Genomic DNA, 95,829 nt, shown 5'->3' with positions numbered 1-95,829 from the left:
AGTACATCCGCCGGATTTTTCCCAACATTTCCATGCTGATCACCCTGTGTTCTCCTGCTCGAAAAGTGAGCAGAAGCAATTGAACACCTGGGTCAGTTTTCAGTCGGCAGAACAGCCTTTACTGGGTCAGTTTTCGGTCAGCGGCAACAGGCTTCGGTTTCCATGGCAGAAAAGTATTCCTCGCTCAATGCCGCCTCGAATTTATGGCTCTGCATTACCTGTCGGGAAGCTCGCTGAAGAACACAAGGAGGTGCTTAAGGCATGAATCCAGCGAGAGAAGCCATACGCTGCTAGTCTTCGAGAATGCCCGCCATCGGGAAAAGGCGCCAAAAATCGATTGCATATTGACATCACAGAGGCGCGCGCCGAAACTCAAAAATAACCCCCACAATGATAGGGACATCCAAATGAAAAAGCGTTCTTTTCTAGTTCCTCTGACTACTCTGGCTGCAGCCATAGCCACAGAACAAGCTTCAGCGATAACTACTCATGAGGTTGTCGAGCCCAGAACCGACGCCACACACACGTTCCAAACCGATGCACAAAGCGAAAACCTTTTGGTACGCAGTGGCGATGATCAATTCGCCTTTGTTCTCAAACGCGGGGACCAAGGTCAGATGATGGCTTACCACAGTTCTCACAGTTCACATGCCTCTCACGTTTCTCATGCCTCTCATACCTCGGGCTCCTAATGGCACTCTCGGATACGCTTGTCTTTGATGAGCGGCTTTATGACGCGCAGGTTCTGCAAAAAGCCGCTTATCGCTCAATCAATTCACTGACGGTTGATATCACATCAACAGGGGGGCAATTTATCTGTGCCTTATCCTCGAATATTGGTGTTGACGAGCCTTCCTTTCTGACTGCCGTGCAAGAGTTCAAGAAGGACGTACTTGACTACCAACTGCGCCACCGGCTGAACGTTGAGACGCAGCCGATCAAGAACCTGATCCTTGGACTGGCTTTTTCAAAAACCGGGCTGACTAGTGAGTAAATTCCAGAAGCTGGAGTTCTACGCGCAGCAACAGACCTACGAGTTGCTGCCCTTTAAGTTTGACCGCCTGAATGACGACGAGTACGTCATCACCAACATGGCTGGCGAGTTTCATGTCATACCGGCGCCGATGCTTGAGCCGATCATAAGCAAGACGTTTGCGCTCTCACCAGAACTGATCGCTACGCTGCGGTCAAAACAGTTCATTCGATTCACCAATGAGCAGGCTCCACTCCAGCTTCTGGCACTCAAGATTCGCACGCGGCTGTCCAGGTTGGCCCAGTTCACCAATCTGCATATCTTTGTGGTGACCCTTCGCTGCGACCATAGCTGCCCGTATTGCCAGGTATCGAGGCAGTCGGAAAGCAAAGGCGAATTCGACATGACCACGGAGATGGCAGACAAGTCGTTAGATTTCGTTTTTAGGTCTCCGAATCCAGCCATCAAAATTGAGTTTCAGGGTGGCGAGCCGCTGCTGAACTTCGAAATGGTGAAGTACGTCGTTCTTAAGGCAAAAAAACGTAACCTTAAGGAAGGACGTGACCTGCGGTTCGTCATTGCGACCACGCTATCGCTACTGACCGATGACATGCTCGATTTCTGTAAGCAGCATAATATCGTGCTTTCATCTTCTCTCGATGGGCCGATGGATCTGCACAATGCAAATCGTCCACGGCCAGGCCGAGATAGTCATCAGCGTTTCGAGGCAGGCTTGAAAAAAGCCCGTGCAGCCCTTGGCTATGACCAAGTGTCTGCCCTGATGACAACCACCGATAAGAGTCTGCCACGAGCACGTGACATTATTGATGAATACTTACGCTTGGGCTTTGATGGCATCTTCCTGCGCACGCTTTCCCCTTACGGCTTTGCGATCAAGACCAAGAAGTTCATGTCGTATGACACGGAGCGCTGGCTGGAATTTTACAAGGAGGGTCTTGAGTACATCATTGAGCTAAACAAGTCGGGCATACGATTTGTAGAGCAGTATTCCGCGATCGTGCTGACAAAAATGCTGACATCAGGGGACCCTGGGTTTGTTGATTTAATGAACCCTGCTGGTGCTGGTATCGCAGCCATCGTGTTCAACTACGACGGATCGGTCTACGCCTCAGATGAAAGCCGTATGCTTGCCGAAATGGGTGATCATACGTTCCGGCTGGGCAGTATTCTTGAGCATTCATATGAGGAGATCATCCTCTCTGATCAGCTTCTGGATGCACTGGAAAACTCCTTCACTTTAAGTGCCCCCATGTGTTCTGACTGCGCATTCGAACCTTACTGTGGCGCTGAACCTGTCTACCATCACGCAATACACAAGGATGTGGTGGCAAGAAAGCCTGAATCTGCTTTCTGCAAGCGGAATATGGCGATTTTCAAGCACCTCATTGAGCTGATGGGAAGCGATGAGCAAACGAAACGGATTTTTATGGGGTGGGCCAACCGATGCTGAAACTCGGCGGAAAGATAATCCGTATACATGCGGTTGACGTTGACAAAGTCATCACCTTGGCCAAAGTGTCAACCAGTCGGAATCTGCCTGAAGTTTTGCGACGAGAAATGGCCTACCTGGTTTCTGATAACCAGATACCCCACGGATTCGCGCACTATCTGCTGGTTGATAAACATCGGCAACTGGTTGACGCGCTCCCTTCCGATTCCGACTTCTCAATTCTACCGGAGGAATATAGCTATATCGGTGATGGCGACATTATCCGGCTTTCAGCGGATCGTCATAACATCCGAGTGCTGTTTCGTGCATCGTCGCCGCACAACAGTATTCTGGTCACAGAGCAGTGTAATCATTACTGTCTCATGTGTTCCCAACCGCCGAAAGCAGCTGATGACTCATGGATACTCGACGAAATCGAGAGCCTGATTCCGCTGATTCCAAAAGATACCCGCGAGCTGGTGTTTACCGGGGGCGAGCCGACGACCAACCGGGAGCGTTTCCTTAATATCATCAGCCTGACAAAAAGTTATCTGCCACGAACCGCGATTCACATTCTCTCGAACGGGCGCAGTTTTAAGGACCCAGCGTTCGCTGAACGGTATGCGCAGATTGAATTGCCCGACGCGATGATCGGAATCCCTGTCTATTCAGACGATCCAACTCTGCATGACTACATTGTCCAGGCCCAAGGTGCATTCGATGAAACCATTCAGGGCATTCTCAATCTGAAGCGCTTGGGCCAGAAGGTTGAGATCCGAGTCGTCATTCACAAGCTATCGATACAACGCCTTCCTGAACTATGTGAGTTTATCGCACGCAATCTTTTGTTTGTTGACCATGTGGCGCTGATGGGCCTTGAGATGATGGGTTTTACCAGGGCCAATCTTGATGAGCTGTGGATCGACCCATTCGATTACAAAGACACACTCAGCAAATCGGTTGGCATTCTGGCCAAGTATGGCATGCATATCTCGGTCTACAACCACCAACTCTGCCTAGTGAATTCAGACATTTATCCCTATTACCGCAAGTCAATCAGTGACTGGAAAAATGAATACGCCACCGAGTGCGAGGTATGCACTCGAAAGTCGGACTGCGGAGGATTTTTTTCGTCAGGGATCAAGCATGGTTACAGTAAGAGCCTAATACCTTTTTTTGATCTACGTTAAAGGTTGGCATACAAATTATTCTGTAATTTGTTGCGCTGCGGAGTAAATTTAATTATAGAAAAATACAGTCGACATAAAAAGCCAATATCCAATGAGCCGTCAGGTTTTTTGGTGAGAGAGATATCAGGGCTGAATTTACCTGAAGGGTCTCTTGCTCTTGATTTGGGGTGCGGCTATGGTCGTAATTCCGTCTTATTGTCAAGGTACTTTGCGAATGTAATAGCTGCTGATTTTTCTTGTAAAAGTTTCAGCGACTTATGGTATTTAAATTGCAAAAACATACGCCCGGTGATCCTCGATTGCGGGCAGTTACTGCCGTTTTTAAATAATGCATTCTCAGCTGTCATAGTTGTTCATTTATACCATGAGAATTTAATTGCTAATTTGATTGATGTAATCCAGTCGGACGGTTTTTTTATTTATGAAAGCATTGCTGGTAATGGCGAAAACTGGCGAGAGCTGAGTCTTCCCGGAGAAGTAAAAAGGCTTTTAGAAAAACAGTTCATTATCAAGTATTACTTAGAGCGACCTGTAGGTCCTGATAAAAAACATGCCACCGTGAAAGTGGTTGCACAGAAAAAACCTGAATCGCTCGCAGCTTTATAGGCGCATCTGATTGTCGGCTTCAGGTTCAGACTGTGTGAAAACGCCGTGGATTGACTAATCTTCTGATCGTCGAGATAGTATCGGGGGACGATCATTAAGCGATTCATTGAAGGTGTATCCATCACATCGTTGTGACGGTGTGAGCCGCCGAACGCTAATCGCACTTTGGGAGAATCACCACGGTGGGGCGTAGCCTTAAAGGTTCTGTCTACCTGGGTTGCTGTCAATGACAGCGCTTTGCCCGATCTTTTCTACGCCTGTGGATAATTTGGGTCAAGGCTCGAATTTTCGGGAATTCTGCGGCTGTGGATGAAATTATCCACTGCTAGGAATTTGTCGTTTCCACAGACTCGCCAGTGACGTTTAGCTTTTCTAAGCCAGATCCTTCCAACCAAGGCGGTTTTGCAGTCCGTGCTGGGTGTACGCCTACTCTATTGCTCCATGTTTTGTCTTTCTCCGACGACCTTGAAAAACGCCACCGCCAGTTCACTCAATTTCAGATGATTGATTGCAAGATGCCATCCTTGCGCTTCAATTCACCTTAGTGTCATCCCGGCACATAGACTCCCTGACGGGAAAGGAAATCTGAATGTCTTCCCTGCAAGCCGAGATGTTAATTGAGCAAAAGGTCGCCAACGCTCAAAAATCAACAGGCGTGGCTTATCTGCTGTGGTTTTTCCTGGGAGGCTTCGGTGGCCACCGGTTCTATCTCGGTAAGACCGGAACTGCGGTCGCACAATTGATTATTACGATCGTCGGGTTTTTTACTCTGATCCCTCTTATCGTCACAGGCATCTGGCTGCTTGTGGACCTCTTTTTGATTCCGGGCATTATTCGTGAGCACTCCGAAAAAGTTCGACATGATGCCCGCCTTGAAGTGGCTCTCATCGAGAAAAACTGAAGTTCGTTACCCGATTCGAGTCAATCTTGCAGGTCGCTGAGCAAGTACGACTGATGAGGTTCTGCGCCGTTGGATCATCCCTGAAAAGGATCCAGGCCCTGTCAGCTCTTGCTGGTAACGGATCAATTTGAGTACCGGCAATCTCATCTTTAGCCAGCCTGGTCATCTGTGGATAGGTCGGGCTGTTCTACGCTGAGGGCCAGCTGTCGAAGGCCCCCATGTAGTTTTCTCCAGGCAAAGAAAACCCGCACGATTTGAGCTTGCTGACTGGGTCAACCTAGGCTTGGCGGGTGTATTAGGGGGCATTTTAAGTCGCTGGAGCAGATCGTCAACGTCACTCTGAAGTGAAGTTGTAACAGTTAGGTGTGCCGCCAGATTTTGGTGCAGGTGGGGGGAAGCCTGTATCTACAGGGGCTGTTTGTAGCCGCTGGATTTCTGGATGCCAGAAACAACAAAGGCCCGCATTTCTGCGAGCCTTCGTTTTATATGGTGCGGCACCAGACGAACGGTGGTGGTCCGCGAGGCTAGGTTTTCTGCGGGTCTGGAATTCGCTGGAAAATTTGGCGTACCTCAACCAGTAACTATAAATAAATCAGCTAGTTATGGCTTTCGGTGGAATCGAATCGGGGATTTATAAGGCATCAGCACGTTGTCGACCTGCACGTAAATCATCCAGAGCAGCATACGGCATAATAAACCTCCTGAATTTGAACATTGCAGCCTATTAACTCCATGGGCAATAGGCTGGAGTCGACCCAGGCTGTGTGAAACGCATGCCCCCGTTTTGAAGGCGCGCTGCTACGTCAAATCTGCCAGCATGTGGGTTAGTCAACAGACCTTGAGTTTGCGAAGGAGCGCGATTTTCGTTGCGTTTCTGACTACCAAACTCGGTCTAAAACGGTTTCACGCGAAGCAGCCAGTCGGATCAGAGCCTTCGCAGCAGCAGCTGCTGTGGGAGGGAGGGAATTCTTATACGACAAGCGCTAAGCCGCTGATCCTAAAAGGGCATTTTCCACCATCTTTAGGATGAATGCAGGCTAGCCCCTCGTTCTCTGCGTGACAGCGCTGTGCCGCAGACGCGGCGGAGCCTTCTCCGCAGCTGATCACGTCAAATGAAACTGAGTAAGTAGCTCGAGCGCGATCGACTTCTCATTAGCTGTGCAAACAGCTGATTAAGTGCAATGGACTGTCGCAAAAACTGTCCATTTATCGACAAACGCAAGCTTTTCATCGCTCTGCAGCGTCAGCGGATCCGACAGCATCCGTTGAGTGAATGACAGGCTCCTATGTGCCCTAGAAGCCAATTGGAATCAAGGATTGACCTTCAATTGATAGGATACTATTCATGGCGAATAGCCGCTGCTACTATACTTGCGATTACTGTAGGTATACCTACAGCGTCGGATGTCAGGTGAAAGGCAATCGGGCTTTGGTGTAAAGCTAATTTGGGGTGTTATGAAAGCAACAATTGTGCCATATAACGAGGAGCGTGGACATGCGATCCGCAACGTTCTCTTTGTTTTCGAGTACGCACAACCTATTGAACCCCACGTTTTTGCCGATTTCCAGCCTGGCACGGCGCTGCATGCCCAGCTAAAAACTATTCTCCCGAAATTTGGAGAGCAGCAGCAGCTTGTGGTGAATTTTCCTGCGGGCGGAAATTTTTTTAATCAATCCGTTCCACACCCTATGATGATGAGCGGTGTGACCTTTGAAAAATTCAAGGTAGATGGTGAGATAGCTCTCGCCTTAAATATCCAAGCAAATAGTCTTTCCATAATTTGCGGCGAATACAGTCGCTGGGCTCAAGTATTAGCTGAAGTAAGCAGCGTGCTAGGTATTATCTCAGACTGGCTGTCGAAACATGTGAAGGCATCTATCTTTGCCTTGCAGTACCTTGATGAGTTTAAAGTAACTTTTGAGGATGGCGTGTTTCGGCCATTGGTAGATCTTTTTGATAGCGCCTCTCCTTATTTGACAGCTAATTTCGTCAATGTTGCGCAAGAGTTTCATTCGCATCACGGATTTTTCAGCGACCCAACATTTGATGTTCCGGGTAGATTGCTCACCAACGTAAACGTAAATGTTACCAAGGTGGCCAATTTTCAAAATGTCCAAATCCAGGCTACGCACAAGTACTACGCGCAAGCTAATCTTGACATTACGGAGGAAGGCAGGGAGTTAAGTTCTCTGCTGAAAGGCGTTTTTGAATATCTACACCAAGAGAACAAAGAAATTATAGGTAGTATGCTTAGCTCGGAAGTCAAGGAAGCTATTTCTTTTAGCTCTAGAAGGCATGAGGAGTAGGATATGTCAGTAGCTCGCAACTATTACGGTGATCTTTCTTCGACTATGAGTGATGCTACCTATAGTCAGCCAAGTAGCAGTCAGACTGCAAACGGCGCCTTCGTGCCTACAAGCTATGGATCTTACAATCTCACCCATGAAACGTTGATACCATCAACTCATGAAATGGGTAAGATTCTTAAGTCTCAAAAGCTCTATCAGGATTTGGCTGCTTATTCAAAGCTTGAACCAGGCTGGGACGGGTATAACGCTGATCCAGTGATGCCGGGATCGCTTATAGATGCACGGGTTTTCGTTTCTAGTTTGCCACCGCAGTATTTTTTGCCTGAACCTATGCTGGCGTCTGATGGTGAAATCTCTCTTTATTGGGAGATAAATGGCGTATATTTGGAAGCCTCCTTCCCGGGCGACGGTACCTACCATTATATTTTTAATGCAGGGTCAGTACGATTTGCTAGCGATGATGTGCATGTGAGCTCGCCACTTGTAAATCGCGAATTTCTATCTTATTTAGCTTCAATTTAAATCTATGGTTTGTCGCACCTTTTTCGAAGCCCTGCCCGTTGATCGAGACAATATCAAGCAACGGGCAAACCTCATCGATCAACAGTTCCCGAACGGTGTCTGTCAGCTGGAGTCGGTTAGCGACTGCTCGCACGGCATAGTATCTGATGAAGAGTATGCCCATCGGTTCGTGTTTTCGCCCATTCACATGGATGGGGATGTGATCAAGACGGCATTTTTCAGTGATTGCCAGCATGTAGGGCTGTCTTGCCAGCGCAGCGCTGATGGAACTATAGACCCAAGTGTTCATGCTCGCGGTAAACAAATTGTAGAGGCACACAACAGAAATAATAGCGATTCCGCAAATGATCGCTCCTATTTAGGTGTTGTTACTGCTAAATGTGGCGATGTGCGAGCGCTTAAGCCTAGGCCTGATGCTGGGCCTAATAGCGCAATTTTCGACCAGCCTATGATGGCTATCTATGATACCGCTAAGCTTGGGGATGAAGCGCACATTGATATATTTCAACTATCTGTAGACAGAAAAAAAGCCTTAATAAAACAGGCTCGAAGAGACCTTGCCTTGATTTTTACACGTACGCCTATCGTCTAGTCTTAAACGATTTTTGACTAGGTGGGCTCCTGCTCTAGTCTAAATTTTATCCATCACTGTCGTTAAATACTTCACTTGCATAAAATCTATTGCAGATGTTTTGGTTATGTTTGGTTGTGTATTTCTTAGGCGTTGGGTATATCAAAGATCACTATATGTGCTATATAACTAACTAGTTATATAGCGTTTTGTCACGTCTTCTCAGGCGCAAGATTGTAAATATTGCTTTCCACTATCCAGTTTATGTGTGCGGATAATCCATCTAAATCTGGGTAAATTGATGAGGTGTTTATGCCGTAAAAATTTAAATCTTGAAGAAGAGTTTTTCGATATTCTTTCGATATGGTAATAACCTCTAATGCTTCGTCCTCTCGCATTAACTCATCAATTCCTTTTTTGGGGTTTGAGCTTATTGTAAATATCCCGCTCTGCCTGATAATTCTAGGGGCTAATCCAGTCGGCTTAAACTTTCCCGCGCTCTTGATGTCAAATGGGCTTTTGATTTTTTTTGTATCAAATTCCCACATGCATTTATAACAAAATATTTTTGCATCTTTATCTTGATGATTTTCTGAAACCGCAAAAAAAGCGGCAACTAAAGGGTTGTAGCTCCAATCAAGCAATCTAGTAGCTAAGCCGTGATGCTGAGCAATAGCGAGCCATTCCCAATCAGAGTCGGGCCTTTCCTTTATAAACTCATTGGCTCGACGTCTCCAAGCTTTAAAAATAGCTTGCTCGTTTGAATTTGAGTAAGGAGTGCGGCCGGATTTAGGCTTGAGTTCCCATGATGGATCACCATGGCCTCTAAATATCCAAGCACTACTATTTTTATATTTTTCAAGGGTTTTATGGAGTTCTATGAAGTTGGTGATTATCATGGTGCCCCTGGAAACTATAAAAAGTATTCAAGCGCCAAACTTGGTGGATGCGTTTTTTGTAGTTGTGCCACTTCCTGGTTGGCCCGAAAATCCAGCATAGTGTAAGCGTCTGCGCGTTCAGGACGGTAAGCGTAAACCCGAGGCCATTTATTTGCCATTATTTCGTATGTCGTCGGCTCTTGGCCGATCACTGACCTTTGCCTAGCAGTTGAACTGCCAGGATTTTCCTAAGCGAAGAGCGAGCAAATGTATGGTCAGCAGATAGTAATAGCGCGTCGATTCAGCGTGCTGGTTCAGGTGGTGATTTAGAAACCAGTCGAGATGCTTTTGCTGCCAGGTCCATGGATTGTCGCGGTGCCAGCGATTAGAAATCGCCGCTTGAATGGCCTTTGCTTGGCATAGGTGACGCTCGCGTGTGGCATGTGACCCGGTCAGAGCGCCGGCCAGGAACAGTTCCATATCGAATGCCTTGCTCATGTTCGGCCGCCAATGTAAGCCGACACCACGTCGATACGGCCGTGCCCGAGTTCATAGCTGATTTGCACTCGGGCTTCCTGATCTAGCCGTCGGTTGAGCTGATAGCAGCGGCCACCGTTGATGGGCGCGAGATGATGGGTGATTTGCTCGTAGCGTTCGCAGGCATAGGCCGCCCGCAATTCGTGGAAGCCTTTAAGGTTGTGCTGATGGAGGATGTGTCGGGCGGGGCGGACGATTCCCCGTTGGAAATCGATGTAGCGTTCGTTCGGTGCAAGCAGGTTGCGGCTACCGTCGGGTGAGACCTGTTCGGCAAGCCTCAGCGCGTCACGAATATGGTCATCCACCATGATCCAGCGAGGTGCCGACGCACCGGAGCGGCCACCTTTGGTGCCGTCCTGGATGTTGATCTTGCCGTATTGTTCGGCCTCACGTTTTAGACGTGGTAGGTCGGCCAAAATGGCCTCGCGTAAGCGCATGCCGGTGGCTCGCGCTAACTGCGCGATGGCAGCGGCGCGCGGCATTTGATGTTCGCACAGCACCTCGACGATCCGCTTCACGTGTTCGCGGTCTTGGCCTTGTGGCACCGAGCGACGAACACTGGTGCGCCGCATTCCCAGCACCTTGCTCGGACTCGGCACTTTCACATATTGATCACCGCGAAGCGCCGCCATCGTTCGGTTCACGCTGGACAGCCGGTTTTGTGCGGTGGCGATGCAGATAGCCCCTTGTTCAACTTGCTGCCGTAGATGTCCGGCGTAGTCCAACAAGGTCTGCCGATCAATTTTTCGCGAATCGTTAAACCCCGGTCCATCCTCCGACCGGCACCACCGCACAAACGCCTGCCACCGATCACTGTGTGCTTTGACCGTGCCATAATGCCCGCCTCCAAACATATCGCGCAATGCCTGCGGCCCGGCATAGCTCAGTTGCCGACCCCATCCAAAATTACGCTCGCCCCGTCTACCGACCAATGCCATGATCAAACTCCTCTCAAAGCTAAACCCCTTGAAACTTTCCCCACGTCATCCCGCCATGGATGTTGAGTGCTATCAGGGATCAAGGCCCCTGCGACCTGTGAGGGTTGTCCACTAACGCGGGACTGGCGGCTCTTTACGACCGGGAGCTTGGGCATCTCATGATCTGGCCTCCTGAGCACTTCCGAGGAAGTGGGCGGGTGGAGGCTGCGCTGGCTGACGAGACCGGCGCCGCGAGATCTTGAGTCAGGTGAAGGCAGGGATGCGATGACCGGGGCATGCCTGACTGTCAGTCAGGTGCAGTCCATTCCGTGGGCTGCGGCACCATCATCTGCATCGCTGTTGCTGGTGACTTCGGTGTTTGTCACGCCGATTGTCACAAGGGGGAATGCCGCAAAGCCTTGTACGAGTTGGGCTGCAGCAGCGGTAAGAGCGTTCGTCTCTTCCAGGAAGTAAGAGACGAACGCAGGTTGGCGCAGTGAAATGGTCAAGCGGATAGGTTGCTGCAGGGCAGCCGGGTAGGGTGGGTTTTGCTGCAGTAGGCAAAGCTGAGAAGTAGGCATCCATCACATTGCTGTGACTGTGCGAGCCGCCGGACGCTAATCGCACTTGGGGGTGAACCACCACGTTCGTGGCGTAGCCTCAAAGGTTCTGGCTACCTGGGTTGCTGTCAACGACAGCGCTTGCACGATCTTTTTTACGCCTGTGGATAATTTCGGTCAAGGCTCGATTTCTCGGGGATTCTGGGGCTGTGGATGAAACTATCCACCGGTGGAAATCAGTAGTTTTCCACAGACAGTTGCGCCGGCTTTAGATTTTTTAAGTGAGGCCCATCCAAGCAGGGCGGCTTTGCTGCCCTGTTTGGATGGGCCCGCGTGGAAGGGCGGACTGCGGTGACCTCACAGGCTTACCCACGATGGAATGTGCCACGACTGTTTGGCAGGGCGGTGATGTTGTCGCCGACCGGGTGGGCGAATTCGTGGGGCGTCAGATGCCCATGGCGGTTGGCATCGAGGTAGTTGCTCCACCACGCCATGATCAGCCTGCGCTGTTCTAGGAATTCGGCCTTGTGGATATACGCGGCGCGCACGCGGTTGCGTTCCTTGTGGCTCATCTGCCGTTCGATGGCAGCATCTGTCCACAGCCCTGACTCTAGCAAGGCGCTACAGGCCATAGTTCTGAAACCATGGCCGCATACATCCTTGGCCGTGTCATATCCGACATTGCGCAGCACCTGATTCACGGTGTTTTCGGACATGGGTTTCCAGTATTTGTGATCACCGGGCAGCACCAGCTCTGAAAAGCGGCTCAGGCTGCGCAGCCGCTGCAGAATCTCGATAACTTGTGGTGAAAGCGGGACGATTTGAATGTCGCCGTTCATCTTGGTCCCACGTGTGGAGTTACGTACCCCGTCAATCGGTGCACGCACGTCGGGGATTTCCCACATGGCCCGTTGAAAGTCGAATTCACTCCATCGCGCGAAGCGCAATTCGCTGGACCGGACGAACACATGGAGCGTTAGCAGGACGGCGAGGCGCGTCATCTCACGGCCGTGGTAGTTGTCGATGCGGTGTAGCAGTTCGGGCAGGCGATTGAGCGAGAGTGCAGGGCGATGGATTGTACGCGGCGCGTGGATCGAGCCTGCAAGATCCAGCGCGGGGTTCTCGCTGATCTGCCGAGCTCTTTTGGCCCCGCGCATGATGGTGGATAAGTAGTTCTGCACCCTGAGCGCCACATCTATGGTGCCGCGTTCCTTGATGCGCTGGGTGATTTCCAGCAGGTCGTGGGTATCGAGTTCGGCGATGGGCCGTTGGCCTATGAGCGGGAACACGTGGGTGCGCAGTCGGCTCATCACCGTTTTTGCATGGCCTTCGGTCCAGCGGCGGGACATGTCGGCGTGCCACTCAAGGGCAACGGTTTCGAAAAGCAGAGCCGCTCGCTGAGCTGCGATCTTGGCCTTTCTCTTCTCTTCCATGGGATCTAAGTTGTCGAGCAGCAGCGCTTTGGCCTCGTCGCGCTTACGCCTTGCGACGGCCAAGGACACGATGGGGTAATTGCCGATGATCAGCGTGGCTTCCTTGCCGCTGGGCTTGAAATACCTCAGGCGCCAGGTCTTGACGCCGTTGGGTTTGACGAAGAGGTACATGCTGCCGCCGTCGAAAAGCTTGTAGGCGCGTTCGCGGGGTTTAGCCGTACGGCATTGCAGGTCGCTGAGAGGGATCGCTAGACGTGGCATAGGGTACGGTCTCCAGATAACAAAGACGCTGTACCCCAAAGATAGCTGCTGGGAAGGGGGATTTTGTTGGATCCCGACAGAGGGTCCTGGAACGAAAAAACCCGCCAAAGGGCGGGTTTTCGGGGCTTCCAGAGCATTCGGTGGAATGCAATGGAGCCTAATGTGGTGCCGGCACCAGGAATCGAACCCGGGACCTACTGATTACAAGTCAGTTGCTCTACCATCTGAGCTATACCGGCGTGTCAGGGCGACGATTATAGCGATTGGTTGGCTTCTGTAAACCCCTGAATTCTGACTATTTTTGTTCGAGCTTCAGGTCAGGCGCGCAGCAGGGTTTTCTTGAGTTTCTGAATGGCTTGCCAGGTTCGACTGTTTTGCATCGCGCGCAGCTGTGCTTCGGCCTGTTCGGCGCGTTGCAGGGCGGCGGCGAGCTGGTGTTCGGCGTCGCCGATGGGGTGGCTGAAGTTGTGGCCTTTGCAGAACTGGAATTCGTCCAGGTTGCACGGCGGGATGTCGAAGGCAGGTTTGAGGTTCAAGTGTTCTTCGGCGAGGTAGTAGGTGTTGATGCCGTCGAACAGGATGGATTGGTAGCCGGCGTCAATGACGAGGTTTTCCCAGGTCTGGTCGCGGGCCCAAGGGGTTTCGATGAGGATTACCCATGGTCGCCATTGGGTGAAGTCCATGCCACGCAGGACGGTTTCTTCGTGGCCTTCGACATCGATTTTGAGGAAGTGAATGGCGCGGTCCCGGGCGTGTTCTTCGCAGATGGAGGTCAGGGTGCGGGACTTGATCGTTTGGCTGCGCACGTCCATGCCGGCGTCTTTGTGCATTTTGGCCATGGCCGGGTCGAGGGTCGAGAGGCCAGTGCCGGTGATGCCGTAGAAGGTCAGGTCGTCAGCACTTTCCCCGGCCGCGCACTGCAGGTTGGTGTCTTTGGGGCGTTGCTGGCACAGGGCTTGGTAGTAGTTGGGCATCGGTTCGATGTTGATGCCGGTCCAGCCGTTGTCGTAGAACGCCTTGGTGACCGAGTCATGGGTGGGATGGTTCGCCCCCACGTCGATGTAGAAGCCGTTCTCGACAGTCTTGAGGGCGCGCCACAGGCGTATGTCTTCGAAATTCTGTGCGTAGGAAATGAAAGTCACTGGCGCATCCTGTCGGAAGAATGTTCTTGTTCGTGGCCGCGCATGCTGGCGCCCTGGCGTTTGTGTATATCAAGAGAAGTGCGGCGGTGCAATTTCCCCTGTCAGCGGTCCGGGATTAGGCATTTATGTCGTTTTCATTAAATGCTTATGCACAATGCCATCGGCAGCGCACTGGGTTTAGGCCGATTTTGTGGATCCGTTCTCATTTGTCCGTAAATACCTGTTTTTTCGATTTTTTATGCAGGTGTACAAAAAATGAACAGTATTGATTTTGCCCTGAAACAGGCGTGGATATTGGATCCGTGATTATTCCATCAACAGAGTTATCCACAGGTCGGACGGGTTTAAGCGCGTTCGGCCAGGAGCAGGAAATTACGCGGCGTGAGCGGGGTGTCGCAGAAGGTGCCGATGCGGACGCTGTAGCCCTGTTCGGCGAGGAAAAGTGCCCGGTCAAGGACCAGCCAAAGCTCCAGCGGGCGTCGGAACAGTCCGCGTAGTAGTTCAAGGTTGCGCACTTCGGCCAGTCGCTGCCAACCGGCAGCTTCGAGGGCTGGCCAATCTTGCGGGACGATTGTGGATAACTCTTTGAGTGCGGCCAGGTGATGGCAGTAATCGGCGAAAGGTTTGTCCAGCCAGGCGCTGGGCAGGGAAGGGGTTGGCAGGTACTCGTCCATGCTGCGCAGTTGCCGTTGCAGCAAGTCGAAGCCCAGACGCCGGGCCATGGAGGTGTCGCGTTGACGTCGCACGCGGGCACCGGCGGTAACGGTTTCGCTCATGGGCAATGCGAGGTCGTCGAGGGAAAGCTGTAAGCCGGAGCCTTTGGCGGCTGAGGAAATCGGCGAGTATTGGGCAAGACCGATCCGGTTGTAGCAGCACGGCGCAATGGCGATTTGTTTGCAGCCTGTTGCGCTGGCGAGTTGAATCAGTCGCACATGCAAATCACCGCAGGCGTGAAGCGCGATGGGCGTGTGATACGCACTCAGTAAAGCAGCTGCGTCTGCCGCGAGCACATCTTGTTCAATATGCAGTGCGTGCAGGTGATGACGTTGGCTGAGTGCCTGGCCGCTGGTGACCAGTGCCGGGTCGTATTCCAGGCATGTCAGTTGTTGCCCCGCTTGTAGCAGGCGGCGCCCCAGATGTCCCTTGCCCGAGCACCAGTCCAGCCAATGCCGCGGTGCCTCGGAAAACTGTAATCGACTGGCGAAGGCTTCGATCTGTTGCCATTTGCGCCCCGGCACATCGACGTTCAACCGATGGCCGGCCGCTTCAAGCGCGCGTGCGGGCAATTCATCCACGGCACTCAAGGCAACGGACATCGTTGCCAAGCAAGCAAAGGGTTCCGGTGCATTCAGGAGGGCAGGTTGGTTGTGAGCGTTTTCCGCGTCTTCCAGCGTTCGCTCGCGTAGCCATGCGGCTAACTCCGGGTAGGACGCTTCCCAGGGAAGTTGCCGATGAGTGAACGGCCGAGGTTTCCACAGTGCCTGATGCTCTGTCAGAAAAGCATCCAGCGCGGTGAAACGGGCGAGCAGGGCCTCGCCCGTCAACACGCAATCCTCAACGCCCTTGGCAGGCATCGACGCGCAACCAGCGCTCCAGCAGCTTGAAGCCGCGCACCAGCACATAGGCCATCACCAGGTAAAACATGCCCGCGGCGAAGAAGATCTCCACCGGCAGGTAGGTCCGGGCAATGATGGTGCGGGCCATGCCAGTCAGTTCCAGCAAGGTCACGGTGCTGGCCAGGGCGCTGGCCTTGAGCATCAGGATCACTTCGTTGCTGTAGGCCGGCAGGCCGATGCGCGCGGCGCGCGGCAGGATGATATAGAGCAGCGCTTTGGGTTTGGACATGCCCAGTGCCCGTGCCGCTTCGATCTCGCCCGGTGGAATCGCCTGGATGGCGCCGCGCAGGATCTCGGCGATGTAGGCCGCTGTGTGCAGGGTCATGGTCGCCGTGGCGCACCAGAACGGATCGCGCAGGTACGGCCACATCGAGCTGTTTCGAATCGCGTCGAACTGCGCCAGGCCGTAGTAGACCAGGAACAGCTGAACCAGCAACGGCGTACCACGGAAAAAGAAGATGTAGCCGTAGGGAAATGCCCGCACCCACCACAGGCGCGACGAACGGGCGATGCCCAGTGGAATGGCCAGTAGCAAACCGGCGATCACGGCGATGGCCACCAGTTCCAGGGTCAGGGTCGCGCCCTGGGCCAGTCTCGGCAGCCACTTGATGATGACTTCCCAGTTCATTGGGTGCTCCTCGCGAAGCCGCGAGCGGCGCGTTTTTCCAGGAAGTGCATGCCGGTCATCGCCAGCACCGTCAGGCCCAGGTACATGAACGCGGCCACCATAAAGAAGGTGAACGGCTGTTTGGAGACGGTCACGCCGATTTGCGCATGACGCATGATTTCTTCCAGGCCGATCACCGAAACCAGCGCGGTGTCTTTCATCAGGATCATGAACAGGTTGCCCAGGCCGGGCAGGGCGATGCGCCACATCTGCGGCATGATCAACTTGGTGAAGATGCGCCACTTCGACAGGCCCAGGGCCACGCCGGCTTCACGATGGCCTTTGGGGATGGCGAGGATCGCGCCGCGAAACACTTCCGTGGCGTAGGCGCCGAAGCACAGGCCCAGTGCAATCACGCCGGCGGCGAAGGCGTTGAGTTCGAGGTCGGGGTTGCCGAAGAACTCGCCCAGGGCACGCATCAGGTTGACGGTGCCGAAGTAGATCAACAGCACCCAGAGCAATTCAGGGATGCCGCGAACCAGGGTCGAATAAGTGCCGCCAAGCCATTGCAGCGGCTTGTACGGGGAGGTCTTGGCCAAGGCGCCGAGCAGACCGAGCACCAGCCCCAGGCATAGGGCCGAGAGTGCCAGTTTCACTGTCATCAGCGCGCCAGCGGCGAGCGCCGGGCCGAATCCGTAGAGGTCGATAATCATGGATTTCTTTTCAAATCGCGGCAGGCAAGGCCGAGAACCGGCGCCGTCAAACGGCGGCACCGGTCAGGCAGGTCAGAATCAATAGATGCTGAACGGGAAGTACTTGTCGTTGATCTTCTTGTAGGTGCCATCAGCGACGATTTCTTTCAGGGCGGCGTTCAGCTTCTCGCGGATCGGGTCCTTTTTACGGACAGCGATACCGATCTTGTCGCTTTCTTCCACTGGGTCGCCCTTGAACTCGTAGCCACGGCCAGCGTCGCTTTTCAGCCATTCGTAGTTGACGTACTTGTCGGCCAGGATGCCGTCCAGGCGGCCGGAAGTCAGGTCGAGATAGGCGTTTTCCTGGGTGTCGTAGAGTTTGACTTCAACGCCCGGCATGTTGTCTTCCATGAAGGTGCCTGCCAGGGTCGAGCGCTGGGCGCCGATCACCTTGCCTTTCAAGGAGTCCTTGTCGGTTTTGAAGTCGACGTCTTTCTTGGCGATGAATTGCAGCTTGTTGGAGTAGTACGGGTCGGTGAAGTCCACCGCGCCCTTGCGCTCGTCGGTGATCGACATCGAGGAAATCAGGAAGTCGAACTTCTTGGCGTTCAGGGCCGGGATGATGCCGTCCCAGTCGGAGGTCACGACGGTGCACTCGACTTTCATCTTGGCGCACAGGGCGTCGCCGATCTCTTTGTCGAAGCCGACGACATTGCCACTGGCATCTTTATTGTTGAACGGCGGGTAAGCCGCTTCGATGCCCATCTTCAGGGATTCGGCCATGGCACCGGCGCTGAACGCCAGGGTGACGGCGGCAGCCAGGAAGACCTTTTTGTAGTTCTGCATGTGGGTAGCTCCGTTAGCGGTTGCTGGACATGAATTGTTTGCAGCGCGCCGAAAGCGGGTTTTCAAACACCTGCTGTGGCGATCCTTGCTCTTCTACCAGGCCCTGGTGGAGGAACACCACTTCACTGGAGACCTGACGTGCGAAGCCCATTTCGTGGGTCACGAGCAGCATGGTGCGGCCTTCTTCGGCCAGCGCGCGGATGACATTAAGTACTTCCTGGACCATTTCCGGGTCAAGCGCCGAGGTGGGCTCGTCGAACAGGATGACCTTGGGCTGCATGGCCAGGGTGCGGGCGATGGCCGCCCGTTGTTGCTGGCCACCGGACAGTTGCGCGGGATAGGCATGGCGCTTGTCGGCGATGCCAACCTTGGCCAGCAGGGCTTCGGCCACGTCGATGGCTTCGGCCTTGCTCTGGCCGAGCACGCGGCGCGGGGCTTCGATGATGTTGTCGAGCACGCTCATGTGCGGCCACAGGTTAAAGTTTTGAAACACAAAACCGATTTCGCTGCGCAGGCGGTTGATCTGCTTGCCGTCGGCGGCCACCAGTTCGCCGTTCTTCGCGGCCTTGAGCTTGAGTTCTTCGCCGGCGACCAGGATCTGGCCCTGGTGCGGGTTTTCCAGCAGGTTGATGCACCGCAGGAACGTGGACTTGCCAGAGCCGGAGGAACCCAGGATCGAGATCACATCGCCGTCGCGGGCGGTCAGCGAGATGCCTTTGAGCACCTCCAGCGAACCGTAGCGTTTGTGCAAGTTGCGGATTTCAAGCGCGGGCGTGGCCTCAGCCATGTGCGTTCCTCATATATGTTGCGCTCCTGCTGTTGGCGGCCTTCCTGGCGAGGCGGCCAACCTAGCATAGCGTTTCAATGGCAGCCAACAGCGCTACGGACGGTAAACGGCTGGCGTGTGGCAGGTTGTCGCATCGGTGCAGCAGACTGTCGCCCCATCAACAACCGAACAGCCGTTTGAACCTTGCCTGTCGATAAAAAGCGCGGCGGCTGCCGCAAAAAAAGGCGCGATGTTGCCAGCTTTGACAGGGTGTTGGAAGCGCTATCCGGCCAAATGCACCGGTTGCGCACTTTTAATGTGCACAGAGCCAATTTCAGGTGTGTTTCCGGTGCACTGATTCGCCCCACAAAGTGGGTTGCAGGGTAACGCTCTGGCAAAGTGCCATTAAATTCAATGGGTTGCGATGACCGTCCGATCAGAGCGAGATCTCCGGGCTAGAGGGTTTTGAAATATTTTGGCGCAATTATTGCGTGCAGAATCCAGAACGCCCCGTTGGCTTCTTTTTACGAGAAGGACCGCCGAACGGGATGCACGCATTCGCTTCTCCTTACAAAGGTAGTTTTAATGAGCAGTACCCAAAGCTCTAATGGCCTCGAACAGGGGCTCAAACCGCGCCACGTGACCATGCTGTCGATTGCCGGGGTTATCGGCGCCGGCTTGTTCGTTGGCTCGGGTCACGCCATCGCCGCTGCAGGTCCGGCTGTTCTGTTGGCTTACGCCGCCGCCGGCATGTTGGTGGTGCTGGTGATGCGCATGCTCGGCGAAATGGCCGTTGCCTCGCCGGACACCGGTTCGTTTTCGACTTACGCCGACCGCGCGATCGGTCATTGGGCCGGTTTCACCATCGGCTGGTTGTACTGGTGGTTCTGGGTGCTGGTGATTCCACTGGAAGCCAACGCCGCCGCGACCATCCTGCATGCCTGGTTCCCTGGTGTGGACATCTGGGCCTTCGCCCTGGTCATCACGATGCTGTTGACCGTGACCAACCTCTTCAGCGTAAAAAACTACGGTGAATTCGAGTTCTGGTTTGCCCTGATCAAAGTGTTGGCCATCATCGGTTTCATTGTTCTGGGCCTCATGGCGATCTTCGGCTTCCTGCCGGGCAGCCAGGTCAGCGGCGTTTCCCATCTGTTCGACACCCAGGGCTTCCTGCCAAACGGCATGGGCGCGGTGTTGGGTGCCATCCTGACCACCATGTTCTCCTTCATGGGCACCGAGATCGTGACCATCGCGGCCGCGGAGTCGAAGAACCCTGGCAAGCAAATCTCCAAGGCCACCAACTCGGTGATCTGGCGGATCGGCTTGTTCTATCTCGTGTCGATCTTCATCGTCGTGGCCCTGGTGCCTTGGAACGACCCGGTACTGGCCAGCCTCGGTTCCTACCAGACTGTGCTTGAACGCATGGGCATCCCGAACGCCAAGATCATCGTCGACATTGTGGTGTTGGTCGCCGTGACCAGCTGCCTGAACTCGGCGCTCTACACTTCGTCGCGGATGTTGTTCTCCCTGGGCAAGCGCGGCGATGCGCCGGCCATGTCCACCCGCACCAACAAAAGTGGTACGCCTTACTGGGCGGTGATGCTGTCCACTGGTGCCGCGTTCCTGGCAACTTTCGCCAACTACGTGGCCCCGGCGGCGGTGTTCGAATTCCTGCTGGCCAGCTCCGGCGCTATTGCTCTGCTGGTGTACCTGGTGATTGCGATCTCGCAACTGCGCATGCGCAAACAGCGTGTGGCTCGCGGTGAGAAAATCGTCTTCAGCATGTGGCTGTTCCCGGGCCTGACCTACGCGGTGATCGTGTTCATCGTCGCGGCCCTGACCATCATGCTGTTCCAGGAAGCCCATCGTGTGGAAATTCTCGCGACCGGCTTGCTCAGTGCTCTGGTGGTAGCGGCCGGCTTGCTGGTGGCTCGCCGCCGCAACCTGGAAAAACGCGGCGCGGTGGTGCTGAACTGATCCATACCGCGTAATGCAAAACGGCCGCTGTCAGTGATGACGAGCGGCCGTTTTTGTTTCTGTCGATTGTTCGGTGTTCAGTCGACATGAACCCAGTCTTCTACGCGTAACCCTGGAACGCGCTCGAACTCCCGCAGGTTGTTGGTGACCACGATTAACCCGCGTGAGCGTGCGTGCCCGGCAATCATCTGGTCGTACGGGCCTATGGGTGTGCCGGCCTTTGCCAGTTCGGATCGAATCATTCCGGTGTGCGCTGCTGCTTCGTTGTCGAAGGGCAGGACTTCAAGTCGGGCGGCGAAGCCCTCGATGACCGCCAGGTTTTTTTCGGGCGCTGCTGATTTTTCCGCGCCGTAGATCAGTTCCATCAGCGCGACCGCACTGATGCACAGTTGGCCGTGATGACGGTTGAGCGCCTCCCGTACCACCTGTGGTTTGTTCTTGATGGTGAAGATGCAGATGTTGGTATCGAGCATGTACTTGATCATCAGAACGACTCACGCTCCTGCTCGGCGGGTTGCTCGCGATCGGTCATGAAGTCTGCCGTGATGCTTTCGCCATCGAACCAACTGTCCCAGGTTTCACCGGCGGGAGTGATGATTCGGCTTCGACCTACGGCGACGACGTCGACTCGTTTCACGTCGCTTGGCATGGCTACAGCTTTCGGCAGGCGAACGGCCTGGCTTCGATTGCTCATGAAAAGGGTTGTCTGTTCCATTTGGACCTCCTGCGCTTTTGCTGGCGCGATGTGTCCAAAGGATAGATTTTGCGCTGGATATGTCAATGGGATATACGCGGTGCCTGACGGAAGGAAAGCACTCGATTCAGAGCTAAAAAGGCCGCTGTCAGTGATGACGAGCGGCCGTTTTTGTTTGAGTCGTAACCCTTACTCGGCTTTTTCTTCCGGTACTTCCAGCGACTCGCGGTAGACATCCAGTGCAGCGCTGAAATCGGCGATGAACTGCGGCTCGCTCAGCCATGCCTGGGCGGCGTCGCGGTCCATGCCGTCGGCCCACATGCGGTAGTCGATCAGCATGTCGGCGGCCAGGTGGGTGGCGGCCATGCCTTCGTCATCGGCGTTTTCCATGTCCAGCAGTTCTGGATGGTCGATGATGATAAAGGCGAGGTTCGTCAGCAGCACCGAGAGCATTTCGCTGCGGTTGACGGCTTCCGCGTCGCGCATTTTGCTGAACATCGCCAGGGTGTATTCCGGGATCGGTTCGGCGAGGTGGCCAAGGTCATCGTCCAGCGCGGCGGGTTTGCGGCCGTGGATATTGATCTGCTTGGCTTTGGCTTTTGCACGCTTGGCGCGTTTCTGTTGCTTGTTCAGGGAGGCCATGGGAACTCAGTTCGGTTTCTGTTGGGTTTGCGCGGCAATGGCGTCGGACGCCGCCACGTAGTCAGCCTGGAAGGCCGGTGATTCGATCCACGCCAGGGCGCTGGCTTCGTCGGTTTCGGTCGACCATTGGCGATATTCGATCAGAGCAGCGAGGATGAAGTCTGTCGCTGTTTCCTCACCTTCCTGCTCCAGTACCAGTGCGATAAGCGGATGTTCCAGAAAGGCCGCGCACATGGCCTGCTGGCTGATCTTTTGTGCGTCGATCATCTCCTTGAACATGTCGGTCAGGTCCACCGATTCGAAGTCGATGCGATCATCGTTCGGGTCCAGTTCCACCGGCGCGGCAGCCCGCTGGGTGCGGTTCTGCTTGGCCTTGGCCTTGGCGCGGGAGGCGCGTTTTTGCTGCTTGTTGGCGGAGGCCATGGGCATCGTTCCGTATTCGTTGAAAGGGCAAAAGGCCTAACTGCGTGGTACTCGCCGCCCGGGGGTATCGGGGGCCAGTTCGCCGTTTTGCAGCCAGGTCAATGCAATGGGCCATAGTGTGGCTTGGTATGCGCTGCGAAAAAAGGCGAAATGTCCGACTTCTTCTTCGCCGATGTCTTCGGGATGGATACGCAGGTGAGAGTTTGTGCTGCCGGTGAAGTAGCCGAGCAGGCGTTCGATGGCCGGGATTGTGCCGTAGGGATCGTCGCTGATGCTGATGGCCAGGGTTTGCGCGGTGACACCGGCAAAGGGCAGCTGCCCGGCGGTTTTGCTGATTGTGCGGGCGCTGGAGCGTTTCTCGAAACGGGCAGTGGAGAAGCTCCAGTCACGGACCACGCCGGCGGGTGTGTCTTCCAGCCAGCCAAGGCGTTTGCCCGGAAAGTAGCCGTAGATCATCGTTACCAATGGCATCAGCACATGCCACTTGCCGAACATGCGCCAGCGATGGGCCGGCGCATAGTCGCGCCAGTAGGCGAATTGCGCACCGACCGTCACCAGACGCCGGATCAGGTGCCCGGACGCCCCCAGCCCCGCTGCACAGCCGCCAAAGCTGTGGCCGACCACATCGATAGGCTGCCTTGGGAACTCACGCTGTGCGCGCTTGAGCATCGCCTCGAAATCCAGCGCTCCCCAATCGGTCCACGAGGCTTGAAGCCCCTTGAGCGATGCCGGCCGCGACTCGCCGATGCCGCGGTAGTCATAGGTGATGACATCGAAGCCGTGGGCGAACAGGTAGTCGGCGAAGCGCGAGTAATGGCGGCAACGGACCGAGGTGGCGGCATTGATGATCACGACCGGACGAGCGGCGTCCTGAGAGGCGTGTCGCCAAGTGAAGCCACCGAGGATGAAACCGTCCGAAGCGGTTTCCTTGAACGGTTTGCCGGGCGTGGTAATCGGCAGCGGCAGCTCGATTTGAGTGGGGGCCGGTGGAGGCGTGTCCTGCAAATTCATCGGCGTCAGTCCTTTGCGGGTAGCTGCCAACGATAGTCTTGATGTCGTTGATGAACAATCCGTTCGCCTCAACGCGGTTGTTGATCGAGCAGTCGTTCTTCAAGTGCCGCCCATTGCCGATCCAGTTCGTTACGCAGTTCCTCTTCACTCGGCAGGACAAGCTTGTACTTGCTGGCGAGCAGTTGCTCGTTGCCTTCCAGCACTGAGCAACGCACCACGGATTCATCCTTTTGCGCGCAGAGAATGATGCCGACAGTGGGACTGTCTTGTGCGCCACGTTTGAGGTCGTCGTACATGCTCAAGTACATGTCCATCTGCCCCAGATCCTGATGGGTCAGTTCACCGCGCTTGATATCGAAGATGACGAAGCACTTGAGCAAGTAGTTGTAGAACACCAGATCGATGCAGAAGTCTTTGCTGCCGATACTGATGCGTTGCTGGCGGGCAATGAATGCGAAGCCCTTTCCCGGTTCCAGCAAGAAGCCCTGCAATTGTTCGATCAGCGCTTGTTCGATCTCGCTTTCCTGAAGCTTGCCGGCATTGGGTAAACCAAGAAACTCCAGTACCACCGGATCACGGATGAAATCCCGAGGGCTGGCCTTCATGTTCTGAATGTGGGTGGCGGCCTCCTGCTTGAGACTGCCGCGATCGCGGCTCGCCAGCAGGCGTTCGTAGTACAGCGTATTGATCTGGCGCTCCAGCGCTCGGCTTGACCAGTTTTGGGTGACTGATTCGTTCATGTACCAGAGGCGCGCGCTGTCGTTGTCGACCCGAAGCAGGCGGCGGTAGTGGGTCCAGCTCAATTCGGAACGCACTGCGTTCCAAATTGGAAAAGTTTGATAAAAATCCCGCATGTAACGCAGATTGCGTTCGTCAAAGCCTTTGCCGAAGTCGGCACTGAGCACTTTCGCCAAAGTGGCCAGTAAGCGTTTGCCATATCTCGCACGCCGAGCCCCTTCCTGCTCGAACTCGACAATATGTCGCCCGATCTGCCAACAGGTTTGTACTTGCACGGTATCGACCGCCCGAAGCGCCTTTTGACGTGCCTGATGGATCAATTTGCCAAGGCTGCCAAGCAGTGATGCGAGATGTGGGTCGTGAGTGTCGTTGGGTGTGAGGGCCGTCATGAAGTCTTCCGCAGCAGGTTGAACAGCGAAAGAGAATGACAAGTGAGCACCCTTCGAAGATGCCGGGAGTTACTGAAACACAGGCAGGAAATGCCGGGTTCGCTGGCAGGACGTGTCGGAGGGCAGGCGAGGGCTGAGGAACAAATGGCGTAGTACGTTTCGTACTCAGGCCAAATCAATCTGAACCCTTCCCTCCGACTGGAAATCCAAAGGATGTAACGATTGGGTTCTGCAGAGCCCGGGAGTCGTCATCATGAAATACCTCCATACACTCCTGTTGCCCCTCACCGCTGTAGGCGTGCTGATGTTTCCAGCGATGTCACCTGCCGCCAGCCTTGAGCCCATCGACAGCTCGGGGGTGCAGGTGCAAAGCCATGAGCAAAACGGCATCGCCTACCTGTCCGGCGGTATCGGCGAGGATGAGTCCAAGGCCATCCAGCAGACCACCGGCTATAACCTGCACATGACGTTCTCTGTCGGGACGGAAAATAAATACATTCCTGACGTGAAGGTAGTTATTCAGAAAGCCCCGGGGCAGACCGTACTGACGCTCAACGACGCCGGTCCGCTGGTTTACGTGAATCTGCCTGCCGGTAAATACACGGTCATTGCGACGCGCAACGGCGAAACACGGCAGGACGTTGTCGATGTTGGCAGTGGTGCAGCCCGTAACCTGGTTTTCCACTGGAATGATGCGAGTTAACGAGAGCTCTAAACCCTGGGTCCTGCGACTCAGGGTTTTTCGTTATTAACACCCGCGTACGCTTGGATGAGTGCAACGCGTAAAGGGTTGGTTTCTACGCTCAGCAGCTTGATGGCCAAGGCGCAGCAGACCACGATCAACATGGGTTTGATCAACCGTGGTCCGACCCGGACAGCGGCCCGTGCACCCAATTGAGCGCCGACGAAGGCTGCCAAAGCCATGGCAATGGCTACCGGCCAGATAATCACACCTTTGGTGATAAAGACCGACAGAGAACCGAGATTGCATGAGGCGTTGGCAAGTTTGGTAAAGCTCATGGCCCGCATCATGCCCAAGCCGCAGAGCAGTACGAATCCGACGATAAAGAAAGAGCCCACACCGGGGCCAAATATACCGTCGTAGAAGCCAAGAATCGGCGCAACGGTAAACGAAAAAAGCAGAATGCCGATTCTCTTGCGTCGATCTTCATTGGCCAGCTTTGGAGAGAGCGCAAAATAGATGGCTACCAGAATCAGCATGATAGGTACGCAAACTTCCAGATAGCGCTTATCAATAGAGCTGACCAGCAAGGCACCACTGGCGCCGCCAGTAAACCCGCAGACAACCAGGAAACGACCTTCGCGCCACTCGATCATCCCTTTGCGAGCAAAGGTTACAGTTGCCGATACAGTTGCCGAAGCGGCCTGGAACTTGTTCGTGGCAATCGCACTGATGGGGTCCATCCCAGCCAGAAAAAGTGCAGGCAATGTTATCAGCCCGCCCCCACCTGCAATGGCATCAAAAAAACCGGCGCAGAACGCGACGAGCGCCAATAGGCTAATTACATCCCAAGACATCCCAATCCCTCTTTTACAATTATTGGCCGGTCATCTACTTGACTGGTCATTCAATAGTCTGAAGCTGTGACAGACCTCAGCCCTGAAGTCGCAACGGGTCGTCTGTGATAACAATGGGGGAAGAAAACTTCGATAGTCCGAAAATGCGGACCAGAACACGTCTGTTGTCTTTGATCAGATCACGACAATGCAGTGCTCGAACGTTATTGATGACCATTGCCGACTCTTGCGTCAGCGTGTACTCGACTGGAGCTGCTTCGCCTACGCTCCGGCAAAGAGCGGCGTAGGCCGTTTTGACAAAGCGAGGGGCGTTATCGCTGACCGAAAATCGGTATGAGTTGAAACGGGCCGCGAATCCGACCTTGTCATCGAACTCCAGTATCGAAACATTGCGCCCGTCCCCTCCCTTGCCACTGACGAAGGAGTCACTGCGGGTGAACTGAAAATTCCCTGTAGTCAGGGCGAGGCAGTTGGTTACACCGATTTTTTCCAGCACGGGTGGCAGCGGAATTACCGAAGTCGGTTCCAGGCTCGAGTTCCAAAGGGCGGAGAGTATGAGCGACGACGGCGATGGGGAGTGCCCGTCTTTCGCGTTTATCGCGCACCAGTAAGGCGCCTCGGTGTGTGGGCCGAGCGCCAGGCCTGAGTGGGAACTCAGTTCTTTGATGTCCGGCTCGGCAGGGATTTTGGTCAGTCCGCCGCCCTTGAAGTTGGCCACCAATCGAACCAGTTTTCCTTCATTGTCCATGTCGTAGGCAAAGGCACTGTTATCCACCAGTTTCAACAAGATCTGATTACGGGCGGCCAGGCAAAGAACGTCGTATCGGTTTTCCAGGGATGTCAGGTCGGGCAGTTCATTGGGAGGGCTGACATCGGTGATTTTTTGCAGCCCTTCAAAGATCAATACGGAAACAAGGCCATCGGAGTAGGCACCCAGCAGTTCGCATTGGTCTTTCGAAAACGAGAACTTCAATTCAATGGCTGCCAAAGCGGCTTTGGACTTGGCTCCTGGTGCCTGCGGCCCGCCGATGGCGGCCAGCTCTTCGGCGAACATGTGCAGCAATGCTGACTGCTGGATATCAAAGCTGAACGTTCTGATTTCTTGTTCGGTAAAAAACTCAGCGGTTTCGACGTCTGGTTGAATAGCCTCAGTCATTGTCTTCCCTGTTGTGTATCTGCTCCCGCCTGTGCGGCAGCTTATCCTCCAATTCTGCACGAGCCGATGATCAGCGTATGTCATCCAATTCCGTTAAAGCATACGGAACGTTCCGACAAACCAAGAGACTGCCAGGAAGGGCCGATTTCCAATGTCTGAAGCTTTTGGGGGCTCAGCCCCGGCAACCATTACGGGCACTTGCTGGCGTGGCGAGAGGAGGTGGGAATTGTCGCTTCGATGGTGACTGGAGCAGTGCTTCGTCAAATCGCACGCATAAAAAAACCCTGAATCTTGCGATTCAGGGTTTTCGGTATTTGGTGCCCAGAGACGGAATCGAACCGCCGACACGGGGATTTTCAATCCCCTGCTCTACCGACTGAGCTATCTGGGCAACGGGGCGCATTAAACGGGTTTTTCAGGGGGTCGTCAAGCAAGTTTTCAAAAAAAATTTAATTATTACCGTCGCTTACGTTCCGACCCCCGATAAATCGGGGTTATTCCGACGGCGGCACGTAGCCTTCGGCCTTGGCGTATTCCTCGCCGGAGAAGTACTTGTCCATTTCGCCCTGCAGATATTTACGATCTTCGGCGTTCATCATGTTCAGGCGTTTTTCGTTGATCAGCAGGGTCTGGTGCTTCTGCCAGTCGGCCCAGGCCTTTTGCGAGACGTGGTCAAAAATGTCCTGGCCTTTGGCGCCCGGGAAGGGAGCGCGCTCCAGGCCTGGCAATTCTTCTTTGTACTTGCGGCACATGATGGTGCGGGTCATGACGACTCTCCTGCGTTCAATACGGCGGCCGCGCGTTCGAGCAAGGTTTTGACCGGGGCGGCAAGGCCCAGGCGCGGCGGGGTGGCGAGGTTATACCAGAGCCAGTCAGCCTCGGCCACGTGATGGCCGGACTCCTGGACCTGAACCAGCCAGGGTTCGATGGATAACTGAAAATGGCTGAAGGTGTGCACCAGGCTCGGCAATGCCTGTTGGGTGCCCAGTTCCAGCGAGTGCTGCGATGCCAGATGCGGCAGGTCATCGAGGTCGTCGAGTTCCGGCAGGCTCCACAAACCGCCCCACAGGCCCGTGGACGGGCGACGGTAAAGCAGGATTGCGCCCTCGCTGTTGGCGAGCATCGGCATCAATGTGCGTTTCTGCGGGATGGCTTTGCGCGGCTTGGGGATCGGGTAGCGGGTTTCCATGCCGAGCATGTGCGCCTCACAGCCCTTTTCCAGCGGGCACAGCAGGCAGCTCGGTTTGCTGCGGGTGCAGAGCGTGGCGCCCAGGTCCATCATCGCCTGGGTGTAGGCGTTGACGCGGGTCTGCGGCGTAAAGCGCTCAGCGTTGGCCCAGAGCTGTTTGGCGACCTTCGGCTCGCCGGGATAGCCCTCTTGTGCGGTAAATCGCGCCAGCACCCGTTTGACGTTGCCATCGAGGATCGGCGCGCGCAGGCCCATGCTGATGCTGGCAATGGCGCCAGCGGTGGACAGGCCGATCCCCGGCAGATCCGTGAGTTTTTCCACATCCCGGGGAAATTCGCCGCCGAACTGCTCGACGACGATCTTCGCGGTCTTCTGCAAATTGCGCGCGCGGGTGTAGTAACCCAGGCCCGTCCACAGGTGCAGCACTTCGTCTTCCGGTGCCGCCGCCAGGGCTTCGACCGTTGGCAACGAGGCCATGAAACGGTCGAAGTAGTTCAGCACGGTGCTGACCTGGGTCTGCTGCAACATGATTTCCGAGACCCATACCCGATACGGGTTGATGTCCTGCTGCCAGGGCAAATCGTGACGGCCGTGGCGGTCGAACCAGTCCAGCACCGCCGTTGAAAACTGCTCGGCTCTCATCGCTTGAACAGCTCCTTGAGCGCGTCTTTGAGTTTCGGGTCGACCTTGTCGCCCCATTTCTCGTCGATTTTTTCGCTGATCCTGTCGCCTGCCAGTTTGCCCGCGACCTGGCTCATGCGGTCGTTATCCAGGCGACAAGCCTTGGCGCCCAGCTCCAGCGGGCCGCGGCAGCGCAGTGGCCACTCGATGCCGACAAACTTGTCGCCGACCTGACAGGCCGGGTCCGGCATGGCGCTGGTATCGCCTTCGACGATGATGCCGACGCGGTAGTCCATGCCCAGCACTCGCAGATCGATGTCACCGTCACCGTTGACGGTCATGCCCGGGATGCGCACTTTCAGGTCGGGGTTGCTGGCCACGCCGTTACGCAAGGTCAGGTTGCCCTTGAGCTCCTGGAACGGTGTGTCCTTGCCCCGCGGCTCGCCGCTGAGGGTTTTGCGGTTGAGCGTGGCAATGCCTTTGCACAGCTGTTGCTCAAGGTTGGCGTTGAGCAGCACGCCATTGTTGATGACGAAACTGGCGTTGCCGTTGAGGGTTTCGATCAACGCTTTCTGGCTGTTGCCGCTGCCGGTCAGGCTGCTGTTGAGCGTGACCAGGCCTTTGACCGGCGGGTTCTTGCCCTGGCTTTCGAGGATTTTTTCTGCCGGTACCCGGCTGATTTTCGTCTGCAGGTTCAGCGCCGGCACTGGCTGGCGTACATCGAGCGTGCCGGTGGTTTCGAAGTTGCCCTCGTACAGGTCGCCGCGCAGGTTGGCCAGTGTCAGCAGGCCGCCCTGGCCGGTGGCCTTGAGCGCAGCGTTATTGATCGGCAGTTTTTGCAGGGTCAACTGGCCGAAGGTCAGGTCGGCGTCCACATCGAGCTTGCTCAAGCGTTCCACGGGCAACAGGCGTTCGTTGCTCCACGCGTCCTTGGTCGGCGCGGGTGGCAATGGAGTGCTGCCGGCGCCGGCCATGGCATTGGCTTCGGTGCTGGCGACTTCGGCCTGACGCACTTGTGTCGCGCTATTGGCCTCGGCGGATTTCGGTGGCAGGTAACGGTCGACGTTGAAGGTGTCGGCCTTGAGTGCTGCGCGCAACGATTGCTTGGCGAAGTCTTCGACGGCGATACGGCCGCTGAAGGTGCTGTCGTCGACTTTCAGGTTGAGGTCGTCGAGCGCCAGGCTGGTCGGTGTCGCTGCCAATCGGCTGACCAGCTCGACTTTGCTCAGGCTGCCTTCGGCCATGGCCGGGAGCTTCTGGCCGACGCTGTCGACGAATTTCGCCAGGTCGAACTGGGCAATCGAGATGCCGCCGCTGACTTGTGGGGTCTTGTCGAGGTCGTTGACCTTCAGTTCACCCAGTGCCCGCAGTTGGTTGGCGGAGATCTTGATACCCGTCCATTCGGCAACGTTGGCGGCCTTGTCCAGCACCAGCTGGCCCTGGGCGGAGAACGTCATGGTCTTGCCCTGCAATGGGTCGCCGGTCACTTCACCGGACAACTTCATGTCTTCGAGTTGATAGCGCTGCAGTGCGCGTGCGATGCGCACCTCACCATTGAGCTCGGTACGCACACGCAATGCCGGCTGGTTGGCTGACAGGAAAGCCGTGAGCTTGAGCGGAATGTTGACGGAGTCGTGAACCGCACCGGTGCTCAACTGAATGCTTTCGGCGCTGAAACTCTTGCCGGTTCGTTCGTCGGTGTATTCAACCCGTGCGTTGTTCACGGTCAGGCTGTCGATGTCCAGGCGAATCGGTTGCGGCGGTTTTTCCGCCGCGACGCTGGCTTCGGGCGCAGGTTCGCCAGCGGCCGGCGGGGTGCTGGTCGCGTCGGTATTGGCCGGTGCCGGCAGCTTGCCGACGTCTTGCCAATTGCCGTGACCGTCCTTGTCGCGGTTCAGGCGCAGGTTCAGGCCCTCGACGCGCACGTCGCTCATCTGCACTTCACGGCGCAGCAGCGGCAGTACGCGTACCGACAGGCCGAGCATCTGCAAGTCGGCAAACGGCTCGGCAGGCTTGATCAGGGTCGCCACACTGGCGTCGTGCAGCTCCAGGCCCAGCCACGGGAACAGGCTCCAGCCGATATCGCCATTGAGCGTCAGCTCGATGTGGGCCTTGTCGCGGGCAATCTGGCGAATCTCGTCTTTGTAGTCGTTGGGATCGAAGAGGTGGGTCAGGGCAAAGCCCAGCGCCACAATGATCAGCAACAGCCCCAGAAGTACCAGACCCAGGATTTTGCCGAACGCTTTCATGGGCGAGTCCTTGTAATTAGTCGAATTCAAAATTTAGCCGAGGAGTATAGCGCCCCCGAACAGACGACCGGTCAGTGATCACGCCGGCAATACATCCAGCGGCAGTTTCAGCTTGGCGGCCAGTGCCTGTGCCTCCAGATGCCCGGCAGGCGCGAGCAAGCGCAGGGTCATGCCCGATTGCGCGGCCATTTTCTGGGCTTCGGCGACCAGTCGCTCGGCAACACCACGGCGACGGGTAATTTTTCGCACACATATTTGGGACAAGTGCCAGGCGTCTTGGTGCCTTTGCAGGCGGGCCGCGCCCAGCAGGCGATCGTTGAAGCGTCCGGCGATCAGTGTGCCGTCGCGCAAACAGTCTTCGATCAACTGCGCGGCCCCTGAAAAAGGGGCGAACATCCAGTCCGGGGCGTCGCAGTAGATCTTCTGCAGATCCTGCCGATCCTGGGCAGTGGCTTGGTTCAGCGGCTCGACAATGATCGGCATGGTGATTCCTGTGAGGTCATGAAACGATGGAGATCAGATGACGTACAAAAGGTGATGTCAGTTTGGATTTTCTGTCACTTGCAGATGGTAACCTTTGCCCGTTCGTCCGTCCTTCTGCGACCTGTTGTCGCACAACAAGGTGCTCCACCAAAAAAAACGGTCATGCTTGCGTGCATCAAGGCCGGGAGTGAACCGTGGCTGGCGAACCCTACTGATAATTGGGGATACACAATGACCACGAGCATCACGGCGGACGGCTTCAGCGCCGACCAGCCTGCGTTCCTGTCCAAGGAACGGATCATCGCCAAGCCCGGTTTCAACCGTTGGCTGGTGCCACCGGCCGCGTTGGCCATCCACCTTTGCATCGGCATGGCCTACGGCTTTTCGGTGTTCTGGTTGCCGCTGTCCAAGGCGCTGGGCATCACCGCTCCAGTGGCCTGCGCACCGGACATGAGTTTTATCGCACAAGTCTTTTCGTCCCAGTGTGACTGGCCGATCTCGATGCTCGGCTGGATCTACACCCTGTTCTTCATCTTCCTGGGATGCTCGGCCGCCATCTGGGGTGGCTGGCTGGAACACGCCGGACCGCGCAAGGCCGGTGTCGTATCGGCACTGTGCTGGTGTGGCGGCCTGCTGATTTCGGCGCTAGGGGTGTACACCCACCAGATCTGGCTGATGTGGATCGGCTCCGGGGTCATTGGCGGTATCGGCCTTGGCCTGGGCTACATTTCGCCGGTGTCGACCCTGATCAAATGGTTCCCGGACAAGCGCGGCATGGCGACCGGCATGGCGATCATGGGCTTCGGCGGCGGCGCAATGGTCGGTGCTCCACTGGCGGCGGCGTTGATGGGGCATTTCGCTTCGCCAACCAGCGTCGGCGTGTGGCAGAGCTTCCTGGTGATGGCCGCGATCTACTTCGTGTTCATGATCGGTGGCGCATTGTCCTACCGCGTCCCACCAACCGGCTGGAAGCCTGAAGGCTGGACTGCCCCGGCGAAAAAAGCCTCGAACGCAATGATCACTCATCGTCATGTTCACGTGAATGTGGCCTGGAAGACGCCGCAGTTCCGTCTGGTGTGGTTGGTGCTGTGCCTGAACGTATCGGCCGGTATCGGCATCCTCGGCATGGCATCGCCGCTGTTGCAGGAAGTGTTCGGTGGCAAGTTGCTGGGCCATGACCTGGCATTCGGTCAACTCGATGCTTCACAACTGGCTTCGATTGCCGCCATTGCTGCCGGTTTCACCGGTTTGCTGAGTCTGTTCAACATCGGCGGGCGTTTCTTCTGGGCTTCGTTCTCGGATTACCTGGGCCGCAAAAACACCTACTTCGTGTTCTTTGCCCTGGGTTTTGCCCTGTACGCACTGATTCCGAACCTCGGCCACCTGGGCAACGTCGCGCTGTTCGTGGCGGCGTTCTGCATCATCCTGTCGATGTATGGCGGTGGTTTCGCGACGGTTCCGGCGTATCTGGCGGACCTGTTCGGTACGCAAATGGTCGGTGCGATCCACGGTCGCCTGTTGACCGCATGGGCGGCGGCGGGCGTGTTGGGTCCGGTGCTGGTGAACTACCTGCGTGAGTATCAGCTGAGCATCGGCGTCGAGCGCGCCGCCGCTTACGACATCACCCTGTACATCCTCGCCGGCCTGCTGGTGCTGGGTTTCCTGTGCAACCTGCTGGTGCGTCCGGTGGCGGACAAGTACTTCATGACCGACGCCGAACTGGCCGCCGAACAGGCGCTGGGCCATGACAAAGGTGCCGACAGCAGCACCGTGCTGGAGTGGAAAGCCGCGCCGGGCACCAAGCCGCTGGCGGTTGCGGCGTGGCTGGTGGTGGGCATTCCGTTGGCGTGGGGTGTGTGGGTGACTCTGCAAAAAACGGCGGTGTTGTTCCATTAAATAGACGCTTTGTGCCTGGCCTGTGTTGTGTCAGGCACATTGGTTTTATGCCCGAAAAGATCGCAGCCTTCGGCAGCTCCTACGGTCAGCGTTCACATCACATTGTGTGGACGCGGTCGGCGTAGGAGCTGCCGAAGGCTGCGATCTTTTGCTTGTGCGGACATGTACATCCTGACGACGCGGCGTTCACTCCGTCAGGGATATCACCTCGCGTGTTTCTGTTTGGCGCCCGCGCCCCTATAATGGCTGCCTTTTTCGCCCAATGATTTTGCGGAGCTGGTGATGGCCGAACGTAAGGCGTCTGTCGAGCGCGACACTCTGGAAACCCAGATCAAAGCCTCGATCAACCTCGATGGCACCGGAAAGGCCCGATTCGATATCGGTGTTCCTTTTCTTGAGCACATGCTGGACCAGATCGCCCGTCACGGGCTGATCGACCTGGATATTGTCAGCAAGGGCGACCTGCATATCGATGACCACCATACGGTGGAAGACGTCGGTATCACCCTCGGCCAGGCGTTTGCCAAAGCCATCGGCGACAAAAAAGGCATCCGTCGCTACGGCCACGCCTACGTGCCGCTCGATGAAGCGCTGTCGCGCGTGGTGATCGACTTCTCCGGCCGTCCAGGCCTGCAGATGCATGTTCCGTACACCCGCGCCACCGTCGGTGGCTTCGACGTTGACCTGTTCCAGGAATTCTTCCAGGGCTTCGTCAACCATGCTTTGGTCAGCCTGCACATCGACAACCTGCGTGGCACCAACACCCACCACCAGATCGAAACCGTGTTCAAGGCTTTCGGCCGCGCCCTGCGCATGGCCGTCGAGCTCGATGACCGCATGGCCGGGCAAATGCCATCGACCAAGGGCGTCCTGTAATGCAGACAGTCGCGGTTATCGATTACGGCATGGGCAACCTGCACTCGGTGGCCAAGGCCCTCGAGCACGTCGGTGCCGGCAAGGTGCTGATCACCAGCGATGCGAACGTGATTCGCGAAGCCGACCGGGTGGTTTTCCCCGGCGTTGGCGCGATTCGCGACTGCATGGCGGAGATCCGTCGCCTCGGCTTCGATTCGCTGGTACGTGAAGTCAGCCAGGACCGTCCGTTCCTCGGCATCTGCGTGGGCATGCAAGCCTTGCTCGACACCAGCGAAGAGAACGACGGCGTCGACTGCATCGGCCTGTTTCCGGGGGCGGTGAAGTTCTTCGGCAAAGACCTGCATGAAGACGGCGAACACCTGAAAGTCCCGCACATGGGCTGGAACGAAGTGAAGCAGAAGGTCAGTCACCCGCTGTGGCACGACATTCCGGACCTGGCGCGGTTCTACTTCGTGCATAGCTACTACATCGCTGCCGCCAACGCGCGGCAGGTGGTGGGGGGCGGTCACTACGGTGTCGATTTCGCCGCGGCGCTGGCCGAAGGCTCGCGTTTCGCCGTGCAGTTCCACCCGGAGAAAAGCCATACCCATGGCCTGCAATTGCTGCAGAACTTCGCTGCGTGGGACGGTCGCTGGTAAATGGCAATCAAGAAAAAGCCGCCGATTCTAACCCTCACTCCCGAGCAGGAGAGCGAGGCCAATCGCAAGATCAAGCGTTTCATGGAAGACCGCTTCGAACTCGACCTCGGCTCGTTCGAGGCAGCGGAGATTCTTGAGCTGTTTACCCGTGAAATTGCTCCGCACTATTACAACAGGGCGATTTTCGATGTGCAGGCGCACCTCAAAGAGAGGTTCGAAAGCATCGAAAGCGACCTGTGGGCGCTCGAGAAAAACTGATTTCCGAGCCAAGCTGAACATTCAAATTTGAAGGTTTGCCAGATGCTGATTATTCCCGCTATCGATCTTAAAGACGGTGCCTGTGTTCGTCTGCGCCAGGGCCGCATGGAAGATTCCACGGTGTTCTCCGATGACCCGGTGAGCATGGCTGCCAAGTGGGTGGAGGGCGGTTGCCGCCGTCTGCATCTGGTCGACCTGAACGGCGCGTTCGAAGGCCAGCCGGTCAACGGCGAAGTGGTGACGGCCATTGCCAGGCGCTACCCGAACCTGCCGATCCAGATCGGCGGCGGTATCCGTTCCCTGGAAACCATCGAACACTACGTGAAAGCCGGCGTGAGCTACGTGATCATCGGCACCAAGGCCGTGAAAGATCCGGCCTTCGTTGCAGAAGCCTGCCGCGCGTTCCCGGGCAAGGTGATCGTCGGCCTGGACGCCAAGGACGGTTTCGTTGCTACCGACGGTTGGGCTGAAATCAGCACCATCCAGGTGATCGACCTGGCCAAGCAGTTCGAAGCCGACGGCGTGTCCGCCATCGTTTATACCGACATTGCCAAAGACGGCATGATGCAGGGCTGCAACGTACCGTTTACCGCCGCACTGGCTGCCGCAACAAAGATCCCGGTGATCGCTTCCGGCGGCATCCACAACCTGGGTGACATCAAGACCCTGCTCGACGCCAAAGCGCCAGGCATCATCGGCGCCATTACCGGCCGTGCGATCTACGAAGGCACCCTCGATGTCGCCGAAGCGCAAGCTTTCTGCGATTCGTACAAAGGCTGAGGAAACGACCATGGCCCTGGCCAAACGCATTATCCCTTGCCTGGACGTGGACAACGGCCGGGTGGTCAAGGGTGTGAAGTTCGAAAACATCCGCGACGCCGGTGACCCGGTGGAAATTGCTCGTCGCTACGACGAGCAGGGCGCCGACGAGATTACCTTTCTCGACATCACCGCCAGCGTCGACGGCCGCGACACCACGCTGCACACCGTCGAACGCATGGCCAGCCAGGTGTTCATCCCACTGACCGTGGGCGGTGGCGTGCGTACCGTGCAGGACATCCGCAACCTGCTCAATGCTGGCGCAGACAAGGTTTCGATCAACACCGCCGCGGTATTCAACCCGGAATTCGTTGGCGAAGCCGCACAGCATTTCGGTTCGCAATGCATAGTGGTAGCCATCGATGCGAAGAAGGTTTCCGCTCCGGGCGAAACTCCGCGCTGGGAAATCTTCACCCATGGCGGTCGCAAGCCAACCGGTCTCGACGCCGTTGAGTGGGCGAAGAAAATGGAAGGCCTGGGTGCCGGTGAGATCCTGCTGACCAGCATGGACCAGGACGGCATGAAAAACGGCTTCGACTTGGGCGTCACCCGCGCCATCAGCGATGCGCTGGGCATTCCGGTGATTGCCTCCGGCGGTGTCGGCAACCTGCAGCACCTGGCCGACGGCATTATCGAAGGCCACGCCAGTGCGGTACTGGCGGCAAGTATTTTCCACTTCGGCGAATACACCGTGCAGGAAGCCAAGGCCTATATGGCCCATCGCGGAATAGTGATGCGCTAAACATACAGGCTAGTGGACATCATGGCGGGCCCAAGGCACTCTTGGGTACGCCATGGATTTCGGTAGCCAGACATGCTTAAACGCTTTCTACTCGTTCTCGCCAGCGCTTCTCTGTTGCTCATTAACGGGGCACATGCTGCAGACCATTCCGATACCGACCTAGTGTTGCTGACGGAAAACTTCCCGCCATACAACATGGCGAAGAACGGCAAGAACTTCGCTCAGGACGAGAACATCAATGGCATCGCCACCGATATCGTCCGCGAGATCTTCAAGCGCGCCGACATTACCTACAGCCTGACGCTGCGTTTCCCTTGGGAACGAATCTACAAACTCACCCTGGAAAAACCCGGTTACGGCGTATTCGTCATGGCGCGGTTGCCGGATCGCGAGAAGCTGTTCAAATGGGTCGGCCCAATTGGTCCGGACGACTGGATCATGTTGGCCAAGGCTGACAGCACGATCACCCTCGAAACCTTGAGTGACGCGCGCAAGTACAAGATCGGCGCCTACAAGGGCGACGCCATTGCCGAGACGCTGGCCAAGCAAGGCCTCAACCCGATCGTTGTGCTGCGTGATCAGGACAACGCGAAAAAACTGGTCAACGGCCAGATCGACCTGTGGGCCACCGGTGACCCGGCCGGACGCTATCTGGCGCGCCAGGAAGGGGTTAACGGGTTGAAAACCGTACTGCGTTTCAACAGTGCCGAGCTGTACCTGGCGCTGAACAAGAATGTGCCGGACGAGACGGTAGCCAAGCTCCAGGCGGCGCTGGACCAGATGCGCAAGGAAGGTCGGGTGGATGAGATCATGGCGCAGTATCTCTAACGCCCGACACCCTCTTCAGCCATGTGCATAACACTGTGGGAGCGAGCTTGCTCGCGATAGCGATCTGTCCTTCACCAATGATGTCGACTGACACGACGCCATCGCGAGCAAGCTCGCTCCCACAGGGGTTCTGCGGTGTAGATACTAGCGGTACACCCCATCCTTGCCATGCGCCGCCGTCGCCCGATTGCCGCGCACGCTGATCATCTGCCGGATATCAATCCACTCGATCCCCTGAGCCTTGAGCTTGGGTAATTCGCGTTCCAGCACCGCCAGGGTCTGCGGATACGGATGCCCGATCATCACCGTCGAACCCTGCTTGTGCGCGAGGCTGATCGCGGTCTGCAACTGGGTCAGGATTGCTGCTTCAGTACGTTCATCATCGAGAAACACATCCCGCGAAACACTCGCCAGACCGATCTTCTGCGCTTGGGCAGCGGCCACGGTCTGGGCGCTGGTGCGGCTGTCGACGAAGAATTTATGCCGGCGTTGCAAATCGGCCATCAACCACGCCATGGCCGCTGGTTGTGCGGTCATGTGGCTGCCCATGTGGTTGTTGATGCCGCTGGTGTACGGGACCATTTTGAACGCGGCGTTCAGGCGTTTTTCCAGCTCCTCGACGGGCAGCTCGGGATGCCAGGCGAACGGTCCGGTGGCCGGATCCATAGGCATGTGCAGAATGACGATCTTGCCGGCGCGATGGGCTTCGCGGGCGAATTCGGTGGCGTGGGGCGTGTCGGGCATGATTGCCGTGGTCACCGGGCCGGGCAGGGCCAGCACGCGGCGATCCCGGGGCAGGTTCTGCCCCAGGTCATCGATGATCAGACTCAGGTAGGCTTTGTGGGGCGTCGATCCGGCGGGTTCTGCGTGAGCAACACCCGCCAGACAACACAACAGCCCGATCAGCAACCGCAGAAGCATCTCAACGGCCGGACGTGATGCTCAGCCCTTTGAGCAGGCTCAGGGCCTGGGCCAACTGATAATCGTCGTCCTGCGGCATCGGCTTGCCTTTGCCGCTGGAACCGGTCGGTTTGTCGGCGCCGCCGTTGCCGTTGCCCAGGTGGCCCTGCAAGTCGGCTTCCTTGAAGTAGTCGCCGTCTTGCTCGCTGGTGATCTTGGCCTTGCGCACTTCGATGTCCGGGACGATGCCCTGGGCCTGGATGGAGCGGCCGTTCGGTGTGTAATACAACGCCGTGGTGATCTTCAATGCGCGCTCGTTGTTGAGCGGCAGAACCGTCTGTACCGAGCCCTTGCCGAAACTGGTGGTGCCCATCAGCACGGCGCGTTTCTGGTCCTGCAGGGCGCCGGCGACAATTTCCGAAGCCGAAGCGCTGCCGCCGTTGATCAGCACGACCATTGGCACGGCTTCGCTTTCGTCCTTGCCGGTGGCAGAGAAGCGCAGCTCGGAGTTGGCAATACGGCCCTTGGTGTAAACGATCAGGCCCTTGGTGATGAAGTGGTCGACCACTTCGACCGCCGCCTGCAACACCCCGCCCGGGTTGTTGCGCAGGTCGAGAATGATGCCCTTGAGTTTCTTGCCGTTGTCCTTGCGCAGCTTGGCCAGGGCCTTGGAAACCTCTTCGCCGGTCTTGACCTGGAACTGGGTGATGCGGATATAGCCGTAGCCCGATTCCAGCAACTGGCTCTTCACGCTCTTCACCTGAATGACGGCGCGGGTCAAGGTCACGTCGAACGGTGTGCCGCCGTCGCGCACCAGGGTCAGGGTGATTTTCTGGCCGATCTTGCCGCGCATCTTGTCCACGGCTTCGGTCATGCTCTGGCCACGGGTCGGCTGGCCGTTGATCTTGACGATGAAGTCACCGGCCTGGATGCCGGCCTTGGAGGCCGGGGTGTCATCGATGGGCGACACCACCTTGATGAAGCCGTCTTCGGCGCCGACTTCGATACCCAGGCCACCGAATTCCCCGCTGGTGCTTTCCTGCAACTCGGCGAAATCTTCAGGGCCGAGGTAGGCGGAGTGTGGGTCGAGGTTGCTGAGCATGCCCTTGATGGCGTTTTCCAGCAGGGTCTTGTCGTCCACCGGTTCGACATAAGCGGCTTTGATCCGGTCCATCACCTCGGCAAAGGTGCGCAACTCATCCAGCGGCAGTGGCGCCTTGGTGGTCGCAGCAGTGCCCGCAGGCGCAACCGCCGGCGCTGGTTGAGCGGCAAACGCCAGAGGCGCGCCGATCACCAGGGCGATCGTCAGGGCCAGCGAGGTAAGGCGGGACAAATGCAGCATGTCGAACGAACTCCTAATGTAGGTAACTCAACGCCTATCCTTGCGCGTGGCACCATTGCGCTGGGTCACTCGGGTGACCCAGCTGACGAATTGCGAAATACAGCGCTGGTGTGTCCTGCCCGCCACTGTTACCGACAGTGGAAATAGGCTCACCGGCTTTTACAACGTCACCCGCAGACTTGAGCAGCGTCTGGTTGTGACCGTACAGACTCAAATAACCATTGCCGTGGTCGAGAATCACCAGCAACCCGGCGCCACGCAACCAGTCGGCGAACACCACGCGACCACCGTGCACGGCATGTACCGCGCTGCCGGCAGACGCGCCGATCATCACGCCGTCCCACTTGGTCCGGGCATCGTCCCCACGGCTTTCACCGAAACGCGCCAGCAGTCGACCATCGACAGGCCAGGGAAGTTTGCCGCGGGTTGACGCAAACGGGCCGCCAAAGGTCTCGCCGGAACTGGAAACCAGTGCGCCTGGTGTCGATCTGACCGGTTTGCGTGGGGCGTCGTCGCTGGCATCCGCCTGCGCCTGGGCCTCACGTAAACGCTTTTTTTCGGCTTCCTGCTGGGCAATCAGCGCTTTTTGCCGCGCTTCTTCTGCCTCACGGGCCTGGCGGGCAAGAGTTTCTTCAATGGTTTTAAGGACTTTAGACAGGTCTGCCTGATCCTGCTCGCGAGCCGCCAGTTTCTGATCGCGAGCCTTTACGTCGTCATTGAGTTTGGCCAGGACTTGCTGGCGCTCCTGGCGAACTTTCTCGAGTTCGCCACGCCGGGTGTCGAGGCTACTTTGCTGCACCAGCAATTGCGCCTGCTGCATGGTGATATCTTTCTCGACATTGGACAGTTGGCGCAGGGTTTCGTTGAAATTCTTCAGCTGCTCCAGGCGAGCCTGGCTCAGGTAGTCGTAATAGGTAAGGGTGCGGGCGAATCTTTCCGGATTCTGCTGGTTGAGCAGCAGCTTGAGGTATTCCTGGCGACCGTTCTGGTAGGCGGCCCGGGCCTGAATGGCGATCAGTCGTTGCTGTTCAATGCGCGCGCTCTGGAGTTTTTTTTTCTCTGCATCGAGGCGCTGTAGCTCGGCTTCGCTTTTCTTCAGCTCTTTTTGCAGGGCTTCGACCTGCTTCTCGAGCTTGCCCATTTCGGTTTCGGTGCCCTTGAGCTCTTTCTGCACACCGGACTTCTCTTCCTGCAGCTTGCCCAGCAGTTTCTTCAACTCGGCAATGTCCTGACGCGTGGCGTCCAACTGTTGTTGGGTGTCTGCGCGCTCGTCAGCAAAGGCCGGTTGGAGCAGGCAAGTCAGAGCTAGGGCTATCAGGACGCGAAGCATAGGGGCGGGCGGCACCAGGGAAAGGGACGGCCTAGTATGCCCGCCATGGGCGGCAAAAAAAATGCCCATTTCTGACTGTGTGATGACTGGGCTGAAAAACACCCTGAACCAATGTGGGAGCGAGCTTGCTCGCGATGGCGTCTTAACATTCAACATTGATATTGAATGTCAGATTGCTATCGCGAGCAAGCTCGCTCCCACAGGTTTTGTGGCGTTTGGGAGATCCAATCAGACCAGAATCGAAGTCCCGGTCATTTCCACCGGTTGCTCAAGGCCCAGCAACTTCAGCATGGTCGGCGCCACGTCCGCCAGCACACCGCCTTCGCGGACCTTCAGGTCGCGCTTGCCGACATAGATGAATGGCACCGGCTCGGTGGTGTGCGCAGTGTGCGCCTGGCCAGTGGTCTCATCGGACATTTGCTCGACGTTACCATGGTCAGCCGTGATCAGCGCTTCGCCACCGACCTTTTCCAGTGCGTCGACGATGCGACCCACGCACAGGTCCAGGCATTCAACGGCTTTGACCGCAGCCTCGAACACGCCGCTGTGGCCGACCATGTCGCCGTTGGCGTAGTTGACCACGATCACGTCGTAACGCTGGTTTTCGATGGCGTCGACGATGCGGTCGGTGACTTCCGGTGCGCTCATTTCCGGTTGCAAGTCATAGGTGGCGACTTTCGGCGACGGAATCAGGATGCGTTCTTCGCCCGGGAACGGTTCTTCGCGGCCGCCGGAGAAAAAGAAGGTCACGTGGGCATATTTTTCGGTTTCGGCGATGCGCAGCTGGGTCTTGCCGTTTTTCGCCAGGTAGTCGCCCAGCACGTTTTCCAGGCTGCCGGCAGCAAAAGCCGACGGCGCAGGAATACTGGCGGCGTATTGGGTCAGCATGACGAAACCGGCCAGTTTCGGCTGGCGGGCACGCTCGAACTCACTGAAGTTGTCTTCGACGAACACACGGGTCAGTTCGCGAGCGCGGTCGGCGCGGAAGTTCATGAACACCACGGCATCGCCGTCTTCGACTTTCACCGGCTCGCCGATGGAGGTGGCTTTGACGAATTCGTCGCTCTCGCCACGCTCGTAGGCTGCTTGCAGGCCTTCCTGAGCGGTGGCGGCGTTGAATTCGCCCTGGCCATCGACAATCAGGTTGTAGGCCTGGGACACGCGGTCCCAACGGTTGTCGCGGTCCATGGCGTAGTAGCGGCCAATCAGGCTGGCGATCCGGCCTTTGCCCAGGGCCTGGAAAGTCGCGTCGAGCAGTTCGATCGACGACTGCGCGCTTTTCGGTGGAGTATCGCGGCCGTCGAGGAAGGCGTGCAGGTAGATGTTTTGCGCACCGCGCTTGAAGGCCAGTTCGGCCATGGCGACCAGGTGATCCTGGTGGCTATGCACGCCGCCATCGGACAGCAGGCCCATGAAATGCACGGCTTTGCCGGCGGCGACGGCTTTGTCCACGGCCGCGCAGATGGTCGGATTCTCGAAGAACTCGCCGTCGCGGATCGATTTGGTGACGCGCGTGAAGTCCTGATACACCACGCGACCGGCGCCGAGGTTCATGTGGCCGACTTCGGAGTTGCCCATCTGGCCATCCGGCAGGCCGACGTCCATGCCGCTGCCCGAGATCAGGCCGTTCGGCACGGTGGCCCACAGGCGGTCCAGTACGGGCTTCTTCGCGGCGAAGATGGCGTTGGATTCAGGGCTCTCACTGTGACCGAAGCCGTCGAGAATGATCAGGACCAAAGGTTTAGGCGTGGTAGTCATGGAATCCACTCGTGGCTGAGGTAAAAGGGGTAATGGAAAAGGGAGTGGCAGTTTAAAGCGAAGTTCCGGCCACGTCACCGCCGGACGGGGTTTGGCCCACCATAGTGGCTGTGTATACTGGCCGACATTTTAACGCCCTGGAACCTCCTTCGATGGTTGCTCACCTGATTGAATTCGCCACTAACCACTACATTCTCGTCGGTATCTTTGTCGTATTGCTGGCGTTGCTGATTGCCTATCAAATGCAGGGCGGCGGCCGTAGCCTGAGCACCGGCGAACTGACCGGCCTGGTCAACAAGGACGCCGGCGTTGTGGTCGATATTCGTCCGAGCAAGGATTTCGCCGCCGGTCACATTGTCGGTGCGGTGAACATTCCCCAGGACAAACTGGCCGCCCGCGTTGGCGAACTGGAAAAGCACAAGGCCAAGACCATCATCCTGGTCGACGCCATGGGCCAGACCGCCGGCACCCACGCCCGCGAACTGATGAAATCCGGCTTCACTGCCGCCAAGCTGTCCGGCGGTATCTCCAGCTGGAAAGCCGACAATCTGCCGCTGGTGAAGTGATATGAGTAGCGTCGTCGTCTATTCCAGCGATTACTGCCCTTTCTGCTCGCGAGCCAAGTACCTGCTCGAGAACAAAGGCGTGGCCTTCGAAGAGATCAAGGTCGATGGCAAGCCGCAGGTGCGCGCTGCGATGGCCCAGAAGGCCGGGCGTACGTCCGTGCCGCAAATCTGGATCGGCAGCACCCACGTGGGCGGTTGTGATGATTTGTTCGCCCTGGAGCGTGCCGGCAAGCTCGATGCGCTGCTCAGGGCCTGACGGTAATACCCCAAACAAGCAAACCTAAAAGAACCCTGGATCAAGAAGGATCTGCGATGACTGACCAACAGAACACTGCTGCGACCGAAGAAGAAACTGCACCGCAATTCTCCTTGCAGCGCATTTATGTGCGTGACCTGTCCTTCGAAGCTCCGAAAAGCCCGGCGATCTTCCGCCAGCAGTGGGAGCCGAGCGTCGGTCTGGATCTGAACACCCGTCAGAAGACGCTGGAAGCCGACTTCCACGAAGTCGTGCTGACCCTGTCGGTTACCGTGAAAAACGGTGACGAAGTGGCGTTCATCGCTGAAGTGCAACAGGCCGGGATCTTCCTGATCAAGAACCTGGATGACGCTTCGATGAGCCACACCCTGGGTGCGTTCTGCCCGAACATCCTGTTCCCGTACGCTCGTGAAACCCTGGACAGCCTGGTGACCCGCGGTTCGTTCCCGGCACTGATGCTGGCTCCGGTGAACTTCGATGCGCTGTACGCGCAAGAGCTGCAACGCATGCAGGCTGCTGGCGACGCTCCAACCGTTCAATAAAGAAGCTTCGTTTGGCCCATGAAAAAAGCGCCTTTGACGGCGCTTTTTTCATGGGGTAAACGAAACCTTCATGTAGGAGCTGCCGCAGGCTGCGATCTTTTGATTTTGATTTTGATTTTGATTTTCAAGATCAAAAGATCGCAGCCTGCGGCAGCTCCTACATTGGGTCATGGTGTTATTTGAAGTCGTTCTGACGCCAGGCTTCGTACACGGCCACCGCCACGGTATTGGACAGATTCAGGCTGCGGCAGCCCTCGCGCATCGGCAGGCGCAGGCGTTGCTCGCCGGGCAGGGCGTCCAGCACCTCGGCGGGCAAGCCCCGGCTTTCCGGACCGAACAGGAACGCATCGCCCGGGGCGAAGCTGGCGTCGTGGAACGGCCGCGAACCCTTGGTGGTGAAAGCGAACAGTCGTGGATGGCCGAGGCTTTCCAGGCAGCTGGCAAGGTCGGCATGGCGTTGCAGGGTGGCATACTCGTGGTAATCGAGGCCGGCCCGGCGCAGGCGCTTGTCGTCCATCTCGAAGCCCAGCGGTTCGATCAAATGCAGGTGGCAGCCACTGTTGGCGCACAGCCTGATAACGTTGCCGGTATTCGGCGGAATTTCTGGTTGGAAAAGGATGACGTGAAACATGCACGGCTCCGAAGGTAAAGATGACGCGCATTCTACGCCGCCAGAAGGCGTGCGTTCGAAACTATTCCTGCGGGTGATGGGCTCGCTGGCGATTGTCGGGGTGATGGTCGGGATGATGATCGGTCGGCTGACCACGCCAGACCCCAGCCAGTTGCAGCAGGTTGAGGTGACGAGCGACGGGCTGGTGGTGTGGTTCAACAACGAACCCAAGACCCACGGCGAGATGGTTGAGGGCAGTGTTGCGCTGCTGTTTGGCGCCGAGGGCAAGGCGCAGAAAGGCCAGCTCAAGCTCGGCGGCAAGGACGTGAACTGGCGGGTACGTTTGAGCGATGGGGGGGTGTTGCTGACACTGGTGGCGGCCCGGCCCCTGCAGGGCGAGTGGGCCGGTAGCGAGGTCGATGACCGCTGGCGGCTGGAGATCCATCTCCGGGAGCAATAAAAGAGGGAATCCCCGGCCTGCCTGTACCAAGGTTCCCGAAACGGGAGGCTCGTCGCGAGTGCGGTTTGAGCCTGGTGTAAAGAAGGAACCCCTGACCTGCCTGTATCAAGGGCCCCAAAACGGCTGGGCTCGTCGCGGATGCGGTGTGAGCCCGGTGTAAAGAGGGGAATCCCCGGCCTGCCTGTACCAAGGTCCCCGAAACCGGGTAGGTGAACTGATTCACTTGATAGGGTTATTGCAGGGGGCGTGCCAGGTTTTAACAAGTTGAAACAGAAAGCTGCGTATAAACGCCGAAAGCCCCGTAATCCGGGGCTTTCGTGTTTTTGCGATAGGGGTTCGATTGCGAACGCAGGCAGGGTTTCGACGCTGTTTTTGTGCGCGATTGCGGTTCACGGTGCATTGCGGCGGTGCACTGACAACCCAAAAAGCATCGCGAGCAAGCTCGCTCCCACAGGGTTCGATGGTGTCTACACGATAGTGAAAACACCGAAAATCCACTGTGGGAGCGAGCTTGCTCGCGATTGGGTCTAACGATCAGCGAAGTACTAGAGGCTGATTAGCCCTCATCCCCCTCATCATCATCCCCGCCATCCACCTTCATCCCCAATTCCTTGATCTTGCGGGTCAAGGTGTTGCGCCCCCAGCCCAGCAACACGGCGGCATCGCGGCGGCGGCCGGCGGTGTGCTTGAGGGCGGTCTCGATCATGATCCGCTCGAAGGCCGGCACGGCGCTGTCGAGCAGGCTCGACTGACCACGGGCCAGCGCCTGGTCAGCCCACTGGCGCAGGGCCTGCTCCCAGTTGGTCACGGGCGCCGAATCCTGTGGCAGGCTCAGCAGCTCCGGTGGCAGGTCGCCGATGTGCACTTCGCGACCCGAAGCCATCACCGTGATCCAGCGGCAGGTGTTCTCCAGCTGCCGCACGTTGCCGGGCCACGGCAGGTTCTTCAGGTATTCCTCGGTTTCGCTTTTCAGCAGCTTTGGCTCGACGGCCAGCTCCTGGGCTGCGCGGCTGAGGAAGTGCTTGGCCAGGGTCGGGATGTCTTCGCGACGGTCCGACAGGCGCGGGATGTGGATGCGGATCACGTTGAGGCGATGGAACAAGTCCTCACGGAATTTTCCGGCATGCACCAGGGTTTCCAGATTCTGGTGAGTCGCAGCGATGATGCGCACATCGACCTTCACCGGCACATGACCGCCGACGCGGTAAAACTCGCCATCAGCCAGTACGCGAAGCAAGCGGGTCTGGGTGTCAGCCGGCATGTCGCCGATTTCATCGAGGAACAGCGTGCCGCCGTCAGCCTGTTCGAAGCGCCCGCGCCGCAGGTTGGCCGCGCCGGTGAACGCGCCTTTCTCGTGGCCGAACAGTTCGGATTCCATCAGGTCTTTGGGGATCGCCGCCATGTTCAGCGCGATGAACGGCGACGCTGCCCGCGGGCTGTGACGGTGCAGGGCGTGGGCCACCAGCTCTTTACCGGTACCCGATTCGCCATTGATCAGTACGGTGATGTTGGAGTGGCTCAAGCGCCCGATGGCGCGAAATACTTCCTGCATCGCCGGCGCTTCGCCGATGATTTCCGGGGTGCGGGTCAGGGTCGGGGCGACTTCCAGGCCTTGTTGTTCCTGGGCGTGCTGGTTGGCGCGTTTGACCAGGGAAACAGCTTCGTCGACGTCGAACGGCTTGGGCAGGTACTCGAAGGCGCCGCCCTGATAGGACGCGACAGCGCTGTCCAGATCGGAGTGAGCGGTCATGATGATCACTGGCAGCCGTGGATGCTGCTCGCGAATCCGCGCCAGAAGGTCCAGGCCGCTGGCGCCGGGCATGCGGATGTCGGAAATGATCACGTCCGGCTGCTGGCGCGCCAGGCGGCTCATCACACCATCGGCGCTGTCGAAGCTTTGCGTGGTCATGCCTTCCTGCTGCAGGGCTTTTTCCAGGACCCAACGGATAGAACGGTCGTCATCGACGATCCACACGGTTTCACTACGGCTCATGTCGATGTGGCTCCTTGTTCCAGTGGCAGAAAGATCGAGAAAGTGGTGTGGCCGGGGTGGCTGTCACATTCGATCAGGCCCTGGTGCTGGCTGATGATGTTCTGGGTAATGGCCAGGCCCAGCCCGGTACCGTCCGGACGACCGCTGACCATGGGAAAAAAGATGGTTTCCTGCAGTTCCGCAGGAATGCCCGGGCCGTTGTCGATGATCTCGATCTTGGTCACCAGGCGATGACGTACATGGCCGATGGTGAACTGGCGCATGGCGCGTGTGCGCAGGCTGATGCGACCCAGGCGCAGTTCGTTCTGGCTGCTGATGGCCTGCATGGCATTGCGCACGATGTTCAGCACGGCCTGAATCATTTGCTCGCGGTCGATCAGGACGTCGGGGATGCTTGGATCGTAATCGCGCACCAAGGTGATGCAGCCCTGGCTTTCGGCCTCCACCAGATGGCAGACACGCTCAAGTACTTCATGGACGTTGCACATGGCCAGCGATGGAAGCTTGTTGGAGCCGAGCATGCGGTCCACCAGGTTACGCAGGCGGTCGGCTTCTTCGATGATGACGTTGGTGTAGTCGCGCAGGCTTTCTTCCGGCAGCTCCCGGGCGAGCAATTGTGCCGCGCCGCGAATCCCGCCCAAGGGGTTCTTGATTTCATGGGCAAGGCCGCGCACCAGCATCTTGCTGGTTTCCTGTTTCGATAGCTGTGCTTCTTCCTTGGTGATCCGCAGCAGGCGGTCACGAGGGTGGACTTCGAGCAGCAGCATCGTGTCGCCGTTGCTCAGAATCGGTGTTACCGCGTAGTCGACGGTCAGGGTCTGGCCGGTGAGGGCGGTGAGCATGGCTTCGCGCTTGGTGAACGGGTGAGCTTGTTCGACGGCCTGGCGCAACGAGTTCAGCGCCTCGGTCGATTCGGTAAACAACTCACTGATGAACTGCCCATGGCTGCGTTGACCGCTGATGGCCAGCAGCATCTCCGCCGCCGGGTTCATGTACTCGAGGCGCAGTTCGGCGTCGAGCAGGATGGTGGCAGTGGTGAGGTTGTCGAGTAGCAAACGGTGGAGTGCGTCGCTAATGGTCATCGGGACCTCTTTTAGGGCAGAGCATGCGCAAGAAAAAAGCGCTGGTACGGGCAAAATGCAAAAACCAAACCAAGGCTCCGAAAAGAAGCGTTCAGCGCCTGAAACGGGCGTTTGACGCTCGTTTGCGTGGCGCTTTGCCAGCTTTGGCGGGTACTTTCGAACCAAAATGGGTTGGGATGTGAGTACGGTGCAAGCAATTGCACCAATATAGTGCGCAAACCTGAACGAGGTTAGAACAGTCGCAAGAATGGATTTTTTTCTTCGGCGGGTTTGTTGTTGAGCTGGCATTCCGGCCGCTGGCCGTAGTCTTCGAGAGTGCAGGGTTTGATCTTGCGCTTCTGGGCGAGAGACGTGCGCTGCATGTGGAAAGGTTGGTTGGCGGTGCGTTCGACGATGCGCCCCTGTTCGTCGAGGATTTCCACCGACAGGGTATGGCTGCCGCGATCGATGTTGCTCAATGGGAACACCGGGCTCAGGCCGGGTTCGGCGGTGGGCTGGCCGTCGAGCAGCAACCGGTAGCTGTGACCGGGTTGCAGGGCGGGTTCGTTGGTGGCGCTGACGATGACTTCGCCGGTATTGCTGCGGATGGTTGCGTCGGGTTCCGGGATCAGGATGCGCAGCACCTCATAGTGGAGCAGCGCTTGTACTTCGGGACTGCTCTGGGCAAGCAACGGCGCTGCACTGTTGGGGTTGGCCGCTATTCGATTGCTCATTGTCAGCGGTACACGCTTGGCGTTGCCGGATTTGGGCTGGTCGGTGAAAACCCGATTGCCCTGGGCGTCGACATACATGAAGACCTCTGCCGAGGCGGGCAGGGCGATCAGGCAGGTGATCAGTAGCCACGCCTTCAAGGCTTGTGCACCCGCTGTACAGTGAATGTCTCCGCAGGGCTCTGCTGCACAACGTTTTCCCCGTCGATCACTTGTACGGCGAGACGGTGTTCGCCGCGATCGATGTTCACCAGTTGCAGGGTCGGCACATTGCCTGGCTGGCCGTAGGGCTGATCGTCCAGCAGTAGCTGCAACAGGTGGGGGGCTTGCAGGCGCGGCTTGATCAGTACCGTTATGGTGAACGTGCCGTTGTTGGCACGCAGGGCTTCGGTGGTGGGCAGGCCGGTCAGCGCCAGTACTTCATAGGCCTTGTGGGGCGGTTCATTGCGAGCGGCTTCAGCAGCAGGTGCGGCCTCGCCGGGAGGCTGGCGCTCGACGCTGTTGAGGGGCGGCAAGTCGACCGGATGGGCGCTGACGCCGTCAGGCGGTTGATTGCTGTACGCGGTGGCGCCGTTGGCGTCCGTGTACTTGTAGATCTGCGCCGTGGCGGGCAGAACGATCAGCAGCAGGATGAAGAGAAAACCGCGACCCATGGAATTGACCGGAAACGAAAGCATTGGGTTGCAGCATAGGCCAGGCTGGGTGTTTGTCCCAAGCAGGTAACATTTGAGTGTAATTTGTCGAGACATCCTGAGCGCAGAAAACCCCTGTAGGAGCTGGCTTGCCAGCGAAAGCGTCTGACCATTCAACATAAACGTCGACTGACATACCGCATTCGCTGGCAAGCCAGCTCCTACAAGGTTCCATAGCGTTTTCGATATTCATTGGCAATAAAAAAGGCCTCCACGAAGGAGGCCTCTTTTTGTCACGCCGCTTGCGCAGGCGCTACCGGATCAGCAGCTGTAGTACAGCTCGTATTCCAGTGGATGTACGAAGGTACGTACCTTGATTTCTTCTTCGCTTTTCAGGGCGATGTAAGCGTCGATGAAGTCGTCGCTGAAAACGCCGCCTTTGGTCAGGAACGCACGACCTTTGTCCAGCTCTTCCAGGGCTTCTTTCAGGCTGCCGCAAACTTGTGGGATCTCTTTGGCCTCTTCAGGCGGCAGGTCGTACAGGTTTTTGTCAGCGGCATCGCCAGGGTGGATCTTGTTCTGGATGCCGTCCAGACCAGCCATCAACAGTGCGGCGAAGCACAGGTACGGGTTGGCAGCAGGATCCGGGAAGCGTGCTTCGATACGGCGGGCTTTCGGGCTCGACACGTAAGGAATACGGATCGAAGCGGAGCGGTTGCGAGCCGAGTAGGCCAGCATCACTGGAGCTTCGAAGCCTGGAACCAGACGCTTGTAGGAGTTGGTCGCCGGGTTGGTGAAGCCGTTCAGGGCCTTACCGTGCTTGATGATGCCGCCGATGAAGTACAGAGCGGTATCGGACAGGCCGGCATAGCCTTCGCCTGCGAAGGTGTTCTTGCCATCTTTCCAGATGGACATGTGTACGTGCATACCCGAGCCGTTGTCGCCGTACAGCGGCTTAGGCATGAAGGTAGCGGTACGGCCGTAGGCATCGGCTACGTTGTGCACGACATACTTCAGGGTTTGGGTTTCGTCGGCTTTCTTCACCAGGGTGTTGAACTTGACGCCGATTTCGTTCTGGCCGGCAGTCGCCACTTCGTGGTGGTGAACTTCGACGGTCAGGCCCATTTCTTCCAGTGCGTTGCACATGGAGGTACGGATTTCGTGGTCGTGGTCGAACGGTGGAACCGGGAAGTAGCCGCCTTTGACGCCTGGACGGTGGCCTTTGTTGCCGCCTTCGATGTCCTGGTCGGACATCCACGAACCTTGTTCAGAGTAGATCTTGAACATGGAGCCGGAAATGTCGGACTTGAACTTGACCTGGTCGAAGATGAAGAACTCTGGCTCTGGACCGGCGTACACGGTGTCACCGATAGCGGTGGCTTTCAGGTGCTCTTCGGCGCGCTTGGCGATCGCACGTGGGTCGCGATCGTAGCCTTGCATGCTCGAAGGCTCGATGATGTCGCAGACCAGGATCAGGGTCGGTTCTTCGGTGAACGGATCCAGAACAGCGGTGGAGTCGTCCGGCATCAGGATCATGTCGGAGGCTTCGATGCCTTTCCAGCCAGCGATGGAGGAACCGTCGAACATTTTGCCGACTTCGAAGAAGTCGTCATCCAGCGCATCGCGAGCCGGCATGGTCACGTGGTGCTGAGTGCCTTTGGTGTCCGTGAAGCGCAGATCAATCCACTTGACGTCATGATCTTTGATGAGTTGAACCGACTTCGACATAGTGTCCTCCGGGTGGCTTCGGGCTGGTAATGGATGCCCTTAAATGTGGGTGATGCCGGCGCGAATACTCTGCCAAGGCAACCTGCCTCACAAGGGAGCAAATTGCATGCCAGTGCCCCAGCATGGGTTTTTTGCCCCAATTTCACGCCTGTCAGGCGGAAAAGTACCTTAAAGCGGAAAATCCCGCCCTACAATGTGGCGCTCATTTCAACAAATGACCTGTTTTGGTGCGCGCGAAACCTTCTGCACATTAACTGGTTAAACCTTGAGCAATTTCCGCTATAATCCGCGCCCCCCTTTTTCGGCAGGCCCTGCGCGCGCTGTTTCCATGAAATTAATCGTAAAAGTCTTCCCCGAGATCACCATCAAGAGTCGACCTGTCCGGACGAAATTTATCCGCCAGTTGGCCAAAAACATCCGCGCCGTGCTCCGCGATCTGGACCCGGCCGTGGTGGTGAGCGGCGTGTGGGACAATCTCGAGCTGGAAACCCGCGTCACCGACCCGAAAGCCTTGAAAGAGATGGGTGAGCGCCTGACCTGCATGCCGGGCATCGCGCACTTTCTGCAGATCGACGAGTACCCGCTGGGCGACTTCGACGACATCACCGAAAAGTGCAAACACCACTACGGCGATGCGCTGGCCGGGAAGATTTTCTCGGTGCGCTGCAAGCGTGCGGGCAAGCACACGTTCAGCTCGATGGACGTCGAAAAATACGTCGGCAGCAAGCTGCGTCGCGAGTGCGGCGCCGCCGGGATCGACCTGAAAGCTCCGGAAATCGAAGTCCGGATCGAAGTTCGCGACCAACGGTTGTTCGTGATCCACAGCCAGCACAACGGCATCGGCGGATATCCGCTGGGCGCCCTGGAGCAGACGCTGGTGCTGATGTCCGGCGGCTTCGATTCCACCGTGGCGGCCTACCAGATCATGCGCCGTGGCCTGATGGCGCACTTCTGCTTCTTCAATCTGGGCGGACGTGCCCACGAACTGGGCGTCATGGAAGTCGCGCATTTCATCTGGAAGAAGTACGGCAGCTCCCAACGCGTGCTATTTGTCAGTGTGCCGTTCGAGGAAGTGCTGGGCGAAATTCTCGGCAAAGTCGATAACAGTCATATGGGCGTAGTATTGAAGCGTATGATGTTGCGCGCTTCCTCCCAAATTGCCGATCGACTGCACATCGAGGCGCTGGTAACCGGTGAGGCGATCTCCCAGGTGTCGAGCCAGACGTTGCCAAACCTGTCAGTGATCGACTGCGTGACCGACAAGCTGGTGTTGCGTCCGCTGATCGCCAGCCACAAGCAGGACATTATCGACACGGCAATCGAAATCGGTACCGCCGATTTCGCCCGGCACATGCCGGAGTACTGCGGCGTCATCTCGGTCAATCCGAAGACAGCGGCCAAGCGCTATCGCGTCGAGCATGAAGAGAAAGAATTCGATATGGCGGTACTCGAGCGTGCGCTCGAAAACGCCAAACTGGTGCCGATCGATCGCGTGATCGATGAACTGGGCCAGGACTTGCAGATTGAAGAAGTCAGCGAAGCGCTGGCCGGTCAGATCGTCATCGACATCCGTCACCCGGATGCCGCTGAAGACGACCCGCTGGACCTCGCTGGCATCGAGGTACAAACGATGCCGTTTTATGCAGTGAACGCTCGTTTCAAGGAACTGGACCCTACTCGCCAGTACCTGCTGTATTGCGACAAAGGCGTGATGAGTCGCCTGCATGCCCACCATTTGCTCAGTGAGGGGCATGCCAATGTGCGCGTTTATCGACCGAGCTAAGTGCCCGGGGCTGTTTGCCTGTGGCCTGCGTCACCGGCCCCCCGATGCCACCGTCAAGCTGTAACGGCTTTCACGGACGCTACTGTTAATCGCTGCCAAGACTTGTCAGCACACCGAATCCTCTGATCGAGATACACAAGTGATCGAAAATCTACGCAACATCGCCATCATTGCCCACGTTGACCATGGTAAGACCACCCTGGTAGACAAACTCCTGCGTCAATCCGGCACCCTGGAGCGCAACGAGCTCAACGACGAGCGCGTGATGGACTCCAACGACCAGGAAAAAGAGCGCGGTATTACCATTCTGGCGAAAAACACCGCCATCAACTGGAACGGCTACCACATCAACATCGTGGACACCCCGGGCCACGCCGACTTCGGCGGTGAAGTTGAACGTGTAATGTCGATGGTCGACTCCGTTCTGCTGCTGGTTGACGCTCAAGACGGCCCTATGCCGCAAACCCGTTTCGTGACCAAGAAGGCTTTCGAAGCCGGCCTGCGTCCAATCGTGTGCATCAACAAGGTTGACCGTCCAGGCGCGCGTCCGGACTGGGTTCTGGACCAGATCTTCGACCTGTTCGACAACCTGGGTGCCACCGAAGAACAGCTGGACTTCAAAGTCGTCTACGCCTCGGCCCTGAACGGTATTGCCGGTCTGGAACACACCGACATGGCTGAAGACATGACCCCGCTGTACCAGTCGATCGTCGACAACGTACCAGCACCGAAGGTTGACCGTGATGGTCCGTTCCAGATGCAAATCTCGGCACTGGACTACAACAGCTTCCTGGGTGTTATCGGCGTTGGCCGTATCGCTCGTGGTAGCGTCAAGCCGAACACCCCGGTTGTGGCTATCGGCGCCGACGGCAAGAAGCGTAACGGTCGTATCCTGAAGCTGATGGGTCACCACGGCCTGCACCGTATCGACGTTGAAGAAGCTTTCGCCGGCGACATCGTGTGCGTGAGCGGTATGGACTCGCTGTTCATCTCCGACACCCTGTGCCAGCCGGACAATGTCGAGGCGATGAAGCCTCTGACCGTTGACGAGCCAACCGTTTCCATGACCTTCCAGGTAAACGACTCGCCTTTCTGCGGTAAAGAAGGCAAGTTCGTGACTTCCCGTAACATCAAGGAACGTCTGGACAAAGAGTTGCTGTACAACGTTGCACTGCGCGTTGAAGAAGGCGACTCGGCCGACAAGTTCAAGGTTTCCGGTCGTGGTGAGCTGCACCTTTCGGTACTGATCGAAACCATGCGTCGCGAAGGCTTCGAAATGGGCGTTGGTCGTCCTGAAGTGATCATCCGTCAGGTTGACGGCGTGAAGCAGGAACCGTTCGAAAACGTAACCATCGACACCCCTGAGGAATCCCAGGGCAAGGTTATGGAAGAGATGGGCCTGCGTAAGGGCGACCTGACCAACATGGTGCCGGATGGCAAAGGCCGTGTGCGTCTGGAATACAACATCCCTGCTCGTGGTCTGATCGGTTTCCGTAACCAGTTCCTGACCCTGACCAACGGTGCTGGCATCCTGACCTCGATCTTCGATCGCTACGACACCATGAAGTCCGGCGACATGTCCGGCCGTCAGAACGGTGTTCTGGTATCGGTAGAAACCGGCAAGGCTCTGACCTACTCCCTGGAAACTCTCCAGGCGCGTGGCAAGCTGTTTGTTGAACACGGTCAAGAGATCTACAACGGTCAGATCGTTGGTCTGAACAGCCGTGACAACGACATGGGCGTCAACCCAACCAAAGGCAAGAAGCTCGACAACATGCGTGCTTCGGGTAAAGACGAAACCATCGCTCTGGTTCCACCTGTTCGCTTCACCCTGGAACAGGCTCTGGAATTCATCCAGGACGACGAGCTGTGTGAAGTGACTCCTAAGTCCATCCGTCTTCGCAAGAAGATCCTGGACGAAGGCGAGCGTACCCGCGCTGCCAAGAAAGCCAAGGCATAAGATTTAGCCTTGCTTAACAAAAACGCCCCCGGTCGAAAGGCCGGGGGCGTTTTTGTTTGTCTGGGGTTTGTGTGGCGTTTGTACTGGCCTCATCGCGAGCAAGCTCGCTCCCACAGTGTTCGAGGTGAACCACAAATTGTGTGAACACCACAGAACCCCTGTGGGAGCGAGCTTGCTCGCGATGAGGCCAGTACCAGCGCCGCAAATTCCGGGGGTATCAGAACCGCTCGATACTCCGCGAATTCTGCACGCGCTCCACTTCTTTCGGCTTGTACGCGCAATACCCCGGCCGCGGGCCGATTTTCGGGTGGTTGCGGCAGGTATCCGGGCGCTTTTCATAAATAGTGCACAGACGGCTCTTACGATCCAGGTACAGGCAATCGTTGTTGCTCATGCGCTGGAGGGTAAAGATTCCTGACTTCTGGTTGAAACGCTCGACCAACCCTTCCTTTTGCAGGCGTTTGGCGATGTTCTTCGGCGGATCGCCCAGCTCGAACTCATCAACCACGCCGATGCGGATCAGGTCCTTGATCTTGACCTCGACGGGCAGGGTGCAGCAGCTGGACATGCACGAGCCGCACATCGGGGCAGAGTACTTGGCCCAGGTATCGAGGCGGTCGATCTCTGCGGCAGCGATCAGGTTCGGCTTCATCATCGTTTGTTACCAGCGTGTGCATCAGGGCGCGCGATCATACCGGGACTGGTGGATTTTTGAACAACCTTTCGCCAGATTTTTTCACTGCCGGCCAATAAGCCGCTAATCCGGCACGGCCCCTGCATTGAATCAGGTATACGACAATGTATTGCCGACCCGATTCGCACTTACAGGAAAAACTGCCGAACCAGAGCCTCTACCGCCTGTCAGACCGTCTAGGCTCAGACAACCCAAGCTCGCTCGAGGTCCTATCGATGACTCAAGAACCACTTGTTCGCGAAGCAGAGGTGGCCGCATTTCGCGACGCCGTCTTGACCAAACTCACTTACGCAGTGGGTAAAGACCCGGATCACGCCTTCGACCATGACTGGTTCGAAGCCATTGCCCTGGCCGCGCGGGACCACATGGTCGAGCACTGGATGGACCATACGCGGCAGATCTACCGCAAAGGTCAGAAGCGCGTTTATTACCTCTCCCTGGAATTTCTCATCGGTCGGCTGCTGTTCGACAGCCTGAGCAACCTCGGCCTGCTCGACGTGGCCCGCGAAGCCCTGACCGAACTCGGTGTCGATCTTGAGCGCATCCGCTTGCTGGAGCCCGATGCGGCCCTGGGCAACGGCGGCCTCGGGCGTCTGGCGGCGTGTTTCCTGGAAAGCATGTCGACCCTCGGTATCGCCGGTCATGGCTACGGCATCCGCTATGAGCACGGGTTGTTCCGCCAGGCGATTGTCGATGGCTGGCAGCAAGAGCAGACCGAACACTGGCTGGATTTCGGCAACCCCTGGGAATTCGAGCGGCCTGAAGTGGTTTATCCGATCGGCTTTGGCGGCAGCGTTGAAACCGTGACCGATGACAGCGGTAAGTCCAGGCAAGTCTGGCACCCGGCGGAAACCGTACGGGCCATTGCCTACGACACGCCGGTGGTCGGCTGGCGCGGGGCGAGCGTCAACACCCTGCGCCTGTGGCGCGCCCGGGCCATGGAAGATCTGCACCTGGAGCGTTTCAACGCCGGCGATCACCTGGGCGCCGTGGCCGAAGTAGCCCGGGCCGAGAGTATCTCCCGCGTGCTCTATCCAGCGGACAGTACCGAAGCCGGCCAGGAACTGCGCTTGCGTCAGGAATACTTCTTTGTCGCCGCGTCCCTGCAGGATTTGCTGCGCCGCCATCGCAACATGCACACCTCGGTACTGACCCTGGGCGATCACGCGGCGATCCAGCTCAATGACACTCACCCCTCGATTGCCGTCGCCGAACTGATGCGCCAGTTGGTGGACGTCTACGACGTGGCGTGGGATGCGGCGTGGCAAGTGACGGTCGACACGCTTTCCTACACCAACCACACCCTGCTGCCCGAAGCGCTGGAAACCTGGCCAGTGGGTTTGATGGAGCGCATGCTGCCACGGCACATGCAGATCATTTACCTGATCAACGCCCAGCACATCGACTCCCTGCGGGCCAAAGGCATCCACGACTTCGACGTGTTGCGCGCGGTATCGCTGATCGAAGAAGACAACGGACGCCGGGTGCGCATGGGCAACCTGGCGTTTCTAGGTTCCCACAGCATCAACGGTGTGTCCGGGTTGCACACGCAACTGATGCGCCAAACGGTGTTCTCCGAACTGCACAAGCTCTACCCGGAGCGGATCAACAACAAAACCAACGGCATCACCTTCCGCCGCTGGCTGTATCAGGCCAACCCCGAGCTGACCTCGATGCTGGTCGATGTCCTCGGGCCGCAAGTGCTGGACAACCCGGAAGAGCGTTTGCTCGCCCTCGAACCGTTCGCCGAGAAAAATGCATTCCGCAAGGCATTTGCCGAGCAACGCCTGCACAGCAAGAAAGCCCTGGCGTACCTGATTCATGAGCGGCTGGGCGTCGCGGTCAACCCGGCAGCGATGTTCGACGTGCAGGTCAAGCGAATCCACGAATACAAACGCCAGTTGCTCAACCTGATGCACACCGTGGCGTTGTACCAGGCGATTCGCGCGGAACCTGAAATCGACTGGGTGCCACGGGTGAAAATCTTTGCCGGCAAGGCCGCCGCGAGTTATCACCAAGCCAAACTGATCATCAAACTGACCAACGACATCGCCCGGGTGGTGAACAACGACCCGACCGTGCGCGGCTTGCTCAAAGTGGTGTTCCTGCCCAACTACAACGTCAGCCTGGCGGAGAGCATCATTCCGGCGGCGGATTTGTCCGAGCAGATCTCCACCGCCGGTTTCGAAGCGTCAGGCACCAGCAACATGAAATTCGGCCTGAACGGGGCGCTGACCATCGGCACCCTGGACGGCGCCAACGTGGAAATGAGCGAGCGCATCGGCACCGAGCACATGTTCATCTTTGGTCTCAGCGCACAGCAGGTCGAGGCGCGTAAACAGAACCATGAGTTCAATGCGGCACCGGATATCGCCGCCTCCCATCGCCTCAACGATGTGCTGCAAGCGATTCGCGGCGGCGTGTTCTCGCCGGATGATCCGTCCCGTTACACCGGCCTGATAGACTCGTTGGTAGATTTCGACCGCTTCCTGGTCTGCGCCGATTTCGACTCGTACTGGAATGCACAGATGCGCGTCGAAGCCCATTGGCACGATTCGAACCAGTGGTGGCGTTCGGCGGTGTTGAACACGGCGCGGATGGGCTGGTTCTCGTCGGACCGGACCATTCGCGAGTACGCCACGGAGATCTGGAAGGCGCTGGAGTAAGTCTTCAGGCAGGTGGATATACTGGCGCGCCGGAAAAGATCGCAGCCTTCGGCAGCTCCTACAGGATCGCGTAGGAGGTGCCGAAGGCTGCGATCTTTTGGGCGCTGGTTACGCTAATCTTTCGGGATTGAGCTTAGGGATATCGACCATGCAATGGATTTTCATGCTGATCGGGCTGGTGCTCGGCTGGATACTCGACGAGTCATTCAGTGATGCACTGCTGGGCGCGTTACTCGGATTGGGTGTCGGCCAAGCCGTTCGCATGGCTCGCATGGACGCTCGGGCAGCCGAGCAGCAGCACTTGCTGGAACAGGCACAGGTTGCGCTGCAAGCGGTCGAGCAACGGCTGGCAGTGCTTGAAGCATCAGGCGTCAAGGCGCCGGAAACCCGTGAACCGCTGGTATCGCCTGAAGCCCTCCTTGATGAAACACCTGCCGTAGTCCCGGAATTGATCTGGGAGCTGCCGCCCGAGCTCGAGCCAATCCCCGCAGCGGCCAGCGAAGTCGCCGATGCCTGGAAATCCGAGCCGACTGCTCGTGAGGCACAACCACCTGTCCCCCCGCATGGCCCGAACCTCATCGACCGCGCCATCAGTCGCGCCCGCGCCTGGCTGTTCGGCGGCAATACAGTCTTGCGGGTCGGCGTGGTGTTGCTGTTCCTCGGCCTGGCCTTTCTGCTGCGCTATGCCACTGAAGGCGTGGTGGTGCCGGTTGAGTTGCGCTACGCCGGTGTGGCGGCCGCAGCCTTGGGGTTGCTCGGATTGGGTTGGTGGTTACGAGCGCGCAACAGCAGTTACGCGTTGATCTTGCAGGGCACCGGGATCGCCGTGTTGTACCTGACAGTGTTTGCCGCGATGCGCCTGCATCCGTTGCTCGATCCCTCGGCGGCGTTTGGCCTGCTGGTGGCGGTGACGATCTGTTCGGCGATTCTCGCCATTACCCAGGACTCCCTGGGGCTGGCCGCCGCTGCCGCACTGGGTGGCTTCGCCGCGCCCATCCTGGCCTCCACCGGCGCCGGCAGCCACGTCGCGCTGTTCAGTTACTTTGCCCTGCTCAATGCCGGCATCCTCGCCATCGCCTGGTTCAAGGCCTGGCGGCTGTTGAATGTCATCGGATTCACCGGCACCTTCGGCATCGGTTTCGCCTGGGGCCTGCGCTCCTACTCGCCGGAGTTGCTGTGGAGCACCGAGCCGTTCCTGATTGTGTTTTTCCTGATGTACCTGGCCATTGGTCTGTTGTACGCCCGGCGCAAGTTGATGGCGATGAGCGATGCACCGGCAGAGGGCAATCGCGAAGCGCTGCTGCAGTGGTCGGCGCGCAAGGGTGACTACGTCGACGGCACACTGCTGTTTGGCCCGCCGCTGGTGGGTTTCGGCTTGCAGTTCGCACTGGTGCAGCATCTGGAATTCGCTGCGGCGTTCAGTGCCTTGACGCTGGGCATGATTTACATGGGACTCGCCCGTTGGCTGATGGCCGGGCGCACGCTGTTGCTGGGGGAAACCTGCCTGGCCTTGGGGGTGATCTTCGCCAGTCTGGCGATTCCGCTGGGGCTTGATGCGCGCTGGACGACGGCGGCGTGGGCGGTGGAAGGCGCGGGGATCTTCTGGCTCGGTCTGCGTCAGCAAAGGCCCCTGGCCCGGGCCTTTGCCTTGCTCCTGCAACTGGGGTCGGCGCTGGCGTTTCTCAGCGAGTTGCACAGTAGCGAGAGCAGCCTGCTCGGCGGTGTGCCATTAGGCGCGCTGTTGTTGGGTGTCGCGTTGTTGTTCAGCTTCTACCAGTTACGCAAAGCCTTGCCGGAGCAGATCAGGCCCTGGGAGCTGATAGGCCTGCCAGTCCTGGCTTGCCTCGGGCTGGCGTTTCTCTATTTGCTGGCACCGCTGTTTTTCTTCAGTCACGGCACGGTGATCAGTTGGGCCTTGGCCGGGGGGCTGACGTTGTTGGTTGGCTTGCGTCTGCAATCGCGCACGTTCGTGTTCACCGCGCTCTCTGTGCAAATGTTGGGTGGCGCGCTGTTCCTGGTAACAGGACCGCAGCTCAGTGACGGTCTGCGACCCCTGGCCCATGGCGGGTTCTGGGCGCCGCTGGTGCTGGGGCTGGCCGCGATGTTCGGGGCCTGGCGTTTGCAGATGAGTCGTGTGCGTGGAGCGTTGAAAGGGTTGAGTCTGTTGCGGTTGTCCCAGGCGTTGCTGGTGTGGGGCGCAGGTTGGTGGGCGTTGGCCTGGGTCATCGAGGTGCTGCATTTCGCGTCGTTGCCGATGCAGGCGACTTTTTTGTTGAGCATGGCTGCCGTGAGTGTCGCGCTGTGGACAGCGTTGGCGCTGCGCCTGAGTTGGCCGTCACTGGGCGTGCTCTGCACAGTGTTGATTCCCGCGGCGGCGCTGGTGCTGCTGGCGGCCTGGCACTCGCGTTATCACCCGGCGGCCAACGCCGGCTGGCTGGCGTGGGCCGCCGTGTTCGTCGTGCATTTCATGTCCCTGCGGCGTCTGGCGCCCATGCTGCCGGCGCGCGTGCTGAGTGTCGCCCATGTGCTCGGCTGCTGGCTGTTGATGGGGGTGCTGGCTCTGGAGCTGCGTTACGCTTTGCTGGTGTTGTCCGAGCAATACAACGCCTGGCGCTGGTTGGGCTGGGCGATTCTGCCAAGTCTGTATCTGGTGCTGATGGCGGCACCTCGCGCGTGGCCTTGGCCGGTGTCGACATATTCGAGGGAATACCGTGTATACGCCGCCGCGCCGCTGGCGTTACTGATGCTCGGCTGGTTCTGGCTGGCGAATGTCGCCAGTGACGGCAACGCTGAACCTCTGCCCTACGTGCCATTGATCAACCCGCTGGAGCTCGGCCTGTTGTTCGCGCTGTTCGGCGTCTATGCCTGGTCCCGCAGTGCCATGACACAACTGGCGGTCCGCGAGGATTACGTCGCCATCGCCACGCAAGGGGTCGCAGGTGCCTCGCTGTTCATGTTCTTTACTGCATTGGTAATGCGTGCGGCGCACCATTGGAGCGGGGTGCCGTTCGAGCTGGATCTGTTGCTGGCGTCGATGCGTGTACAAGCCGGCCTGTCCATCGTCTGGACCCTGATGGCCCTGAGCTTGATGATCGGCGGCCATTTGCGTCGCCGCCGCGAAGTCTGGCTGATCGGCGCCGCCTTGATCGGCGTGGTCGTGGCCAAGCTGTTCTTTGTCGAATTGAGCAATCGTGGCGGGCTGGCGCGGATCGTGTCGTTTATTGGAGTCGGCGTCTTGCTGCTGGTGGTGGGCTATTTCGCCCCGCTGCCGCCCAAGCGCGCCGACGCTGTGCCGGATACCGGGAAACCGCTCGCGGAATCCGAAGGAGTGTCATCTTGAGTCAGAAGCTGAACCTGGGTTGGCTGGCCGCTGTTGCCATGGGCGTGGTGTTGTCGGCGGTTGCCCAGGAAAAACCGGCGGACTTCACCACCCAAGTGCCTTTGTCGGTGACGGGCGAAGGCCCCTGGTATCGCCTTGAACTGCCCCTGAGCGTGCAACTGAATGCACGGCAGGCCGACCTGAGCGATGTGCGGGTGTTCAACGCCGTCGGTGATGTTCAGGCCTATGCCCTGGCCCGGGAGTCGGCGCAGAGCAGTGAAACGCGTACCTTGACCGAGGTGAAATGGTTTGCGTTGTACAACTCGGTGGACGCCACTGAAACCGCGCCGAGCGTACGGGTGCAATCGAGCGCCAACGGCACCTTGGTCGAGGTGCAGCCCTCAAGTCAGCTGGAGGCGGGTGAGGAGGAGTTGCGCGGCTGGTTGCTCGACGCTTCCGCGATCAAGGCGCCGTTGCGGCAATTGATTCTCGACTGGACCAGCGAGCGCGACGGCTTCGAGCGTTTCACCCTCGAAGCCAGCGACGATTTACAGCATTGGCAGTTCTGGGGCGAAGGGCAGGTGGCGCGCCTGACCTTTGCCGACGAGCGGGTCGAGCAGCATGAAATCGGCCTGCCGGGCCAGTCGGCGCGCTACTTGCGGTTGCTGTGGATCACTCCGCATTCGGCACCGACGCTGACTTCGGCGCAACTGCAAAGCGCCAGTACCCGCAGCCTGCCGCTGCCGTTGGTCTGGTCCCAGGCGTTGACCGGCAGCAGCACGAAGGCGGGTGAGTACACCTGGCAGTTGCCGATGGGGCTGAATGTCGAGCGAGTGCAGGTCGAGCTGAGCCAGCCCAACAGCCTGGCGCCGGTGAGTCTGGCCGGTCGGCGCGACAGCAGCCTGCCATGGCAGTCGTTGGGCAGCGGTTTGCTCTATCGCCTGACCCAGAACGGTCAGGATGTGGTGCAAAACGAATTGCCGTTGTCAGGGCAAATCGTCCAGCAATTGAAACTGACCGTGGACGAACGCGGCGGCGGCCTGGGTGATCAGGCGCCGACGCTGAAGTTTGCCGTGCGCGCCACGCAACTGGTGTTCCTGGCGCGCGGGCCGGGGCCTTACACGCTGGTTGTGGGGAATACGACGGCGAAGGCGGCGAACTTGCCGCTGTCGATGCTGATTCCGGATTACGGCCCGGCGAAGCTCGCGACCCTGGGCCGGGCCATGGTGGATGTCGGGGCGCTGGTCTCGAATGCATCGACTGAGAAAACGCTGGCTACGACGGACACCCAGTGGAAGAAGTTCGGCTTGTGGGCAGTGTTGTTGCTCAGTGTCTTGTTCCTGGCGGCGATGGCGTTCAGTTTGCTGCGCAAGCCTACTGCCAAATCCTGACAGTGGGTGCTACGCACCCAATCGCGAGCAGGCTCGCTCCCACATTTTGAACGCGTACCCCTGTAGGAGCGAGCCTGCTCGCGAAAGCGTTCGCCCAGTCACTGAAAGTGCCGAAATGACTGCAGTTCTCAGGCCCAGACCCAGCCCATTTCCAACTACGCTCATCCCCGCACATGAACTCTCTTCAGCCGATCACGTCTGATAGGAGGAAATGCACCCCGACTCGCGCTAAACTGCTCGGGTTTTTAGCCCCCCCATTCCTCCGGAGCCTTCCATGTCCCGCGTTACCTTGAGTCGCTATTTGATTGAGCAGACCCGCAGCAACAACACTCCTGCCGATCTGCGCTTCCTGATCGAAGTGGTGGCGCGTGCCTGCAAGGAGATCAACCACGCCGTGTCCAAAGGCGCCCTGGGTGGCGTTTTGGGCAGCATGGGCACTGAAAACGTCCAGGGCGAAGTGCAGAAGAAGCTCGACGTGATCTCCAACGAGATCCTGCTCGAAGCCAACGAATGGGGCGGTCACCTGGCCGGTATGGCGTCCGAAGAAATGGACAACGCCTACCAGATCCCGGGCAAATACCCGAAAGGTGCGTACCTGCTGGTATTCGACCCGCTGGACGGTTCGTCGAACATCGACATCAACGCGCCGGTCGGAACCATCTTCTCGGTACTGCGTTGCCCGAACGAATACCTGAGCCAGAACGAACCTTTGAACGAAAAGGCCTTCCTGCAGCCAGGCACCCAGCAAGTGGCCGCCGGTTACGCGATCTACGGTCCGCAGACCATGCTGATCCTGACTTTGGGCGACGGTGTGAAAGGCTTCACCCTGGACCGTGAAATGGGCAGTTTCGTATTGACCCACGAAAACATCACCATTCCTGAAACCACCCAGGAATTTGCGATCAACGCGTCCAACCAGCGTCACTGGGAAGCACCGGTACAGCGCTACGTCGGCGAATTGCTGGCAGGCGATGAAGGCCCGCTGAAAAAGAACTACAACATGCGCTGGGTTGCCGCGATGGTGGCCGACGTGCACCGCATCCTGAACCGTGGTGGCCTGTTCATGTACCCACGCGACAGCCGCGAGCCGTCGAAGCCAGGCAAACTGCGCCTGATGTACGAAGCCAACCCGATGTCGTTCCTGGTGGAACAAGCGGGCGGTGCGTCCACCGACGGCCACCAGCGCATCCTCGACATCCAGCCGGAAGGCCTGCACCAGCGGGTTGCGGTGTTCCTCGGTTCGAAAGAAGAAGTTGCCCGCGTCACGGCTTACCACAAGGAATAAACCATGACTGCGCCCTGGCAGCCGTTGCTTTATTGGTGGTTCGGGAGTTCCGAGTCAGCGAGGGAAGTGGCGGCGCAGAAGGGCAAATTGTGGTTCGGCAAGCGCGACAGCCAGGACCTCGAAGCGCGCGAGCGTTTCGGGGACTGGACCGAGCAGGCACTGGCCGGCGGATTGACCGAGTGGATGCAACATCCCGAAGGTTGGCTGGCCCTGGTGCTGTTGCTCGATCAGATCCCGCGAATGATCTTTCGCGATATTCCCAAAGCCTTTGCAGGCGATCTCCGGGCGCAGAAGCTGGTAGCCCAAGGCATTGCCGCGGATTACGACCGGCAGTTGCAGCCGATTCAGCGGGTGTTCATCTACCTGGTGTTCGAGCATAGCGAAGACCTCGCGGTGCAGAACGAAGGCGTCTCGCGCTACATCGAACTGGTGGCGCAGCAACCGGAAATCGATCGGGCGCTGTTCAGCGATTACCTGGACTATGCCGAGCGGCATCAGAAAGTGATTGCGCAGTTTGGGCGCTTTCCGCATCGCAATGCGGTGTTGGGGCGGGAGAGTACTGCTGAGGAGCTCGAGTTTCTGTCGAAACCGGGCTCTCGGTTCTGATTTTTCGTTGTAGCTGATGCCGCCATCGCGAGCAAGCTCGCTCCCACAGGGATCTTTGTCGCACTGGAGATCCATTGTGGGAGCGAGCTTGCTCGCGATGAGGCCGGAGAGATCGCCTCAGATCCTGAAGCTACCAACTAGCTGCTTCAACCGCGCCGCCTGCTGCTCAAGATCGGCACACGCACGCAAGGTCGACTGCAGGTTCTCCACACCTTCCTGGTTCAGCATGTTGATCTCTGTGATGTCGACGTTGATCGACTCCACCACGGCCGTCTGTTCTTCAGTGGCAGTGGCGACCGACTGATTCATGCCATCGATCTCACCGATGCGCTGGGTCACGCTGCCCAGGCGTTCGCCCGCCTGGTTGGCGATGCCGACGCTGCTTTCGCTCTGGCGCTGGCTGTCAGTCATGATGCCCACCGCTGCCCGGGCGCCGACCTGCAGTTCTTCGATCATCGTCTGCACTTGCTGCGCCGAGTCCTGGGTGCGGTGAGCGAGGTTGCGCACCTCATCGGCCACCACGGCAAAACCGCGACCGGCCTCGCCAGCGCGGGCCGCTTCAATGGCGGCGTTGAGCGCCAGCAAGTTGGTTTGCTGGGAGATGCTGGTAATCACTTCCAGGATCTGCCCGATGTTGACCGTATTGCTATTGAGGGTTTCGATGTTGCCGCACGAATCGCTGATCTTGGCCGACAGCTGCTGCATCGCCGCGATGGTTTTATCCACCACCTGTTGGCCGTCTTCGGCCAGGCTGCGGGCATCGCTGGAATGTTGCGAGGCGAGGGCGGCGTTCTGGGCGATCTCCTGGGCGGCGGCACCGAGCTGGTTGATCGCCGCAGCGACGCTGCTGGTGCGCGAGGCTTGCTGGTCGGAGTTGTACATCGACGAGTTCGAGGCGGCGACTACACGCAACGCCACTTCGTTGACCTGGCCGGTGGCCGAGGACACTTCGATGATCGAGGTGTGAATGCGCTCGACGAAGCGGTTGAACGACAGCCCCAGCGCGCCGAATTCGTCATGGCCGTGAATGGTCAGGCGTTTGGTCAGGTCACCTTCGCCTTCGGCGATGTCGTGCATGGCGCGGCCCATGGTCAGCAGCGGCTGCATCAGCAGGCTGATCAGCATGCCCAGCAGGACGATGATGATCACCACGGCAATCACCATGGCGATGATCGCCGAGGTGCGGAATTCGCTGAGCATCGAGAACGCCGTTTCCTGATCGAGCACCAGTGCCACGTACCAGTTCGCCGATGGCACGCCGTTGACGTGGGTGAAGGCGATGAACTGGCGCTTGCCGTCGATCTCGACTTCTTTCATGCCCGGGCTGACTTTGGGTGTGTCGCTCGGATAGGCCTCGGTCAGGTTCTTGAGCACCAGCTTGCTGTCCGGGTGAATCAGGATCTTGCCGTCGGCACCGACGATGAACGCATGACCGTGACCGCCGAAGTTCAGCGAATTGATGATCGCGCTGACGCTGGACAGGTCGATGTCGGCGCCTGCGACGCCGATCATCTGGCCCTGGTGCTGCACCGGGGTGGCCACGGTGATCACCAGTTTGCCAGAAGACGCGGCAATGTACGGTTCGGTGACGATGGTCTGTTGTGCGCTATTGGCCGCCTTGTACCAGCCGCGGGCGCGAGGGTCGTAGTCCGCCGCACGGTTGCCCGCCGGGACCGAGAACATCACGCCGTCGGCACCACCGAAGTAGCTCAGCTGGAAGTTGCCGGTGTAGGCGGGCAGGTCGATGATTCGTTTCAGGCCAGCGGGAGCATTGCCGTCGGCGTTGATCTGTTGGGCCATCGACTGCAGCAATTGCATGCGGCTTTCCAGCCAGGTCTGGATGTTGCTGGTGGTCAGGCTGCCGAGTTCCTGCATCGAGGCTTCGGTGCTGTTGCGCAAGGTTTGGCGCTGGCGATAGTCGTTGAACAGGATGAAACAAGCGAATGCGACGGCCACCACGAGGGCGGCAGCCAGCAATATCTTGTGGCTGAACTTCATGTTTCTGGTCATGGATGAGCTACCGCAGAGGGGCTGTTCTACAAAATGGGGGAGCAAATGCCACCGACGTGGCTTTGCGTTGCATTTATGTCGACTGAACGGCGCCAAAGATTAGGCGAATTCTCTGAAAAACGACGAAATGCTCGATGAATAAGGAAAGTGGCTGATTTTCGGCAAAAGGTAGACGAGTGGCCCGATAAATAGCCTGCCGGGCACGGAACCTCGCAGGGGTTTTCTCTTCTAAGCTTCAGCTTGGCAGCCATGCCAATCCCCTACGCCCCCCGGAGTTTCACCATGTCGCTGCGTTCCATCGCCCTGCTTTCGTTTTGCGTGTTGCTGGCTGCCTGCAGCAAAGTCAATCAGGAAAACTACTCTAAGCTCTCGGCCGGCATGGCCAAGGCCGATGTGGAGACCCTGTTGGGCAAACCTGCCGATTGTTCAGGTGCGCTCGGCATGTCCAGTTGCACCTGGGGCGACAAGAACAGCTTTATCAGCGTGCAGTTCGCCGGTGACAAAGTGCTGATGTTTTCCGGCCAAGGCCTGAAGTAAACCGGGGCGTTTGCCCGCGGGAGAAAAATAATGAAGCGGTTATTGATCATCCTTTTTGCCGGTCTGTTGTTGGCTGGCTGTGCCACGTCTGGCCCGGACCCATTGGCCCCCAAGACTGTCAAAAGTGTCAATCTCAAGCGCTACCAGGGCACCTGGTACGAGTTGGCGCGCATGCCGATGTACTTCCAGCGCGACTGCGCGCAATCCGAAGCCCATTACACGCTCAAGCCTGACGGTAACGTGGCGGTGTTGAACCGCTGCCTGACGGCGCAGTGGCAATGGGAAGAGGTCAATGGCACGGCTTATCCACAGGTGCCCGGCAAGGGCGACAAGCTGTGGATCGAGTTCGATACCTGGTTCTCCAGGCTGATCCCGGGTACGGCGAAGGGCGAATACTGGGTGCTGTACGTCAGCGATGACTACAAGACCGCCATTGTCGGGGATCCGAGCCGGAAGTATTTGTGGCTGTTGTCGCGCACGCCGACCGTGAATGGTGTGGTGCGTGAGGAACTGCTGAGCAAGGCGCGTCAGCAGGGTTACGACACCACGCGGCTGATCTGGCGTGCGTCGGAACAGCAGATGGCCGAGACGTCCAACTAACAACGCATGACCCTGTAGGAGCGAGCTTGCTCGCGATGGAGTATCAGACACAACGATGTCGACTGACACACCATCGCGAGCAAGCTCGCTCCTACAGGGTTTTGTGTCAGCCTAAAAGTTCGCGCAGGACTTGAGTGAATGCACGGCTGCTTTCTTCTTCGCCGGCATGCCGCCCGTCACGCACCACCCACTGACCATTCACCAGCACATCCCGCACTTGGCGATCGCCACCGGCAAACAGCCACCGATTGAGAATCCCGTCACCATTGGCTGTCGCCAAATACGGATCGTTGCCATCGAGCACCAGCCAGTCGGCGCGTTTGCCGACTTCCAGCGCGCCAATCGGCTGGCCTAGCGCCTGAGCACCGCCATCCAGCGCCGCATCGAACAACGTGCGGCCAACCATTGGCTGATCCGCGCCATACAAACGATTACGCCGTTGGTCGCGCAGACGCTGGCCGTATTCCAGCCAGCGCAATTCTTCCACCACGCTCAATGACACATGACTGTCGGAACCGATGCCCATGCGGCCGCCCTGGGCGAGGAAATCCACCGCCGGGAAAATCCCGTCGCCCAGGTTGGCTTCGGTGGTCAGGCACAGGCCGGCGATGGCGCGACTCTTGGCCATCGACGTGACTTCTTCCGGGTTGGCGTGGGTCGCGTGGACCAGGCACCAGCGCTGATCGACGTCGATGTTTTCGTACAGCCATTGCAACGGACGACGACCGCTCCAGGTCAGGCAGTCGTCGACTTCTTTCTGCTGCTCGGCGATGTGGATGTGCACCGGGCATTGCTTGTCGCTGGCCGCCAGCACTTCGCTGATCTGCTGTGGCGTAACCGCGCGCAGTGAGTGGAAACACAAGCCGAGCGACTGCGCCGGTTGCTGCGCCAGCACCGGTTGCAGGCGCGATTGCAGCTTGAGGTAGTTTTCGGTCCTGTTGATGAAGCGACGCTGACCTTCGTTCGGGGTCTGGCCGCCGAAACCGGAGTGGCTGTAGAGCACCGGCAGCAGGGTCAAGCCGATACCCGCGGAACTGGCTGCCTGGCTGATGCGCAGAGCCAGTTCGGCCGGATCCGCATAAGGCTGACCATTGATGTCGTGATGCACGTAGTGAAATTCCGCGACCGAGGTGTAACCGGCCTTGAGCATTTCGATATACAGCTGGCGGGCGATGACACCGAGTTGTTCCGGGCTGATTTTTCCGACGAGGCGATACATCAGATCGCGCCAGGTCCAGAAACTGTCGTTCGGATTGCCCGCCACTTCCGCCAGCCCGGCCATGGCCCGCTGGAAGGCGTGGGAGTGCAGGTTCGGCATGCCAGGCAGCAGCGGACCGCTCAGCCGCTCGGCGCCATCTGCCTTGGAATCGGCCTGGATATGGGTCAATACGCCGTCGGCGCTGACCTCAAGACGTACATTGTTGGCCCATCCACTAGGCAGCAGCGCGCGTTCGGCAAAGAAGGCGGACATGGTTCAGCACCCCATCGTGTGTTATTTGTATATACATATACAGACGTTTGCCTGCCCGGTAAACTCCGGCAAGCTAGCGACATCAATCAAATGACCAAGGATTAACCGTGCCGACTCCGCCTCCAGTCTCTCCGTTGGCCGCGAACATGGGCGACAGTCCGGCGCCCTTGTACGCCCGCGTCAAACAAATGATCACCCAGCAAATCGACAGTGGAAACTGGCCGCCGCACTACCGCGTTCCGTCGGAAAGCGAACTGGTCAGCCAGTTGGGCTTCAGCCGCATGACCATCAACCGCGCCCTGCGCGAGATGACCGCCGATGGCCTGCTGGTGCGCATGCAAGGCGTCGGCACATTCGTCGCCGAGCCGAAAAGCCAGTCCGCGCTGTTTGAAGTGCACAACATTGCCGATGAAATTGCCTCTCGCGGTCATCGCCACACCTGCAAGGTCATCACCCTTGAAGAAGAGGCCGCCGGCTCCGAGCGCGCCCTGGCCCTGGACATGCGCGAAGGGCAGAAGGTGTTCCACTCGCTGATCGTGCATTTCGAAAACGATATTCCGGTGCAAATCGAAGACCGTTTCGTCAATGCGCTGGTGGCGCCGGACTACCTCAAGCAGGACTTCACCCTGCAAACGCCCTACGCCTACCTGAACCAGGTCGCGCCGCTGACCGAAGGCGAGCACGTGGTCGAGGCGATCCTGGCTGAGTCATCCGAATGCAAATTGCTACAGATTGAAAAGGGCGAGCCTTGCCTGCTGATTCGCCGCCGCACCTGGTCCGGTCGTCAGCCAGTGACTGCTGCTCGCTTGATCCACCCCGGTTCCCGTCATCGTCTGGAAGGTCGGTTTCATAAATAGAGAGCCATAAATGAGCAGTCTGAAAGTTTTACGTGCGCTCGATTACCCGCGCATGCCGTGGAAAAACGGCGGCGGCAGCACCGAAGAAATCACCCGCGATGCCGGCACTGGCCTGGACGGGTTTGGCTGGCGCCTGTCGATTGCCGACATTGGCGAGTCGGGTGGGTTTTCCACCTTCGCCGGTTACGAGCGAGTGATCACCGTTTTGCAGGGCGATGGTATGAGCCTGACGGTGGATGGCCAGGACACGCGGCCACTGTTACCGCTGGACCCGTTTGCCTTCAGTGGTGAAAGCAAGGTTTCCTGCACGTTGCTCGGCAGTCCGATTCGCGATTTCAACCTGATTTACGCGCCGCAGCGTTACGGTGCGCGGTTGCAGTGGTTGAGTGGCGAGCAGCGGTTCTTCAGTTCGGCGGGTACGATGTTGGTGTTCAGCATCAGCGAAGCACTGGAAGTGAAGGTCGGTAACAACGCTTCGAAGCTCGGTCGCCACGATTGCCTGCAACTCGACGCTAACACTGGCCTGCTGGAAATCTCCGTTAATAGCCCATGCTGTGTGATTGAGCTGACCGCACGCTGATTCTGAATTTTCAAAAGATCGCAGCCTTCGGCAGCTCCTCCAGGGTGCAAAGCATCCCATGTAGGAGCTGCCGAAGGCTGCGATCTTTTGCTTTTCAGCGTTCCCGAAAGCGCACCATGTTGTTACCGAACGCCCCAGCGTGGCGCAAAACCACGCTCAAGTAACAAAACCCCCTCGCCACAAAAATCCTCCCGAAAAAATTTCATCTACACCAGAACCCTTGTCCCAGGCGCTCTCCAGCCGTTTCAGAATTTTTCTTGAATGCTCATCCGGCAAGTTGGCCGCTTGATTGCATATGCTTGTATGTACAAGTAAAGACGTATGCGTATGAGTCACGAGGACTCAACCATCGTCCACTGTTCGCCGGTGTGCACTGATATGCCCATTGGCTTGCTCGCCCACTGCCTGGGTTGGTTTGGATTGATTGCTGAGGAGTCTTTTTCGTGACTGACATTAAACCTACTAAGTTTCGTGACGTTGAAATCCGTGCCGCACGTGGTAACAAGCTGACCGCCAAGAGCTGGCTGACCGAAGCGCCGCTGCGCATGCTGATGAACAACCTCGACCCGGAAGTCGCCGAGAACCCTAAAGAACTGGTGGTTTACGGTGGTATCGGTCGCGCTGCACGTAACTGGGAATGCTACGACAAGATCGTCGAAAGCCTGACCAACCTGAACGACGACGAGACCCTGCTGGTGCAATCCGGCAAGCCGGTCGGCGTGTTCAAGACCCACAGCAATGCCCCGCGCGTACTGATCGCCAACTCCAACCTGGTTCCACACTGGGCGAGCTGGGAGCACTTCAACGAACTCGACGCCAAAGGCCTGGCCATGTACGGCCAGATGACTGCCGGCAGCTGGATCTACATCGGCAGCCAGGGCATCGTCCAGGGCACCTACGAAACCTTCGTTGAAGCCGGTCGCCAACACTATAACGATGACCTGAAAGGTCGTTGGGTCCTGACCGCAGGCCTCGGTGGCATGGGTGGTGCTCAGCCTCTGGCCGCGACCCTGGCTGGCGCTTGCTCGCTGAACATCGAATGTCAGCAGGTCAGCATCGATTTCCGTCTGAAAAGCCGCTATGTCGACGAGCAAGCAACTGATCTCGACGACGCGCTGGCCCGCATCGCCAAATACACCGCCGAAGGCAAAGCGATTTCCATTGCCCTGCTGGGTAACGCGGCAGAAATTCTCCCGGAACTGGTCAAGCGCGGCGTGCGCCCGGACATGGTTACCGACCAGACCAGCGCCCACGATCCGCTCAACGGCTACCTGCCGGCCGGCTGGACCTGGGACCAGTACCGCGCTCGCGCCAAGACTGAACCTGCCGCTGTGATCAAGGCCGCCAAGCAATCGATGGCCGTGCACGTCAAAGCGATGCTGGACTTCCAGAAAATGGGCGTACCGACTTTCGACTACGGCAACAACATCCGTCAGATGGCGCAAGAAGAAGGCGTGGAAAACGCATTCGACTTCCCGGGCTTCGTACCAGCCTACATCCGTCCGCTGTTCTGCCGCGGTATCGGCCCGTTCCGTTGGGCTGCACTGTCGGGCAACGCTGAAGACATCTACAAGACCGACGCCAAGGTCAAAGAGCTGATCCCGGACGACGCCCACCTGCACAACTGGCTGGACATGGCCCGTGAGCGCATCAGCTTCCAGGGTCTGCCGGCACGTATCTGCTGGGTTGGCTTGGGCCTGCGCGCCAAGCTGGGTCTGGCGTTCAACGAAATGGTCCGTAGCGGCGAGTTGTCCGCGCCGATCGTGATCGGTCGCGACCACCTGGACTCCGGTTCGGTATCGAGCCCGAACCGCGAAACCGAGTCCATGCAGGACGGTTCCGACGCCGTGTCCGACTGGCCACTGCTCAACGCTCTGCTCAACACCGCGAGCGGCGCGACCTGGGTTTCCCTGCACCACGGCGGCGGCGTCGGCATGGGCTTCTCCCAGCACTCGGGCATGGTGATTGTCTGCGACGGTACTGACGAAGCGGCCGAGCGCATCGCTCGCGTGCTGCACAACGACCCGGCCACCGGTGTCATGCGTCACGCCGATGCCGGTTACCAGATCGCCATCGACTGCGCCAAGGAACAAGGGCTGAACCTGCCGATGATTACCGGCAAATAAAGAAAGCGGGCCTTGGCCCAATGCAAACCTGTAGGAGCTGCCGAAGGCTGCGATCTTTTGGCGTCGTTACTGACGCCGAAGATCAAAAGATCGCAGCCTCGTTTCACTCGACAGCTCCTACACAGCACCTACACAGATACAACCAACACCGACCAACAATCCACAGAGGTTGAACCATGGCTGTTAACAGCGATCGTGCAGGCAACAAACCGTTGATCGAGAAGCGCTCGATCGACTACATCCCGGAAGCGGAAAGACACGGTCGTCTGTTGAGCCAGTTCACCCTGTGGATGGGTGCCAACCTGCAAATCACCGCGATTGTCACCGGGGCCCTGGCCGTGGTGCTGGGCGGCGATGTGTTCTGGTCGTTGATCGGTCTGTTGATCGGTCAATTACTGGGTGGCGGCGTGATGGCGCTGCATGCCGCGCAAGGGCCCAAGCTCGGCCTGCCGCAGATGATCTCCAGCCGGGTGCAGTTCGGCGTGTACGGCGCGGCGATCCCAATCGTGCTGGTCTGCTTGATGTACCTGGGCTTCACCGCAACGGGAACCGTGTTATCCGGGCAGGCGCTGGGCCAATTGTTTGGCGTCAGCGACACCGTCGGTATCCTCCTTTTCGCCAGTGTCATCGTGCTGGTCACGGTGCTCGGTTATCGGGTGATCCATTGGATCGGCCGTGTTGCCAGTGTCATTGGCGTGATTGCCTTTGTTTATCTGTTCAGCCGTCTGATGAACCAGGTCGACGTTGGCGCACTGTTGCAAATCCGCCACTTCAGCTGGAGCAGTTTCCTGCTCGCGGTGTCGCTCGCGGCGTCCTGGCAGATCGCCTTCGGCCCTTATGTGGCTGACTATTCTCGCTACCTGCCGAGCAAGACGTCCGCGGTGAAAACGTTTTTTGCCGCAGGCGCAGGTTCGGTCATTGGTGCGCAGGTGGCGATGGTCCTCGGCGTGTTCGCGGCCGCTTCGGCCAACGGGCAATACGCCGGCCACGAAGTGGCCTACATCGTTGGCCTGGGTGGTACCGGTGCCACCGCTGCGCTGCTGTACTTCAGCATCGCGTTCGGCAAGGTCACCATCTCCACGCTGAACTCCTACGGCAGCTTCATGTGCATTGCGACCATCATCAGCGGTTTCCGTGGTGACCTGAAGGTAACGCGCTTGCAGCGCCTGGTCTTCGTGCTGGTCATCGTCGGTGCTGCGACCCTGATGGCGTTGCTCGGTCAGCACTCGTTCCTCGGCGCATTCAAGTCTTTCATCCTGTTCTTGCTGGCGTTCTTTACCCCCTGGAGCGCGATCAACCTGGTGGACTACTACTGCATCACTCGCGAGCGCTATGACGTACCGGCTCTGGCCGATCCGAATGGTCGCTACGGTCGTTGGAACCCACTCGGGATCAGCGTCTATGTCTTCGGTGTGCTGGTGCAACTGCCGTTCATTTCCACCAAGTTCTATACCGGTCCGCTGGTGGCGGCCCTGGGTGATGTGGATATTTCCTGGATCATCGGTCTGGTGCTTCCCGCAGCCCTGTATTACCTGTGCGCAAAAAAATGGCACGGCACAGTGCCCGATCAATTGATCCTGCCGGTCGAGCAGGACAGCGTTGTACAACCTAAAAAAAGCGGGGCCGGTCGCGCTGCGGCGCAGGCCTGATTGGACGTGGACAGGGCTGGATGCCTCTTGACTGCCGTAAGCCAACTCATGATTAGGAGCGTCACAACAATGAAATCGAACAAGACCCTGCTGACCACATTGCTTTCCATGGGCCTGCTGGCCAGCGCCGGCGCCACTCAGGCGGCGGGTTGGTGCGAGTCGGGCAAACCGGTGAAGTTCGCCGGCCTGAACTGGGAAAGCGCCATGCTGCTGACCGACGTGTTGCAAGTCGTGCTGGAGAAAGGCTACGACTGCAAGACCGACAGCCTGCCAGGCAACTCCATCACCATGGAAAACGCCCTGAGCAGCAACGACATTCAAGTGTTCGCCGAAGAGTGGGTCGGCCGCAGCGAAGTCTGGAACAAGGCCGAGAAGGCCGGCAAAGTCGTCGGTGTCGGCGCGCCAGTGGTGGGTGCCGTCGAAGGCTGGTACGTGCCGCGCTACGTGATCGAAGGCGACGCCAAGCGCAAGCTGGAAGCCAAGGCGCCGGACCTGAAAAACATTGCCGACCTGGGCAAGTACTCGGCGATTTTCAAGGATGCCGAAGAGCCATCCAAGGGTCGTTTCTATAACTGCCCGGCCGGTTGGACCTGTGAGCTGGACAACAGCGAAATGCTGAAGAGCTACGGCCTGGAAAGCACCTACACCAACTTCCGCCCAGGCACCGGCCCGGCGCTGGATGCCGCTGTGCTGTCGAGCTACAAGCGTGGCGAGCCGATCCTGTTCTACTACTGGTCGCCAACCCCGCTGATGGGCCAGATCGACGCGGTGAAACTCGAAGAGAAACCAGGCGTGAACAAGACCGTGGATATCAAGGTCGGCCTGTCCAAGACTTTCCACGACGAAGCGCCTGAATTGGTGGCCGTGCTGGAAAAGGTCAACGTGCCAATCGACCTGCTGAACCAGAACCTGGGGCGCATGACCAAAGAGCGGATCGAATCACCAAAACTGGCCAAGATCTTCCTGAAGGAACATCCTGAAGTCTGGCACGCATGGGTGAGCGAAGACGCAGCCAAGAAAATCGACGCGGCCTTGTAGGTTGGGCTTCTCCGACTGTCGGCGACGGCAGTCGGATGCTTGATCGCAACCCCTTGATTGAGAGTCTCTTATGTTTCCCGAAAGCTTTACCTTTTCCATCGCCGACTGGGTCAACGGTTGGGTCGATTCGCTGGTCACCAACTACGGTGACGTGTTCCGGCACATCTCCGACACCCTGTTGTGGGCCATCGTCAATCTCGAAGGCCTGCTGCGCGCTGCACCCTGGTGGCTGATGCTGGCGATCGTGGCTGGTGTGGCCTGGCACGCGACCCGCAAGGTCGTGACCACTGCCGTCATCGTTGGTTTGCTGTTCCTGGTGGGGGCGGTTGGCCTCTGGGACAAGCTGATGCAGACCCTGGCACTGATGATGGTGGCGACGATCATTTCGGTGTTGATCGGCATTCCGCTGGGCATTCTCTCGGCGCGCAGCAACCGCCTGCGTTCGATACTGATGCCATTGCTGGACATCATGCAGACCATGCCGAGCTTCGTGTACCTGATTCCGGTGCTGATGCTGTTCGGCCTGGGCAAGGTCCCGGCGATTTTCGCTACCGTGATCTACGCCGCGCCGCCGCTGATCCGCCTGACCGATCTGGGCATTCGCCAGGTCGACGGCGAAGTGATGGAAGCGATCAACGCCTTCGGTGCCAACCGCTGGCAGCAACTGTTCGGCGTGCAACTGCCGCTGGCCCTGCCGAGCATCATGGCCGGGATCAACCAGACCACCATGATGGCCCTGTCGATGGTGGTGATCGCCTCGATGATCGGTGCCCGTGGTCTGGGTGAAGATGTGCTGGTGGGGATTCAGACCCTCAACGTCGGACGTGGCCTTGAAGCCGGTCTGGCGATCGTGATTCTGGCTGTGGTGATCGACCGCATTACACAGGCGTACGGTCGCGCACGGCATGAGGTGAGCAAATGAACAACGCAACCGTGAGCAAGATCGAAGTCAAAAACGTCTTCAAGATTTTCGGCAACCGTGCCAAGGACGCGCTGGCCATGGTCGGCCAGGGCAAGACCAAGGATCAGGTGCTGGCCGAAACCGGCTGCGTGGTGGGTGTGAACGACCTGTCGCTGAGCATCGGCAGCGGCGAGATCTTCGTGATCATGGGCCTGTCGGGTTCCGGCAAGTCGACCCTGGTCCGCCACTTCAATCGCCTGATCGACCCGACCAGCGGCGCGATCCTGGTGGACGGCGTGGACATCCTGCAATACGACATGGAAGCCCTGCGCGAATTTCGTCGGCGCAAGATCAGCATGGTGTTCCAGAGCTTCGGTCTGTTGCCGCACAAGAGCGTGCTGGACAACGTCGCCTACGGCCTGAAAATCCGCGGCGAAAGCAAAGCCATGTGCGCCGAGCGTGCGCTGCACTGGATCAACACCGTGGGCCTCAAGGGCTACGAAAACAAATATCCGCACCAGCTCTCCGGCGGTATGCGTCAGCGTGTGGGCCTGGCCCGCGCCCTGGCGGCGGACACCGACATCATTCTGATGGACGAAGCCTTCAGCGCCCTCGACCCGCTGATCCGCGCGGAGATGCAGGACCAGTTGCTGGAACTGCAAAAGACCCTGCACAAGACCATCGTCTTCATCACCCACGACCTCGACGAGGCCGTGCGCATCGGCAACCGTATCGCGATCCTCAAGGATGGCCGCCTGATCCAGGTCGGCACGCCGAGAGAGATCCTGCACTCGCCTGCGGATGAATATGTCGACCGCTTTGTACAGCGTCGGGCGGCGGTGGTTTAAAAGATTTGCGGTGACCCGACGTGCGCCTTCGCCGGCAAGCCGGCTCCTACAAGGTGCGCGTAACCCCTGTAGGAGCTGGCTTGCCAGCGAAGGGGCCGGTAAAGCTGCATCAATATTCAGGTTGTAAGCACGAGGTTGAAGATGTCCCAGGCTGAAAAAATCGTTATCACCGAAGCGCAGGTAACTTGGCAGGACGTGGTCGCCGTCGCTCGTCATGGCGCACAGCTTGAGCTGTCGGCGCCGATCTGGGCGCGCATCGAAAACGCGCAGGCCATCGTCCAGCGCATCGTCACCAGCGGCGAACGTGCTTATGGCATCAACACCGGCCTGGGCGCGCTGTGCAACGTCTCGCTGCAGGACGAACAACTCAGCCAGTTGTCGCGTAACACCTTGCTCAGCCACGCTTGCGGCGTGGGTGCAGCGCTGAGCAACGAGCAGACCCGCTCGATCATGTGCGCCGCCGTCGTCAACTACAGCCACGGCAAATCCGGCCTGCACCGTCAGGTCGTCGAAGCGCTGCTGGCACTGCTCAACCGTGGCATCACCCCGCAAGTGCCGTCCCAGGGTTCCGTGGGCTACCTGACCCACATGGCCCACATCGGCATCGCGCTGCTGGGCGTCGGCAATGTCAGCTATCGCGGTCAGATCGTTTCCGCGCAGCAAGCACTGGCCGAAGAAGGCCTGCAACCGGTCAAGCTCGGTGCCAAGGACGGTTTGTGCCTGGTCAACGGCACACCGTGCATGACTGGCCTGAGCTGCCTGGCCATTGCCGATGCTACGCGCCTGCTGGAATGGGCCGACGTGATCGGCGCCATGAGCTTCGAAGCCCAACGCGGGCAAATCGACGCTTTCGACGCCGAGATCATCGCGCTCAAGCCGCACCCGGGTATGCAACAGGTCGGAATCAACCTGCGCGCACTGCTCGACGGCAGCGAAGTGATTGCCCAGAGCAAAGGCATTCGTACGCAAGATGCCCTGAGCATCCGCTCGATTCCGCAGGTGCACGGCGCCGCACGCGATCAACTGGTGCATGCGACCAAACAGATCGAAACCGAACTCAACGGCGCCACCGACAACCCGCTGGTGCTGGGCACCGCAGACAAATACCGGGTGGTGTCTCAGGCCAACCCCCATGGCCAGTCCGTGGCAATGGCGGCGGACCTGCTGGCGATTGCCATGGCGGAAATCGGCTCCATCGCCGAGCGTCGCCTGGACCGTTTGATCAACCCGCACGTCAGCGGCCTGCCGGCCTTCCTGGTGGCCAACCCGGGTGTGAACTCCGGGATGATGATCGTGCAATACGTCGCCGCTTCGCTGTGCGCAGAAAACCGTCAACTGGCGCAACCGGCAGTGTTGGATAACTACGTGACGTCGGGCCTGCAGGAAGATCACCTGAGCCTGGGCACCAACGCCGCGCTGAAGCTGCATCGTGCGCTGGAAAACTGCACGCAAATCCTTGCCATCGAGTATTTGCTGGCCGCCCAGGCGTTCGAATTCCTCAAGGAACAACGCTTCGGCGCAGGCACCGATGCGGCCTGGCGCCTGCTGCGTGAACGTGTTCCGGCCTACGATCAGGATCGTTGGTTGGCACCGGACATTGCCGCCGCTGCCAGCGTTTTGAAAGACCCTGTTTTGCTGCAAAAAGTCTTACCGAATTTGAACTGATTTCCCTACAAAACCAGCGTGCCAAGGCGCCACCCCCTCAAAAAGGGGGAAGCGACGGACAACGGACATCTCCGGAGCGTCTGGTTAGTTAATAGCTAACTCTCAAAAGGAGCACAAAATGACTTCTCTAAATCTGATTCCCGGTCAACTGAGCCTGGCCCAACTGCGTGATGTTTATCAGCAGCCGGTAAAAATCACCCTCGACAACAGCGCCTCGGCCCAGATCGAAGCCAGTGTTGCCTGCGTGGAGCAGATCCTCGCCGAGAATCGCACCGCCTACGGCATCAACACCGGTTTCGGCCTGCTGGCGTCGACCCGTATCGCCAGCGAAGACCTGGAAAACCTGCAGCGCTCGCTGGTGCTGTCCCACGCCGCCGGTGTCGGTCAGCCGATCAGCGACGCCCTGGTGCGTTTGATCATGGTGCTCAAGGTCAACAGCCTGAGCCGTGGCTTCTCCGGCATCCGTCGTGTGGTGATCGATGCGCTGATCGCCCTGATCAACGCTGAGGTTTACCCGCATATTCCATTGAAAGGTTCGGTCGGTGCCTCCGGTGACCTGGCGCCTTTGGCGCACATGTCGCTGGTGCTGCTGGGTGAAGGCAAGGCGCGCTACAAAGGCGAGTGGATGGAAGCCACCGAAGCGCTGAAAGTCGCCGGTCTGACTCCGCTGACCCTGGCCGCCAAAGAAGGTTTGGCGCTGCTCAACGGCACTCAAGTCTCCACCGCTTTTGCCCTGCGTGGCCTGTTCGAAGGTGAAGACCTGTTCGCCGGTGCCTTGGCGCTGGGCGGCCTGACCGTTGAAGCGGTGCTGGGTTCGCGCTCGCCGTTCGACGCACGCATCCACGCTGCCCGTGGCCAGAAAGGCCAGATCGACGCCGCGTCCGCTTACCGTGATCTGCTGGGCGAGCGTAGCGAAGTCTCCGACTCCCACGAAAACTGCGAAAAGGTCCAGGATCCATACTCCCTGCGTTGCCAGCCACAAGTCATGGGCGCCTGCCTGACCCAGTTCCGTCAGGCCGCCGAAGTGCTGGCCATCGAAGCCAACGCCGTATCGGACAACCCGTTGGTGTTCGCCGCTGAAGGTGACGTGATATCCGGTGGTAACTTCCACGCCGAGCCGGTGGCCATGGCCGCTGACAACATGGCACTGGCCATCGCTGAAATCGGCTCCCTGAGCGAACGCCGTATCTCGCTGATGATGGACAAGCACATGTCGCAATTGCCGCCGTTCCTGGTGGCCAACGGTGGCGTGAACTCCGGCTTCATGATCGCCCAGGTGACCGCAGCGGCACTGGCCAGCGAGAACAAGGCGTTGTCCCATCCGCATTCGGTGGACAGCTTGCCGACTTCCGCCAACCAGGAAGACCACGTATCGATGGCGCCGGCGGCCGGCAAGCGTCTGTGGGAAATGGCCGAGAACACCCGTGGGATTCTCGCGGTGGAATGGCTGGCGGCGGTACAGGGTCTGGACCTGCGCAACGGTCTGAAGACCTCGCCGAAACTGGAAAAGGCCCGCGCCATCCTGCGTAACGAAGTGCCGTTCTATGAGAAGGACCGTTTCTTTGCGCCGGATATCAACGCCGCAACCGAGCTGTTGGCCTCGCGTTGCCTGAACGAACTGGTGACGACGAAGCTTTTGCCGAGCCTTTAAGGACCCCTCGCTGGCAAGCCAGCTCCTACAGGGGGGTCGCATGAACCTGTAGGAGCCGGCTTGCCGGCGATTCGATTTTGCGTCGAATAACAATAATTAGGGACGAGAAATGCAACAGCCAGAAAAAGGTTTGAAACGCGGGCTCTCTGCCCGACATATTCGCTTCATGGCACTGGGGTCGGCGATCGGCACCGGGCTGTTTTACGGTTCTGCCTCGGCCATTCAAATGGCCGGGCCTGCGGTATTGCTCGCGTACCTGATCGGTGGCGCGGCGGTGTTCATGGTCATGCGCGCCCTCGGTGAGATGGCGGTGCACAACCCGGTGGCCGGTTCCTTTGGCCAATACGCCAGTACCTATCTTGGGCCGATGGCGGGCTTCATCCTCGGTTGGACCTACGCATTCGAAATGGTCATCGTCGGCATGGCCGATGTCACCGCGTTCGGTATTTACATGGGCTTCTGGTTTCCGGAAGTCGCGCGCTGGATCTGGGTGCTGGGCATCGTCTCGGTGGTCGGCGGCTTGAACCTGTGCAACGTCAAAGTCTTCGGTGAAATGGAGTTCTGGCTGTCGTTGCTCAAGGTCGCGGCCATTGTCGCGATGATCCTGGGTGGCTTCGGCATCATGCTGTTCGGCATCAGCACGGCCCCCGGCGCCCAAGCGACAGATATCAGCAACCTCTGGAGCCATGGCGGTTTCATGCCCAATGGCGTGGGTGGCCTGATCGCCTCGTTCGCGGTGGTGATGTTCGCGTTCGGCGGGATTGAAATCATCGGTGTGACGGCTGGTGAAGCCAAAGACCCGCAGCATGTGCTGCCTCGGGCGATCAATGCCGTGCCGTTGCGCATCCTGCTGTTCTACGTGCTGACCATGTTCGTGCTGATGTCGATCTTTCCATGGCAGCAGATCGGCAGCCAGGGCAGTCCTTTCGTGCAGATTTTCGACAATCTGGGCATCAGCTCGGCGGCGACCATCCTCAATATCGTAGTGATCTCGGCGGCGATCTCGGCCATCAACAGCGATATCTTCGGCGCAGGCCGGATGATGTACGGCCTGGCTCAGCAGGGCCACGCCCCCAAGGGCTTCGCGCGTTTGTCGCGCAACGGTGTGCCATGGATGACCGTGGTGGTGATGAGCGCCGCGCTGCTGCTGGGCGTGTTGCTGAACTACCTGATTCCGGAAAACGTGTTTCTGCTGATAGCCTCCATCGCGACCTTTGCCACGGTGTGGGTCTGGTTGATGATTTTGTTCACCCAAGTGGCCATGCGTCGTTCCATGAGCAGTGAACAGGTCGCACAGTTGAAGTTCCCGGTACCGTTCTGGCCCTATGCGCCGATGGCGGCGATTGCCTTCATGCTGTTTATCTTCGGCGTGCTGGGCTATTTCCCGGACACCCAGGCGGCTCTGATCGTCGGCGTGGTATGGATTGTATTGCTGGTGCTTGCCTACCTGACCTGGGTGAAGCCTGCGGCGGGGCAGGCGGCACTGGTAGAGCAGGAACCTTCTTTTTCTCATCGATAACCTAACGGAGGCCACGGATGAAAACTCTCTGGCAACACTGCCACGTCGCAACCATGGCGCAAGGCGTCTACTCGATCATCGAGGACGCGGCCATCGTGACGTCAGGTGCGCTCATTGAGTGGGTCGGCCAGCGCGCTGACCTGCCGGCGGGCGAGTACTCGGTGGTCAACGATTTGCAAGGGGCCTGGGTCACACCGGGCCTGATTGACTGCCATACCCATACGGTGTTCGGCGGTAACCGCAGCGGCGAATTCGAGCAGCGCCTGCAAGGCGTCAGCTACGCGCAAATCGCCGCCAGCGGTGGCGGCATCGCCAGCACCGTGCGCGCTACCCGCGCCGCCAGCGAAGATGAACTGTTCTCCAGCGCCGCCAAACGCCTGAAAAGCCTGATGCGCGATGGCGTCACCAGCATCGAAATCAAGTCCGGCTACGGCCTGGACCTGGCCAACGAGCGCAAGATGCTGCGTGTGGCCCGTCGCCTCGGTGCCGAACTGCCGGTCAGCGTGCGCAGCACCTGTCTGGCGGCTCACGCCTTGCCGCCGGAATACGCCGATCGCGCCGACGACTACATCGATCACATCTGCGCCGATATGCTCCCGGCCTTGGCCGCCGAAGGGCTGGTCGACGCGGTGGATGCCTTCTGTGAATACCTGGCGTTCTCGCCTGCGCAGGTGGAGCGTGTATTCATCACCGCCCAGGAACTGGGCTTGCCAGTGAAGCTGCATGCCGAGCAATTGTCGTCGCTGCACGGCTCGAGCCTGGCGGCGCGTTATCACGCGTTGTCCGCCGATCACCTGGAGTTCATGACCGAGGATGACGCCATTGCCATGGCCAAGTCCGGCACGGTTGCGGTGCTGTTGCCCGGCGCCTATTACTTCCTGCGCGAAACCCAATTGCCGCCGATGGATGCCTTGCGCAAGCACGGCGTGAAAATCGCCATCGCCAGCGACCTCAATCCGGGCACCTCGCCGGCACTGTCGTTGCGCCTGATGCTGAACATGGCTTGCACCTGTTTCCGCATGACCCCGGAAGAAGCCTTGGCGGGCGCGACGATTCACGCCGCCACCGCGCTGGGCATGGCTGAAACCCATGGTTCGCTGGAAGCCGGCAAGGTCGCGGATTTCGTCGCCTGGCAAATTGATCGTCCGGCCGACCTCTGTTACTGGCTGGGCGGCGATCTGGATAAACGCGTCGTGCGCCACGGCGTCGAATCAAGTCTGTAGGAGATCTGTTGTGGATAAGGTTCTGAACTTCAAACAAGGCCGCGTACCGCTGCTGATCAGCATGCCCCACGCCGGTGTGCGCCTGACTCCGGCAGTCGAGGCCGGGTTGATCCCGCAGGCGAAAAGCCTGCCGGACACCGACTGGCATATCCCGCAGCTGTACGATTTCGCCGCGGAACTGGGCGCCAGCACCCTGGCCGCCGAGTATTCGCGGTTCGTCATCGACCTTAACCGGCCTTCCGACGATAAGCCGCTGTACGTGGGCGCGACCACTGGCCTGTACCCGGCCACGTTGTTCGACGGCGTGCCGTTGTTCCGCGAAGGGCTGGAGCCTTCGAAACAAGAGCGGGCAACTTATCTGGAGCAGATCTGGACGCCGTATCACAGCACCTTGCAGCAGGAACTGGCGCGATTGAAGGCCGAGTTCGGCTACGCGCTGCTGTTCGATGCGCACTCGATCCGCTCGATCATCCCGCACCTGTTCGACGGCAAGCTGCCGGACTTCAACCTCGGCACCTTCAACGGCGCCAGTTGCGATCCTCAGCTTGCGACCCGACTGGAAGCGATCTGCGCACGTCACGAAAACTACACCCACGTGCTGAACGGACGCTTCAAGGGTGGCCACATCACCCGCCATTACGGCAACCCGGTCGAGAACATCCACGCCGTGCAGCTGGAGCTGGGGCAGTGCACGTACATGGAAGAGTTCGAGCCGTTCCGTTATCGCCCGGACCTGGCGGAGCCGACGCGGGAGGTGCTCAAGGAGTTGCTGCAAGGGTTGCTGGCCTGGGGTGAAAAACACTACGGGCATTAAGGCTTGGTGCGGTCTCTGTAGGAGCGAGCTTGCTCGCGAAAAACGTCAGGTCAACGTGTGCATTCAGGCAGCCCGCGTCATCGTTGTCCTCCATCGCGAGCAAGCTCGCTCCTACAAGTCGCCACCGTGCAAAACACGGTCGCCACAGTTCGCTTTCACTGCTCGTCTGCTGCGTAATGTTCTGGCCACGGTGCACAAAGACACCGCCCCGACAATAATCCGCTGCCGCACGAGAATGCTCTCTATGACAAGCCCCAAAGGTCTGTTCACCCGCTGTCTCTCAATCTTCTGCGGCACCGCTCTGTTGAGCGCTGGCGCCATGGCCGCGGACGACGCTTCCTGCAAAACCGTGCGCATGGGCGTGGTCAACTGGACCGACGTGATCGCCACCAGCGGCATGGCCGATGTGCTGCTCAACGGTCTCGGCTACGAAAGCAAGCAAACCAGCGCCGTGCAGCAAATCATCTTCGCCGGCATCCGCGACAAGCGCCTGGACATTTTCCTCGGCTACTGGAAGCCGGCGATGGATAAAAACATCGCACCCTTCGTGGCTGCCAATCAGGTCAAGGTCATGGACAAACCGAGCCTGGCCGATGCCCAGGCCACCCTCGCGGTCCCGGACTATGTAGCAGCGGCCGGGCTGAAAACCTTCGCCGACATCGCCAGATTCAAGGATCAGCTCGGCGGCAAGATCTACGGCATCGAGCCGGGCAGCGGCGCGAACACCACGATCAAGACCATGATCGAGACCAATCACTTCGGCCTGAAGGATTTCAAACTGATCGAGTCCGGTGAGGCAGGGATGCTGGCGGCCGTGCAGCGGGCGGTGAATCGCAAGGAGTTCGTGGTGTTCGTCGGCTGGACCCCGCATCCGATGAACATCAATATGAAGATCGACTACCTGACCGGCAGCGAAGACGTCTACGGGCCGAATGAAGGCGCCGCGACGGTCTCCAGCGTGACCGCGCCGGATTACGCCCAGCGCTGCCCGAACGTCAATCGCCTGCTGGAGAACCTCACGTTCAGCGCCGCCCAGGAAAGTCAGTTGATGGTGCCGATCATGGAGCGCCAAACGGCTCAGGATGTCGCGAAAAAATGGCTGCGTGACCATCCGGAGGACTTGCGGCGCTGGCTGGCCGGTGTCAGTAGCTTTGATGGCAAGGATGGCGTAGCCACGGTTCAGGCCAGCCTGAAAAACTGACAGCAAACCCCTGTAGGAGCGAGCTTGCTCGCGATAAACCCGAGAACGCCGCGGGGTATCAGGATTCCCGCGTTATCGTTGACGATCATCGCGAGCAAGCTCGCTCCTACAGACCATGCAATTCCCTGAATGGGCACCAGGTTTATGGCTCCTTATCCGCTTTCCGAACAGATGACAGCATTCGTCGACAAAACCCTGAGTTTCAACAGCAGCGACAGCAGTATCACCGGGTTGCGCCGGGCTTACAGCGAGATGTGCCGGGCGTTTACCCCGGCGCGCCCCGCCGGGTTGTCTGTGATTGATTTCGAGTTGGCCGGTGTTGCTGTTCGTTCCTATCAACCACCGGCCAGTGGTGCGTCGTGCATCGTTTACCTGCATGGCGGTGGCTGGGTGGTGGGGGACCTCGATTCCCACGACTTCATCTGCGCCGAATTGGCATCGACACTCGGTGTACGGGTGATCGCCGTCGATTACCGCCGGGCACCGGAGTATCCGTTTCCCGCTGCGTTCGATGATTGCCTGAAGGTCTGGCGGGCACTGCGCACCGGGGCGTTTCAACTTGACCCTGCGCGCATGCTGGTGGCCGGCGACAGTGCCGGTGGCAATCTTGCGGCGGCGTTGTGCCTGGCGCTGCGCGATGCCGGCGAGCCGCTGCCGTGCGCGCAGGTTCTGATTTATCCGGGGTTGGGCGGCGATCACCGCCTGCCGTCGCGCAGTGAGTGCATCGACGCGCCGTTACTCAGCAGCAGTGACGTCGATTGCTATCACGCGCTTTACCTGCAAGGCACCCGCCACCCGAACGCCTACGCGATGCCATTGCTCGCCACGGATTTCAGCGGTCTGCCACCGGCATGGATCGCGGTGGCGCAATTCGACCCGTTGCGCGATGACGGCGTGCTGTATGCCGAGCGACTGAAGGCTGCGGGCGTGGCTGCCACGCTGTATGTCGGCGAGGGTTTGGTTCATGGCTGTTTGCGGGCCCGAGGGCAGGCGGACGAGGTCGATGCGCTGTACAAAACCTTGTTCGGATATCTGGCGGCGAAACTCTGACTTCGCACGGGCATGCTCATTGACGTAATTCGGGTTTATGATGCCGGACGGCAGAATAATAGAAGTCCCCCCAGGGATGACCTTGACCCCTTACGGAGTGCGCAATGCAGACTTTGTACCCGCAGATCAAACCCCACGCCCGGCACGATCTGGCCGTCGACGATACTCACACGCTGTATGTCGACGAAAGCGGTTCACCGGAAGGTTTGCCCGTGGTGTTCATCCATGGTGGTCCCGGTGCCGGATGTGATGCCCAGAGTCGTTGCTTCTTCGATCCCAATCTCTATCGCATTGTCACGTTCGATCAGCGCGGTTGCGGTCGCTCCACCCCCCACGCCAGCCTGGAAAACAACACCACCTGGGATCTGGTCGCCGACCTTGAGCGGATTCGCCAGCACCTGGGCATCGACAAATGGGTGCTGTTTGGCGGCTCATGGGGTTCGACCCTGGCGCTGGCCTACGCACAAACCCATCCTGAACGTGTACACGGTCTGATCCTGCGCGGGATCTTTCTCTGCCGTCCGCAGGAAATCGAATGGTTCTACCAGGCCGGCGCCAGCCGCCTGTTCCCCGATTACTGGCAGGACTACATCGCGCCGATCCCTCTGGACGAGCGCGATGACTTGCTTGCCGCGTTCCACAAGCGTCTGGTCGGCAACGACCAGATTGCCCAGATGCACGCGGCCAAGGCCTGGTCCACCTGGGAGGGCCGCACCGCGACCCTGCGTCCTAACCCGCTGGTGGTCGATCGCTTCTCCGAGCCACAGCGTGCATTGTCGATTGCCCGCATCGAATGCCACTACTTCAGCAACCACGCCTTCCTGGAGCAGAACCAGTTGATCCGCAACATGGGCAAGATCGCCCATTTGCCCGGTGTGATCATCCATGGTCGCTATGACGTGATCTGCCCGCTGGATAACGCCTGGGAACTGCATCAAGCCTGGCCGAACAGCGAACTGCAGGTCATCCGCGACGCCGGTCATGCCGCTTCCGAGCCGGGCATCACCGACGCGCTGGTGCGCGCCGCCAATCTGATGGCCCGGCGACTGCTTGACCTGCCGCCTGAAGAAGCATGAAGGGCCTGTTGCAACGGGTGCGTGGCGCGCGGGTCGAGGTCGCGGGCGAAGTCGTAGGTGCCGTCGATCAGGGATTGCTGGTCCTGGTGGCCGTCGAGCCCGACGACACGCGGGCCAGCGCCGACAAACTTCTCAATAAGCTGCTTAACTATCGGGTGTTCAGTGACGCTGAGGGCAAGATGAATCTGTCCTTGGCGGATGTGGGTGGTGGGCTGCTGCTGGTCTCTCAGTTCACTCTGGCTGCCGATACCAAAAGCGGGCTGCGTCCGAGTTTTTCGACCGCGGCCCCTCCGGCGCTGGGCGAGGAGCTATTCGACTATTTATTAAGCAAAGCGAAACAGGTGCATGGCACTGTGGCATCAGGTAGATTCGGCGCGGATATGCAGGTGCACCTGGTCAATGATGGCCCGGTAACCTTCCTGTTACAGGCCTGAAAGCGTTTGAAACAATTTTTTACGCTCAATTCGACTGAAAACAGGACTTTTTCGCGATAAATACTTTGTTACCCCTGATGCGTTGTAACGCGGCCTACTAGATAATCGCGCGCTACGGGGATCAGCGTTCGTTGGTCCATTTTGACTTAGGTAGAGACTTGTCCGGATCCGATTGGGGAATCATTTCGCCCCAGCGGAGTCGGAACAATGCTCGCCAACTTGGCAAGAGTGGTTTGCAAGGGCGGTTTTTTCATACCGTACACCGAGCAGACCCTTTAACTGGCCGTTGGTTTTTTGATCTGTTTTCGGCGAGGGTTGCTCGTGATTGTTAGTCCCTGTAACGCACCAAAATTGTCTGCCAAACGGCTACGCAGCGCCCTGGTAGCGGGCTCTGCATTGCTCTGCCTGCTCAGCGCCGGCCAGCTTTGGGCATTTAGTCTGGATGATGTATCGGCCAAGGCAAAAGAGCTGGCCGGGCAGAAATACGAAGCGCCGCGCAGTAACCTGCCGAACGAGTTCCGCGACATGAAATTCGCGGACTATCAGAAAATTCGCTTTCTGACGGAAAAAGCCGAGTGGGCTGATCAGAAGACGCCGTTCAAGCTGTCCTTCTATCACCAGGGCATGCATTTCGATACGCCGGTGAAAATCAACGAAATCACCGCGAACAACGTCGAAGAGATCAAATACGACCCGAGTCGCTTCGACTTCGGCGACATGCAGGTCGATCCCAAGGCCACCGAACAACTGGGTTATGCCGGTTTCCGTGTGCTGTACCCGATCAACAAGGCCGACAAGCAAGACGAAATCATGACCATGCTCGGCGCGAGCTACTTCCGCGTCGTCGGCAAGGGTCACGTCTATGGTTTGTCCGCTCGCGGCATGGCACTTGATACCGCATTGCCATCCGGCGAAGAATTCCCGCGTTTCCGCGAGTTCTGGATTCAGCAGCCCAAGCCAGGCGACAAGCACCTGGTGATCTTCGCCCTGCTGGACTCACCTCGTGCCACCGGCGCCTATCGCCTGACCCTGCGTCCGGGCAGCGACACCATCGTCGACGTCAAGGCGCAGATGTTCCTGCGTGACAAGGTCGGCAAGCTGGGTATCGCCCCGTTGACCAGCATGTACCTGTTCGGCGCGAACCAGCCGTCGAAAGTACTGAACTACCGTCGCGAGCTGCACGACTCCAGCGGTCTGGCGATCCATGCCGGCAACGGCGAGTGGATCTGGCGTCCGCTGAACAACCCGAAACACCTGGCCGTGAGCAACTTCAGCGTGGAAAACCCGCGCGGCTTCGGTCTGCTGCAACGTGGCCGCGACTTCAGCCACTACGAAGACCTCGACGATCGTTACGACAAGCGCCCAAGCGCCTGGATCGAGCCGAAGGGTGACTGGGGCAAGGGCACTGTCGACCTGGTCGAGATTCCGACCGCCGACGAAACCAACGACAACATCGTAGCCTTCTGGAATCCGGAAAAATTGCCGGAACCTGGCCAGCCGCTCGATGTCGCTTATCGTATGCACTGGACCATGGATGAAGACTCGATTCACGCGCCGGACAGCGCCTGGGTCAAACAGACCCTGCGTTCCACTGGTGACGTCAAACAGTCCAACCTGATTCGTCAGCCGGACGGCAGCGTTGCCTACCTGGTGGACTTCGAAGGCCCATCCCTGGCGGCATTGCCGGCCGATACGGACGTTCGCAGCCAGGTCAGCGTCGGCGACAATGCCGAGCTGGTGGAAAACAGCGTGCGCTATAACCCTGAAACCAAGGGCTGGCGCCTGACCCTGCGGATGAAGATCAAGGACCCGGGCAAGTCCACCGAGATGCGTGCCGCACTGGTACAGAACATCGTGCCGGCGGATCTGGCCAAGACTTCGATTCCAGCGTCGAACTCGTCGGTTGCCAAGGCCGACAAGGTTGCCGCCAAGCAACAAGAGAAAGCGGACAAGGAAGCCAGGCAAGCGGAGGCCAAGCAGGCTGAAGCGAAGCCTGTTGCAGATGCCAAGGACAAGGCCAATAAAGACGCCAAGCAGCCTGCCGCTGCCGACGCGGCCCCAGCCACACCGGAATCGGCCCCGACTGAAGAAGTCCTGACCGAGACCTGGAGCTATCAGTTGCCTGCCGATGAGTAACTCTCAAGTACGGCCAGAAACTCTCTCCGAGTATCTGGCGCATCTGCCGATGACCGACCAGCAGCGCGCGGAACTCGCGGGCTGCCAGTCTTTCAGCGAATTGCACGAACGCCTGTCGTCATCTACGTTCGACGCCCCGACCGAAGCCGCCCAGGCTTCGGTCGGCAAACGCCTGACCCTGAGCACCGCCGAAGAGTTGCAGGACGCGGAAATGCTGGCGCTCGACGCCAACGGCCGGGTTTGCCTCAAGGCGACCCCGCCGATTCGGCGGACCAAGGTCGTGCCGGAGCCGTGGCGCACCAACATTCTGGTGCGTGGCTGGCGTCGGATGACCGGTCGTACCAACCCGCCGGCGCCGCCGAAGGACGAACGTGTCCTGCCGGCGGCGCGCTGGCGTACCGTGGGTTCGATCCGTCGCTACATTCTGTTGCTGCTGATGCTCGGCCAGACCATCGTCGCCGGCTGGTACATGAAAGGCATCATGCCGTACCAGGGCTGGTCGTTCGTCGACCTCAACGAAGTGCTGCACCAACCGCTGCTGCAAACCGCCACGCAAGTGCTGCCGTATGCCTTGCAGACCAGCATCCTGATCCTGTTCGGGATTCTGTTCTGCTGGGTATCGGCCGGTTTCTGGACCGCTCTGATGGGCTTCCTGGAGTTGCTGACCGGCCACGATAAATACCGTATCTCCGGTAAAAGTGCCGGCAACGAGCCGATACCGAAGGATGCGCGCACCGCCCTGGTGATGCCGATCTGCAATGAAGACGTGCCTCGGGTATTCGCCGGTCTGCGGGCGACCTTCGAGTCGGTTGCGGCCACGGGTGACCTGGACCGCTTCGACTTCTTTGTCCTCAGCGACAGTAACGACGCCGATATCTGTGTCGCCGAGCAACAGGCCTGGCTGGATGTCTGTCGTGAAGCCGGGGGCTTCGGCAAGATCTTCTACCGCCGTCGTCGTCGTCGCGTAAAACGTAAAAGCGGCAACCTCGACGACTTCTGCCGTCGTTGGGGCGGTGACTACAAGTACATGGTCGTACTCGATGCCGACTCCGTGATGAGCGGCGAGTGCCTGACCAGTCTGGTGCGCCTGATGGAAGCCACGCCGGACGCCGGGATCATCCAGACCGCGCCACGGGCGTCGGGCATGGACACCCTGTATGCGCGCATGCAGCAGTTCGCCACTCGCGTGTACGGCCCGCTGTTCACCGCCGGCCTGCACTTCTGGCAACTGGGCGAGTCGCACTACTGGGGCCACAACGCGATCATCCGCATGAAGCCGTTCATCGACCACTGCGCCCTGGCGCCGTTGCCGGGTAAAGGCGCGTTCTCCGGCTCGATCCTGTCCCACGACTTCGTTGAAGCCGCGTTGATGCGCCGTGCCGGCTGGGGCGTGTGGATTGCCTACGATCTGCCGGGCAGCTATGAAGAACTGCCGCCGAACCTGCTGGACGAACTCAAGCGTGACCGTCGCTGGTGCCACGGTAACCTGATGAACTTCCGCCTGTTCCTGGTCAAGGGCATGCACCCGGTGCACCGCGCGGTGTTCCTGACCGGCGTGATGTCCTACCTGTCGGCGCCGTTGTGGTTCTTTTTCCTGGTGCTGTCGACCGCGCTGCTGGCGGTCAATACGCTGATGGAGCCGCAGTACTTCCTCGAACCGCGCCAGCTCTATCCGCTGTGGCCACAATGGCACCCGGACAAGGCGATTGCGCTGTTCTCGACCACCATCGTGCTGCTGTTCCTGCCGAAACTGTTGAGCATCATCCTGATCTGGGCCAAGGGTGCGAAAGAGTTCGGCGGCAAGTTCAAGGTGACCCTGTCGATGCTGCTGGAGATGCTGTTCTCCATGCTGCTGGCGCCGGTGCGGATGATCTTCCACACTCGTTTCGTCCTCGCCGCATTCCTCGGCTGGGCCGCGACCTGGAACTCGCCACAACGTGACGACGACTCCACGCCGTGGAGCGAAGCGGTCAAGCGCCACGGCCCGCAGACCTTGCTGGGCTTCTTCTGGGCCATGCTGGTGATCTGGCTGAACCCGAGCTTCCTGTGGTGGCTGGTGCCGATCGTCGGTTCGTTGATGCTGTCGATCCCGGTATCGGTGATCTCCAGTCGCGTCGGTTTGGGCCTGAAGTCCCGTGACGAGAGCCTGTTCCTGATCCCTGAGGAATACAATCCGCCGCAGGCGTTGCTGGCCACCGACCAGTACACCCACGAAAACCGCTGGCATGCGCTGAACGACGGCTTCGTCCGTTCGGTGGTCGATCCACAGCAGAACGCCCTGGCGTGCTCGCTGGCGACCTCCCGTCACCGTCAGGCCGAGCCGATCGAATGGCTGCGGGTCGAGCGGGTGCGACACGCGATGAAGGTTGGACCTGAAGGCCTGACCAACAACGAGCGTGTGCAACTGTTGAGCGACCCGGTGGCCTTGGCTCGCTTGCATGAGCAGGTCTGGAGCGAAGGCCACGCGGAGTGGCTGGGCGCATGGCGCAAATCGGTCAAGGCCGATCCCCACGCGCCGCTGCTGCCGCTCAAACCGATGAGCGAACAGCCTCAGTTGGCATGATGAAAAAACCCGCGAAAGCGGGTTTTTTTTGGGGTGTTCAAAGTTACACCGCGTCGTTCCAATCGCGAGCAGGCTCGCTCCCACAGGGCCGGCGCCTGGCACAGGCGTTGTGTCTGAGCCAGTCAGTGTGGGAGCGAGCCTGCCCGCGATGGGGTTTCACTCATACCTTGAACCTGCCCACGAGCATCTGCAAATGCGTCCCCAACCGCGCCAGCTCAACGCTGGACGCTGCGGTTTCCTCGCTCGCTGCCGAGGTCTGATCCGACACATCTCGCACATTGAGCACACTGCGGTTGATCTCTTCGGCCACGGCGCTTTGTTGTTCGGCGGCAGTGGCGATCTGCTGGTTCATCGCCTGAATCGCCGAGACGGTGCGGGTGATGCTTTCCAGTGAGCCGCCGGCGCGGCGGGTCAGTTCGACACTGCTGTCAGTCAGGTTGCGGCTGTTGTCCATGATGGTCGCCACTTGTTGCGTGCCGCTTTGCAGGCCGACGATCAGCTCTTCGATCTCTTCGGTGGACTTCTGGGTGCGCTGGGCCAGGCTGCGGACTTCGTCTGCCACCACGGCAAAACCACGCCCGGCTTCACCGGCGCGGGCGGCTTCAATCGCCGCGTTGAGGGCCAGCAGGTTGGTTTGCTGGGCCACGGATTTGATCACGTCGAGCACGCTGCCGATCTTGTCGCTTTCGCGCTTGAGTTCGCCCATGGCCTCGGTGGAGTGACCGATTTGCGCGGCCAGGCGTTCGATCTGGGCGATGGCTTCACCCACCACTTTGTCGCCCTCGCGGGCCTGCTGGTCGGCGGCGACGGCAGCTTCGGAGGCTTCTTCGGCGTTGCGCGCGACTTCCTGCACGGTGGCGGCCATTTCGTTCATGGCGGTGGCGACCTGATCGGTCTCGACCTTCTGGCTGTTGACCCCGGCGCTGGTCTGCTCGGTGACCGCAGACAGTTCTTCGGCGGCGCTGGCGATCTGCGTGACGCCATCGCTGATGCCGCCAATCAGTTCGCGCAGGCCTTGGGTCATGCTCTGCATGGCGCGCTGCAACTGGCCGAGTTCGTCGCGGCGCTGCGACGTCAGGTTGTGGGTCAGATCGCCACCGGCGACGCGCTCGGCGACGGCCAGGGTCTGGTTCAATGGAATGATGATCTGCCGGGTGATCGCCCAGGCAGCCAGCAGGCCGAAGGCGATGGCCAGTACGGTGGCGAGGGTCAGCATGTTCTTGGCATGGGCGGCGTCGGTGTCACGCACGACGGTTTGCGAGACGGTGAGTTTCTGGCTCATGCCCAACAGGATGTCGCCTTGGGCAGACATGCGTACCAGAGCCTTGGCGCTGGCCACCTGGGAGTCGCGGAACTGGCTGACGGCGGCGCGGTAGGCCTTCAGTGAATCAGTCGCCTGTTGCAGGTTGGCGATGTGTTCTTCAGGCAGTTTGGCCGGCAGGCTCTCGAGGTTCTTCAGGGCGTTGTCGATCGCGTCGAGGGCTGGCTGTTCGGCTTCGCTCTTGCCGCTGTAGGTGTAGCCGCGAACCTGGAAACGCGCCTGCTGGATCAGTTTGCTCAGGTCGATCACGCTATTGAAGGCGGTCACGCTGTCACCTTGCAGCATGGATTTTTCCACTTCGGCGACGCGGGCCACGGCATTGTCGGCGGTGGCGCCGAGTTTGCTGCGGGCGTCTTCACGCTGGGCGCCGGCCTGGGTCATGTCGCTGAAGGCGCGGCGGTATTCGGCGACAGCGGCCAGTTGTTGATCGACCATGGCCGTATCAGCCGGTTGCTCGATCAGGCCGCGGGCGGTCTGCAGGCCGCTTTCGAGTTTGCCCAACAGCTCGTTGACGGCGCCGGGGCCTTGTTCGCCGCGACGCATCTCGTAATCCAGGCGAGCAATGCGCAGGTCCTTGGTCAGGTCGTTGAGACTGGCGATGAACCCCAGTTTATCGCCACGGCTGGTCACGCCACTCAGGCCGCTCCAGCCGGTGAAAGTGATCAGCAGGGTCAGTAACAGCACCAGGCCGAAGCCGATGCCCAGCTTGCGTTTGACGCTGATGTTTCCCAGATTCTCGGCTAGCCATTGGTACATGCTGAAATTCCCCGGACCACAATTTGGTTTTATGGGGGATGTATCGGCAGAGGCGCGGGGTTCTGTAGGCGCTGCCCGATATACGGGCGGATGATGACCTGTAGGAGCGAGCTTGCTCGCGAAGGCGGCGTGCCAGTCAGTGCAAATATTGACTGAAAATCCGCCTTTGCGAGCAAGCCCGCTCCAACAGGGGGAATTGTGTCGTGGGGTTAGAAAAGTCGTGCCAGCAGCGCGGTCACGGCGG

Annotated in this window: 90 protein-coding genes, 2 tRNA genes and 2 pseudogenes (1 of these 94 cut by a window edge); 52 read left to right on the top strand and 42 right to left on the bottom strand. The window is 58.7% G+C overall.

The features are described from left to right. The 10 genes from AC1DKH_RS14035 to AC1DKH_RS13990 form a co-directional block, all read left to right on the top strand. The coding region (locus AC1DKH_RS14035) for a hypothetical protein (protein ID WP_477798454.1) at nucleotides 1–265 on the top strand (265 nt) is incomplete at its 5' end. Further along, on the top strand, nucleotides 204–692 hold the full coding sequence (gene hxsA2 / locus AC1DKH_RS14030; protein ID WP_477798453.1) for a His-Xaa-Ser repeat protein HxsA2: 489 nt from the start codon (nucleotides 204–206) through the stop codon (nucleotides 690–692). The genes AC1DKH_RS14035 and hxsA2, both read left to right, overlap by 62 nt. Continuing rightward, a complete protein-coding gene (hxsD, locus tag AC1DKH_RS14025; protein WP_007983228.1) occupies nucleotides 692–994 on the top strand; it encodes a His-Xaa-Ser system protein HxsD in 303 nt (100 codons plus the stop codon). Before hxsA2 ends, hxsD begins: the two co-directional genes overlap by 1 nt. Continuing rightward, a complete protein-coding gene (hxsB, locus tag AC1DKH_RS14020; protein WP_477798452.1) occupies nucleotides 987–2,444 on the top strand; it encodes a His-Xaa-Ser system radical SAM maturase HxsB in 1,458 nt (485 codons plus the stop codon). The genes hxsD and hxsB overlap by 8 nt, the downstream gene beginning before the upstream one ends. Further along, nucleotides 2,438–3,613, top strand: coding sequence for a His-Xaa-Ser system radical SAM maturase HxsC (gene hxsC / locus AC1DKH_RS14015; protein WP_477798451.1), 1,176 nt, complete (start codon nucleotides 2,438–2,440; stop codon nucleotides 3,611–3,613). Before hxsB ends, hxsC begins: the two co-directional genes overlap by 7 nt. Before the next feature lie 111 nt (nucleotides 3,614–3,724). Then, nucleotides 3,725–4,219 carry a class I SAM-dependent methyltransferase gene (locus tag AC1DKH_RS14010; protein ID WP_477798450.1) on the top strand — a complete coding sequence of 165 codons (495 nt, stop codon included), beginning with the start codon at nucleotides 3,725–3,727 and terminating at the stop codon, nucleotides 4,217–4,219. Nucleotides 4,220–4,808: 589 nt separating this feature from the next. Continuing rightward, nucleotides 4,809–5,120 (top strand): TM2 domain-containing protein, encoded by a 312-nt coding sequence (locus tag AC1DKH_RS14005; protein ID WP_477798449.1) that lies wholly within the window; start codon nucleotides 4,809–4,811, stop codon nucleotides 5,118–5,120. Nucleotides 5,121–6,575: 1,455 nt separating this feature from the next. Then, nucleotides 6,576–7,427, top strand: coding sequence for a TIGR04255 family protein (locus AC1DKH_RS14000; RefSeq protein ID WP_477798448.1), 852 nt, complete (start codon nucleotides 6,576–6,578; stop codon nucleotides 7,425–7,427). Nucleotides 7,428–7,430: 3 nt separating this feature from the next. Continuing rightward, a complete protein-coding gene (locus AC1DKH_RS13995; protein ID WP_477798447.1) occupies nucleotides 7,431–7,952 on the top strand; it encodes a hypothetical protein in 522 nt (173 codons plus the stop codon). 199 nt (nucleotides 7,953–8,151) lie between these two features. Continuing rightward, nucleotides 8,152–8,544, top strand: a complete 393-nt coding sequence (locus AC1DKH_RS13990) for a hypothetical protein (protein WP_477798446.1) — start codon at nucleotides 8,152–8,154, stop codon at nucleotides 8,542–8,544. Between the two features lie 191 nt (nucleotides 8,545–8,735). On the opposite strand, the gene AC1DKH_RS13985 is transcribed toward AC1DKH_RS13990, so the two are convergent. The 12 genes from AC1DKH_RS13985 to AC1DKH_RS13930 all read right to left on the bottom strand — a co-directional run bounded on the left by AC1DKH_RS13985 (nucleotide 8,736) and on the right by AC1DKH_RS13930 (nucleotide 18,799). After that, entirely contained in the window at nucleotides 8,736–9,422 is a 687-nt protein-coding gene (locus AC1DKH_RS13985) for an FRG domain-containing protein (protein WP_477798445.1), read from the bottom strand. Between the two features lie 201 nt (nucleotides 9,423–9,623). Continuing rightward, entirely contained in the window at nucleotides 9,624–9,899 is a 276-nt protein-coding gene (locus AC1DKH_RS13980; RefSeq protein WP_477798444.1) for a hypothetical protein, read from the bottom strand. Further along, complete coding sequence (locus AC1DKH_RS13975) at nucleotides 9,896–10,876, bottom strand: integrase domain-containing protein (RefSeq protein ID WP_477798443.1); 981 nt, start codon at nucleotides 10,874–10,876, stop codon at nucleotides 9,896–9,898. The genes AC1DKH_RS13980 and AC1DKH_RS13975 overlap by 4 nt, the downstream gene beginning before the upstream one ends. A gap of 290 nt (nucleotides 10,877–11,166) precedes the next feature. Continuing rightward, the gene (locus tag AC1DKH_RS13970; protein ID WP_477798442.1) at nucleotides 11,167–11,364 is read right to left on the bottom strand and encodes a hypothetical protein; all 198 of its coding nucleotides are present in this window, start codon (nucleotides 11,362–11,364) and stop codon (nucleotides 11,167–11,169) included. A gap of 416 nt (nucleotides 11,365–11,780) precedes the next feature. Then, a complete protein-coding gene (locus tag AC1DKH_RS13965) occupies nucleotides 11,781–13,109 on the bottom strand; it encodes a tyrosine-type recombinase/integrase (protein WP_477798441.1) in 1,329 nt (442 codons plus the stop codon). Nucleotides 13,110–13,272: 163 nt separating this feature from the next. Continuing rightward, nucleotides 13,273–13,348: transfer RNA gene (locus tag AC1DKH_RS13960), tRNA-Thr, on the bottom strand. A gap of 78 nt (nucleotides 13,349–13,426) precedes the next feature. Beyond that, a complete protein-coding gene (locus AC1DKH_RS13955; RefSeq protein WP_477798440.1) occupies nucleotides 13,427–14,251 on the bottom strand; it encodes an FkbM family methyltransferase in 825 nt (274 codons plus the stop codon). A 344-nt stretch (nucleotides 14,252–14,595) separates the two neighbouring features. Beyond that, on the bottom strand, nucleotides 14,596–15,825 hold the full coding sequence (locus AC1DKH_RS13950) for a methyltransferase (RefSeq protein ID WP_477798439.1): 1,230 nt from the start codon (nucleotides 15,823–15,825) through the stop codon (nucleotides 14,596–14,598). Then, nucleotides 15,806–16,495, bottom strand: a complete 690-nt coding sequence (locus AC1DKH_RS13945) for an ABC transporter permease (protein ID WP_223457877.1) — start codon at nucleotides 16,493–16,495, stop codon at nucleotides 15,806–15,808. Before AC1DKH_RS13945 ends, AC1DKH_RS13950 begins: the two co-directional genes overlap by 20 nt. Continuing rightward, nucleotides 16,492–17,187 carry an ABC transporter permease gene (locus AC1DKH_RS13940; RefSeq protein WP_008046524.1) on the bottom strand — a complete coding sequence of 232 codons (696 nt, stop codon included), beginning with the start codon at nucleotides 17,185–17,187 and terminating at the stop codon, nucleotides 16,492–16,494. The genes AC1DKH_RS13945 and AC1DKH_RS13940 overlap by 4 nt, the downstream gene beginning before the upstream one ends. Nucleotides 17,188–17,265: 78 nt before the next feature. After that, the gene (locus AC1DKH_RS13935; RefSeq protein ID WP_477752659.1) at nucleotides 17,266–18,012 is read right to left on the bottom strand and encodes an ABC transporter substrate-binding protein; all 747 of its coding nucleotides are present in this window, start codon (nucleotides 18,010–18,012) and stop codon (nucleotides 17,266–17,268) included. A gap of 13 nt (nucleotides 18,013–18,025) precedes the next feature. Then, on the bottom strand, nucleotides 18,026–18,799 hold the full coding sequence (locus AC1DKH_RS13930; RefSeq protein WP_137804039.1) for an ABC transporter ATP-binding protein: 774 nt from the start codon (nucleotides 18,797–18,799) through the stop codon (nucleotides 18,026–18,028). 564 nt (nucleotides 18,800–19,363) lie between these two features. Between AC1DKH_RS13930 and gabP the strand changes: the two genes are divergently transcribed. After that, complete coding sequence (gene gabP, locus AC1DKH_RS13925; protein ID WP_477752658.1) at nucleotides 19,364–20,755, top strand: GABA permease; 1,392 nt, start codon at nucleotides 19,364–19,366, stop codon at nucleotides 20,753–20,755. A gap of 77 nt (nucleotides 20,756–20,832) precedes the next feature. Here the strand turns inward: gabP and vapC are convergent, their stop codons facing one another. From vapC to AC1DKH_RS13895, 6 genes are all read right to left on the bottom strand, one after another. Further along, nucleotides 20,833–21,240, bottom strand: coding sequence for a type II toxin-antitoxin system tRNA(fMet)-specific endonuclease VapC (vapC, locus tag AC1DKH_RS13920; RefSeq protein ID WP_477798438.1), 408 nt, complete (start codon nucleotides 21,238–21,240; stop codon nucleotides 20,833–20,835). Then, entirely contained in the window at nucleotides 21,240–21,470 is a 231-nt protein-coding gene (gene vapB / locus AC1DKH_RS13915) for a type II toxin-antitoxin system VapB family antitoxin (RefSeq protein WP_223544571.1), read from the bottom strand. Before vapB ends, vapC begins: the two co-directional genes overlap by 1 nt. A 168-nt stretch (nucleotides 21,471–21,638) precedes the next feature. Beyond that, nucleotides 21,639–22,091: a hypothetical protein gene (locus AC1DKH_RS13910; RefSeq protein WP_477752656.1), complete on the bottom strand. Its 453-nt coding sequence runs from the start codon at nucleotides 22,089–22,091 to the stop codon at nucleotides 21,639–21,641. Between the two features lie 6 nt (nucleotides 22,092–22,097). Further along, nucleotides 22,098–22,514 carry a hypothetical protein gene (locus AC1DKH_RS13905; protein WP_477752655.1) on the bottom strand — a complete coding sequence of 139 codons (417 nt, stop codon included), beginning with the start codon at nucleotides 22,512–22,514 and terminating at the stop codon, nucleotides 22,098–22,100. 36 nt (nucleotides 22,515–22,550) lie between these two features. Next, on the bottom strand, nucleotides 22,551–23,525 hold the full coding sequence (locus AC1DKH_RS13900) for an alpha/beta hydrolase family protein (protein ID WP_477798437.1): 975 nt from the start codon (nucleotides 23,523–23,525) through the stop codon (nucleotides 22,551–22,553). A gap of 68 nt (nucleotides 23,526–23,593) precedes the next feature. Further along, entirely contained in the window at nucleotides 23,594–24,652 is a 1,059-nt protein-coding gene (locus tag AC1DKH_RS13895; RefSeq protein WP_477798436.1) for a PDDEXK nuclease domain-containing protein, read from the bottom strand. 253 nt (nucleotides 24,653–24,905) lie between these two features. On the opposite strand from AC1DKH_RS13895, the gene AC1DKH_RS13890 reads away from it, so the two are divergent. Next, on the top strand, nucleotides 24,906–25,355 hold the full coding sequence (locus AC1DKH_RS13890; RefSeq protein WP_477752652.1) for a carboxypeptidase regulatory-like domain-containing protein: 450 nt from the start codon (nucleotides 24,906–24,908) through the stop codon (nucleotides 25,353–25,355). Between the two features lie 29 nt (nucleotides 25,356–25,384). Here the strand turns inward: AC1DKH_RS13890 and AC1DKH_RS13885 are convergent, their stop codons facing one another. From AC1DKH_RS13885 to panM, 7 genes are all read right to left on the bottom strand, one after another. Next, nucleotides 25,385–26,191 carry a TSUP family transporter gene (locus tag AC1DKH_RS13885; protein WP_477798435.1) on the bottom strand — a complete coding sequence of 269 codons (807 nt, stop codon included), beginning with the start codon at nucleotides 26,189–26,191 and terminating at the stop codon, nucleotides 25,385–25,387. 76 nt (nucleotides 26,192–26,267) lie between these two features. Beyond that, the gene (locus tag AC1DKH_RS13880) at nucleotides 26,268–27,347 is read right to left on the bottom strand and encodes a hypothetical protein (protein WP_477798434.1); all 1,080 of its coding nucleotides are present in this window, start codon (nucleotides 27,345–27,347) and stop codon (nucleotides 26,268–26,270) included. A gap of 315 nt (nucleotides 27,348–27,662) precedes the next feature. Beyond that, nucleotides 27,663–27,738 (bottom strand) — tRNA-Phe (locus AC1DKH_RS13875). A 103-nt stretch (nucleotides 27,739–27,841) separates the two neighbouring features. After that, nucleotides 27,842–28,114, bottom strand: a complete 273-nt coding sequence (locus AC1DKH_RS13870) for an oxidative damage protection protein (RefSeq protein ID WP_477752649.1) — start codon at nucleotides 28,112–28,114, stop codon at nucleotides 27,842–27,844. Continuing rightward, nucleotides 28,111–29,178: an A/G-specific adenine glycosylase gene (gene mutY, locus AC1DKH_RS13865; RefSeq protein ID WP_477798433.1), complete on the bottom strand. Its 1,068-nt coding sequence runs from the start codon at nucleotides 29,176–29,178 to the stop codon at nucleotides 28,111–28,113. The genes AC1DKH_RS13870 and mutY overlap by 4 nt, the downstream gene beginning before the upstream one ends. Beyond that, entirely contained in the window at nucleotides 29,175–31,406 is a 2,232-nt protein-coding gene (locus tag AC1DKH_RS13860; RefSeq protein WP_477798432.1) for an AsmA family protein, read from the bottom strand. The genes mutY and AC1DKH_RS13860 overlap by 4 nt, the downstream gene beginning before the upstream one ends. 78 nt (nucleotides 31,407–31,484) lie before the next feature. Further along, nucleotides 31,485–31,889, bottom strand: a complete 405-nt coding sequence (panM, locus tag AC1DKH_RS13855) for an aspartate 1-decarboxylase autocleavage activator PanM (protein ID WP_477798431.1) — start codon at nucleotides 31,887–31,889, stop codon at nucleotides 31,485–31,487. A gap of 231 nt (nucleotides 31,890–32,120) precedes the next feature. Between panM and AC1DKH_RS13850 the strand changes: the two genes are divergently transcribed. The 7 genes from AC1DKH_RS13850 (at nucleotide 32,121) to AC1DKH_RS13820 (ending at nucleotide 37,946) form a co-directional block, all read left to right on the top strand. Further along, a complete protein-coding gene (locus AC1DKH_RS13850; RefSeq protein ID WP_477798430.1) occupies nucleotides 32,121–33,785 on the top strand; it encodes an OFA family MFS transporter in 1,665 nt (554 codons plus the stop codon). A 282-nt stretch (nucleotides 33,786–34,067) separates the two neighbouring features. Next, nucleotides 34,068–34,661, top strand: a complete 594-nt coding sequence (hisB, locus tag AC1DKH_RS13845; RefSeq protein WP_003218037.1) for an imidazoleglycerol-phosphate dehydratase HisB — start codon at nucleotides 34,068–34,070, stop codon at nucleotides 34,659–34,661. After that, entirely contained in the window at nucleotides 34,661–35,299 is a 639-nt protein-coding gene (hisH, locus tag AC1DKH_RS13840) for an imidazole glycerol phosphate synthase subunit HisH (RefSeq protein WP_057712412.1), read from the top strand. Before hisB ends, hisH begins: the two co-directional genes overlap by 1 nt. After that, nucleotides 35,300–35,557, top strand: coding sequence for a DUF2164 domain-containing protein (locus AC1DKH_RS13835; RefSeq protein ID WP_093227621.1), 258 nt, complete (start codon nucleotides 35,300–35,302; stop codon nucleotides 35,555–35,557). It abuts the gene before it with no gap. Nucleotides 35,558–35,599: 42 nt separating this feature from the next. Beyond that, nucleotides 35,600–36,337: a 1-(5-phosphoribosyl)-5-[(5-phosphoribosylamino)methylideneamino]imidazole-4-carboxamide isomerase gene (hisA, locus tag AC1DKH_RS13830; RefSeq protein WP_020795736.1), complete on the top strand. Its 738-nt coding sequence runs from the start codon at nucleotides 35,600–35,602 to the stop codon at nucleotides 36,335–36,337. A 10-nt stretch (nucleotides 36,338–36,347) separates the two neighbouring features. Beyond that, on the top strand, nucleotides 36,348–37,118 hold the full coding sequence (gene hisF / locus AC1DKH_RS13825; protein ID WP_110659523.1) for an imidazole glycerol phosphate synthase subunit HisF: 771 nt from the start codon (nucleotides 36,348–36,350) through the stop codon (nucleotides 37,116–37,118). 72 nt (nucleotides 37,119–37,190) lie between these two features. Then, nucleotides 37,191–37,946 carry a substrate-binding periplasmic protein gene (locus AC1DKH_RS13820; RefSeq protein WP_477798429.1) on the top strand — a complete coding sequence of 252 codons (756 nt, stop codon included), beginning with the start codon at nucleotides 37,191–37,193 and terminating at the stop codon, nucleotides 37,944–37,946. 144 nt (nucleotides 37,947–38,090) lie between these two features. Here the strand turns inward: AC1DKH_RS13820 and AC1DKH_RS13815 are convergent, their stop codons facing one another. The 4 genes from AC1DKH_RS13815 to gpmI form a co-directional block, all read right to left on the bottom strand. Next, the gene (locus AC1DKH_RS13815) at nucleotides 38,091–38,867 is read right to left on the bottom strand and encodes a divergent polysaccharide deacetylase family protein (protein WP_477798428.1); all 777 of its coding nucleotides are present in this window, start codon (nucleotides 38,865–38,867) and stop codon (nucleotides 38,091–38,093) included. A gap of 1 nt (nucleotide 38,868) precedes the next feature. Beyond that, nucleotides 38,869–40,188, bottom strand: coding sequence for a S41 family peptidase (locus AC1DKH_RS13810; protein ID WP_477752642.1), 1,320 nt, complete (start codon nucleotides 40,186–40,188; stop codon nucleotides 38,869–38,871). Nucleotides 40,189–40,222: 34 nt separating this feature from the next. Then, on the bottom strand, nucleotides 40,223–41,518 hold the full coding sequence (locus tag AC1DKH_RS13805) for a murein hydrolase activator EnvC family protein (RefSeq protein ID WP_477752641.1): 1,296 nt from the start codon (nucleotides 41,516–41,518) through the stop codon (nucleotides 40,223–40,225). Between the two features lie 228 nt (nucleotides 41,519–41,746). After that, nucleotides 41,747–43,276 (bottom strand): 2,3-bisphosphoglycerate-independent phosphoglycerate mutase, encoded by a 1,530-nt coding sequence (gpmI, locus tag AC1DKH_RS13800; RefSeq protein WP_477752640.1) that lies wholly within the window; start codon nucleotides 43,274–43,276, stop codon nucleotides 41,747–41,749. Between the two features lie 152 nt (nucleotides 43,277–43,428). On the opposite strand from gpmI, the gene AC1DKH_RS13795 reads away from it, so the two are divergent. Genes AC1DKH_RS13795 through AC1DKH_RS13780 form a run of 4 tightly spaced genes read left to right on the top strand, consistent with a single transcriptional unit; the run spans nucleotide 43,429 to nucleotide 44,823 of the window. Next, on the top strand, nucleotides 43,429–43,842 hold the full coding sequence (locus tag AC1DKH_RS13795) for a rhodanese-like domain-containing protein (protein ID WP_007989216.1): 414 nt from the start codon (nucleotides 43,429–43,431) through the stop codon (nucleotides 43,840–43,842). Between the two features lies 1 nt (nucleotide 43,843). Beyond that, nucleotides 43,844–44,098 carry a glutaredoxin 3 gene (gene grxC / locus AC1DKH_RS13790; protein ID WP_108216188.1) on the top strand — a complete coding sequence of 85 codons (255 nt, stop codon included), beginning with the start codon at nucleotides 43,844–43,846 and terminating at the stop codon, nucleotides 44,096–44,098. Nucleotides 44,099–44,154: 56 nt separating this feature from the next. Continuing rightward, nucleotides 44,155–44,640 (top strand): protein-export chaperone SecB, encoded by a 486-nt coding sequence (gene secB / locus AC1DKH_RS13785; RefSeq protein ID WP_477752639.1) that lies wholly within the window; start codon nucleotides 44,155–44,157, stop codon nucleotides 44,638–44,640. An 18-nt stretch (nucleotides 44,641–44,658) separates the two neighbouring features. Beyond that, a complete protein-coding gene (locus tag AC1DKH_RS13780) occupies nucleotides 44,659–44,823 on the top strand; it encodes a hypothetical protein (protein WP_477798427.1) in 165 nt (54 codons plus the stop codon). On the opposite strand, the gene trmL is transcribed toward AC1DKH_RS13780, so the two are convergent. Further along, nucleotides 44,816–45,271, bottom strand: coding sequence for a tRNA (uridine(34)/cytosine(34)/5-carboxymethylaminomethyluridine(34)-2'-O)-methyltransferase TrmL (gene trmL / locus AC1DKH_RS13775; protein WP_090452600.1), 456 nt, complete (start codon nucleotides 45,269–45,271; stop codon nucleotides 44,816–44,818). The two genes, AC1DKH_RS13780 and trmL, sit on opposite strands and share 8 nt — an antisense overlap. On the opposite strand from trmL, the gene AC1DKH_RS13770 reads away from it, so the two are divergent. Beyond that, nucleotides 45,270–45,710 (top strand): hypothetical protein, encoded by a 441-nt coding sequence (locus AC1DKH_RS13770; protein WP_477752637.1) that lies wholly within the window; start codon nucleotides 45,270–45,272, stop codon nucleotides 45,708–45,710. The two genes, trmL and AC1DKH_RS13770, sit on opposite strands and share 2 nt — an antisense overlap. Before the next feature lie 556 nt (nucleotides 45,711–46,266). On the opposite strand, the gene ntrC is transcribed toward AC1DKH_RS13770, so the two are convergent. Both ntrC and glnL read right to left on the bottom strand, forming a co-directional pair. Next, nucleotides 46,267–47,703: a nitrogen regulation protein NR(I) gene (gene ntrC / locus AC1DKH_RS13765; protein ID WP_056852210.1), complete on the bottom strand. Its 1,437-nt coding sequence runs from the start codon at nucleotides 47,701–47,703 to the stop codon at nucleotides 46,267–46,269. Then, nucleotides 47,700–48,785, bottom strand: a complete 1,086-nt coding sequence (glnL, locus tag AC1DKH_RS13760) for a nitrogen regulation protein NR(II) (protein WP_057712404.1) — start codon at nucleotides 48,783–48,785, stop codon at nucleotides 47,700–47,702. Before glnL ends, ntrC begins: the two co-directional genes overlap by 4 nt. A gap of 23 nt (nucleotides 48,786–48,808) precedes the next feature. Between glnL and AC1DKH_RS13755 the strand changes: the two genes are divergently transcribed. Then, a complete protein-coding gene (locus tag AC1DKH_RS13755; protein ID WP_477752636.1) occupies nucleotides 48,809–48,967 on the top strand; it encodes a hypothetical protein in 159 nt (52 codons plus the stop codon). Nucleotides 48,968–49,015: 48 nt separating this feature from the next. Here the strand turns inward: AC1DKH_RS13755 and AC1DKH_RS13750 are convergent, their stop codons facing one another. The 3 genes from AC1DKH_RS13750 to glnA form a co-directional block, all read right to left on the bottom strand. Beyond that, nucleotides 49,016–49,636, bottom strand: coding sequence for a DUF4124 domain-containing protein (locus AC1DKH_RS13750; protein ID WP_477763800.1), 621 nt, complete (start codon nucleotides 49,634–49,636; stop codon nucleotides 49,016–49,018). After that, on the bottom strand, nucleotides 49,633–50,148 hold the full coding sequence (locus AC1DKH_RS13745; protein WP_477798426.1) for a DUF4124 domain-containing protein: 516 nt from the start codon (nucleotides 50,146–50,148) through the stop codon (nucleotides 49,633–49,635). Before AC1DKH_RS13745 ends, AC1DKH_RS13750 begins: the two co-directional genes overlap by 4 nt. A gap of 300 nt (nucleotides 50,149–50,448) precedes the next feature. After that, the gene (glnA, locus tag AC1DKH_RS13740) at nucleotides 50,449–51,855 is read right to left on the bottom strand and encodes a type I glutamate--ammonia ligase (protein WP_008002929.1); all 1,407 of its coding nucleotides are present in this window, start codon (nucleotides 51,853–51,855) and stop codon (nucleotides 50,449–50,451) included. Nucleotides 51,856–52,183: 328 nt separating this feature from the next. Between glnA and thiI the strand changes: the two genes are divergently transcribed. After that, on the top strand, nucleotides 52,184–53,638 hold the full coding sequence (gene thiI / locus AC1DKH_RS13735; RefSeq protein WP_477752634.1) for a tRNA uracil 4-sulfurtransferase ThiI: 1,455 nt from the start codon (nucleotides 52,184–52,186) through the stop codon (nucleotides 53,636–53,638). A 139-nt stretch (nucleotides 53,639–53,777) separates the two neighbouring features. Further along, a complete protein-coding gene (typA, locus tag AC1DKH_RS13730) occupies nucleotides 53,778–55,598 on the top strand; it encodes a translational GTPase TypA (RefSeq protein WP_477752633.1) in 1,821 nt (606 codons plus the stop codon). Nucleotides 55,599–55,815: 217 nt separating this feature from the next. Here the strand turns inward: typA and AC1DKH_RS13725 are convergent, their stop codons facing one another. Beyond that, entirely contained in the window at nucleotides 55,816–56,253 is a 438-nt protein-coding gene (locus AC1DKH_RS13725) for a YkgJ family cysteine cluster protein (protein WP_477752632.1), read from the bottom strand. A 254-nt stretch (nucleotides 56,254–56,507) separates the two neighbouring features. Between AC1DKH_RS13725 and AC1DKH_RS13720 the strand changes: the two genes are divergently transcribed. From AC1DKH_RS13720 to AC1DKH_RS13700, 5 genes are all read left to right on the top strand, one after another. After that, nucleotides 56,508–58,958: a glycogen/starch/alpha-glucan phosphorylase gene (locus tag AC1DKH_RS13720; RefSeq protein WP_477752631.1), complete on the top strand. Its 2,451-nt coding sequence runs from the start codon at nucleotides 56,508–56,510 to the stop codon at nucleotides 58,956–58,958. Between the two features lie 148 nt (nucleotides 58,959–59,106). Beyond that, nucleotides 59,107–62,298 carry a DUF2339 domain-containing protein gene (locus tag AC1DKH_RS13715; protein WP_477798425.1) on the top strand — a complete coding sequence of 1,064 codons (3,192 nt, stop codon included), beginning with the start codon at nucleotides 59,107–59,109 and terminating at the stop codon, nucleotides 62,296–62,298. Continuing rightward, nucleotides 62,295–63,668, top strand: a complete 1,374-nt coding sequence (locus AC1DKH_RS13710) for a DUF3999 domain-containing protein (RefSeq protein WP_477798424.1) — start codon at nucleotides 62,295–62,297, stop codon at nucleotides 63,666–63,668. The genes AC1DKH_RS13715 and AC1DKH_RS13710 overlap by 4 nt, the downstream gene beginning before the upstream one ends. 274 nt (nucleotides 63,669–63,942) lie before the next feature. Further along, nucleotides 63,943–64,953 carry a class 1 fructose-bisphosphatase gene (locus AC1DKH_RS13705; RefSeq protein WP_477798423.1) on the top strand — a complete coding sequence of 337 codons (1,011 nt, stop codon included), beginning with the start codon at nucleotides 63,943–63,945 and terminating at the stop codon, nucleotides 64,951–64,953. A 3-nt stretch (nucleotides 64,954–64,956) separates the two neighbouring features. Continuing rightward, nucleotides 64,957–65,559: a DUF924 family protein gene (locus AC1DKH_RS13700; protein ID WP_477798422.1), complete on the top strand. Its 603-nt coding sequence runs from the start codon at nucleotides 64,957–64,959 to the stop codon at nucleotides 65,557–65,559. Nucleotides 65,560–65,676: 117 nt separating this feature from the next. Here the strand turns inward: AC1DKH_RS13700 and AC1DKH_RS13695 are convergent, their stop codons facing one another. After that, the gene (locus AC1DKH_RS13695) at nucleotides 65,677–66,441 is read right to left on the bottom strand and encodes a methyl-accepting chemotaxis protein (protein ID WP_477763834.1); all 765 of its coding nucleotides are present in this window, start codon (nucleotides 66,439–66,441) and stop codon (nucleotides 65,677–65,679) included. Between the two features lie 93 nt (nucleotides 66,442–66,534). Then, nucleotides 66,535–67,434, bottom strand: a pseudogene (locus tag AC1DKH_RS13690) (HAMP domain-containing protein); the annotation flags it as partial. A 417-nt stretch (nucleotides 67,435–67,851) separates the two neighbouring features. Between AC1DKH_RS13690 and AC1DKH_RS13685 the strand changes: the two are divergent. Both AC1DKH_RS13685 and AC1DKH_RS13680 read left to right on the top strand, forming a co-directional pair. After that, a complete protein-coding gene (locus AC1DKH_RS13685) occupies nucleotides 67,852–68,106 on the top strand; it encodes a hypothetical protein (protein ID WP_007975531.1) in 255 nt (84 codons plus the stop codon). Nucleotides 68,107–68,136: 30 nt separating this feature from the next. After that, on the top strand, nucleotides 68,137–68,706 hold the full coding sequence (locus AC1DKH_RS13680) for a lipocalin family protein (protein WP_477752627.1): 570 nt from the start codon (nucleotides 68,137–68,139) through the stop codon (nucleotides 68,704–68,706). A 106-nt stretch (nucleotides 68,707–68,812) separates the two neighbouring features. On the opposite strand, the gene AC1DKH_RS13675 is transcribed toward AC1DKH_RS13680, so the two are convergent. After that, nucleotides 68,813–70,177 (bottom strand): formimidoylglutamate deiminase, encoded by a 1,365-nt coding sequence (locus tag AC1DKH_RS13675; protein WP_477798421.1) that lies wholly within the window; start codon nucleotides 70,175–70,177, stop codon nucleotides 68,813–68,815. A 146-nt stretch (nucleotides 70,178–70,323) separates the two neighbouring features. On the opposite strand from AC1DKH_RS13675, the gene hutC reads away from it, so the two are divergent. From hutC to mdoH, 18 genes are all read left to right on the top strand, one after another. Further along, on the top strand, nucleotides 70,324–71,034 hold the full coding sequence (hutC, locus tag AC1DKH_RS13670) for a histidine utilization repressor (RefSeq protein ID WP_173677901.1): 711 nt from the start codon (nucleotides 70,324–70,326) through the stop codon (nucleotides 71,032–71,034). A 10-nt stretch (nucleotides 71,035–71,044) separates the two neighbouring features. Further along, on the top strand, nucleotides 71,045–71,614 hold the full coding sequence (locus AC1DKH_RS13665; protein ID WP_477752625.1) for a HutD/Ves family protein: 570 nt from the start codon (nucleotides 71,045–71,047) through the stop codon (nucleotides 71,612–71,614). Nucleotides 71,615–72,057: 443 nt separating this feature from the next. Then, nucleotides 72,058–73,740 carry a urocanate hydratase gene (gene hutU, locus AC1DKH_RS13660; RefSeq protein ID WP_223457541.1) on the top strand — a complete coding sequence of 561 codons (1,683 nt, stop codon included), beginning with the start codon at nucleotides 72,058–72,060 and terminating at the stop codon, nucleotides 73,738–73,740. Nucleotides 73,741–73,916: 176 nt separating this feature from the next. Next, on the top strand, nucleotides 73,917–75,389 hold the full coding sequence (locus AC1DKH_RS13655) for a purine-cytosine permease family protein (protein WP_477798420.1): 1,473 nt from the start codon (nucleotides 73,917–73,919) through the stop codon (nucleotides 75,387–75,389). A 69-nt stretch (nucleotides 75,390–75,458) separates the two neighbouring features. Beyond that, nucleotides 75,459–76,427 (top strand): ABC transporter substrate-binding protein, encoded by a 969-nt coding sequence (locus tag AC1DKH_RS13650; protein WP_477752623.1) that lies wholly within the window; start codon nucleotides 75,459–75,461, stop codon nucleotides 76,425–76,427. A gap of 70 nt (nucleotides 76,428–76,497) precedes the next feature. Then, a complete protein-coding gene (locus tag AC1DKH_RS13645) occupies nucleotides 76,498–77,349 on the top strand; it encodes an ABC transporter permease (protein WP_046039591.1) in 852 nt (283 codons plus the stop codon). Then, entirely contained in the window at nucleotides 77,346–78,176 is an 831-nt protein-coding gene (locus AC1DKH_RS13640; protein ID WP_007975542.1) for a quaternary amine ABC transporter ATP-binding protein, read from the top strand. The genes AC1DKH_RS13645 and AC1DKH_RS13640 overlap by 4 nt, the downstream gene beginning before the upstream one ends. 141 nt (nucleotides 78,177–78,317) lie before the next feature. Continuing rightward, nucleotides 78,318–79,841: a histidine ammonia-lyase gene (gene hutH / locus AC1DKH_RS13635; protein ID WP_477798419.1), complete on the top strand. Its 1,524-nt coding sequence runs from the start codon at nucleotides 78,318–78,320 to the stop codon at nucleotides 79,839–79,841. 118 nt (nucleotides 79,842–79,959) lie between these two features. Then, nucleotides 79,960–81,492, top strand: coding sequence for a histidine ammonia-lyase (gene hutH, locus AC1DKH_RS13630; protein WP_477798418.1), 1,533 nt, complete (start codon nucleotides 79,960–79,962; stop codon nucleotides 81,490–81,492). A 109-nt stretch (nucleotides 81,493–81,601) separates the two neighbouring features. After that, the gene (locus AC1DKH_RS13625; protein ID WP_477752201.1) at nucleotides 81,602–83,011 is read left to right on the top strand and encodes an amino acid permease; all 1,410 of its coding nucleotides are present in this window, start codon (nucleotides 81,602–81,604) and stop codon (nucleotides 83,009–83,011) included. Nucleotides 83,012–83,028: 17 nt separating this feature from the next. Further along, nucleotides 83,029–84,234 carry an imidazolonepropionase gene (gene hutI / locus AC1DKH_RS13620; RefSeq protein ID WP_477798417.1) on the top strand — a complete coding sequence of 402 codons (1,206 nt, stop codon included), beginning with the start codon at nucleotides 83,029–83,031 and terminating at the stop codon, nucleotides 84,232–84,234. A gap of 10 nt (nucleotides 84,235–84,244) precedes the next feature. Then, nucleotides 84,245–85,048, top strand: coding sequence for an N-formylglutamate deformylase (hutG, locus tag AC1DKH_RS13615; RefSeq protein ID WP_477798416.1), 804 nt, complete (start codon nucleotides 84,245–84,247; stop codon nucleotides 85,046–85,048). A 244-nt stretch (nucleotides 85,049–85,292) separates the two neighbouring features. Further along, nucleotides 85,293–86,249 carry a choline ABC transporter substrate-binding protein gene (locus tag AC1DKH_RS13610; RefSeq protein ID WP_477798415.1) on the top strand — a complete coding sequence of 319 codons (957 nt, stop codon included), beginning with the start codon at nucleotides 85,293–85,295 and terminating at the stop codon, nucleotides 86,247–86,249. A gap of 144 nt (nucleotides 86,250–86,393) precedes the next feature. After that, the gene (locus tag AC1DKH_RS13605; protein ID WP_477798414.1) at nucleotides 86,394–87,299 is read left to right on the top strand and encodes an alpha/beta hydrolase; all 906 of its coding nucleotides are present in this window, start codon (nucleotides 86,394–86,396) and stop codon (nucleotides 87,297–87,299) included. Nucleotides 87,300–87,403: 104 nt separating this feature from the next. Continuing rightward, a complete protein-coding gene (pip, locus tag AC1DKH_RS13600; RefSeq protein WP_477798413.1) occupies nucleotides 87,404–88,375 on the top strand; it encodes a prolyl aminopeptidase in 972 nt (323 codons plus the stop codon). Then, entirely contained in the window at nucleotides 88,372–88,809 is a 438-nt protein-coding gene (gene dtd / locus AC1DKH_RS13595; protein ID WP_477752195.1) for a D-aminoacyl-tRNA deacylase, read from the top strand. The genes pip and dtd overlap by 4 nt, the downstream gene beginning before the upstream one ends. A 321-nt stretch (nucleotides 88,810–89,130) precedes the next feature. Continuing rightward, entirely contained in the window at nucleotides 89,131–90,945 is a 1,815-nt protein-coding gene (locus AC1DKH_RS13590) for a glucan biosynthesis protein (RefSeq protein WP_477752194.1), read from the top strand. Further along, nucleotides 90,938–93,508, top strand: coding sequence for a glucans biosynthesis glucosyltransferase MdoH (gene mdoH / locus AC1DKH_RS13585; protein ID WP_477752193.1), 2,571 nt, complete (start codon nucleotides 90,938–90,940; stop codon nucleotides 93,506–93,508). The genes AC1DKH_RS13590 and mdoH overlap by 8 nt, the downstream gene beginning before the upstream one ends. A gap of 160 nt (nucleotides 93,509–93,668) precedes the next feature. Here mdoH and AC1DKH_RS13580 read toward each other — a convergent pair whose 3' ends face one another. The 3 genes and pseudogenes from AC1DKH_RS13580 to AC1DKH_RS13570 all read right to left on the bottom strand — a co-directional run. After that, complete coding sequence (locus AC1DKH_RS13580; protein ID WP_477798456.1) at nucleotides 93,669–94,382, bottom strand: methyl-accepting chemotaxis protein; 714 nt, start codon at nucleotides 94,380–94,382, stop codon at nucleotides 93,669–93,671. Between the two features lie 141 nt (nucleotides 94,383–94,523). Further along, nucleotides 94,524–95,585 (bottom strand): annotated as a pseudogene (locus tag AC1DKH_RS13575) (methyl-accepting chemotaxis protein); the annotation flags it as partial. A 209-nt stretch (nucleotides 95,586–95,794) separates the two neighbouring features. Next, nucleotides 95,795–95,829, bottom strand: the final stretch of a protein-coding gene (locus AC1DKH_RS13570) for a 16S rRNA (uracil(1498)-N(3))-methyltransferase (RefSeq protein ID WP_477752192.1). It continues 673 nt past the right edge of the window; 35 of the gene's 708 nt are visible here — the last part of the coding sequence; its start codon lies off the right edge, out of view; the stop codon is at nucleotides 95,795–95,797.

The sequence above is a fragment of the Pseudomonas sp. 05L36 genome (genome assembly GCF_056398125.1).
This window is presented reverse-complemented; position numbering and strand designations above follow the sequence as displayed.

Bases quoted from the DNA above. Each gene is read 5' to 3' on its own strand.
- AC1DKH_RS13880 (WP_477798434.1), bottom strand. From the start codon at position 27,347: ATGACTGAGGCTATTCAACCAGACGTCGAAACCGCTGAGTTTTTTACC.
- AC1DKH_RS13805 (WP_477752641.1), bottom strand. From the start codon at position 41,518: ATGCTTCGCGTCCTGATAGCCCTAGCTCTGACTTGCCTGCTCCAACCG.
- hisH (WP_057712412.1), top strand. From the start codon at position 34,661: ATGCAGACAGTCGCGGTTATCGATTACGGCATGGGCAACCTGCACTCG.
- AC1DKH_RS13930 (WP_137804039.1), bottom strand. From the start codon at position 18,799: ATGGCTGAGGCCACGCCCGCGCTTGAAATCCGCAACTTGCACAAACGC.
- AC1DKH_RS13655 (WP_477798420.1), top strand. From the start codon at position 73,917: ATGGCTGTTAACAGCGATCGTGCAGGCAACAAACCGTTGATCGAGAAG.
- AC1DKH_RS13680 (WP_477752627.1), top strand. From the start codon at position 68,137: ATGAAGCGGTTATTGATCATCCTTTTTGCCGGTCTGTTGTTGGCTGGC.
- AC1DKH_RS13610 (WP_477798415.1), top strand. From the start codon at position 85,293: ATGACAAGCCCCAAAGGTCTGTTCACCCGCTGTCTCTCAATCTTCTGC.
- AC1DKH_RS13860 (WP_477798432.1), bottom strand. From the start codon at position 31,406: ATGAAAGCGTTCGGCAAAATCCTGGGTCTGGTACTTCTGGGGCTGTTG.
- AC1DKH_RS13675 (WP_477798421.1), bottom strand. From the start codon at position 70,177: ATGTCCGCCTTCTTTGCCGAACGCGCGCTGCTGCCTAGTGGATGGGCC.
- trmL (WP_090452600.1), bottom strand. From the start codon at position 45,271: ATGTTTCACGTCATCCTTTTCCAACCAGAAATTCCGCCGAATACCGGC.
- AC1DKH_RS13870 (WP_477752649.1), bottom strand. From the start codon at position 28,114: ATGACCCGCACCATCATGTGCCGCAAGTACAAAGAAGAATTGCCAGGC.
- mdoH (WP_477752193.1), top strand. From the start codon at position 90,938: ATGAGTAACTCTCAAGTACGGCCAGAAACTCTCTCCGAGTATCTGGCG.
- AC1DKH_RS13705 (WP_477798423.1), top strand. From the start codon at position 63,943: ATGTCCCGCGTTACCTTGAGTCGCTATTTGATTGAGCAGACCCGCAGC.
- AC1DKH_RS13965 (WP_477798441.1), bottom strand. From the start codon at position 13,109: ATGCCACGTCTAGCGATCCCTCTCAGCGACCTGCAATGCCGTACGGCT.
- AC1DKH_RS13665 (WP_477752625.1), top strand. From the start codon at position 71,045: ATGAGCAGTCTGAAAGTTTTACGTGCGCTCGATTACCCGCGCATGCCG.
- AC1DKH_RS13770 (WP_477752637.1), top strand. From the start codon at position 45,270: ATGCACGGCTCCGAAGGTAAAGATGACGCGCATTCTACGCCGCCAGAA.
- AC1DKH_RS13810 (WP_477752642.1), bottom strand. From the start codon at position 40,188: ATGCTGCATTTGTCCCGCCTTACCTCGCTGGCCCTGACGATCGCCCTG.
- ntrC (WP_056852210.1), bottom strand. From the start codon at position 47,703: ATGAGCCGTAGTGAAACCGTGTGGATCGTCGATGACGACCGTTCTATC.
- AC1DKH_RS13755 (WP_477752636.1), top strand. From the start codon at position 48,809: ATGCGCAAGAAAAAAGCGCTGGTACGGGCAAAATGCAAAAACCAAACC.
- AC1DKH_RS14000 (WP_477798448.1), top strand. From the start codon at position 6,576: ATGAAAGCAACAATTGTGCCATATAACGAGGAGCGTGGACATGCGATC.
- AC1DKH_RS13910 (WP_477752656.1), bottom strand. From the start codon at position 22,091: ATGGCCTCCCTGAACAAGCAACAGAAACGCGCCAAGCGTGCAAAAGCC.
- AC1DKH_RS13715 (WP_477798425.1), top strand. From the start codon at position 59,107: ATGCAATGGATTTTCATGCTGATCGGGCTGGTGCTCGGCTGGATACTC.
- AC1DKH_RS13580 (WP_477798456.1), bottom strand. From the start codon at position 94,382: ATGAACGAAATGGCCGCCACCGTGCAGGAAGTCGCGCGCAACGCCGAA.
- AC1DKH_RS13695 (WP_477763834.1), bottom strand. From the start codon at position 66,441: ATGTACAACTCCGACCAGCAAGCCTCGCGCACCAGCAGCGTCGCTGCG.
- AC1DKH_RS13605 (WP_477798414.1), top strand. From the start codon at position 86,394: ATGGCTCCTTATCCGCTTTCCGAACAGATGACAGCATTCGTCGACAAA.
- hxsD (WP_007983228.1), top strand. From the start codon at position 692: ATGGCACTCTCGGATACGCTTGTCTTTGATGAGCGGCTTTATGACGCG.
- vapB (WP_223544571.1), bottom strand. From the start codon at position 21,470: ATGGAACAGACAACCCTTTTCATGAGCAATCGAAGCCAGGCCGTTCGC.
- AC1DKH_RS13700 (WP_477798422.1), top strand. From the start codon at position 64,957: ATGACTGCGCCCTGGCAGCCGTTGCTTTATTGGTGGTTCGGGAGTTCC.
- hxsA2 (WP_477798453.1), top strand. From the start codon at position 204: ATGGCTCTGCATTACCTGTCGGGAAGCTCGCTGAAGAACACAAGGAGG.
- AC1DKH_RS13850 (WP_477798430.1), top strand. From the start codon at position 32,121: ATGACCACGAGCATCACGGCGGACGGCTTCAGCGCCGACCAGCCTGCG.
- AC1DKH_RS13950 (WP_477798439.1), bottom strand. From the start codon at position 15,825: ATGCCTGCCAAGGGCGTTGAGGATTGCGTGTTGACGGGCGAGGCCCTG.
- AC1DKH_RS13900 (WP_477798437.1), bottom strand. From the start codon at position 23,525: ATGAATTTGCAGGACACGCCTCCACCGGCCCCCACTCAAATCGAGCTG.
- hutI (WP_477798417.1), top strand. From the start codon at position 83,029: ATGAAAACTCTCTGGCAACACTGCCACGTCGCAACCATGGCGCAAGGC.
- AC1DKH_RS13820 (WP_477798429.1), top strand. From the start codon at position 37,191: ATGCTTAAACGCTTTCTACTCGTTCTCGCCAGCGCTTCTCTGTTGCTC.
- hisB (WP_003218037.1), top strand. From the start codon at position 34,068: ATGGCCGAACGTAAGGCGTCTGTCGAGCGCGACACTCTGGAAACCCAG.
- AC1DKH_RS13815 (WP_477798428.1), bottom strand. From the start codon at position 38,867: ATGCTTCTGCGGTTGCTGATCGGGCTGTTGTGTTGTCTGGCGGGTGTT.
- gpmI (WP_477752640.1), bottom strand. From the start codon at position 43,276: ATGACTACCACGCCTAAACCTTTGGTCCTGATCATTCTCGACGGCTTC.
- AC1DKH_RS13685 (WP_007975531.1), top strand. From the start codon at position 67,852: ATGTCGCTGCGTTCCATCGCCCTGCTTTCGTTTTGCGTGTTGCTGGCT.
- secB (WP_477752639.1), top strand. From the start codon at position 44,155: ATGACTGACCAACAGAACACTGCTGCGACCGAAGAAGAAACTGCACCG.
- AC1DKH_RS13985 (WP_477798445.1), bottom strand. From the start codon at position 9,422: ATGATAATCACCAACTTCATAGAACTCCATAAAACCCTTGAAAAATAT.
- AC1DKH_RS13895 (WP_477798436.1), bottom strand. From the start codon at position 24,652: ATGACGGCCCTCACACCCAACGACACTCACGACCCACATCTCGCATCA.
- AC1DKH_RS13980 (WP_477798444.1), bottom strand. From the start codon at position 9,899: ATGAGCAAGGCATTCGATATGGAACTGTTCCTGGCCGGCGCTCTGACC.
- vapC (WP_477798438.1), bottom strand. From the start codon at position 21,240: ATGATCAAGTACATGCTCGATACCAACATCTGCATCTTCACCATCAAG.
- grxC (WP_108216188.1), top strand. From the start codon at position 43,844: ATGAGTAGCGTCGTCGTCTATTCCAGCGATTACTGCCCTTTCTGCTCG.
- AC1DKH_RS13745 (WP_477798426.1), bottom strand. From the start codon at position 50,148: ATGGGTCGCGGTTTTCTCTTCATCCTGCTGCTGATCGTTCTGCCCGCC.
- AC1DKH_RS13720 (WP_477752631.1), top strand. From the start codon at position 56,508: ATGACTCAAGAACCACTTGTTCGCGAAGCAGAGGTGGCCGCATTTCGC.
- AC1DKH_RS13835 (WP_093227621.1), top strand. From the start codon at position 35,300: ATGGCAATCAAGAAAAAGCCGCCGATTCTAACCCTCACTCCCGAGCAG.
- AC1DKH_RS13645 (WP_046039591.1), top strand. From the start codon at position 76,498: ATGTTTCCCGAAAGCTTTACCTTTTCCATCGCCGACTGGGTCAACGGT.
- hxsC (WP_477798451.1), top strand. From the start codon at position 2,438: ATGCTGAAACTCGGCGGAAAGATAATCCGTATACATGCGGTTGACGTT.
- hisF (WP_110659523.1), top strand. From the start codon at position 36,348: ATGGCCCTGGCCAAACGCATTATCCCTTGCCTGGACGTGGACAACGGC.
- AC1DKH_RS13640 (WP_007975542.1), top strand. From the start codon at position 77,346: ATGAACAACGCAACCGTGAGCAAGATCGAAGTCAAAAACGTCTTCAAG.
- AC1DKH_RS13625 (WP_477752201.1), top strand. From the start codon at position 81,602: ATGCAACAGCCAGAAAAAGGTTTGAAACGCGGGCTCTCTGCCCGACAT.
- hisA (WP_020795736.1), top strand. From the start codon at position 35,600: ATGCTGATTATTCCCGCTATCGATCTTAAAGACGGTGCCTGTGTTCGT.
- glnA (WP_008002929.1), bottom strand. From the start codon at position 51,855: ATGTCGAAGTCGGTTCAACTCATCAAAGATCATGACGTCAAGTGGATT.
- hutH (WP_477798419.1), top strand. From the start codon at position 78,318: ATGTCCCAGGCTGAAAAAATCGTTATCACCGAAGCGCAGGTAACTTGG.
- AC1DKH_RS13905 (WP_477752655.1), bottom strand. From the start codon at position 22,514: ATGGCCTCCGCCAACAAGCAGCAAAAACGCGCCTCCCGCGCCAAGGCC.
- thiI (WP_477752634.1), top strand. From the start codon at position 52,184: ATGAAATTAATCGTAAAAGTCTTCCCCGAGATCACCATCAAGAGTCGA.
- AC1DKH_RS14005 (WP_477798449.1), top strand. From the start codon at position 4,809: ATGTCTTCCCTGCAAGCCGAGATGTTAATTGAGCAAAAGGTCGCCAAC.
- AC1DKH_RS13890 (WP_477752652.1), top strand. From the start codon at position 24,906: ATGAAATACCTCCATACACTCCTGTTGCCCCTCACCGCTGTAGGCGTG.
- pip (WP_477798413.1), top strand. From the start codon at position 87,404: ATGCAGACTTTGTACCCGCAGATCAAACCCCACGCCCGGCACGATCTG.
- panM (WP_477798431.1), bottom strand. From the start codon at position 31,889: ATGCCGATCATTGTCGAGCCGCTGAACCAAGCCACTGCCCAGGATCGG.
- mutY (WP_477798433.1), bottom strand. From the start codon at position 29,178: ATGAGAGCCGAGCAGTTTTCAACGGCGGTGCTGGACTGGTTCGACCGC.
- hutC (WP_173677901.1), top strand. From the start codon at position 70,324: ATGGGCGACAGTCCGGCGCCCTTGTACGCCCGCGTCAAACAAATGATC.
- gabP (WP_477752658.1), top strand. From the start codon at position 19,364: ATGAGCAGTACCCAAAGCTCTAATGGCCTCGAACAGGGGCTCAAACCG.
- dtd (WP_477752195.1), top strand. From the start codon at position 88,372: ATGAAGGGCCTGTTGCAACGGGTGCGTGGCGCGCGGGTCGAGGTCGCG.
- AC1DKH_RS13995 (WP_477798447.1), top strand. From the start codon at position 7,431: ATGTCAGTAGCTCGCAACTATTACGGTGATCTTTCTTCGACTATGAGT.
- hutH (WP_477798418.1), top strand. From the start codon at position 79,960: ATGACTTCTCTAAATCTGATTCCCGGTCAACTGAGCCTGGCCCAACTG.
- AC1DKH_RS13780 (WP_477798427.1), top strand. From the start codon at position 44,659: ATGAAAAAAGCGCCTTTGACGGCGCTTTTTTCATGGGGTAAACGAAAC.
- AC1DKH_RS13945 (WP_223457877.1), bottom strand. From the start codon at position 16,495: ATGAACTGGGAAGTCATCATCAAGTGGCTGCCGAGACTGGCCCAGGGC.
- AC1DKH_RS13940 (WP_008046524.1), bottom strand. From the start codon at position 17,187: ATGATTATCGACCTCTACGGATTCGGCCCGGCGCTCGCCGCTGGCGCG.
- AC1DKH_RS13975 (WP_477798443.1), bottom strand. From the start codon at position 10,876: ATGGCATTGGTCGGTAGACGGGGCGAGCGTAATTTTGGATGGGGTCGG.
- AC1DKH_RS13725 (WP_477752632.1), bottom strand. From the start codon at position 56,253: ATGATGAAGCCGAACCTGATCGCTGCCGCAGAGATCGACCGCCTCGAT.
- AC1DKH_RS13885 (WP_477798435.1), bottom strand. From the start codon at position 26,191: ATGTCTTGGGATGTAATTAGCCTATTGGCGCTCGTCGCGTTCTGCGCC.
- AC1DKH_RS13650 (WP_477752623.1), top strand. From the start codon at position 75,459: ATGAAATCGAACAAGACCCTGCTGACCACATTGCTTTCCATGGGCCTG.
- AC1DKH_RS13935 (WP_477752659.1), bottom strand. From the start codon at position 18,012: ATGCAGAACTACAAAAAGGTCTTCCTGGCTGCCGCCGTCACCCTGGCG.
- AC1DKH_RS13795 (WP_007989216.1), top strand. From the start codon at position 43,429: ATGGTTGCTCACCTGATTGAATTCGCCACTAACCACTACATTCTCGTC.
- glnL (WP_057712404.1), bottom strand. From the start codon at position 48,785: ATGACCATTAGCGACGCACTCCACCGTTTGCTACTCGACAACCTCACC.